This window comes from Clostridium sp. AN503 (genome assembly GCF_040719375.1).
Lineage (GTDB): Bacteria > Bacillota > Clostridia > Lachnospirales > Lachnospiraceae > Brotaphodocola.
Genome location: NZ_JBFDTP010000001.1, coordinates 864,056 through 979,398, shown reverse-complemented (window position 1 = coordinate 979,398; position 115,343 = coordinate 864,056). Strand labels below are relative to the sequence as shown.

Sequence of the window (115,343 nt, the reverse complement as noted above, 5' to 3'; positions counted from 1 at the left end):
GATCCTCTGGTAAATGGACTCTGCAAATGAATATTCATTATAATTCTGAATGTCATCCCGGTTGGTCCGATAAAAGGTCTGACCGGCTGTCTGCCTTCTTGCCAGGGACAGACAGGTCATGATCCATGCCATCTTAAAGGAATCATCCGCCAGCTCGATCCTCCAGGCATTTTCCGCCTCCACGATGATCCTGCGGATCCTGGCGGTATCCACGCCCGGCGCAAAGGTGCCCATCAGGGCCTCCATCACCTCCGGCATCATCTCCATCATATAATCCCGGATGGCAATCCGGAATCCATACTCATCGCCGGTCAGGCGGATCCCCTTGCTCCGCAGGGACTCCACTTTTAAATTCCGCTCCTCAAACCAGTAGGAAACGTCCTTTACCAGTCTCCCTACGGTCGGCGGGCTTAGATAAAGGCTGTCCGACAACTGCTGGAGCGTGGTGATCTCGCCTGCCTTTAATTTCAGCAGTTTCCCGATGAGCTGTTTATTGCGGTTGTCCAGTTGAGCCGCAGGGAGCAGCCTGTTGTCCGCAGTCAGATTTGCACGGAGTCGCTTTTTCTGCTCCTCATCCGCCTCCAGCCATACACCCGCTCCCTGCTTCTTACAGATGCGTCCGAGATTCTCCCGGATCATCCAGTCATTGATCTGGTTGATCCGGGTCCGCACTGTTTTCTCCGATAAGCCTACATTGTCCGCAACCGCAAAGGTCGTATAGGTTCCGCCCTCCAGAAGACAGTTGATTATTCTACTATTATACAATGCATCCTTATCCTGCTTCAACCGTACACCTCATTCTTCCAACAATTTTTATGAGTTTTCTCTATTCCCGGCTCTCGCTGACTGCCTCCCCGTAGATATACCGCCCTGAGGAGCCGATCACCTTCATGTAATCCTTCACAAACTGTTTGATGCCGGCCTCCGCTGCCATGCACAGGTGCATGTAATCCATCCCCGGCTCTTTTTCAAGAGCGTCCAGCATGGCCTGCTTGCCCGCTTCAAATGCATCGGTACAGACATTGATCTTGTTGATGCCGCCTGCTACTGCCTTTCTCAAGTTATCCTCACCAGAACCGGAGCCACCGTGCAGCACCAGCGGCATGTCCAGGGTATCCTTAAGCTGGCTGAGCCTGTCAAAATCAAGCCTCGGGATCTTACCCTTCGGATACGCTCCGTGAGCCGTACCGATCGCCACCGCCAGGGCGTCCACCCCCGTCCGCATCACAAAATCCATAGCCTGCTCCGGGTTGGTGTACAGATCCAGGTTATCATCATCCGCATCCGCCGCCTGTCCCACATGGCCAAGCTCGCCCTCCACGGAGCAGCCCATGCCGTGGGCCAGGGAACAGATGATCGCAGTGCGCTTCACGTTCTCCTCGTAGGGGAGAGAAGAACCGTCAAACATCACATTGGTAAATCCGGCGTTGATACAGTCTGCGATCACATGGAAATCACTGCCGTGATCTAAGTTCAGCGCCACCGGCACATGGACCCGGGCCGCCAGCTCTTTTACAACCGGGAGCATCTCCTCCATATGGGCATGGTTCTTCATCTGGCCCGGCCCGAACTGAACGATGATCGGGGAGTGCTCTTCCTCCGCCGCCAGGATCCCGGCTCTTGCCATCTCAATATTAATACTGTTCATAGCCATGACGCCATAATTATTTTTATTGGCATCATCAAGAATTGCTTTCATGGAAACTAACATTGTATTTTTATCCTTTCTGATCTAACCTTATGTAAGCCGGGCACGACAGATCCGTGCCCGCCCAGTTTAAGTCAGACAATATTGATATCCAGGTCGATGTCAATATCCTCTTCCTCCGCCGCATTCTCATCATCTGACGGACGTTTCAAAAGCGCATAGGCAACGCCCGTCACTGCGGAACCGATCACCAGCGCGACCAAAAACCACAGCGGGTTGGTCATCATCGGCACCACGAAAATACCTCCATGTCCTGCCACCGATTCACATCCCATACCCACCGCGATCGCGCCTGCCACTGCGGAACCAAGCATACTGCAGGGGATGAATCTTGCCGGGTCTGCCGCTGCGAACGGCAGAACGCCCTCCGTGATAAAGCAAAGGCCCATGGGGAATGCGGTTTTAGCCGTCTCCCGCTCAACCTTGGTAAACTTCTGTTTCTTGATCAGGGTAGCGATAAACACACCGATCGGAGGCGTCATACCGCCGATGATCTTTGCGCACATGGGGCCGTTGATCCCGTCTGCGCCCAGGGCGTTGGCTGCCATGGATGCGGTCTTGTTGACCGGGCCGCCCATATCAAAGCCCATGCAGGCGCCGATCACCGCGCCGATGACGGATTTGGCTCCGCCGTTTAAGGAGATGATCCACTGCTGGAACACATCCATGATATAGGCAAGCGGTATGGAGAACACGCAAAGGAATATCATACCGCAGACCAGAGTGGAAATGACCGGGATGAACATAACCGGCATCAGGCCCTCACACCATTTGGGAAGCTTCCATTTCTTCATCCAGTTTACAAACGCGCCGATGATAAAGGCCATCAGCAGTCCGCCCAGGAATCCCGCCTTGGATTGAGCCGAGCAGTAACCGATCACAAGGCCAGGCACGATACCGGGCCGCCCCGCCATGGAGTAGGCCACGCCTGCTGTCATAACAGCCACGCCGAAATCCATCGCATAGGAACTTAACTTGTTAACGCCCCACCAGAAACCCAGCCAGCTGAACGGGTTTAAGTTGGAAAATGGAGTGGCGCCTGCCTGCACCGCATTGCCGATATCGTAACCGCCGAAGGCCTTTGCCAGCGCGCCCAGGATACCGCCTGCCACAATGATCGGTATCATGTAAGAAATGCCGGTCATAACATGTTTTTTAACATTGCTCACTGTTGTGTTCTTTTGTTTTGCCATTTTAATTTCCCCCTTTTGTATTCACGTCCTACTTCCCAAGCTTTTCATGTATCTTGTTCAGTACTCCCTTCGGTGATTTCATAACGGTGCTGATCGGAATGTCCACGACCGGTTTTCCCTTAAAACGGTCCTTGTTCACCCGGATATCAGCAGAGATCAGGATCACGTCCGCCGCCTTGATCTCCTCAGGCGTAAGCTCGTTTTCCACACCGATGGAACCCTGTGTCTCCACCTTGATGGAATCCCCCAGCTCCTTTGCTGCGTTTTCCAGTTTCTCCTTTGCAATGTAGGTATGGGCAATACCCGCCGTACATGCAGTGATGGCTAAAATCTTCATAGTGTAGCCTCCTCTCTGTAATCTAACTTTAAGATAACACCCAATCCCTGTTCATGGAAAATTTAATACGGCAAATTATTCCGGTAAATTTTATGTAACGCAATCAGATCGTCAGGCTTCCCAGACCCAGCTTTTCCCCGGTCTCCCCGTCAAACAGGATATAGTTCGCCCCCTCAAAACCCATCGTAAGCCTTGTATTCACCGGGAAGTCCACACTTCCGAAGATAACGGAGGTCAGCTTCTGTTTCCCGATCCGGGTGACCAGGATCGTCTCCATTCCAGACGGCAGGGAGGACTCCACGTAGGTCTCCAGGCCCTGGCTCTCCATCTGCTTTAAAAATTCCGGGCGGATCCCCAGAACCGTCTTCCCATGGGCCGGAAGGCTGATCTCCCCCTCCGGAGTGAACCGCAAACGGATATCCTCATTCTCCAGCGCCACCCCGCCGCCTGCCCGGACCCCATTCATGGGGATCAGGTTAATACTGGGGTTCCCGACAAAATCCGCCACAAAGGTATTGGCCGGTCTTCCGTATATCTCAAGAGGAGAACTGTACTGCTGCAAAAGCCCGTTCTTCATCAGGCAGATCCTGGTGGACAGGGTCATGGCCTCCAGCTGGTCATGGGTCACATACACAAAGGTAGCGCCAGTCTCCTGATGCAGGCGTTTTAACTCCGTGCGCATCTCCATTCTCAGCTTTGCATCCAGGTTGGACAACGGTTCGTCCATCAAAAGGATCTTCGGGTTCGTCGCAAGGGTTCTGGCGATCGCCACCCGCTGCTGCTGTCCGCCGGACAGCTCTGAGGGATAGCGGTCCACATACTCCCGGATCTTTAGGGTATCCAAAAGCTCCTCCACCCTGTCCTTAATCTTCTGCTTGTCCCATTTCATATTTTCCAGGCCGAAGGCAATATTTTTGTACACGGTCATGTGGGGCCACAGCGCATAGTTTTGGAACAGGAACCCCACATTCCGCTTATCCGGCGAGATGTCGATCCCTTTTTCAGACGAGTAGACCAGCTCCCCGTCAATATAGATATCCCCCTCTGTGGGCGTCTCCAGTCCCGCGATCATGCGCAGGGTTGTTGTCTTGCCGCACCCGGACGGCCCCAGCAGGGAGATGAAATCCCCGTCCCGGATCGTTAAGTCCAGATGGTCCACGGCACATGATTTACCAAAACGCTTTGTTATATTTTTTAATACGATTTCCGGCATACGATCACCCTCCAATTCCTTTATCGATAGACGCTCCCGTCAGCTTATTTACAGTGTAATTTACAAGCAGCACAATAGCCACGATCACCAGGTTGATCGCATTGGCATACTGATCCCAGCCCTTCTCGTTGTACTGGAAAAGGATCGTAGTCAGCACCTTGTTGGCCGGAGTCACTAAAAGTACAAACAGTGACAGCTCCCTCATGCATGAGATGAAGGGCAGCAGATACCCGGAGATCACCGTGCTCTTCTGGATCGGCACAATGATCTTTCCGATCCGCTTGAACCACCCCACTCCCATGATCATCGCCGCCTCCTCGATCTCCTTGCTGATCTGCAGCATGGAGTTGACGCCGGAGCGGGATGCCATGGGCATATATTTCACGCAGCCGATGATCGCCAGCAGGCCAAAGGTCCCATACAGGGCAGGGATCGGTCCCCTCTGAACCGCAAACATGGACAGGTAGATCGCGGAAAAAGCCATGGACGGGATCAGGTAAGGGATAAAGGTTAAGTTCTCCACAAAGGAGGACAGCCTGCTGCCGCGTCTGCGAACGATGGCGTACCCCGCTAAAAATCCTGCCGTACCGGCGCCGAGAGAGGCCACCAGGCCGAGCTTTAAGCTGTTTAACAGTCCCAGCCATACACTGGGGTTCACCAGGATCCCCGCCTTATCCGCAATGTCATTGGCATTGCCCGGCGCGCCGATCCAGAAATCCAGGGTCAGATTCGCCAGGGAATAATCCCCCTGCACCCGGATCAGGGACTGCAGCACAAAGCTTAACATAGGGATCACCGACAGGCACAACACCGCCGCCATACAGACGGAACTGATGGGGGTCCTCCACTGTTTCAAGCGGAACAGGGAGACATTGGCGCTCTTGCCCGTAACTGTGGTGTAGGATTTGCGTTTGCCGATCGCTTTTTGATTGACCAGCATGATCCCTACGCTGATCAGGATCATGATCAGGGCAATGATATAGCCGTAACCCGGATTCATTCCGTTTAAGGTCCGGTACAGCTGGGTGGTCAGCACATAATACCGCACCGGAAGTCCCAAAAAGGACGGCACCGCAAAGGAACTCATAGCGGAAGAAAATGTGAGGATAAAGGTGGAGAGCACCGCCGGCATCACCATGGGCACCGTGATCTTCCACATCATCCGTTTCCTCGACGTTTTCAGGATCACCGCGGCTTCCTCCAGGTTCGCATCCATATTCCGCAGGATGCCGCCGATCAGGATATAGGCAAACGGGGCATAATGCAGGCCCGTCACCACAATGATCGGGAACGGCCCGTAAGCAAACCAGTTTGCCACTTCGATCCCAGTCAGCGCCGTAAAGATCCCCCGCGCGCCCCCGACGGCGCTGTTCTTAAAAAAGTTCATCCATGCAAGGGCCAGGGTCCAGGACGGCATAATATACGGAAACATAAACAGGGCGGCCATCTGGTTTTTCCACTTTAGATCTGTCCTGGTCACCAGCCATGCAAATCCGCCGCCCACCAGGATCGACACCAGGCAGGGGCCCAGAGAACAGACCAGGGAATTGAGCAGCGGTTTGTAGAAGATATTGATACTGCCCGCATCAAACAACACCTTCTGCCAGTGATACAGCGTAAAATCGCCTGCCTGGGAACCCTTGATCCGCATCAGCTCCGAGTTGTGGACCAGAAACGTGTCTCCTACAATGCTGGCTAATGGGATCAGCACAAGGTATGACAGGATGACCAGGAAAAACACCAGGATGATGTTGTGCGGCTTTTTAAAAAACGCTTTTATCCGGTTTATACGGTTCAATCAAATCCCTCCTTTACTTTCTCAGATGCCATGCAAAAGGGGGCGTCCAGTTCCCCGGAGACCCCCTTGTCTGCCTGTTATTGAGCTATGGTCTGGATAAAATCTTCAATGTCCATTCTGTTTTCATACACCCACTGCGCATCTTCTTTGATCAATACCTTTGCCCACTCGTCCAGAGTCTTGTCCCCAGGGCCTGCCGGAAGCTTTCTGTTGGCGCTGTAATCGCCCATTCTGGATGCATAGGGAGACCAGCCCTCTTCCGTATATAAAAACTCAATAAAGAGCTCTGCCACATGAGGATGCTCCGCATAGGCCGTCATCTGGGAATAGATAGGATAATAGAATCCCTGGAACGGCTGCATCTGTTCTGCGATTCCCAGCGCCAGGCCCTTTTCATCCTTCTTGGAATACTTGTTCAGCGTAAACAGTCCTGCGGAGCTTGCCGCCTGGCCCTTTGCGCCGATCGCCTCTGATACCTTGGTATCGGAAGTCCCCAGCACCATGCCATTCTCGTATATGCCTTTGATCCACTCATAACCTGCGTTGGGTGTGGTCAGCTCGATCTCTTTTCCATAATATTCCTTATAAGCATCCGCCATCTGTCCGGCGATATCATCCCTGGTGATCATGGTAAAGAAGTTCATGTTCACTCCTTCGGAGTTGGCATCCTTCATCTGGAACAGGCCCTTGTACTGGGGATCAGTAAACTGCCAGATGTTGGTATACTCAGAATCATCCACATTCTCATTATTAAAAATAAATACCTTGTTGCAGAACTGGAATACCAGCGGGTTCTGATCCTCCTCCGGCACCACATCGGTGATCCTGGAGCTTAAATAGTTCCTCGTATAACCAGGAGTGATCAGCTCGGAAATGACCCTTGCCCCATCCTGGCAGAACACCACGTCCGCTCCGCCGCTGACGCCCGCCTTCGCCTCACTGGACACCTTCTCGATCATCTCGCTGTCGCCGATCTGGGTAAACTCGATCTCCAGATCAAGACCGTATTTCTCCTTGAACAGGGCCGCGCTCTTCTCCACCACAGAAGTACAGGAGTAGATCACCAGCTTGTTCTCCTCTTTGGCTTTTGCCAGCAGTTCATCCTCCGTCAGCTCCTCCTGGGTATCCGCAGCCGGGGCTGCTTCGCTTCCCGCCGCTGTCTCACCGCCTGCTGCCTTATTGTCCGCCGGGGCCTCGCTGCCTGCCGCCGCCTGCGCCAAACCGCCTCCGGACGCCGGAGCATCCGTCTTTCCCCCGCATCCGGTCATCAAAGATGCCATCATTGCCGCCGCCAGTACCAGTGCCATTTGTTTCCTCATAGAAATACCTCCCTCATATTTTTTACTTTGTATCACTCCCAATCCTTCCACTCCCATAAATAACCTTTGATTTCCGCTTCATACAGATTTTAAGGAACTTAAGGATTTTAAATTTTGTATACAAAGTATTGGTATGACCTAAGTATAATCCTTTTTGCGCAGAAGGTCAATATATCGTCCTATTTTATTTATTCATTTTATATATTTTCATTCCGGTAATTTTTTATTTATTGTATATATTGCACAATTTTTACCCGGTTTATAACAGGCATATATCGTGATACCGCCTTATTTAGTGCTTCTTGACAGATAAATTTTTTTTCATTATGATAGTGATAAATGAACCCCGTCAATCTGATTCTGCACCGGAGGCCTTTCATGTTCCCATCTATAGCACCACCGCCAACACTGGTTGAAACCGTGTACAGTTACATTAAGTCCGATATTGCTTCCGACTACCTAAAACCCGATGAAAAGATCAACTTAAGAGAGTTGAGCAGCCGGTACCAGGTGAGCGAGACCCCGATCAAACAGGCGCTGAACCGTCTTGTTTCAGAAGGTCTTGTCCTTTCTGTCCCCAGAAAAGGGATGCGGGTGCGGAAGATCTCCATCCAGGAGATCGGGGAATTGTTTGATATCCGTCTGATGCTGGACACCTTTTTTATCACTCCGGTCATTGATACTATTTGTGGGGACACTACTCTGCAGGAGCAGATGCAGGGGATCATCCGGGAGCACATCCGTCTGGTCCGTCAGGCCAGGACTCCGTTGGACTATGATACCATCTACCAGCTGGACAATCAGTTCCATGAACTGTACATCATGGCCAGCGGCAACCAGAAAGCGGTAGATATCTACCACAGCTTAAATTCCCATGTCTACTCCACCTATATCTATCTGCACCAACCGGCAGAAAAGACCCTGGATGGCGCGATGGAACACCAGGAGATCCTGGATGCTATTCTTGAAAAGGATAGGGAAAAGGTGAGGGAGAAGGTATCGATACATATTGAGAATGCAAGGAAGAGCGTTTTTCCGATATTGGAAGAACTGGAGGGAGATTAAGCAGTATGCTGAAGAAATCCCCAGAAAAAACAGCCCCATTTCACATTTCTGTAAAACAGGACCGTACCAATTTATTCTATACTGATCAATAATGTAACATCGTCGGCAGCCAGTCCGCCATCGCCGGAATAAAGGTCGTCCCCAGCAGCACCAAAATATTACAGGCGATAAACGGAAGCGCACCTTTGGCGATCCTGGTCACGGACATTCCATTGATCTTATTGCAGGTATTCAGGCACATGCCGACCGGTGGGGTCACAAGGCCGATCGCCAGGCCCACGATGAAGATCGCGCCGAACTGCCAGTCGCTGACCCCGATGCCTCTCATGACCGGGAGCAGGATCGGCGCAAGCATGAGGATGGCAGGAGACACATCGATAAAGGTTCCCAAAAACAGAATCAGCAGGTCGATGAGCAGCAGCAATACCCACTTGGGCATATCCAGACCCAGGAAGAACGAGGATACGATCTGCGGGATCTGCATCATAGTCATCAGCCAGGTAAAGATTGTAGAAAACCCGATGATGATGGTAATCGATGCAGACGAGATCAACGTCCTGCGCAGTGCCCGGATGATCTTTTTTACCGTCAGCTTCTTGTAGATGAACAGCCCCAGGATCAGGGAGTAGAACACCGCGATCCCCGCCGACTCGCTGGCTGTGCAGATGCCCAGGGATACAGACAGAACGATCACAAGCGGCATCAAAATAGCCGGGAGGCTGTACACCATGGTTCGGGCAAACTCCTTAAATACAAACGGAGGCTGAACCGGATGATATCCATTTTTTCTGGAGATCACATAACACACAATGAGCTGGAGCACGCCCACGGACAGGCCAGGGATCAGTCCCGCCATAAACAGCGCGCCGACTGAAGCGCCTGAGATCATGGAATACATGATCATCGGGATGCTGGGCGGAACCACCATTCCCATAGTGGAGGAAGCAACTGTTATGCCCGCCGCAAATTCCGGCGGATAGCCCCGCTTTTCCATCTCAGGGATCAGAACGGAACCAAGAGCGGAGGTATCCGCAACAGAAGAACCTGAGATCCCGCCGAAGATCATGCTGGCAACCACATTCACCTCTCCTAAGCCTCCCTTGATCGGACGCACCAGATACATACAGAAATCCAACAGCCTTTTTGTGATCCCACTCTCATTCATCAGCTCACCCATAAAGATAAACAGCGGCATGGCGACCAGCACATAGCTGAAGGAACCAGACCAGATACGCTGGGGTATCATAGCCAGAAACTGCGGTGTCTGCACACTCATGTAGGTGATGCAGGACGCCCCGATCGCAAAAGCCAGGGGCACACCGATCAGAGCAAATACAACCAGCGCAAACAACAGATATACCATAATCATAATCTACAGCCCTCCTTCCTCGTCATCATAAATCGGCTTCAAAAATCCCAGATCCACATTTTTCACAAGGCTGTATATCTTTACCAGAACGCAGATCAGGCTGACGCCCACGCCGATGGGCATGATCCCGTATATATAGAGATAGCGGATCCGCATACCGTTGGAAATGGTCTTTCCCGCCACTCTGATCCATCCGATCGCATAATACTGCAGGATCGCCAGGGAGATCAGCACGATGATGTAGTTCACCACGTTGATCCATCTCTGGATATGCACCGGTATCTTTTCAAAAAAGAAATCGATCAGCACATGCTCATTTTCCAGCACGCAGATCCCGATCCCCCAGAATGTGGTAAACGTGAATACCAGCGTGATCAGTTCTTCCAAAAATGTAAATGAGATATTGAAAAAATATCTCATGATAACCGCAAAGATAACTCCGGCCGACACAAAGGCCATGGCCGCGATCCCCAGAGCAACATAGCACTGGTAGATCTTTTTTCCTGTCTTCTGCAGCGAAGTCACAAAACCCCCTCCTTCTTGTGAAGGAGGCAGGATAACCTGCCCCCTCAGTTTTGCCATCCCAGTTTTACCAGGATACTGTTTTACCAGGAAACCTTCTTGCCGATCACAGCCAGCATCTCATCCAGATCTTCACGGGTGATCCGGCCGCTCTCAATGTACTGCTTCCACACTTCCTCAGCCTGCGGACGGAAGGATTCTCTCTGCTCCGGGGTCAGGACGGTCACTTCACAGCCGCTGTTCTTGATATGCTCGATGTAATTGTCATTTTCCTCATCCGTGATCCGGCTGTTCTCATCCATCATCTCCCTGGACGCCTCAGTAAGGATCGTCTGATACTCCGCCGGAAGGGATTTCCACCAGTCCAGGTTCACATACATGACCTCTGCACAGAACATATAGTCAATAATCGAACAATATTTCTGGACCTCATAAAACTTCTGGGAATCGATAAGCGCTACCGGATTCTCCTGTCCGTCAGCAACGCCGGTCTTCAGCGCCATATACAGATCTGTAAATGGAACCGACACGGTGGATGCGCCAAAGGACTTCATGGAAAGGTCGATCACCTCCAAAACCGTACGCATTTTCAAACCTTCCATATCAGCCGGGGATAAGATCGGGCGGACATTGTTGGTGATCTGCCTAAACCCGCTGTCGTCGCCTACCGCCAGCACCTTCATGTTGTGCTCCGTCTCCACGCTGCTCAGCATGTCTTTCACGAAATCACTGTAGCAGAGGGTCCTGACTTCCTCCAGGCTGTCACACAGCATGGGCAGGGACAGCATCGTGATCTGCGGAAGGTATTCCAGTTCCCCGCCCCGGACCGCCTGAAGGGTCCCCATGGAAACTGCCTCCGTCATCTCCGTCTCGTTGCCAAGCTGGCCTGCCGGATAGATCTCAACCTGGACGCCGCCGTTCGTCTTTTCCTCCACGGTCTTTTCAAACAGAAGCAGGGATTGGTGGCGTGCGCTGGTGGTCGCCTGGGCATGTCCCACCTGCATGGTGAAGGTCTCCCCCGCCGGGGCTTTGGCCTCCGCCCCGCTGCCCGCCGCAGCCTGACTGCCTGCTGCGTCCGCCTTGCCGCCTGCTGCGTCCTGTCCTGCTGCGTCCTGGCCCGATGCTGCCTGGCCTGCCGCAGCCTTCGTCGTCTCCGCCTTGCCGCCTCCGCCGCAGCCGGTCACCGTACCAGCCGCCAGGGTCATTGCCAAAAAGATTCCCATCCACTTTTTCATAAAATACATCCTCCTGTGATTGTAGTTTTTAACGGTTTCTTTCGATGTTTTGATGTTTTCATTATAGAAAATTAACAAAAGAATTACACTACAATAAGTTGTGCTGCATCCCTAATATTTTGCTGAATCAAAAAATACCTATAAAATATTGCGTTTTCACTTCTGCACTAATTTACAGGTATCTTTCTTCTATCACCGCTGCTTACCGCCGCATCTTGATCACTTCCCGGTCTCACTTTCCGTTCACACGCCCGGCTCCTGATTCCCGCTTCCAAGATTCTGGAAGTACCGGTACTTGATCGGTGAGATCCCCAGATATTTTTTAAAGGACCAGGTAAAATAATTGGGATCTGAATATCCCACCATAAAGCTGATCTGCTTGATGCTGTAATCCCCCTTTGCCAGCAGCTCCTTCGCCCGGTCAAGCCTGACCTTGATCAGATAATCGATGATGGTCACGCCCATGTGCTGCTTGAACAGCCGGCTGATATAATATTTACTGAACCCCACGCTGTCCGCAATGGAGATCAGCGTGATCTTTTCACTGTAATGCTCCTTCATATACCGGCAGACCGCCTCGATCTCCGGCGGGACCGCCTTCAAATCCTTTCCCCCTGAGGGCTCCTCCACAATGATCTCCCTCTGCTCCGCCGTCACATATTCTCCCACCGCCTCTTTTGCGCAGAGATAGGAAAATTCCATCTGCATCAGATCTTCCTCCCAGGAACCGACGCCGATGGTATGGGGGATCACAAGGCTGTCCATCGCATAGGCGAGTATTTTCTCCACCTGCTTTGCGATCTCCCCGGTCTGGTCCCCGGTCTTGGAAAATACCATAAAGTCAATGGATTTCCGGTGGACATACAGAAGGTGGGTGTATCCGGCCGCCGTCAGATCCGATCTTAATAGCTTAGAGAGCCTGGCTTTTTCCTCCTCGCTGATCTCCCGCTTGAAACGCACAAAGAAAATACAGCCGTAAGGTTCCCGGATCCCCATGGCATCAAAAAACCACAGGGTTTCCTCGTCTGTCTGTCCAGTGATCAGTTCCCTCAGAATCCGTTTTTCCAGCACATAGGTCAGGTCCGTTATCTTGGACCGGTACGCCTCCTGGTTCTGCTCTGCGTCCAGTTCGTCGATCGCCTTGTTCACCACCTGGATCAGCTTCTCCTTCTTCACCGGCTTCACCATGAAGTCCAGCGCCCCGGCCTGCAGCGCCTTCACCGCGTAGTCAAAATAGCTGTACGCCGTGGAAAATATGATCTTACAGTTCTTATTTACCACCTTGATCTGTTCCATGGCCTCCAGGCCGGAAAGCCCCGGCATCTTGATATCCAGGATGCAGATCTCCGGCTGCTTTAAAAGTGCGGTCTTCACGGCGTCAATCCCGTTGGCGCACTCTAAGATCTCCACGATCTCCAGCTTGGAATTCTGGATAAAATGGCGCAGCGCCTGGCGCTCCAACGCTTCGTCATCTGCAATCATCAACTTGTACATTCTGTCCCCTCCGTTGTTTGCAATCCTTCCGTCAGCGGCTTTGCCGGTCCCTGGCTTATCTCCAGCGGCAGATAGATCCGCACAATCGTTCCCTTCCCCCATTCACTCTCTATTTTCACCGGCTCAGGCAGCTTTGTAAAAAACTTAAGCCGGTCGATCGTATTCATGATCCCGATGGATTTCCGCTTGCCGGAACCGATCTGCTTTCTCTGGATCAGCGCTTCCAGCTTATCTGCCGGGATCCCCACTCCGCTGTCCGCAATGCTGACAACACAGTTCTCTCCCTCCGTCCTGAGCTCTATGCGCACTACACCCGGCTCCGTCTTCGGCTCCAGCCCATGGATCACGGCATTTTCCGCAAACGGCTGAAGGGAAAACCTGGGTATCGTCACCTGCTCCGCCAGCTCCTTCTCATAGTCAAACTCCGCCCGAATCCTGTCCCGGAAACGGAAATTCTGGATATGCAGGTATTCCTTCACCACCTGGATCTCTTCCTCCAGGGAAACCGGCTCCTCAATATCCTTTAAGTTGTAGCGGAGCATGGCGGCCATGGCGTCGATCATTTCCACCGCCTCGTCGCTCATCCCCAAAGTGACCGTCCGCGAGATCGTATTCAGCGTGTTAAACAGAAAATGCGGATTGGTCTGTAATTGAAGGTTTAAAAAATCAGCCTGCTCCAGTCGGTGCACATACTGCTCATTCTTCAACTGCTCGTCCAGAAGCTTCGTCCTGATATCCGCATGTTTCTGAATGTCATCCATCATCCGCACAATGCTCCTGGACATCTTGTTAAAGGCCGCCGCCTGGATCTTGATCATCCTGTCCTGCCAGTCCTCCCGGACCTGCACCATCTCTCCTCCCGCAATCTTTAAGGAGGCCCGGTAGATCTCATTCAGAGGCCGGTAAAATCTGTCGTTTACATAGTACACACTGTACCCGGCTGCCGCCGCCAGAAGGATCACCGCATAAAGATTGATAAAAAAGAGCTGGCTCTGCTTCCGGTTCAGCCATTCATAATAATCCTGATTCGCCGTGAGAAGGACTGTCAGGATCTCATCACAGTATTCCTGTATGTATTTCCCAATCTCCCGGGATTCCTGGAAGCTTAAGCTGCCCTCATAATAATTGCTCTCCGCATAGGAAAACGCACTGTAATTGGCCTCTGTCTGATAGGAGGAAAATGCGTCCGTGATAGACTGGATGAAGGAGGCAACCGCCGGGGTATCCACCAGATCCCGGCACCGCCTGAGGCCCGCATCCACAGTTTTCACCGCTTCGTTATGCTCTGCTAAAGACCCGCGGTTCCTGCTTAAAAGATAGTCCTCCATCGTGATATCACACTGCTTGATCGAGTCCTTTACAGACGCCGCCTCATAATACAGGTCCGTACTCCTCCGGTACCGCTCCCCAATATCCCGGTACATCAGGTAGTTATACATGGAAAATACCAGCGTCACCACTGTCAGCAGCAGAAACATCCAGTTGATCATGGTGATCGCGGAGCCTTTGACCCTGCCCATTGTTTTCATCGCGGCACCAGCCTTTCCTGCGCTTCCTTCAGGGCCTCCACCTGGAACGCCTCTGTCTTGAGGGCGCAGTCCATAAGGAGCTTCTGCTGTTCATCCGTCAGATTCCCCAGAGACACCGTGCTGGCCACAAGCATGTCCGGCACCAGGAAATCCTCATAAATCCAAACATAAGGCATGACCTTGTCATACCCCGCCCTGCCGTAAAAAAGAAGCGGCATCTCTATGCCGTCGATGTATCCCGAATCCACCGCCCGAAGCAGATCCGTCCGCCCGAAGCTTTCAATCTCCGCCCCCATTCCCAGGAGATAGACAGACAGCGCCGCGGCCTTTGTAGCATGGATCTTCATCCCCTCAAAATCCCGTTCCGCCGCGGGCTTTTCCTTGGTGGCAATGCACCGGTAGTCGGGTCTGTAGCAGGATAACACCTCCAGCCGTTCCTTTGAAAGATATTCGCCAATGGCGTCCATCTGCCCGCAAAACCCTGCCTGCGCCTCCTCCGGAGACTCATACGTCTGGATGAACCGGTTCAGTTCCGGAATGTCCTCAGCAAAATCAAAATAATTCACCGCAGCAAAGGCGATCCCTCCGAACTGAAGCTGTTTAACGATCTCCTTCTCGCTTCCCGGCTCCGTATTGTACGCAACCGCGATCTGCAGCTCCCCGCCTGATTCCTCCCTCACAAGCCTGGCAAAATATTCCGCCGCCTTTCCGGTGGGATGGTCCTTCTCATAAGGAACCTCCATCCGGAGCATGATCTGGTCCTTCCATTCCCCCTGCGGCCTCTCCTGAAAAACAAACAGAACCGATATGATCAGCAGCAGTGAAAACCCTATGGTAAATATTGCAGCCGCACCCCGTTGTATCATGAATTACCCCCATATTTTCAACTACTTTTTAGGATACCACATCGCATAATACAAAACAAGAGACCATATTATCAGGGTCATCGGATAAAGCTGGTCCAGAGATGTTCTTCCGGAACAGGGTGTAATACAGCTTCCTTTTTGCCCAGCTCAAAGCACTTCAGCATCCATGCCATGTTTCTTCCCAGCTGCCGCATGATCTGAAGCCCCTCCAGATCCTGTAACGCCTCCTCCTTTGCACTTCCGTGGATGCTGTTCCAGTACTGGCTTGGGACAACCGGCATATTGTTGATGGTAAAATATTTATTCAGCTCATCAAAGGCCGCGCTGGCGCCTCCCCGCCGGCAGCTCACCACACAGGCCGCCGGCTTAAAGGCCAGCTTCCCGGGCGCCGCCGTAAACAACCTGTCCAGGAAACAGGATACTGCTCCCGCTGCCGCCGCATAGTGGACCGGAGATCCGACCACAAGCCCGTCTATCCCATCCAGCTTCCCGATCACTTCATTCAGCCTGTCATCCTCATGTACACAGAACCCGGATACGCCGCAGCCTCCACAGCCCATACAGCCATGGGTTTTATCGGCTCCGATGTGAACGATCTCCGTCCCGATTCCTTCCCGCTCCAGGGCACCCGCCGCCTCACTGAGCGCCGCATGGGTGCATCCGTCCGCATGGGGACTTCCATTTGACAATAATACTTTCATATTATTTCTCCTCTCCTCATCTGTTTTCTATATCGGTAAATAAAAAACCCTGTCATCACACAGCACAAGATCTCCGAAACGATCTGGGACAGCCAGATTCCCTCTCCTCCCAGAACCATAGTGCAGAGCTTTAAGGCAATCGCGATGATTATGACGCCCCGCCCCAAAGAGATCGCCAGCGCAGGCTGGGGCCTTTCCACCGCCGTAAAAAATCCGCCCATCTGGATATTGACGCCCATGATCAAAAATGAGAGTGCAAAAATACGGAACACCCCTGCCGAATATTCCCGCAGCGCAGTAAGCTCCCTGGAGATAAAGAGGCTCACCAGCAGGTCCGCCCCCGCCGCGGAAGCCGCATATGCTGCGATTCCCAGTCCCACAGACGTAACGATCCCATATTTTAACAGGGTCATATACTTTTTCTTTTCTCCCCTGCCATAATAAAAACTGACCATGGGCTGCGCCCCCTGCGCGATCCCGGCCAGAGACATCACAACGATCGTATTTACATATGCAATGATCGTATAGCTGATGATCCCGTCATTTCCCAGATACTCAAGGATCGTGTGGTTAAACAAAAACACCGTGATCCCGGCGGAAAACTCCGTCAGGCAGGAGGACATCCCGATCTTAACGCTGCGCAGGATCTGCCCAAAATCCCACCGGAATTTTCGAAACCGTATGGTTGCCTTCGGACTTAAAAAATGGCTCAGATAGATAAAAACCAGCGCGCACTGTGAAAGCCCTGTGGCCGCTCCCGCGCCTGCGACTCCCCATCGGAAAACAAATACAAAGAGATAATCCAGGATACAGTTCATCACCGCCCCCGTAGTCACAGCCACCGTCGCAAACTTGGGATAGCCGTCTGTTTTCACAAGGATCTCAAAGGAATATGCAATGATAAAGCACCAGGAAAACGGCAGGATCGACAAAATATAATTCTTCACATATTCCATGGTGGTTTCGGTCGCCCCCAAAAACACAGACACCGCATCCAGATTCAAAAACACCACCAGCATGATCGCCAGAGAAACCACCGCCAGAACTGCCAGGCTCTGGGTATAAACCTCATCCGCCATCTGTTTTTCGCCCTTTCCCAGACAGATCGCCACGATCGTGGACGTTCCCACCGCAAACAGTATGGATACTGAAAACAGGAAATTCACAAACGGGGACGCGATATTGACCGCTGACAGCGCCACCTCCGATACCCCTCTTGCCACGAACATCCCGTCTACCATCGTATACAGGGCAAAGATCCACTGAGCGATGACCGAAGGCCAGATAAACCTCCAAAAGGCTTTCTTTAATGGCATATGTTCAAAATTCATTCTATATCGTTCTCCTTTATTCTCCTCAAAATATCCATTCTCCCGCTCATTGATATTATCGACAAATGCTCCTGCCAGGCATCCAGATCACTCTGCCTGCTCAAACAGGAGCATTTCTCTTTTATCACAACACTATTATTACAGCATTATATTACGATCTTGATGCAGGCCTTCACCACATCTGACGGCACCAGCGCCCGGCGCTGCGGCATATGTACATCCTCCGGATAAACGATGACCACATCTCCCGCTTTCATCAGGACGCCAGTCTCATAATCCCTGTTATACAGGAAATCATCTTCCACCTCATCATACTCCGTAACCGGCTTCCCTGCCCGGGCCAGAGGCGTATAGCAGAAATACTCCATCCCATCCGCCACATAATGAATATCAATAAATTTCTTATGCCCCTCAAACCAGCAGTCATCAATCGAACGAGTGGTATAACGCTGAACCAGAATAAACACGCCCTGCTTCTCCTTGGCATTCATATCCAGCAGACTGCTCTTGGACAACACCGTTCCATCCAGAGCATACCGCCCATCCTCCATCTCACGGATATCATTTGCCTTCAGCCACTCCAGCGCCTTCTTAACATTCTCACCCAATACATGATAACGTGCGCTCTCTTCCAGTGTCGTAACTATCATTTTCATTTCCTCCTGAACATTATATTTTCCCGCATCCAGATGCAACACAAGAATCATTTACAGTTCCCATTATATAAATTCCAGAAGAAAAGTTCACTGGGATAACTTGCCCAGTGCCCATGAAATCTTGTTACGTTAACACCTTATCCATAAAATATTGCTCTGGCAGTTTCTTATTTTCAAAATTCCCTGAGCAATCACGTTTTCAAGCATTCCTTCATTATAAAATTTCCCCCATCAAGCCATGCTTTTCTCCCCGCCCCCGTCAGTCCCCAGCAGCCGCCCCAATACCCTCAGCCAGCTAAGAAGGCCCCGGACGGCGGAGAAAAAAGATTTCTAAATGTCTTCCGTTTGGAGACATGAGAAGGGCGGCGTTGTGAGGATAGCGGACTGCACGTTCCAGGTGCTGTCCGATAGCCGCATAACGCCGCCCTTCTCATGTCGTAAACAGGAAGACATAGAAACTTTTTTCTCCGCCGTCCGGGGCCTTCTTAGCTGTCACAGCCTAACGATCCGGCTGCGTCCCCCTGACCAAAAATTTCTCCCCTTCATAAACCCTCACCGGATTCCCCCGCTCCAATCTGGTATGCTCTAACCAGGCCAGCTCCTTCTCTCTCCTGTCCTGCTGCGCATTATATTCCGCCAGAATATCACAGAGCCGGTTCACCGCAATCTTTTTATTCATATGCTGACTCCTGGCTTCCGTTGATACCACGGAAATCCCCGTGGGGATATGGATCACGCGAACCCCGGTTTCCACCTTATTTACATTCTGGCCGCCCTTGCCTCCGCAGCGAAATGTCTCAAACCTAAGCTGCAGCTCTGTTTTAAGCTTCGGCGCCTGTTCCAGAATGCTCACATCAATATACCAGTTCTTCCGCTTATGGGCAGGCCGGTATGGGCTGCGGCAGACCCAGAGTACACTCCCCTCCAGGCCGCTTATATCCTCATCCGTCTCAAAAATGACCGATGCATAACCCCCCGGCTTTTTGCCCCGCACGCACTGAACTGTCCTAATATCCCTTATCTCCTTTTGCAGCTGTGCATAAAAAAGCCCCACTGCAAGCTCACACTCCGCCGGTCCCTGACCGGAACTGATCTGTATCTTCATGCGCTTCACCTACCCTTTATATGTGATCAAAGGGCGCAGCACGGCAACCACATCGATCAGTCCAAACTCCCGGAGCGACTCTATGACCTGTTCCACAGGCTTATACGCTTCGGGCGCCTCTGCAAACAAAAGGTTGGTATCATGGCAGACCACCTGGCTTTTAAACTTTGTGCTGCGGATGGATTTCCGGTCATACATCCTGTCGATCCGGCTCTTACAGATACTCCGCGCCCACTTTCTGCCCGCCCCGTGGGAAATAGAATCCAGCGCGATACGGGTATCCTCCCTCGGCATGCACACATAGGTCAGGCTTCCCCTGGAACCGGGGATCACTACTGCTCCCTGTCTGGCCGATACGCTTCCCTTGCGGTGCAGCCAGCCTTCCTCCGTACGCTCCACATAATTGTGGCAGCTCTCCAGTATCGGCGTCACCTCACTGTCCGTTCCCAGATAATCCAGCATCTTCTCTGCCGCCGCCAGCCGGTTCCGCCCGGCCCACAAAAGCGCGTTATCATGCTCCGCCATATACTCTCTGGCCCTGTCAGAACCCTCTAAAAGCCCCTCCGGTACATAATAGCGGGAAAGGATATCCTGACCGTAGCCTCTTGATCCGGAATGGACAAGAAGAAAAACCCTGTCCTCCGCAAGCCCCAGCCTATCTGCCAACTGGTCGTCAAACACCCTGTCCAGGCACTGGAATTCCATAAAATGATTCCCCGAACCAATGGTTCCAAAGTCCCGGATCGGACATGGTTCTTCATATGGAATATCACATAAGATATCCGAAAACTCCCGGATGGAATTAAGCCGTGCAACCCATTTCTCCATCCTGAGCCGCTTCTGTTTTACCCCGGTCAAATAGAGGCTCATTCCGCAGCCAATATCATTCCCGATCAAATGGGGGTAAAACCTTCCTTCGCTGAGGGCCGCCATCCCCACGGGACTTTTCCCCGGATGCAGGTCCGGCAGCCCCACCGTCCTCACCATGCCCGGCAGCCGGCTGACGCCGCGCAGCTGGTCTATGGCCGCCTGTTCTACCCAGTTCTTTTTGTTACTGATCAATATGCAATTTTCATTATTCAAATCTTAACTCTCCTTCATAAGCGAATGGAACCGCGCATTTTCTGTTCAAAAACTTCCAAAAAAGGGTACAAAAAAACACGACAACAAGCCGTGCGCAATACTCTCCCTTATACGCCAGTCCCTGTCTGTTTGCAAACCTATACTGTTTTCACCATACTCTCAATCTTTGCCAACATAACAACCACTCCTTTGCTTATGAAGGACTCTGCCCTCTTATTCTTAATCTAATATATACATAAATCCAGAAAATGTCAACCCTTATCTGCCCTGTGCTTGGGTGATCCCCTTTCCGTGCTTCCCGATATCCCCTATGTACTTCGGCATGTTACCTGCCCCACCCCGGCGGCAAACGCCGGGGGAGACCATCACTTCTATCTGAGCATCATCACGATCAGGTTTGGCAGCACCATCGCCATGGCAACCGCATAGATAAAATCCAGCCACATCATGGAGCCGATCGCCCCAAGATAGACCAGCCCGATAACAGGAGCCGTAATGATTTTAACAAATAAGTTTACATCCGGGTTCTTTAAAATAGACTGTACCATCACCTTTGCATCTCCGGTACTGGGAAATGCATGCATCAATATGGAGATCCCCAGCCATCCAAGCAGCAGGGAAAGCACATTGTGGTACACCTCAAACCGGAACAATTCTATGGCTGCCGGAAATACGATCAGCATTCCAAGCACCGTATTGACCAAAAACGGCCCTACTGAGATCATAAAGGATGCCAATGGACGTTCTGTAGGCTCATGGGCAACATATCCGCATGGATTCTTCATCTGGAAATAAACAACATCATAAACCGGCACACGAAAAATGCGGCAGAATAACTGATGTGCCGATTCATGTACGATAACACCGGGAAACGTGACTGCTGAGACTAAAAAGCCTGGTATGATAAACATAATTCTTTTCCTCCTTGTATTCCGCAACGATCACTCTGTACATTCCCTAATCTACATAGTAATCATGCAGGCTGACCTCTCCATTCAGATAGGATAAAAAGTCCACATCAAACTCTATCCCTTCCGCTTCAAACTGCTGCCGGAGTTCCTCTGCCTTCTCCTTCTGTCCGCACTCCATCATTGCAATGACCAGAGTCTCCCGCACATAATTCTCCTCAGGATTCAAGTCAAATGCTTTCTGCACATCTGCCAGGCCAGCTTCCTTATCCCCCTCCAGCATCTTCAGGATTCCCATGGCCCTCAGGGCGCCGGTATTACTGTTGTCATTTCTCAGGACGGACTCATAGCACTCTCTGGCGCCTTCAAGATCACCGGTCCGCCGCCGGTATGTCCCCAGCTCAACTTCCGGAAATCCCAGTTTCGGATCAGCCTCCACGCTGGCCTCAAGGTACTCCCGGTGAGCTTCCTCATCCTCACTCAGGGTAGCCAGGTAATAATAGAGCAGACCTTTATCCAGATCAGCATTTTTCGTCATCTCTTCCAGGTCATCTCTCAGGCCCTGCAAAGCTGCTATCGGCGCCTCCCCGTCCAGATCCTCCTGACCCAGCGCTTCACCAAATGACGCATACAGCTCATCCACCTGGTCCAGCGTATCATAATACCGGTTTAAACGTTTGGTATGCCGCATCATACGGGAATATGTACTGTCGTCAACTTCTTTTCCTTCCAGGTAAGTGCTCAGCGTATATGCCGCCGCATCATAATACCCATGCTCCATGGCAATGTCGATCATGGATACTGCTACCGGAACAGAAGACGGATATGCCTCCATCACCGTCTCAAGGTTCAAAAGCGCGGGGTAAACATCCCCTCTGTATGACTGCAGCTCTGCCTGATAATACATCTTATACATCCGGATAATACCAGGAGTCCTTGCCATAGCCAGTACCATAAGAGCCAGCACAATCACTGCAGCCGGAAGCATTTTCTTGGGAAATGGGTATTTTATCTGCTCTTCCCGGCATTCATGGCACAATATGGAATTCTTATTTTCACTGCGGTCGATCCTCTTTCTGCCGCATTTCCTGCATAACTGATCCTCAGGAATCTCCTGTCCGATCCCTATATTATCGGTTTCAACACTACCGCCTGTAACATTATCTCTTTCGTCCATAGTTTATCTAACCTTTCAACTTTTCGTTCATCCCCCGCATCATATAAACCACCAAATACTTATATTCCGGACTCAACGGTTCCCACTCTGCTATCGGAAAGTCATTAACCCTGTTATTTTCTTTATGATCCTCTACCAGCCTGATAAATTCTGAAAGCCTCATACCAAATGCTTCACTGATCTTATTCAGATTATTGATACTGATAATACTTCTTTTGTTCAGCATTGTAGTCAGTGTAGAGTGTTTGATTCCACTCGCTTTAGAGAGTCTGTATCTTGTCATTCCCCTTTGCTTCATCAACGCTTCTATCTCATCCAATATCCTTTCATTATCCATATTTGATCTCCTTATCCAACGGTATACCCCTATCTTATTGGATTTTGGAGACGGAAAATAGATTTTATGTTTCGACATCGTACGTCGGGCGATTGACATAATTTTCCATCTTATTTCAGCAGGCTCTGATACACGTCTCTCTTTGCGATCCCCCGGTCTTTTGCCACCAGCTTCATCGCCTCTTTCCGGTCAATCCCCTGATCCAGATAAATGTCCATATGCTCTTCCATGGTCATATCTTCCCAGGATTTCTGCTGTTCCTCTACCATCTCACTGATGCTGCGCCCTTCGATGACGATCACGCACTCTCCCTTGGGTTCTTCATCCTCATAATGGGAAACCGCTTCCTCAAACGTAGTCCGGTATGCCTCCTCGTATTTCTTTGTCAGCTCCCGGCAGATCGTGATCCTGCGGGTACTTCCCAGAACCTCCGAAAGCTCCTTTAATGTCCGTACCAGATGATGCGGCGCCTCATAGATAACAATGGTCCTGGTCTCCTCCTTAAGCTCCTCCAAAATCCACTGCCTCTGTTTTTTATCCACCGGCAGAAACGCCTCAAAACAGAATCTTCTGGTAGAAAGCCCCGAGATCGTCAACGCCGTCACACAGGCCGCGGGCCCCGGCAGGGACGTCACCTCGATCCCGGCTTCATAGCATTGCTTCACCAGCTCTTCCCCCGGGTCTGAGATACCAGGCGTGCCTGCATCCGTCACCAGAGCGATATTTACGCCCTGCTGCATCTGACCTACCAGATACCGCGCCTTGTCAATCTTGTTAAACTCATGGTAACTGGTCATTGGCGTTTTGATATCAAAATGATTCAGAAGCTTGATGCTGTGCCTGGTATCTTCCGCCGCGATCAGATCAGCTTCCTTTAACGTATTCAGCACCCGCAGGGTAATATCGTCCAGATTGCCGATGGGAGTTGCACACAAATATAATTTTCCAGTAGTGCCTTCAGCCATATGTTCCGTCCTTCCCCTTCCTGTTTAATATCCATAGATCGTATAGATCTCATCCGTATATACGCCCGGCTCCCGATATACGATCACTGGCGCTTCCACCTTCATCATGGACCGGCCGCCCCGCACTGCTTCGATCAGTACCATATTGGCTTCCTTATCCACAAAAGGATGCACCAGCTTCATGCGCTTCGGCTCCAACCGGTATTCTCTCAGCGCGGAAATGATCTCTGCCAGACGGTGAGGGCGGTGTACCATATAGAACCTGCCCCCGGGCTTCAAAAGAAGCGCCGCCTCCCGCACCACATCCTCCAGCGTGCACAGCACCTCATGGCGTGCGATCGCCTTGGGCAGATCCGGATTTTTCAGTCCATGACTGTCATTCATATATGGCGGATTGGATGTCACAACATCAAAAGAAGCCTTACCGAACAACCGGCTGGCTTCCCTGATATCTCCCTGAACAATCTCCACCCGGTCCTCCAGGCCGTTAAGCCTTACACTGCGCACAGCCATTTTAGCAAACTCCTCCTGGATCTCCAGGCCGGTAAAATGTCTTCCTTCCGTCTTCGCCTCCAGAAGGATCGGTATGATGCCCGTCCCCGTTCCCAGATCAACCGCAGTCTCACCGGCCTTCACACGGGCAAATCCCGACAACAGCACCGCATCCATCCCAAAACAGAATCCGTTTTTCTTCTGGATAATGCGGTACCCATTCCGCTGTAAATCATCAATCCTCTCATCCGCCCCAAACATTTCCATGGTCTGGCTCGTGATATCCTGACTACTCATCCAGCTTAGATTTTCCTTCCTTTTTCTCCATAGCTTCCAGCTTCTTTAACTCCGCATCCTCTACGTCGGCTTTGCCCTTTCTGCGCCTGGGCTTGAACTTCAGCTGTTCCACTTTGTATTCCCGTATCTCTTTTTCATCCCGGTCCACCGTCACGATCACCTTGACCGTTTGACGCAGGACACTGACACTCTGTACCTCGCCCTTCAACCCGTCATCCGTAGTCACATAATCACCCATCCCCGGAAGTTTGCTGTTTAAATACTCGTAGGTCTCCTCCTCGTTCTTTAAACAGCACATCAGCCTTCCACACACACCGGATATCTTGGTCGGGTTAAGAGACAGATTCTGTTCCTTTGCCATCTTAATGGATACCGGGATAAACTCCGACAGATAGGAATGACAGCACAGCGCCCGCCCGCAGATGCCGATACCGCCTACGATCTTCGTCTCATCCCTGACACCAACCTGACGAAGCTCGATCCTGGTCTTAAACACCGATGCCAGATCTTTCACCAGTTCCCGGAAATCAATCCTTCCATCCGCAGTAAAATAGAACAGGATCTTGTTGTTGTCGAAGGTGTATTCCACATCGATCAGCTTCATGTCCAGATTGTGCTTACGTATCTTCTCCTGGCACAGCTTGAACGCATCCTTCTCTTTTTTGCGGTTGGACGTCTCCCGGTTCTCATCATCCTTATTTGCCATGCGGATCACCGACTTTAAAGGCTGGATCACTTTATTGTCCTCCACCTCCCGGTTGCCCAGCACCACATAGCCATATTCCACTCCGCGGGCCGTTTCCACGATCACGTGGTCTCCACTTTTGATCTCCAGCTTGCCCGGAGCAAAATAATATATCTTTCCCGCATTCCGGAACCGCACTCCAATAACCTTAATCATGTATTTTACGTCTCCTTTTAATTCTCCTTCATGACCAGGAGCATCAGCTCCATGGCTAATTCCATATTCACATTGGCATCCAGCCGCGCCTTCGCCTTATCGATGGACTCCAATATCCGCTCCAGCCCATCATAACCGCTGTTCTTGCTCAGCTCATTGATCATCTTATATTCATCCTTGAAAATGAGCAGATTCATATCCTTAGTCACTTTGTAGAGAAGTACATCCCGATACCAGAGCTGCATAAAATCCAGGCATTCATAGATATCCAAGTTGTCCTCTTTCAGCTTACGTATATAATCCAAAAGCTCCGAAATATCCATATCCTTCACATGCTTTAACAGATGCAGCACTTCCTGGTGGAGAAGCTTAAAATCCTCCGAAGATGCTATGGATATAGCCTTGCCCAGATTCCCCCGTGCAAATGCTGCGTATACTTCGGCATCTGCTTCCGGCACCTGCATGGACTCTGTCAGATAACTCTTCACCACAAAATCCTTCAGGGGCTTCAGCTTCAGCTGTACACACCTGGACAGAATCGTAGGCAGAAACGCCTCCTGGTTTGTAGTAAGCAGTATTATGATCGCGTATGACGGAGGCTCCTCAATTGTCTTCAACAGCGCATTCTGCGCCTGCTGGGTCATCTTCTCCGCCTCATCCACGATATAAATCTTATAATAACTGCTGTAAGGCCGCACCATGATCGTGTCATTGATCTGCTCCCGGATATCATCCACACCAATGCTGTTAGGCTTTTCATGGGTCACATAGATCAGATCCGGATGATTCCCACTGAGCACCTGCTTGCAGGCGTGACATTCCATACACGGTTCACTCCTGCCCTTCTCACAGAGAAGCGTCAGGGCAAATGCGTTGGCAAGAGACTTTCTCCCCATCCCCGCTTCACCGTTCAATATATAAGCATGAGAAACCTTGTGGCTCTCGATCGCTTTCTGAAAATGCTCTTTAATCTGTTCATGTCCGATAATATCCTGGAAACTTAACATGGCAGGCTCCTCACAATCGCTGCTATTTATGCTATTACATCCCAAAGTATAACACAATTTAAAGGTTCTGTATAGAAAAATCCATTTCCAGCCGGGCTTTAGACAGTCCTTTCCCTTCCTCTGCACAGCCTCATTTTACTTCTTCCCTTCCCCATGCATGATCTCTTTTTTTATTTCTTCCACACAGGATTCCAGTTCATCATTGCGGTATTCTCTGCGAATCCCCAGCTTGTCCAGATTCCCTTCCGAGAAATCCTCATCATCCGCTAAAAACCTCCGGCACAGCTCCGCATATTTAGGCTCCTTCTGCTGCCTCTCCCTGAAAAGGGCCCGCTCCAGCCTTATTCCATCATCCACATTCACATACAGAGGTACCACCGCAGTATCCCCATAATAGCTCCGCAGACGTTCATAAGATTCCAGCGTTCCGATCGTCAGATAGTCCGCTTCCCCCAGATCGATCTGCCCATCATCCACCGTAGCATAGCTCCAGGGTCCATACACCGTCTGATAAGTGCGAAGCTCGATCATCCTTCCAGTCTCCTGAAACTCCTGAAGCTTTTCCGGAGTAGTAAAATGATACTCCACCCCGTCCGTCTCCCCCTCCCGCATAGGCCGCGTGGTATACAGTACCACCGTGCGAAGCCCGGGACATTCTTTTAGAAGACGCTTGTAAAGCGTATCTTTTCCCGATGCGCTCTTCCCCATCAAATAAAATATCCTGCCCATAACCGTCCTCCCATAATTATCATCATAAGCTCATTCTTCTGTTCTGGCTGTTCAACCGGTATACAAAATACATCAGCCTCTCAAAACCTTCAGATATCCAGCGTCCTTATGGGCCATTCCCTGTACGGGAAGCCCGATTCTTTTATAATACTCCACCTGTCTCACAATCGCCTCAGTAACCAGCTCCCCCGGAGCCACGATCGGAATACCCGGTGGATACAGATAAATAAATTCCGCAGAAATCCTGCCCGCACACTGGTTGATCAGGAGCGCCTCGCTCCCTGCCTCCAATGCATCAGCCGGCTTTATGCAGATAATCCCGTCCATTTCAATTTTATGCTGCACTCTCTGCATATCCTCTGTGCTGTCAGGTTTCCTATCTATCCTGTTGTCGATATGAAGCAGTGCATCTGCCAGTCTGTCCAAATGTTCCCAGCTATCCATAAATGTAGCTATGGCCACAATATAATCAGCCCCGCTCATCTCCATTTCCAGATGATACTCCTCACGCAGCCATCTGCTCAGCAATTCTCCACTTAGTATTTCGCCCCCAGACATTCCACGACTCAATGTGTCGTCGCTCAGTGTGTCGTCGCTTATCCATTCATCACCAATCCCGTGCATCCCTGTCTCAGAACGTCTCACAAGGCACCCCCGACAGGATATCACAAGCTTGGACAGATCTACATCAAATATACCTTTAACCCCCACAGAATCCGCCCCCAGCAGCCTCAAATGCTTCAGCCCGCAGAGTTTCCCACGCAGCTGCGCCAAATGTACAGAGAACTCCTCCATCCATCTTCCTCCATGCTGCTCCATTTCATAAATACAGTTTTCAATCCCTGCCATAAACAGGTAAGAAGGGCTGCTGCTCTGGAATATCTGAAGATACCGCTCCAGCTTATCTATATTCACGCGTTCCCGGCGTACATGCAGGACTGCTGTCTGCGTAAAGGATGGAAGCGTCTTGTGCAGGCTCTGGATCACCATATCTGCCCCACATTCCAGCGCTGATTTTGGAAAGAAGCCTTTTCCAAATGGGAAATGCGCTCCATGTGCCTCATCCACGATCAACGGAATCCCATAGTCATGAACAATTTCTGCGATCGCCTGGATATCTGACACGATTCCATCATAAGTGGGTGAAACAACCAGTACCGCCTCCGGTAATGGGCCTCTGTTCAACATGTTTTCCACATCAGCAGGGCATATCCCGCCCTGTATCCCCATTTCATCCAGTATTTGTGGATAAATGTACTCCGGTTCCAACCCATTGAGGATAACTCCATGATACGCCGCTTTATGGCAGTTCCGGCTCATGAGGATCTTTCCTCCCGGATGGGTTGCCGCACAGACCGCGCTCAGAATTCCACCACTGCTCCCATTAACAAGATAATATGTCTTGTCCGCATGATAGATCTCTGCTGCCCATTCCATGGATTCTTTTAAAATTCCTTCAGGGTGATGGAGATTATCAAATCCATCTATCTCCGTGATATCAATAGAATAAGGATTTGGAAATGCTTTTAACATCCCATGTTCCGTCCGCCGTTTATGACCTGGCATGTGAAATGGTATGGCGCTTGAATTCTGATAATCCATTAATCTTGATAACAACAAATTTTCTTTTTTCATTTTATTATCCAGTTTCTTTTATTTACTACATGACATTTTACCATACAACAGCTTTACATTCCAAGAGTATTTCCTTATAATATTACCTGTAAAGGAGATGATCTGTTTTGCGTGAGATGGAATTTAAAATGGAGCGACAGGGACTTGTCAATGTAGGTGACCGGGTTGAAGTCATTGAACGTGAGGGCGTCAATTACAGTTACATCATTGAACCTGCCGTCGCTATGTCAGGCTGCTACAAATCCCGTGACCGGCTAAAGTCCAGAGAAGGTATCATCAAAGACATCCGTGAGAATGACCGTGGGTTTTATATTATTGCTGAATTTGACGAATAGCTTTCCGAAAAACAGGGTTGTGACAGAAGATCTATTCTTCTATCACAACCCTGTTGTGGTCTGGGATAACCAGCACTTTTCTCCATTTGGCTACTGGTTCCTCCCCCTTTTCCCAATAACAATCCTTCCAGTAACAATACACCTGTCCTTCCTGCATCATCACAAACTCCAGCATATCATTACCCGTAGTCTCCACTTCCTTACGAAGTTCTTTATCTTTCAGATAACTCATCTGTCCAGACAAAGATATAACAGCAATCACGCCGTGATTATTCTTCCAGTTCTTCGGAATATAGTTGGCATAAATCTGGTCTGCCTCCTCCGAATAATACATCTGATAAATCCGTCCCGTAAACTCTTCCCGTAAAAGCTCTGCTTTCTTATCTGATGTCAGTGATTTTTTGTATATTTCACTGTAATGGGCACCAGAACCTCCCTTTCTCACATAAGCGCTGTAGTACAGCCAGTCTCCAACAATACAGAAGCTGTCGATCGTATTCCCCCGTTCTTCAAAAAGACTTTCATTGTTATTGGTACTGCAATAGATCGCATATCCCTTATCCGTCTCTTTTAGATAATAGGACGTCTGCCCCTTTACCCGGCTATCCGGCCTCACATCCACAATACGATTGGATGACATTTCAAAAATCCGATCCTCATAATGAATGTTTCCGTCAGCCTCAGTTTCCAGCGTTCTTCCCAAAGTATCATGCAGATAAATCTCATCGCCGTCCACTTCTGCATAAATACCCGGTGTCATCTTTTCAAAACTGTCCTCCATTTCGATCCGCTGAATCCTGCCATACTGGGACACATAGATCCCATCCTCCCAGAACGTATAATTATCAACCTCCTGGGCAATGATCTCTATCTCTTTTCCATCGTTTTTTATACGGTAAAGCGTATGATACAGCGATGGCCGTACCTGAGTGAGCTGACTGTCCGCTCTGTCCGGGCATGGCAAATAATAAGTCCACCCATTTAACTTTTGAATCTCCGGATTGTATTTGCTTTCCGCAGAAAGATCAGTCTCCTCCAGCGGCAGTGAGTACAATACCTGCCCAATCTCAGACAAATATACCACCTTATCACCAATCTGGATGCGTCTTTCCCTTCTCTCCTGCTGTGATGGATCATTACCTGCTGCTGTATCATCTATAAACGTCCTCTCAAATGGTTCCTGAAGGATATCCAGCTGACGCTTTAATTTCATAACACCTACTGCAATCGCCACAATTGCAACAGCCAGCAACGCAAAAGAAAAAACTCCCTGAACAGTAGTTTTTGCAATACTTCCGGACTGTTCTGTCTCCTGATCATCTACTATACCTACCCGGTCCTCAATCTCCAAAAGCACCGTAGCCTCATCCAACCTGGAGGGATTCTCTTTCTTTGCCTCTTTTGACTGCATCTTCTCTTCAGCATAAGAAGCTTCCAGCATTTCTTTGGTCGCTTCCAGTTTAGTCTCTGCAAGAAAGTCTGCCCGTTTCATCAACCAGTCTACAGGCGTCTTTTCCTTCTGGAGCTGTTCCCCTCGTTGATATGCTTCCACATAAGTAAGAATAAGAAGCTCCCTTGCCTTTTCATCCTGACTAAAAATCAGTTTTGCATGTCTGTAAAGCGTCTGATAGGTTAAAATGTATAGATTTTCAAATTCATTCGTCCAATTTGATTCTATGGACGCATTCTGCTTTTTCATCCGTTTTTCCCTCATCCCTTAATAACTCTCATCTTAACAAATATTTCCACTTTTTACAATAACTATAAGCATTTTAACCACTTCCTGCACCTTTTTAACACAAAAAAACGACGAAAACCCCACTTTTAAGGATTTCCGCCATTTACATGACCTGAGCGTGCGGGGATTCGAACCCCGGACAACTTGATTAAAAGTCAAGTGCTCTACCGACTGAGCTACACGCCCATATGCCTTGGACCGGAATCGAACCAGTGACACGTGGATTTTCAGTCCACTGCTCTACCAACTGAGCTACCAAGGCAAAATTGCGGGGATAGGATTTGAACCTATGACCTTCGGGTTATGAGCCCGACGAGCTTCCAGACTGCTCCACCCCGCGATAATATTAAACGATATTAAGTTGATGAGTGGGGGAAGGTGGATTCGAACCACCGAAAGCACAGCTAACAGATTTACAGTCTGCCCCCTTTGGCCACTCGGGAATTCCCCCAAATATTTATTATTGTAATACCATGCTCAACCGACCAAAGTCCTTTGTCGCTAAGCGGTTAATACAAGCCGATAATCGGACTCGAACCGATAACCTGCTGATTACAAATCAGCTGCTCTGCCAATTGAGCCATATCGGCAAAAAGCCAGGCTAAAGTTGAAAAAGTGGGACCTATAGGGCTCGAACCTATGACCCTCTGCTTGTAAGGCAGATGCTCTCCCAGCTGAGCTAAGATCCCATGTATTAAATTATTGGTTAATACAACGACCCGGATGGGACTCGAACCCACGACCTCCGCCGTGACAGGGCGGCGCTCTAACCAACTGAGCCACCAGGCCAAAATCTATAAGGTAACACGTACCCTCAAAACCACATATTGAATCATCCGTTTTCTGTTTCTCTCCTAAACCAACTTGGTCAAGCCCTCGACCTATTAGTGACAGTCAGCTCCATACGTTACCGCACTTCCACCTCTGCCCTATCTACCTCGTCGTCTTCAAGGGGTCTTACTACTTGCGTATGGGATATCTCATCTTGAGGGGGGCTTCACGCTTAGATGCCTTCAGCGTTTATCCCTTCCCGACTTGGCTACCCGGCCATGGGTTTGATACCCAACCGGTACACCAGAGGTCAGTCCATCCCGGTCCTCTCGTACTAAGGACAGCTCCTCTCAAATATCCTACGCCCACGCCGGATAGGGACCGAACTGTCTCACGACGTTCTGAACCCAGCTCGCGTACCGCTTTAATGGGCGAACAGCCCAACCCTTGGGACCTACTTCAGCCCCAGGATGCGATGAGCCGACATCGAGGTGCCAAACCACTCCGTCGATGTGAACTCTTGGGAGTGATAAGCCTGTTATCCCCAGGGTAGCTTTTATCCGTTGAGCGATGGCAATCCCACTTTATACCACCGGATCACTAAGTCCTAGTTTCCTACCTGCTCGACCCGTCGGTCTCGCAGTCAAGCTCCCTTATGCCTTTGCACTCTGCGAATGGTTTCCAACCATTCTGAGGGAACCTTTGAGCGCCTCCGATACCCTTTCGGAGGCGACCGCCCCAGTCAAACTCCCCACCTGACATTGTCCCCCACCCGGGTCACGGGTGCAGGTTAGAAACCCAGTCACACAAGGGTGGTATCCCAACAGCGGCTCTGGAAAGACTGGCGTCCTTCCTTCATTGCCTCCCACCTATCCTGTACATGCATGACCGAATCCCAGTATCAAGCTGGAGTAAAGCTCCATGGGGTCTTTCCGTCCTGGCGCAGGTAACCAGCATCTTCACTGGTATTTCAATTTCACCGGGTGCATTGTCGAGACAGCGCTCAAATCATTACGCCTTTCGTGCGGGTCGGAACTTACCCGACAAGGAATTTCGCTACCTTAGGACCGTTATAGTTACGGCCGCCGTTTACTGGGGCTTAAATTCAAAGCTTCGCTTGCGCTAACCTCTCCTCTTAACCTTCCAGCACCGGGCAGGCGTCAGCCCATATACCTCACCTTTCGGTTTTGCATAGACCTGTGTTTTTGCTAAACAGTTGCTTGAGCCTATTCTCTGCGGCCACATCTCTGTGGCACCCCTTCTCCCGAAGTTACGGGGTCATTTTGCCGAGTTCCTTAACAATGCTTCTCCCGCCGGCCTTAGGATTCTCTCCTCATCCACCTGTGTCGGTTTACGGTACGGGCACATGTAATGCAATAGCGGCTTTTCTTGACAGTTCGAATCATCAACTTCCCTACTTTTGTTCGGTACGCGTCACGTCTTCGGATTGATGGGCGGATTTGCCAACCCATCTCCTACCTCGCTTGCCCCGGTCTTTTCATTCCCGGGTTTGATTATCGTCCTGTGTCCCCACAGTTCTGATTACATGCGGTACAGGAATCTCAACCTGTTGTCCATCGACTACGTCTTTCGACCTCGCCTTAGGCCCCGACTTACCCAGAGCAGATCAGCTTTACTCTGGAAACCTTAGATATTCGGCCTGGAGGATTCCCACCTCCATCTCGCTACTCATTCCGGCATTCTCTCTTCTTAAAAGTCCACAGCTCCTTACGGTACTGCTTCATTCCTCTAAGAATGCTCCTCTACCACTCATACTAAGTATGAATCCTAAGCTTCGGTGTTGTGTTTCAGCCCCGGACATTTTCGGCGCAGGACCTCTCGACTAGTGAGCTATTACGCACTCTTTGAATGTGTGGCTGCTTCTGAGCCAACATCCTAGTTGTCTTTGAAATCCCACATCCTTTTCCACTTAACACACACTTTGGGACCTTAGCTGTAGGTCTGGGCTCTTTCCCTTTTGACGACCCAACTTATCTCGTGCCGTCTGACTCCCGTACATCATCTGGCTGGCATTCGGAGTTTGATATTCTTTGGTAAGCTTTGACGCCCCCTAGGAAATTCAGTGCTCTACCTCCAGCAGACTAATACGAGGCTAGCCCTAAAGCTATTTCGAGGAGAACCAGCTATCTCCGGGTTCGATTGGAATTTCTCCCCTATCCACACCTCATCGCCACCCTTTTCAACGGATGTGCGTTCGGTCCTCCATCACCTTTTACGGTGACTTCAACCTGGACATGGATAGATCACCCGGTTTCGGGTCTACCCATACTGACTTTGGCCCTGTTAAGACTTGGTTTCCCTTCGGCTCCGCACCTTTAGTGCTTAACCTTGCCAGTACAGGTAACTCGCCGGACCGTTCTACAAAAAGTACGCGGTTCCACCTTTAACGTGGTTCCACAGCTTGTAAACACAGGGTTTCAGGTTCTCTTTCACTCCCCTCCCGGGGTCCTTTTCACCTTTCCTTCACAGTACTATGCGCTATCGGTCACTAAGGAGTATTTAGCCTTGGGGGGTGGTCCCCCCGACTTCCCGCAAGGTTTCTCGTGTCTCGCGGTACTTTGGATCCTGCTCGCTGCCTATTGCTTTCGTGTACGGGACTTTCACCCCCTGTGGTTGGACTTCCCAGACCATTCCACTAACAAATCAGCTCACTTGTTGCAGTCCATAACCCCAGAACGCACGCGCTCTGGTTTAGGCTCCTTCCATTTCGCTCGCCGCTACTCTGGAAATCGAGTTTTCTTTCTTTTCCTCGCCCTACTTAGATGTTTCAGTTCAGGCGGTTCCCGACGTATGGCTATGTATTCACCATACGACACTTGAGGTTTGCTCAAGTAGGTTTCCCCATTCAGAAATCTGCGGGTCAAAGGATATTTGCTCCTCACCGCAGCTTATCGCAGCTTATCACGTCTTTCATCGGCTCTTAGTGCCAAGGCATCCACCCTGCGCTCTTTATAGCTTGACCAATTCGACTTCCACCTGCGGGTGCGGGTATCTGTCTAAGATTCATAGCGTTGAATCTCTGGTCTTAGGTTGTTGTTCGATTCCACTAAAAGTGTCATCTCCCAACGAGTTACAGTTTTTTAATTGGTTACATCTCGCGATGTAACACCTCGGATGTCTTGATATTTCGTCCTCCAGATCATTGCTGATCCTTCAAACTCATTATCTAGATATAATTCAATATGCAGTTTTCAAGGTACATGTCTGACTGAAATTTATCAGTCATTAGAAAACTCAAACCTGTTTGAATCCTCTAATCACTGGTAAAAACCAGTTATATGGAACAGCACTACCCTGCTGAAGTAGGTTAACACATCTTTTTCAGACTTGCGTCTATCACAGGCTTCGCCTTTATCTCCACCCATTAAAATGTGTCCGTTCTATATAAAACACTCTTTCGAGTGAGTTTTATGAAATTAATTCCGGCACCCACCTGCTCTCCCATATCGTTTCCAATATAGTACCATCGGCCGCCTGGGGCTTAACTGTCGTGTTCGGGATGGGAACGAGTGTGACCCCCGGGCGCATCGGCACCGGAAATTTTTGAACCTTGTTTCTATCCGCCCGTTGTTTGCACCTCCAAAGCCTCCGGCTTTCTCGGTCGCAGCTACGCTGCTTATGCTGCCTAAAGTCTGTATCCGCTCTTGAGAGCCAGCTCTCATCGCTCCTACAGCCTTTCGTCCGCGCAATCAACTAATACATTGCGGATGTAAAAGACTCAACAGTGTGTAAAACCCTTACTTCTTCTTCCTTAGAAAGGAGGTGATCCAGCCGCACCTTCCGATACGGCTACCTTGTTACGACTTCACCCCAGTTATCAATCCCGCCTTCGGCAGCTCCCTCCTATAAGGTTGGGTCACTGACTTCGGGCGTTATCGACTCCCATGGTGTGACGGGCGGTGTGTACAAGACCCGGGAACGTATTCACCGCGACATTCTGATTCGCGATTACTAGCGATTCCAGCTTCATGTAGTCGAGTTGCAGACTACAATCCGAACTGAGACGTTATTTCTGAGATTTGCTCCACCTCGCGGTCTCGCTTCTCTTTGTTTACGCCATTGTAGCACGTGTGTAGCCCAAATCATAAGGGGCATGATGATTTGACGTCATCCCCACCTTCCTCCAGGTTATCCCTGGCAGTCTCCCTAGAGTGCCCAACTTAATGATGGCTACTAAGGATAAGGGTTGCGCTCGTTGCGGGACTTAACCCAACATCTCACGACACGAGCTGACGACAACCATGCACCACCTGTCTCCTCTGCCCCGAAGGGAAGACGACGTTACTCGTCGGTCAGAGGGATGTCAAGACTTGGTAAGGTTCTTCGCGTTGCTTCGAATTAAACCACATGCTCCACCGCTTGTGCGGGTCCCCGTCAATTCCTTTGAGTTTCATTCTTGCGAACGTACTCCCCAGGTGGAATGCTTAATGCGTTTGCGGCGGCACCGAGGAGCTTTGCTCCCCAACACCTAGCATTCATCGTTTACGGCGTGGACTACCAGGGTATCTAATCCTGTTTGCTCCCCACGCTTTCGAGCCTCAACGTCAGTTATCGTCCAGTAAGCCGCCTTCGCCACTGGTGTTCCTCCTAATATCTACGCATTTCACCGCTACACTAGGAATTCCACTTACCTCTCCGACACTCTAGCAAGGCAGTTTCCAAAGCAGTCCGCGGGGTTGAGCCCCGGGCTTTCACTTCAGACTTGTCTCGCCGTCTACGCTCCCTTTACACCCAGTAAATCCGGATAACGCTTGCCCCCTACGTATTACCGCGGCTGCTGGCACGTAGTTAGCCGGGGCTTCTTAGTCAGGTACCGTCATTTTCTTCCCTGCTGATAGAGCTTTACATACCGAAATACTTCTTCACTCACGCGGCGTTGCTGCATCAGGGTTTCCCCCATTGTGCAATATTCCCCACTGCTGCCTCCCGTAGGAGTTTGGGCCGTGTCTCAGTCCCAATGTGGCCGGTCACCCTCTCAGGTCGGCTACTGATCGTCGCCTTGGTAGGCCGTTACCCCACCAACCAGCTAATCAGACGCGGGTCCATCTCATACCACCGGAGTTTTTCACACCGTACCATGCGGCACTGTGCGCTTATGCGGTATTAGCAGTCATTTCTAACTGTTATCCCCCTGTATGAGGCAGGTTACCCACGCGTTACTCACCCGTCCGCCGCTCAGTCAATCGGGAATCCATCCGAAAACTTCATCTCAATCGCTTCGCTCGACTTGCATGTGTTAAGCACGCCGCCAGCGTTCATCCTGAGCCAGGATCAAACTCTCAAATTTTAGTTTGTTCGTTTGTGTCCAGGTTTCAAGATTAACTTGCTAGCTAATCATCAAACCGTTCTACTGTTGTTTGGTTTGTTTTTGTTCTGAAATCTCATTTCAAAGCTGTCCAACCAGGACGCTTTTTTATTAGAATTTTCAGGGTTTTAAACACTGTTCAATCTTCTATTTTCAAGGTTCTGTGTTGCTTTCGTTCTCGGCGGCAACTCGTATATCTTATCACACCAGTTTGCTATTGTCAAGAACTTTTTTCAACTTTTTTATTTTTCTTTTCTCTACATCTGTAAAGAGTGAAAAAAATAATCATTTGGAATTGAGCGGAGAAAGAGGGATTTGAACCCTCGCGCCGGTTGCCCGACCTACACCCTTAGCAGGGGCGCCTCTTCGGCCTCTTGAGTATTTCTCCGAATTTCATAATTCCATATGATTGCAGTCAGAAAACGACCTTGTTTTCAGACGCATTGACAATTATAATGTATAACCAATTGTTTGTCAACCCATATTTTCATCTATTTTTTTCTGAATCCTGTCATGTACAAGATGTGCTATTTCCCGGGTCTTCATGTCCATATATTGATTTTGATACAGTGGCTCCAGGTAGTGAACCTGCACCTGTTCTCTTTTTATAGATGAAATATCAAATGGACAAAAGCTGTTGATCAGAGCGACCGGGATGATCGGACATCCTGCATTGACTGCACTTTTAAATGTGCCTGCCTTAAATTCCAGAATCTGATTTCCATCCCGGCTTCTGGTTCCCTCTGCAAAAATCACATAATTTCTTCCGTTTTTCACATCATCACTCATGCGGTCAATAATATCCTTTGCTCCGCGAATGTCTTTTCTATCTATAGACATTCCATGAAGCAGTTCGATAACCTGCTTGACAAGAAATATTCCGGCTGCTTCTTTTTTCACCACAACACTGACCGGATTCGGACAGGTTTCAATGATGGCCAGCATATCAAACATGCCCTGATGATTTGGAAATAAAATAAATCCATTATCCTTTGGCAGATTTTCCACACCGCTGCTGATCACATCTACTCTGCCTGCATGATTTGCTTTTTTTACTACATATCTGAGATAGTCATAGCGTTCCTGCTCTGTATGGCTGTCACCCGGACGTCCAAATCTCCAAATCCGGAACCACCACCATGGGGCCTTTAAAAAACACCGGAACACCATGAGCGCAATACGCCTCATCTGGCAAACTCCCTGATTGCAGTCTCATAAAGATTATTCCCATCGGAATCAATCACAACCACCACCGGAAAATTATCTATCTCCAGCTTACGGATCGCTTCTGTGCCAAGATCATCATATGCGATCACTTCTGAAGAAAGGATCCGTTTGGAGAGCAGCGCCCCAGCTCCTCCAACAGCAGCAAAATAAACACAGTCATTCCGAACAATAGCATCCTGTACGGCCTGACTCCTTTTCCCTTTACCGATCATAGCCCCGAGGCCCAGATCTAAAAGCTGCGGTGTGTATTTATCCATACGGCTCGCAGTGGTCGGACCTGCAGATCCAATTGGACGGCCTTCCCTGGCAGGTGACGGCCCCATATAATAAATCACATTTCCTTCCAGGTTGATCGGCAAAGAATCCCCTGCATCCAGAGCCTCCTGCATTCTTTTATGTGCAGCATCCCTTGCAGTATAGATCGTACCTGTTAAATATACATAATCCCCGGCCTTCAGGCTTTTTGCGTCCTCTTTCCTGATTGGCACATTTATCATTCGGTTCATGATCCTTCTCCTTATTTCAGCACACGATGTACATGGCGGTTTACATGACAGCAGATATTGACGGCGACCGGAAGGCCTGCAATATGGGTCGGATAAGTTTCAATATTAACTGCCAGGGCTGTTACTGTACCGCCCAATCCCCCAGGTCCGATTCCCAGGCAGTTGATCCTATCCAGCATTTCTTTTTCAAGACTGCGGACATAAGCTACCGGGGATTCTTCTTCCAGACTCCTCGTCAGCGCATGCTTTGCCATCAACGCACATTTTTCAAATGTACCGCCAATTCCCACTCCAACAACCATAGGAGGACAGGCGTTGGGACCTGCATCACGAACTGCGGTAAGGATCGCCTCTTTTACCCCTTCAATTCCATCAGCCGGCTTCAACATAAAAATACGGCTCATGTTCTCGCTGCCAAATCCTTTTGGCGCCAGGGTGATATCGATCTGATCCCCCTCCACGATCTCATAATGGATGACAGCAGGTGTATTATCCTTTGTATTCTCCCTTTCTATGGGATCTTTAACAACCGATTTTCTCAGATATCCCTCCACATATCCGTCATGGACTCCCTGATTGACAGCATCGGTTAAGCTTCCTCCCTCAATATGTACTTCCTGTCCTACTTTTACAAACACTACTGCCATCCCCGTATCCTGACAGATCGGTATCATATCTTCCCCTGCGATCTGAAGATTCTCCTGAAGCTGATCCAATATCTGCTTTCCCAGAGGAGATATCTCCTCCTCGGCAGCTTTTTTTATGCACGCAGCCATATCTTCAGACAAAAAATGATTTGCTTCAATACACATTTCTTTGATGGCACTAGAAATTGTCTCTGTTTTTATGTTTTTCAACATAATGTCCCTCCAATAGTTTCTGTGTCCACAATGACTCCTGTTTTTCCACATACCCCTCTGTGGAATATCTGGACAAAAAAGGGGGACCCGCCCCCTTTTTATGTCACTGCTTTATTCTTCGGTCTGGGAATCATCCGTTTCTTCTGGATATTCTTCTGCAATTTTTTCTGTATCGGTATCCTGCAGGTCAGCTGCTTCTGCATCCGTGTCTATCTCTTCTTCCAGATGCAATTCCTCAATGCCATCTCCCTCTGACTTATTGCCGTCATCCCGTACCTTTGCGATACTGGCGACTTTAATATCAGAATCTGCATCAATATTCATCAGTTTGACGCCGGATGTATTTCTTCCGATCACGGAAATATCATCCACGGAGATCCGGATCACCACACCACCCGTAGTGATGATCATAATGTCATGATCTTCATGTACCAGTTTAACTCCTACTATATCACCGGTCTTTTCTGTGATCTTATAGCAGAGTACTCCCTTGCCGCCGCGGTTCTGCGGAGAGAATTCATCAATAGGAGTTCGCTTGCCCATACCGTTTTCCGATACGATCAGCAGGCTTTCACCCTGGGTATGCATCTGCATTCCCACTACCTGGTCGCTGCCGTTGAGCTTCATACCGATAACGCCAATAGAAACACGCCCTGTTACACGCACGTCTGTCTCGTGGAACCGGATGCACTGTCCTTTCTTAGTCACCAGGAAAATATCTTTTGTGTCATCGGTAGCTTTTACTTCGATCAATTCATCATTTTCCCGAAGCACGATAGCCTGGAGACCATTCTTACGGACATTGGCGTATTCCTTTAACGGGGTCTTCTTCACCATTCCATTCCTGGTTGCCATGAACAGATAATTCGTATCACTGTACTCCTTCATGGGAATGATCGCAGTGATCTTCTCCTCCGGCAGAAGCTGGAGCAGATTGATGATCGCTGTTCCGCGGGCTGTACGGCTTCCCTCCGGAATCGCATAAGCCTTCAGTCGGTATACCCGACCCTTATTGGTAAAGAACATGATGTAATTGTGAGTCTTGGTCATGATCAGATCCTCGATATAATCTTCATCGATCGTCTGCATTCCCTTGATCCCCTTACCGCCCCGGTTCTGGCTCTTGAAATTGTCAATGCTCATACGCTTGATATAACCAAGCTTCGTCATGGCAACGATCGTGTTCTCATTGGGGATCAGATCCTCCATGGACATGTCAAATTCATCAAAACCGATCGAAGTTTTTCTGTCATCACCGTATTTAACAGAGATGATCGTGATCTCTTCCCGGATCACGCCAAGAAGCTTCTTCTCATCAGCGAGGATGGATTTCAATTCCTCGATCTTTGCCATTAGCTCCTTATATTCATTCTCCAGCTTCTCCCGTTCCAAACCGGTCAATGCACGCAGACGCATGTCCACGATAGCCTGAGACTGTACATCACTCAGACCAAACCGCTCCATCAACTGCTGTTTTGCGATCTGAACATTGTTGGAACCACGGATGATCTTGATCACCTCATCGATATGATCCAGTGCGATCAGCAAGCCCTGCAAAATATGGGCCCGCTCCTCAGCTTTATTCAGATCATACTTTGTCCGTCTTGTAACTACCTCTTCCTGGTGCTGGATATAGTATTTCAGCATATCCAGAATATTCAAGATCCTTGGCTCATTGTTGACCAAGGCCAGCATAATGACTCCAAAGGTGTCCTGAAGCTGTGTATGTTTTAAAAGCTGGTTCAAAAGTACATTGGCATTGACATCACGGCGCAGCTCGATCACAATACGCATACCCTGACGGTCTGATTCATCCCTCAGGTCTGTGATTCCATCCACCCTTTTTTCTTTTACCAGATCGGCAATTTTCTCGATCAGCCTTGCTTTATTTACAAGATACGGAAGCTCCGTAACGATGATACGGCTCTTACCGTTAGGCAAAGTCTCGATATCAGAGACCGCACGCACACGGATCTTGCCGCGTCCGGTACGATATGCTTCTTCAATTCCTGCCTTACCGAGTATCGTAGCGCCCGTTGGGAAATCCGGTCCCTTCACAATATCCAGGATCTCTTCCATGGTAGTTTCCCGGTCTTCCAAGATACGGTTGTCAATGATCTTAACAACTGCAGAAATCACTTCTCTCAAATTGTGAGGCGGGATATTAGTCGCCATACCGACTGCGATTCCTGTGGTACCATTAACCAGGAGGTTCGGAAATCTGGCGGGAAGTACGGTCGGTTCTTTCTCCGTCTCATCAAAGTTCGGAGCAAAATCAACCGTATCTTTATTGATATCAGCCAGCATCTCCATGGATATCTTGCTCAGACGGGCTTCCGTATAACGCATAGCCGCCGCTCCGTCTCCATCCACAGAACCGAAATTCCCATGCCCGTCCACCAGCGGATATCTGGTAGACCACTGCTGTGCCATATTAACCAAAGCTCCATAGATAGAGCTGTCTCCATGAGGATGATATTTACCCATGGTATCGCCGACGATACGGGCGCACTTACGGTGAGGCTTATCCGGGCCATTGTTCAGCTCGATCATGGAAAACAGCACTCGGCGCTGAACCGGCTTCAAACCATCTCTTATATCAGGAAGCGCACGGGCGGCAATGACGCTCATGGCATAATCGATATAGGATTTCTCCATAGTGGATTTCAAATCTATGTCGTGAACTTTATCAAAAATATTTGGTTCCATATCCTTCTCCTTTTAAATGTCGAGATTTTGTACATATTTTGCATTTGCTTCGATAAATTCACGTCTTGGCTCTACCTGATCCCCCATCAGGGTTGTAAAGGTCAGATCCAGTTCAGAAGCTACATCATCATCCATATTCACGCGAAGCAGTATCCTGCGCTCCGGGTCCATGGTCGTTTCCCAAAGCTGCTCCGCATCCATCTCACCCAGACCTTTATAACGCTGGATCTTATTGTTGGTGTCACGCCCAACCTCCTGAAGGATCTGGTTTAACTCCTCATCACTGTACGCATACCAGATCTTCTTGCTCTTTTCCAGCTTGTATAACGGCGGCTGCGCAAGATAAACATGCCCCTGCCTGATCAGCTCCGGCATAAACCGGTATAGGAACGTAAGCATCAGAGTACTGATATGGGCGCCGTCCACATCTGCATCGGTCATGATAATGATCTTATGGTAGCGCAGCTTGGAAATATCAAAATCATCATGGATCCCCGTACCAAATGCCGTGATCATGGCTTTGATCTCTGCATTGGCATAAATCTTGTCCAGTCTTGCCTTCTCCACATTGAGGATCTTGCCGCGCAGCGGAAGGATCGCCTGGTTGTCACGGGAACGTGCTGTCTTTGCAGAACCGCCTGCGGAATCTCCCTCTACGATAAAGATCTCGCATTTTTCCGGGTCCTTATTGGAACAATCCGCCAGCTTGCCGGGAAGGGCCATCCCCTCTAAAGCAGTTTTTCTTCTTGTTAAGTCCCTGGCTTTTCTGGCTGCCGCCCGGGCACGCTGTGCCATAACTGATTTTTCACAGATTGTTTTTGCAGAAGCAGGATTTTGTTCCAGGAAATAAGTGAGCTGCTCACTGACAATGCTGTCCACTGCTCCCCTGGCCTCGCTGTTGCCCAGCTTCTGCTTGGTCTGTCCTTCAAACTGCGGCTCCTCGATCTTGATACTGATGATCGCGGTCAATCCCTCACGGATATCCTCACCGCTTAAGTTCGGCTCGCTGTCTTTTAACAGCTTATTCTTCCGGGCATAATCATTGATCGTCTTAGTCAGGGCATTCTTAAGTCCTGCCAGATGGGTACCACCCTCCGGAGTATTTACATTGTTAACAAAGCTGTATATATTCTCAATATAAGAATCATTGTGCTGCATGGCAACTTCCACATATACACCGTCGCGCAAACCTTCACAATAGATCACATTATCGTAAAGAGGGGCCTTGCCTTTGTTTAGGTAAGTCACAAACTCCTGAATACCGCCCTCGTAATGGAACACCTTTTCTTTCTTTTCTTCCCGGTCGTCCTTTAAAACGATCCTAAGATTTTTCGTCAGGAAAGCGGTCTCCTGAAGACGCACCCTCAGGATTTCAAAATCATAGACCGTCTCTTCAAAGATATCCGGGTCCGGAAGGAAATGGACTTCTGTCCCATGCTTATCTGCCGGACATTCACCCACAACTTTTAACGGGTACATAACCTTGCCCCGCTCATATCTCTGCTGGTAGATCTTGCCATCCTGATAAACCCTTACCTCCAGCCAGGTGGAAAGGGCATTTACTACAGACGCACCCACGCCGTGAAGTCCGCCGGATACCTTGTATCCCCCGCCGCCGAATTTGCCGCCTGCATGAAGGATCGTAAATACCACCTCAACAGCAGCAATCCCGGCTTTCTTCTGAATGCCGACCGGAATACCGCGACCGTCATCAATTACCGTAATGGAATTGTCCGCATTAATGGTAACTTCAATCTGATTACAGTAACCGGCCAAAGCCTCATCCACTGCATTGTCTACAATCTCATAAACCAGATGATGGAGACCTCTGGATGAAGTGCTGCCGATATACATTCCAGGTCTTTTCCGGACTGCTTCCAGCCCTTCCAAAATCTGAATCTGGTCTGCTCCGTATTCTGCACTCATGTTATTTCCTCCTAAATATTTCTTTTATGATGTCTTATGATGTCAATTTTCACTGGTAACCGTCCCATCCACCACGCGGAACAGTTTATCAATCTGAAATCTGTTGTTTACAAAATCCTCCAGTCCGGTACATGTGATCATGGTCTGGATATGGTTGATCGCCGAAAGCAGATGGTTCTGGCGTTCTCCGTCCAGCTCCGAAAGCACGTCATCCAGAAGAAGGATCGGATAATCCCGCACCAGCTTTTTTACTAACTCAATCTCTGCCAGCTTCAAAGACAGGGCCGCTGTCCTCTGCTGTCCCTGGGAACCGAACCTCCGGATATCGATATCATCAATAAAAAATCCAATATCGTCCCTGTGAGGCCCAACCAGCGTTGTCTTTTGCTTTAGATCCTGAGGACGGCTCCGTTTGATATCCTGTTCCAGCTCCTGTGAGGATGAATTGGGATCATAAATGATCCTGAGATTTTCTTTTTCTCCGGAGAGCTGCCAGTGGATCTCTTTGATGATCTCATTCAGCTGCCCGATAAATTCCTCACGGTAACGGATGATCTCCCTGCCATACTGCACAAGCTGCATATCCCATACATCCAGGGTCTCCTCATACTCCGGGTGAAAAAACAGATCCTTTAAAAGCTTGTTCCTCTGCATCAGGATACGGTTATAAGAGACCAGGGAATGGACATACAGCTTATTTAGTTGACATAACTCAAGGTCGATGAATTTCCTCCGCTCCGCAGGGCCATTTTTGATCAGATTTAAATCCTCCGGTGAAAAGAACACTACGTTTACAATCCCAAACAGCTCGCTGGCTTTTCGGATCGGAATGCCGTTGATCGCCACGCCTTTTGCCTTATTTTTCTTTAAGTGCATGTCGATCCGGTAGGGAACGTCGTTTTTCCGGATATTCAGCTTGATGTGGGATTCATCCTGATGAAAATGGATCATTTCCCTGTCCTTGCTGCCTCTGTGGGATTTGGTGGTACAGCAGACATACACCGCTTCGAGGATATTGGTCTTTCCCTGGGCGTTATTGCCATACAAAATATTGGTCCCCGGACTGAACTCCATATGTAATTCATCGTAATTCCGATAATTCTTCAGTTCAATCGACTCAATGATCATAATTCTATCCGAATGGTCTCTCCATCATAGGTTACCACGTCACCGGCATGCAGTTTTTTACCACGCTGGATTTCCACGGCGCCGTTTACTTTTACCAGTCCGTCTTCAATGGCGTATTTGGCATCGACTCCGGATTCACAGAGACCAGCTGCTTTTAAAGCCTGGCCCAGTTTAATATAATCTTCTCTCAGTTTAATTATTTCCATTTTTTCCCTTTCCAAACATGTTATGACTCATTGATGAAATTAACCGGCAGGATCAGATAAATATAGGTTCCTTCCTCGTCCTTGATAAAGCACGGGGATTTGGGGTTCATCATATAAAGCTCCACCTCTTCATCATCGATCACGCGCAAAGCGTCCAGCAGGAATTTCGGGTTAAATGCGATCATAATGTCTTTACCGGATTTGTGAGCCATCACATCCGCGTTCATGGAACCGAAGGAAGACTTCACCTTCATGTTTACATTGTTTTCTTCCACATTCAGGATGATCGGTTTCCGGTCACTGTCCCTTATAAGGATCATGGCACGGTCTATATTGTCCATGAAATCCCGCTTGTTGATCTTGACGCGCGTCTCATAATCACTGGAAAGCATATGGTCGATCCTGAAATATTCGCCTTCGATCAGGCGGGATACGACCAGGGTATCGTCAAATTCGAACAAAATATGGTTCTTACTGAAGAAAATAAGAACTTCTTTTTCATTGTCACCATTTAAGATCTTACTGATCTCAGACAGGGTCTTGCCTGGAATAATGACTTTCCTGCTCTCATAATGGTCTTTTAACTTAATATTGCGGATAGAAATGCGGTGTCCGTCAAGAGAAACGATCTTCAGCGTATCGTCTGACACCTCAAAAAGCTCACCGGCCATCATCTTGTTGCTGTCATTCGGTGAGATAGAGAATATGGTCTGCCGGATCGCTTCTTTTAAGGTGAACTGGGTCAGACAGATATACTGGTCCCGCTCAATATAAGGCAGATAAGAGAATTCCTCCCCATCCCGTCCCTGGATATTGAACAGGGCATTTTCACATTCGATCGTGGTGTTGTATTTGCTGTCAGAGGTGATCGTCACATAAGACTCCCCATCAGGCAGCTTACGGATGATCTCATAAAAAAGCTTTGCATCCAGAGCGATCTTTCCGCGCTCTAAGATAGAGCCTTCTACTTTTGTCTCAATCCCAAGTTCCATATCATTGCCGGTCAGCTTGATTTCATTGGAGCCTGCGTCGATCAGGATACATTCCAGGATGGACATGGTTGTTTTAGAAGGGATTGCTTTGGAAACGATACTGATACTATTTACTAATGCGTCTTTTTTAAATGTAAGCTTCATGTTGATAACTTCCTTTCTGTCTGTTGGCGGTTTTTGATAAAGTAAAATATAGTTAAATTCCGTCGTAATCGTCGTAGGGGCTGTGGGTTTGTGTAAAAGTCAATTTATCCATTATACATGCAGGGTTTAGAGCAGTTCATAAGTATGTTGAAAACTGTTCTGAATTTAAGGTATGACGGATGAGTTTTCCACAATGCAAAATGATTGAATTTTTTCGAAAACTTTATCCACATAGCGCCCACATGAAATACACTGATTGTCCACAAAAAAATGTGTATAAGTAAAAACGCTTATTGAGGGCTTATTTTTTTCTTCAGGATATCAATAGTATTGCGTAAGGTAGGATTGGCGGCTAAGTCGGCAGTGATCTTTTCAATACCGTGAAGGATCGTAGTGTGATCCCTTCCGCCCAGTGCCTTTCCGATATTCTGCAGTCCGGTGTCTGTCATATTACGGCATAAGTACATCACGATCTGCCTCGGGTATACGATCTCTTTGTTCCTCCTTTGGGATGTGATGTCCAGAGGCGTCAGGTTGAAGTGGTCGGATACAACCTGAATGATGAATTCCGGGGTCACCTCTTTGGCATCCCCAGGGGAGATGATATCCTTTAAAGCCTCTTCAGCCAGTGCGATATTGATCTCTTTATTGTTATCCAGCTTGGATAGTGCGACGATCTTGGTCAGCGCACCTTCCAGTTCACGGATATTGGATTTGATGTTGGTTGCAATATATTTGATGACTTCATTATCTATATTGTAGCCTTCCAGTTCCTCTTTTTTACGGAGGATCGCCATACGGGTCTCATAGTCAGGCGACTGGATGTCCACAGTCAGGCCCCATTCAAACCGGGAGCGGAGACGTTCTTCCAGTGTCTCAATCTCTTTTGGCGGTTTATCTGAGGAGATGATGATCTGTTTTTTTGATTCATGGAGCGCATTGAAGGTGTGGAAAAACTCTTCCTGAGTACTTTCTTTACCTATAATAAACTGGATATCATCGATCAGAAGTACGTCATTGTTGCGGTATTTTTCACGGAACTCTGTGGTCGAGATATTGTTTTTGTTACGGATCGCATCGATCAGCTCATTGGTAAACTTCTCTGAAGTGACATACAGGATCTTGGCCTGCGGGTTGTTCTTCAGGATGAAGTTTGCAATGGAATGCATCAGGTGGGTCTTGCCAAGTCCAACGCCTCCATATATAAAAAGAGGGTTATAGATCTCGCCCGGTGATTCCGCTACCGCTAAAGAAGCTGCGTGGGCCAGGTTGTTGTTGGCGCCAACTACGAAAGTATCGAACGTATACTTTGGGTTTAAATTTGCATTCTGAAGGGTTGCAGGGCTGACCGTATTCTGGTTGGAATTGATCAGCTGGTTGTTTTTTGATGAAGCTTCCTTGATCTGATCTTTTACAATAAAATCAACATCGCATTTGATAGAGGTGATCTCTTCAATGGCGATGGTCAGAAGAAAACTGTATTTCTTCTTGATATATCCGAGAAAATTGGCGTCAGGTACAATGATCTTCACGATATTGCCAGGTTGTTCTACGGAATAGATCTGTAAAGGAAGCAGCCATGTATTAAAGGAAACATCCGAAATTTCATGCTCTACTTTTAAATAATTTAATATTTCATCCCATTTCTCTTTCAGTGTTTCTAACATATCCCTGTCTCCTAATTCTTATAAGTTCTGAAAAAAAGCGCAAATTAACCCAATCTACTATTCATTCTATAACAAAACGGCTATTTTTTCAATGAGAACTTATCCACAGTTGTGGATAAGGATAACTTCAGTTGTTCACAGGGGACAAATATCGTAAAATAGCGCAAAATTCAGACAATGTGTGGAAAGAAAACAGTTATCCAGACAGTTATCAACAAAGTTATACACATGATGTGGATAACTCGGGTAATCCACATTTTTAAAATTTGAGGAGGTTCGGCAAATTTTGATTGACAGGAACTTTTCTGGTGTATACAATATACCTGTAATTGCATTGTATCTTAATTAATAAGAACAGTAGCAGGAGGAAAAAAATGAATAAGAGAAAAAAAGACACTCGTTGGCTTACCAGTGTTGCACTTATGGCAGCGATTGTGATCCTGATGGCGAATACGCCGCTGGGCATGATCTATCTGCCGCTTATAAAGGCGACAACTGTGCACATTCCCGTGATCTTAGGTGCAATCTTACTTGGACCTTTGGCGGGAGCGATCCTTGGAGGCGTTTTTGGTATCTGTTCCCTGATCAGCAATACCATGGCCCCAACATTTTTATCATTTGCATTTTCACCCTTTATAAGTATCGGGATTGCAGGAATCTCCGGCGCTGCAAAGTCGATCTGGATTTCTGTAGGATGCCGGATCTTGATCGGGGTAGCTGCAGGATGGCTGTGGATCTTATTTAAAAAAGTAAAAATACCCAAGCCGGCTGCACTGGCAGTGACTGGTTTTTTAGGATCGATGACGAATACGATCTTAGTCATGGGAAGCATCTATTTACTTTTTTCCCAGGAGTATGCCGAAAAAAAGAATGTAGTTGTGGACGCAGTATGGGGACTGATCATGGCAACCATAACCGCATCCGGCATTCCAGAAGCGATAGCGGCCGCTGTGCTGGTAACGGCGATTGGAATCGTTTTATTAAGAGTTATTAAGTTTAGCTGATAAAAAGGCATTTATATATAATAGGAAGAAACACTAAATGTTGTTGTCATATTTTTCATACATACATATTGTAGGTGTTAAAATATAAGGAACTTTAATTTTATAGAAAAAGCTTGACGAAGCCGCATGTTTTCTATATAATTGAGAAGATGTTTAATTAAAATAGTCGTAATGTGTTTATCAGATAAGCTATTGTAAGAGGAGGTGCCGCAAGATGAAAATGACTTTCCAGCCTAAGAACAGGCAGAGATCGAAAGTTCATGGCTTCAGAGCTAGAATGAGTACTCCGGGTGGAAGAAAAGTAATAGCTGCCAGAAGAGCAAAAGGCAGAGCGAAATTATCAGCTTAATGAACCAAGGTCACAATAAATTGTGACCTTTTTTTTCACGAAGGCAATGAGCAGTGCGAAAAAATGCAAGCAAAAATTTGCGTTGTGCTTGCACATAAGCAGATTTTTGTTTGCATTTTTTCATAGGGCGAAGCCCGTGACCGACATGGAGCGAAGCGCAATGGAGGTGCACTGCGGGGTCGAACACCGCACAAACTTCCCGTGCGCCGTCTGGCGTAAGATAAGCGAAGCGCCATCGATCGTAGCAAACCAGCACGCCCCAATCCCACCCCTCATTCCCCCTTCCCAAGCTCCCCCAAAAAATTTCGCCCCTAAAAAATGGACAAAAAACCAAAATGAAAAGATTCCCAAGCATTAAAAAAAATTCAGATTTCCAGACCATATACAGATCTGCGAAATCCCATGCCAACCGCCAGTTGGTCATGTACGTCAAAAAAACAGATACCGATACCCATCGTATCGGGATATCCGTCAGTAAAAAAGTAGGAAACAGCGTAGTCAGACACCATGTAACCCGTCTCATCCGCGAAAGTTTCCGGCTTCACAAAAACACATTAATACCAGGATTAGACATCGTAGTGGTAGCAAGGCCTGCCGCAAAAGAATCAGACTATAAAACAATTGAGCGTGCATATTTGCACCTGTGCGGACTGCATAACATTTTAAAAGAATCGAAGTGAGACTATGATTAAAAAATTATTCATCCTTCTTATCCGCGGCTACCAGATATTCCTGTCGCCGTTAAAGATAAGGACTCACTGCATTTACACACCTACGTGTTCCCAATACGCCATTGAGGCACTGCAAAAGTATGGTGTGGTGAAAGGACTATGGTTGTCCATCAAGAGGATACTACGGTGTCATCCATGGGCAGAAGGCGGTTATGACCCAGTTCCGTAACGTATGAGGAGGTAACAGATTGGATTACTTAGTTTTGACAAAAGTAGGGGGATTCCTTGGTCCGTTTTCCCAGGCATTGGGATGGATCATGAATGCATTATTTGAGTTTACCGGTACATTCGGTGTGCTCAACATTGGTCTATCAATTATTTTATTTACCTTAGTTGTGAAATTAATCATGTTCCCGCTGACCATCAAGCAGCAGAAATCATCCAAGTTGATGGCAGTGATGCAGCCAGAGCTACAGGCAATTCAAAATAAGTATAAGGGTAAAACAGACAATGATTCCATGATGAAGATGAACGTGGAAACAAAAGCTGTCTATGAAAAGTACGGAACATCCATGACTGGCGGCTGTCTCCAGCTTGTCATCCAGATGCCGATCCTGCTTGCCCTGTACCGGGTGATCTACAGTATCCCGGCCTATGTAACATCCGTAAAAGACTGCTTTATGCAGGTAGTGTACGCCATAACCGGCGCAGCCAGCGCAGGCGCTTTAACAGAAGGCGCGGCAGCCAATCTGGTACAGTTTGCCACAGACCACAATATACCGTTGACCGGTATGAATGCGATCGGCGACTTAACCGGAGTGACCGGCGATGCCCTCGGAAATAAGATGGTAGATATCCTCTACAAGTTAAATCCCGCACAGTGGAGTGAGCTTGGACAGGCGTTCCCTCATGCGGCAAACGTAATTACAACCAATTCCCAGGCGATCGAGAGCATGAACTCCTTTTTTGGAATCAACCTGGCATCCAATCCGTTTAACGGCAGCTGGATCCCGACAGTTGCATGGCTGATCCCGATCCTGGCAGGTCTTACTCAGTGGCTCAGCGCCAAGCTGATGATGGCGAACCAGCCTCAGAATGAAGATGCGCCTGGATCACAGATGATGAAGCAGATGAACCTGGTAATGCCTTTGATGTCCGTTTGGTTCTGTTTCACATTCCCGGCGGCGATCGGTATCTACTGGGTAGCCAGCAGTGTGTTCCAGATCATCCAGCAGGTTGGCGTTAATGCATATCTGAATAAAGTTGATATGGACGAGCTGATCCGTAAGAATGTAGAAAAAGCAAATAAAAAGCGTGCCAAAAAAGGCCTTCCGCCTCAGAAGATCAACCAGAATGCGACAGCAAGCCTGAAGAATATGCAGGCAGCTGCAGAGCGTGAGGAAGCAAAGAGAGCGGAGAAGCTTGAGAAGACAAAAGAGCAGGTAAAAGAATCCACCAGCTACTATAACAGCAATGCGAAACCCGGCAGCCTTGCAGCAAAGGCCAATATGGTTGCAAAGTATAACGAGAAGCATAACAAGTAAGGGGGTACGGAGCAATGGACGAAAAGATTACAATCTCTGCGAAGACATTGGACGAGGCAATTACGAAAGCTCTGATCGAGCTGCAGACTACCAGTGAACATCTGCATTATGAAGTAATACAGAAAGAAAGCTCCGGCTTTCTGGGTCTCATTGGTTCAAAGCCGTGTATTATCCGTGCAAGAGTTATGAGTGAAGAGGAAGAAAGAGCTTTGAAGCAGGCCGCAGCCGATAAAGCAAAAGCTGAGAAGGAAGCCGCTCAGAAAGCAGCTGCAGAAAAGGCAGCCGCCGAAAGAGCAGCGGCTGAAAAGGCTAAGGCAGAGAAGGCAAAGGCAGAGAAAGCAGCAGCCGAAAAAGCGGCAGCAGAAAAGGCTGCAGAGAAGGCCGCAGTCTTAAAAGCATCTGCCAGACCAGCATCCGGAAAGACACCGGAAAAAGTTTCTCAGAAACCAGTTTCCGAGAAGTCCTATTCCAAACCGGAAAAGAAGGATACAGTAAATAAAGATTCCCAGCAGAAGGAAAAACCTGCTGTAAAGATTGACGAAGAGGCTGTTAAGAAAGCTGCAAAAGAATTCCTGGAGCAGGTCTTCGGCGCGATGGGAATGACAGTTAAGATTGAAACTGTTTATGATGCTTCCGAGCGGGAACTTCAGGTTATGATGGAAGGCGACGACATGGGCATCCTGATCGGAAAGAGGGGACAGACCCTGGATTCCCTTCAGTACCTTGTAAGCCTTGTTGTAAATAAGGAAACCGAAGGTTATCTGAGAGTGAAGCTGGACACGGAGAATTACCGGGAGAGAAGAAAAGAAACCCTGGAAACTCTGGCGAGGAATATTTCTTATAAGGTAAAGCGTACCAAACATCCGGTATCTTTAGAGCCGATGAATCCTTATGAGAGGCGCATTATCCACTCTGCCCTTCAGAATGACCGTTATGTGGTGACGCGCAGTGAGGGAGAAGACCCGTACCGTCATGTAGTTATTTCTTTGAAGAAGGAAGGCTATGGAAATGGCGGGCGCAGGGACCGGTACAATAACCGCAGGGACCGTGACAGAGATAAAAATGTAGAAAAACCTGTTCAGAATGAGACAGAAGCTTAGAAGTCAGAAGTAAAATGGGGGTGTCTGGTAGTGGGTTAGCCACCACCGGATGCCCCTTTGTTTGATTTCAGTATCGGAGGAAATTATGCTGAAAGACAGAAGCGCAGATACCATAGCTGCTATCGCAACAGCCATGAGCAGCTCGGGGATCGGAATCGTGCGGGTCAGCGGAAGCGAAGCAGCTGCGATTGTAAATAAGATATTTAAAAGTAAAAAGACCGGATTTGATTTGACGAAAGTACCGTCTCATACGATCCACTATGGAGTCGTTCAGGATGGAAATGAAATATTAGACGAGGTGCTGGTGCTTATTATGAAAGGCCCTCACAGCTATACAGCAGAAGACACGGTGGAGATAGATTGCCACGGCGGTGTCCTTATTATGAAAAAAATACTGGAGACAGTAATCAAATATGGGGCGAGACCCGCGGAACCTGGAGAATTTACAAAAAGGGCGTTTTTGAATGGAAGAATCGATCTTTCTCAGGCAGAGGCAGTGATCGATGTGATAAACTCCAGCAATGAATATGCAATGAAAAGCTCTGTAAGCCAGTTAAAAGGTTCTGTTTCCCAAAAAGTGAAGGAATTGAGAGAGCAGATCATTTATCAGATCGCATATATTGAGTCTGCTTTGGATGACCCGGAGCATATCTCTCTGGAAGGATATGGACAAGAGCTGCTTGAGCGCCTAAGTCCTATGGTCAATGAGTTGGAAAAGATGGTTCGTTCATCAGATAATGGCAAGATTGTATCAGAAGGAATCCGGACGGTCATTCTTGGAAAACCCAACGCAGGGAAGTCTTCTCTGATGAATGTGCTGGTGGGGGAAGAGCGGGCGATCGTCACAGATATTGCCGGAACAACAAGAGATACTTTAGAAGAACATATCCGGTTGCATGGTATCAGCCTGAATATCATTGATACAGCCGGTATCCGGGAGACGGAAGATATTGTGGAACAGATCGGAGTTTTAAAAGCAAAAAATGTTGCAGATGAAGCGGATCTGATCATCTATGTAGTAGACGGTTCCTGTCCTCTGGATGAAAATGATGCTGTGATCATGGAATTGATCCAGGGCAGAAAAGCGGTAGTTCTGTTGAATAAAACAGATCTTGAAATGGTTGTTACAGAGTCTGAACTGGCGGAGAGAACATCACATCCCGTGATTGCGGTGTCAGCTAAGGAAGAGACCGGGATTGAAGAACTGGAAAAAACGATTCAGGATCTTTTTTACCATGGTGAGCTGAATTTTAACGATGAAGTATTGATAACGAATGTGAGACATAAGACCGCTCTGGTCAATGCACTTTCCAGTTTAAGGATGGTAGAACAGAGTATTTATGACAAGATGCCGGAGGATTTTCTTACAATTGATCTGATGGATGCGTATGAACAGCTTGGGACAATTATTGGCGAAGCTGTGGAGGATGATCTGGTAAATGAGATCTTCAGCAGATTTTGTATGGGTAAATAACAAGTTTAGAAGGGATTTTTAGTTATGCCATATTTGGAAGAAACTTATGATATCATAGTAGTTGGAGCAGGCCATGCGGGCTGCGAGGCGGCTCTTGCTTGTGCCAGACTTGGAATGGAGACTATTGTATTTACAGTCAGTGTGGACAGTATTGCACTGATGCCCTGCAACCCAAATATTGGTGGAAGCTCCAAAGGACATCTGGTAAGGGAACTGGATGCTTTGGGTGGTGAAATGGGAAAAAATATCGACAAGACATTTATCCAATCCAAAATGCTCAATGAATCAAAGGGACCCGCAGTGCATTCCCTGCGCGCTCAGGCGGATAAGCAGGAGTACAGCCGTCAGATGAGGGATACCCTGGAGAATACGGAGCATCTTACGATCCGCCAGGCTGAGGTTTCAGAACTGATCGTAAAAGATCATCAGATCACGGGAGTAAAAACTCTCTCCGGCGCTGTATATCACGCAAAAGCAGTGGTTTTGGCGACGGGAACTTATCTTAAGGCAAGGTGTATTTATGGTGATGTCAGCAATGCTACTGGACCAAACGGGCTTCAGGCAGCCAATCACCTTACGGATTCTCTGATTGAAAATGGGATTGAAATGTATCGCTTTAAAACAGGAACTCCGGCCCGGGTAGACAGACGCAGTATCGATTTCACTAAGATGGAAGAACAATTTGGAGATGAGAGAGTTGTTCCATTTTCCTTTTCCACAGATCCGGAATCAGTGCAGAAAGATCAGGTGTCCTGCTGGCTGACCTATACCTGTGAAAAGACACATGAGATCATCAGGGAAAATTTGGACCGGTCGCCTCTGTTCTCAGGAGCTATAGAGGGAACTGGCCCCAGGTATTGTCCGTCCATTGAGGATAAGGTGGTGAAATTCCCGGATAAAGAGCGTCATCAGGTCTTTATTGAACCGGAAGGCTTGTATACCAATGAGATGTATCTGGGCGGTATGTCCAGTTCACTTCCGGAAGATGTCCAGTATGCAATGTACCGCACCGTACCCGGACTGGAACAGGTGAAAATTGTGCGAAATGCATATGCAATTGAATACGATTGTATCAATTCACGTCAATTGAAGCTATCTCTGGAGTTTAAGGCGATCCATGGCCTGTTCAGTGGAGGCCAGTTTAATGGAAGCTCCGGTTATGAGGAGGCGGCTGTCCAGGGATTTATGGCCGGAGTCAATGCGGCTATGCAGGTAATGGGGAAAGAAGCTTTTGTACTGGACCGTTCCCAGGCATATATTGGGGTTTTAATAGATGATCTGGTGACAAAGGAAAATAATGAACCATATCGGATGATGACTTCCAGAGCAGAGTACCGACTGCTTTTACGACAGGACAATGCGGACCTGCGCTTGCGTGGAATCGGTCATGAGATGGGCCTGGTGGATGATGAGACATATGAAAAAGTCTTGCAGAAGGAACGTGATATCAAAGCGGAGATGGAACGTTTGGAGAAAACCAACATTGGTGCAAGCAGAGAGGTGCAGGAGTTTCTGCACAAACATGGCAGTACAGCGCTGAAAACGGGAGCGACCTTAGCAGAATTGATACGCAGACCAGAGCTTGATTATTTTATGTTAACTGAAATTGATCCTAATCGACCGTCGCTTCCCTATGATACTGCGGAACAGGTTAACATAAATATAAAATATGAGGGTTATCTTCGCAGACAGCAGCAGCAGGTAGCACAGTTTAAGAAGCTGGAGAGCAAAAAGTTGAGCGCTGATTTTGACTATAGTACGGTAAAGAGTCTGAGGCGAGAAGCAGTACAGAAATTAAATCTGTATAAACCGGTTTCTATTGGTCAGGCATCCCGGATCTCAGGTGTATCACCGGCTGATATTTCTGTATTGCTGGTTCATTTAGAACAATTGCGTCATGGATAAAAAGATTATCAACAGTGGAGGAATTATGGAACAGTATTTTGTGGATAAAATGACTGACGGCGCAAAATCCCTTGGGATAACTTTGTCAGAAAAGCAATTGGGGCAGTTTTATCAATATTATGAATTGCTTATTGAATGGAATAAAGTAATGAATTTGACTGCAATTACAGAATTGGATGAGGTGATATCCAAACATTTTATTGACAGTTTATCATTGATTCGTGCAGTAAAAGATTTATCTGGTTTACATTCTTCTGTGATCGACGTAGGAACTGGGGCAGGGTTTCCTGGAATTCCTCTGAAGATTGCATTTCCAGAGCTTAAGCTGACCTTGTTGGATTCTCTCAATAAAAGGATCAAGTTTTTAAATGAAGTGATAGAGAAACTTGGTCTTGATAAAATAGAGACGATTCATGGCAGAGCAGAGGATTACGGACGTGATGTGAAATACAGAGAACAGTTTGATTTTTGTGTGTCGAGAGCAGTAGCGAATGCAGCTACGCTTTCTGAATATTGTCTGCCTTTTGTTCGAGTTGGAGGATGCTTTGTTCCTTATAAATCTGGTAGGATAGATGAGGAGCTTGAGACTGGAAGAAAAGCTATCCGTGCATTGGGAGGAGATATTGAGGAGATCATACGGTTTGAGTTGGCAGAAGCAGAAGCGGATCGAGCCCTTGTAGTGATCAAGAAGGTGGAGAAGACAGGAAAGAGGTATCCCAGAAAAGCAGGAGTTCCATCAAAGGAGCCTATTGGGTAAGTATCTATATTGCTGTCATCCTGAATTGTTGTGAATAAATAAAATAGCGTTTTTCAAGTATGTGTGCTGTTTCATGTTAAGTAGACAATTGAAAAAGCAAGATTTTTCTGCCAGTAGATAAAACCTGCTGGCAGTTTTTATGCCGAGTAGAAGTCTACGTACAAGTATTTTTTGTGTTGTTTTAGAGGTTATCTTAACTATTTTTTCAACAGCTATCCAAACAGTTATTCTAGTGGTGTTAAAATATAGAAGTTTTATAGTGCTGTAGTTTAGCAGATGAATAATTTCTGTATTTTTGAATACATAATCATAAAAAGCCTTTTACCATGGAATATGCTCCCTCTTAAGTAACAAATTATTATTGTTTCACTTGTCTACTCAGAGTGGTGCATATCAATGTAACACTGTTTTTGTATTCTATTTTTTATTGCCTGTATAGCTAAATCAGCAGTCAAAAGGCGGTAAATCGTATGCTGATCCCGTAAACCTGCATTGAATGGGCGTTTCCTCAGATCCTGCGAATAGGGCGGCATAATCTCTAACAGCATGGTTTTGTAAAGTTGGGAACCATTTGTGCACCACAAAAAACGGGTAGTACGTCTTTTATCAATAAGGTATTTTTAAATCGGTCCGAGAAACCAGAAGTTATACTTTTGAAATATTATAGGGTATGCAAATCGTCAAGAACCACTATATACCCCTCTGCCTTTCTCAAAAATTCGATTTGAATTGTTAAATCATTTATTGCACCATCTGTTGTTAAGTCATAATCCATATAATACCCACTGCCGTCATTAAAGGCAAACAAACAAATATTTTGTTTCTTGCTTTTTACTAATTTCGGATCATCAATTTTCAATATAGGACAGGATATGTCTAAATATCTAAGAGCCAAAACCAGGTCGTGTTCTGACAAACGACTACTGTCAAATATAGATATAAAAGAGGCGTAATCCTCTTTTGCCAATATTCCTAAAGCATTTTCTACAAAATCAATAAAATAATCCTGTTCTTTTCCACATGCTACGTATATCATAAAGTAAAGTCTCTCACAATTTCTGATTTGTCGAGTGTGCCTTTTCCGCCTAAGGCGCACAATGCTGTTCATAATTTTGTTTGTTCATCTGGGCACCATTTTACTCTTTGTGGGATTGTATTGCATACAGCGGTAATGCTGATTTCATGGTTTTTTCCGACTGGAAAGAGGGTTTCATTACCGCCGAATATTTACTATTTTTTATTAAAAAAATCTATTTGTCTTATCTTACTGGTACAATTTCAATCCAATATCCATCGGGGTCAGAGATAAAGTAAATTCCCATAGATTCATTTTCATAACAAATAACACCCTGGTCTTTGTGTTGCTGATGCAGTTTTTCAAATTCATCCGTTATAAAGGCAAGGTGAAATTCACATTCACCGAGATTGTACGGTTCTGTCCGGTCACGAAGCCAGGTGAGTTCCAGCGAAAAGTCACTTGAACCGTCTCCAAGATATACAAGCTTAAAAGAACCGTCACTGGCAGTCTTTTCCCGTATTGGTTCTAAATTCAGAGTATCCTTATAGAATTTCAGGCTTTTTTCAAGATTGAGTACATTGAAGTTGAAATGGTTAAATTTAATCATGTATGTTCTCCTTTGATATTTTGTGGATATTATAAAAAAATATATAATATCAGCTAGTGGTGTCAAATTAAATCGACTGGTATTATTATAACATAAAATTATAATGTTTCACGTGAAACATTATAATTTTATGTTGATTTAGTGATAGTAGTTATTTTAGTTTAAAATTTTTGTTTTGTATTTTTAGTCTATAATTAGTGTAAATAAAATTTTCAATAGAAATACAACTTCCGTATAGAATATAATTAACAATAATAATTTATGTTTCACGTGAAACAATAAAATATCAAGTTTTATTAGCATTTTACATAAATTAAAATATCAATTTCCTATTTATATAACCTACTAAATTAATAAAAAAAGGTCGGAAATTATGTTTCACGTGAAACATATATATTTTAAATCATGATTTATATTTTCTTGAAAAATACAGGTGTCAAATGAAAAATTACAACTCAATCTATAAATGTGAATAAAAAGTGCCGATTTATGTTTTACAAGAAAATAGTATCTAATAAAACTTTCATTTCATATAAACCATATATATAAAATAATACTTATGCTGTACGTGTCAACATAAATTTCAAATTATAAAGTAAAAGTAATATAAAACTTATAATTGTCAATTAACAGTCCAATGTTTCACGTGAAACATTTAATCAGTTAAAGTAGGTTTTAATCAGATCATGCAGTGCGGAGGGGGCCTCCAGTTGTGGGAGTCCTTTTGTATTAGGGATAAGCGCAGACTCTATAGCAGAGTTGTATATCTTATACTCATCCAGCCTGTTTACAATATTTTCTATTCCAGCGCCGCCGATCAAGTAGATACTGTTATCAATCTTTTTTAACGCGTTCACAATATTACACTTAGTGTAGTTACATTTTACACTTGCGTAAATAGACTTTGGTGAGTTACCCAAATGAGCAGACTCATAATAGGAATCTATAATAGAGCTCTTCACCAGATAAGGATTGTAAAAACCTTGAACAGCAAATTCCTGTGTAAGTGTACGTTTACTGCTTGCGATATGATAGAGCAGAGTTCCAAGTACAGGTATGTCCAAAATGAACTTATACATCCGGGCTGTTTTGCCAGGAAACTGACTGAAATCCAGGAGACTCAGCGGATTGATAAACATAAGCTGATCAAACAGTTCCGGATTGTTCGCGCAAGCCATCACCGGGATAGAAGCGGCTTCTCCCGTTGCAATGACATTTACACGGTGACCAATCTCTGATTTGATAAAATCAGAAATCAACTGGACATACAAATAATTGGTATAAGTCATATTGAGTTTTTCAGACCGTCCACAGCCAAGCAGATCGATCGTATAGACCATATACTCCTCCTGAAGGCAGGGAATCAGCTGACTCCATTCATATCCGCTGGAGGCAGAATTTAAGTCATGTATCAAAAGTAACGGCTTCCCTGATCCGGTTTTAGTATAATGAATATTGCCCAATCTCCATTTGTAACACAGGGATTGGGGTTCCGATAAAAGATTTCGGGAGGTGGCAGTGACTTTAATAAACTTGTTGATCGCAGCAGTAGCAGCAGTGGCCCCGGCTGACAAAATAAGCAATGTAAGTAATTTGTTCTTTGCTTTCATAGATACCTCCTTACAGTATTTCTACTATAATTAGTATAATACAAAATGAAATCTTATACAACGAAAATCAGGATTGTTGTAAAAATAGCCGTCAATCAAATTTATAAAAGATTATTTGATAATAAACATAGGAAAACATAAAGAATTGTGATATACTAAAAACCGACATGCGTAACAAATTTGTAACAGTATTTCAAATAAAAGGATAAGATATGGGAAGAATAATAGCGATTGCAAACCAAAAAGGCGGTGTGGGCAAGACAACTACAGCCATCAATCTGTCTGCCTGCCTGGCAGAAGCCGGCCAGAAAGTCCTCACAGTGGACTTTGATCCACAGGGAAATGCCACCAGCGGCCTTGGTTTTGAAAAAGGATACATGGATAAAACTGTATACGAACTTCTCATGGGAGAATGCCAGTTGGAAGAATGCATTATCAGGGAAGTTCAGGAGAATCTGGATGTACTGCCTTCTGATGTAAATCTGGCGGGTGCGGAGATTGAACTTTTGGACGAGCCTGAGAAGGAAGCTCTATTAAAAAAAGAGTTGGTGAAGATAGAAAAGGATTATGATTTTATTATCATTGACTGTCCTCCGTCCCTGAGTCTGCTGACGATCAATGCTTTGACGGCCTCGGATACAGTTTTGGTACCGATCCAGTGCGAGTATTATGCGCTGGAGGGATTGAGCCAGATCCTTCAGACTGTGGAACTGGTCAAGAAAAAGCTGAATAAAAAGCTGGAGTTGGAGGGTGTGGTATTCACGATGTATGATGCCAGGACAAATCTTTCATTGGAAGTAGTAGAAAACGTAAAAAGCCACCTGAATAAAACCATTTACAAGACGATTATACCGAGAAATGTACGTCTGGCAGAGGCGCCAAGCCATGGAATGCCGATCAATCTTTATGACAGCCGTTCAACGGGAGCGGAAAGCTATCGTATGCTTGCGGCGGAAGTGATAAGCAGGGGAGAAGTGTCATGACAAAAGCGAAAAGAGGACTGGGTAGAGGGCTGGGAGCCTTTTTTGGTGAAGAAACTGTCGAAGAAGTTGTGAAAGAACGCCGGGCAGAACATAGTTTGTCAGAGTCTGCTCCAGCAGTAGAAAACACAGACAAAGAAAACACGGCAATTAATAAAAATAAAACCTCAGGAAGCAGTGTTAAAACTGCTAAAGCTGAGAAAACAGAGGAACAAAAAGAGATCACCGTAAAGCTTTCCAAGATTGAACCAAACCGGGATCAGCCACGGAAAGATTTTAATGAGGAACAGCTTCAGGAGTTGGCGGACTCCATTAAGAAATATGGGGTATTGCAGCCATTATTGGTACAGAAAAAGGAAAGCGGATTTGAGATTGTAGCTGGCGAACGCCGATGGAGGGCAGCAAAGCTGGCGGGCTTAAAGGAAGTACCGGTTGTGATCCGGGAATACAGCCCTCAGCAGGCTATGGAGATTGCGCTGATTGAGAATGTCCAGCGAGAAGATTTAAACCCGATTGAGGAAGCGCTGGCTTATCAGCGTCTGATGCAGGAGTTTCAGCTGAAACAGGAGGAGATCGCGGAGCGGGTTTCTAAAAACCGGTCCACAATCACCAACAGTATGCGTCTTTTGAATCTGACGCCGGAAGTTCGGCAGATGTTGGTGGAAAACCGTATTACCAGCGGACACGCAAGGGCGCTGCTCGGAGTGGAAGATCCAAAGCTCCAGTTAGAACTTGCCCAGAAGATTGAGCAGAACCGGCTGAGTGTGCGTGAAGTGGAGAAAGCGGTCAAGCTTCTTGGAAAAGAGAAAAAAGAGAAGAAAAAGAAACCGAATGATGAAGCGCTGGAGCTGATTTTCCGCGATCTGGAAGAACGCATGAAGACAGCTATGGGAACAAAGGTAAATATCAGCAGGAAAGACAAGAATAAGGGCAGAATCGAAATAGAATATTATTCGGAGTCAGAATTGGAGCGGATCGTCGAGTTGATCGAATCCATCCGGTAAGATACACAAAGGACAGGAGTGAAGTACAAGATGGAAGGAAGTATCATAAATAACCTTGGATTTGATCCAATCTATATCATCATTGCACAGGCAGTTTTGACCTTTATACTGTTAATTGCCGTCATCATATGTATCATTAAGATGAGAAAATTATATCGCCGTTATGACTATTTTATGCGGGGAAAAGATGCAGAAAGTATGGAGGCGATGATCATCCATCAGATGGAAGAGATTGTGGAGCTGAAGTCACAGGATCGGGCCAATAAGGATTCTATCCGTATTGCCAATAAAAACAGCCGTGCAGCGTTCCAGAAGGTAGGCGTGGTGAAGTATAATGCATTTAAAGGAATGGGAGGCAATTTGAGTTTTGCTCTTGCATTGCTGGATTATACAAATACAGGTTTTGTCATCAACTCAGTTCACAGCCGGGAAGGCTGTTACCTCTATTTAAAAGAAGTGGATCGCGGGCAGACCGACGTGCTTCTGGGCAATGAGGAGAAGGTAGCGCTGGAGCAGGCGCTGGGTTATAAGGAAAAGAGTCAATAAGATCAATTTATTTATAATAGAAAGACCAGATGATTTTGTTATTTATGAAAATCATCTGGTCTTTTTCATTGGAAAAAACAGTATGCTCCAGTTATATCACTTTTAAAAAAATAGAAATATCTGGTAATCTATAGCTTACGGAATACTTTATCGCCCTATATTGAACCAAAATTCGACTAAACTTATCCAAAAAGGAGGGTTGTTATGACGATTTGTGAAGCTACCAGCTATAGGATTGCCGAATTGTGTAAGCAAAAGAATTTAAGTGGATATTCTGTCACTTATAAAGCAGGAATGCCGGCGTCAACTTATAAGAGTATTGTAAACGGAAAAAGTAAGAATCCCGGTATCGTAAATATTAATAAGATTGCTGACGGACTTGGCATAACAATCCGCGAGTTCTATGATTCAGATATATTTGATAAACTGGATCCAGATGAGTAAATAAATAGAAGAGCGGATGTAGAGGAGATCCGGTTGGGTCATATATTTTGTATATGATCCGGCTGGATTTTTTCTATTTGAGGCTGATTTTGAGAGGGAACTCCTGTTCTGTTTATTTTGTTGATATTTTTTTGTTAAAAATCAAAAAAATTATAACTTATTATATTGACAATTATTTAACAAATTAGTATAATGCAGTTAGCATTAAGATTGTTAAAAAAATATCGATAATATAAACCCATATCACATGAAGGAGAGAGAGTAATGGCAAAGAAAGAAGAAACCATGGTTACGGGAGTAATCGACAATGTAGAAGCTTTGGAAGCCAAGATGAGGGCGATGCGCGAAGCGCAGAAGGTTTTTGCAACGTTCACCCAGGAGCAGGTAGACAAGATTTTCTACGAAGCTGCATCTGCTGCCAATAAGATGAGACTTCCACTGGCAAAGATGGCTGTGGAAGAGACTGGAATGGGTGTTGTCGAGGATAAGGTTATCAAGAACAACTACGCAGCAGAATATATCTACAATACATATAAAGAGACAAAGACCTGCGGCGTGGTTGAGGAAGATAAGGCATACGGGATCAGGAAGATTGCAGAACCGATCGGACTGGTAGCGGCAGTTATTCCGACCACCAACCCGACTTCCACCGCGATCTTTAAAACGCTGATCTCTTTAAAGACCAGGAATGCGATCATCATTTCCCCACATCCCCGTGCGAAGAATTCCACGATCGCAGCAGCAAAGGTAGTTCTGGATGCAGCTGTTAAGGCAGGAGCACCGGAAGGGATCATCGGATGGATCGATGTACCGTCTCTGGAGCTGACCAACACGGTCATGAAGGATGCCGATATCATCCTGGCTACAGGCGGTCCTGGCATGGTTAAGGCGGCATACTCCTCCGGAAAACCGGCACTTGGCGTAGGCGCAGGCAATACCCCGGTCATCATTGATGACACGGCGGATATCAAGCTGGCAGTAAACTCCATCATCCATTCCAAGACCTTTGATAACGGCATGATCTGTGCGTCTGAGCAGTCTGTAACGGTTGTGGAGCCGGTTTACAATGCAGTAAGAAAAGAATTTGCAGACCGTGGATGCTATTTCCTGAAAGGGGAAGAGCTGGATAAGGTAAGAAAGACCATCATCATCAACGGCGCACTGAATGCAAAGATCGTTGGACAGAGCGCTTATAAGATCGCACAGCTGTCCGGCGTTGAGGTTCCGGAGACTGCCAAGATCCTGATCGGTGAAGTTGAGTCTGTAGATATCAGCGAGGAGTTTGCTCACGAGAAGCTGTCTCCGGTACTGGCTATGTACAAGGCGAAGGATTTTGATGACGCGCTGGCAAAAGCAGAGCAGCTTGTTGCTGACGGCGGATATGGCCATACGGCGTCTCTGTATGTGAATGTGAACGAGGAAGAGAAGATCCTGAAGCATGCAGCTGCCATGAAGACCTGCCGTATCCTGATCAATACACCTTCTTCTCATGGCGGTATCGGTGATATCTACAACTTTAAACTGACTCCTTCTCTTACGCTGGGCTGCGGTTCCTGGGGCGGCAACTCCGTATCCGAGAACGTAGGCGTGAAGCATCTGCTGAACATTAAGACTGTGGCTGAGAGGAGAGAGAACATGCTGTGGTTCAGAGCACCTGAGAAGGTTTATTTCAAGAAGGGCTGTATGCCGGTGGCACTCAGCGAGCTGAAGGATGTGCTTGGCAAGAAGAGAGCATTTATCGTAACCGACTCCTTCTTATATATGAATGGATATACCAAACCGATCACTGACAAGCTGAATGAGATGGGAATTGTTTACCAGTGCTTCTCTGATGTCCAGCCGGATCCGACCCTGGCCAATGCACAGGCAGGCGCTAAGGCTATGGCAGCCTTCCAGCCGGATGTGATCATCGCGCTTGGCGGCGGTTCTGCAATGGATGCAGGTAAGATCATGTGGGTAATGTACGAGCATCCGGAAGTAGATTTCCAGGATATGGCTATGCGTTTCATGGATATCCGGAAACGTGTTTACACCTTCCCGAAGATGGGCGAGAAAGCTTACTTTGTAGCGATCCCGACTTCCTCCGGTACAGGTTCCGAGGTGACTTCTTTCGCAGTTATCACCGATCAGGAGACCGGCGTAAAATATCCGCTGGCTGACTATGAGCTGATGCCGAAGATGTCCATCGTAGATGCTGACAATATGATGAGCCAGCCGAAGGGCTTAACCAGCGCATCCGGTGTTGACGTACTGACTCATGCACTTGAGGCATATGCTTCTGTGATGGCTTCTGATTATACGGATGGTCTGGCGCTGAAAGCTATGAAGGGCGTATTCGATTATCTGCCGAGAGCTTATGCAAACGGCAATGATGTTGAGGCAAGATGCAAGATGGCAGACGCTTCCTGCATGGCAGGTATGGCATTCAACAATGCATTCCTGGGCGTATGTCACTCCATGGCCCACAAGCTGGGTGCGTTCCATCACATCCCGCACGGTGTTGCCAACGCGCTTTTGATCTCCCTGGTAGTGGAGTTCAACTCTGCGGAGGTTCCGACCAAGATGGGTACCTTCCCGCAGTATGAGTATCCGCACACCATGGCAAGATACGCAGAGTGTGCACGTTTCGTGGGCATTCAGGCGAAGAATGATGAGGAGGCTGTGAAGAAGCTGATCGACAAGATCGAGGAGCTGAAGGCGACCGTAGGCATCAAGAAGACAATTGCTGAGTACGGCGTAGATGAAAAGTATTTTCTGGATACGCTGGATGCTATGGTGGAGCAGGCCTTTGATGACCAGTGCACCGGCGCCAACCCGAGATATCCGCTGATGAGCGAGATCAAGGATATGTATTTAAGAGCTTATTACGGGAAATAAATATCGATAAATCTTTCATGTGATGTGTTGCAAAAAGAGTGTGTGACAGAAGCTGGTGGCTTCATGGCACACACTCTTTTTGCATGGCGCACGATTAAGATACTATGGCATTATTTTTGAAACCTGCGGGCAGCATGGATCGCAGCCAGCATACTGGTGGGATTGGCTATTCCTTTCCCGGCAATATCAAATGCCGTTCCATGGTCTACAGAGGTACGTATGATGGACAAGCCCACGGTCATGTTCACTCCGTCGTCAAAGGCGAGAAGCTTTAAGGGGATATGCCCCTGGTCGTGATACATGGCGACCACGATATCATATTTTCCCTGATACATTTTTAAGAAAACCGTATCCGGCGGGATGGGGCCTTCCACCTGGATCCCATCGGCGGCACAGCAGCGGACAGCTGGCTCGATCTCATCGATCTCCTCCCTGCCGAAAATCCCATTTTCACCACTGTGTGGGTTCAGTCCAGCGACAGCAATCCGGGGAGAAGAATAGCCTGCCTGTTTTAAGGTTTCGTCTGCAAGACGGATCACTTCCTCTACGCGGGGTTTTTTGATACGGTTGCATGCCTCCCGCATGGCAACGTGTGTAGTTACATGGATGACCTTCATCTTATCACTCCACAAGAGCATGGCATATCGTCCGGTCCCTGCAAAATCATTGAAGATCTCCGTATGACCATCGTAGAGATGACCGGCAAGGTGAAGGGCCTCTTTATTCAGTGGAGCGGTCACTACCGCGTCAATTTTTTTGGAAATGGCCCAGTCTATGGCTGTTTTAACATAGACAAACGCAGCATGTCCGCAGACAGAGGATACCTGACCGATATTGAATTTTTCCATAGAGACAGGTTCCGGATCTACAACATTGATGCAGTTGGGATCAAAATCTTCAATGGCTTTTATCTCTTTAATCTGGTAACCGTAACCCAACAGATGGTTATAATACTCCGTCACAGCCCTGCTTCCGAAAATGATCCCGTTTTTTCTGCACTCTGCATCGGTATGCATGGCTTTCAGTACAATTTCAGCCCCGACGCCTGCCGGGTCGCCCATGGTTATTCCCAAATATCCCATAATATCAAACCTCCTTAAGTCGCTGTATACATTGTATGATCGTATCCCTGGTTCCAAAGGCACCGGCCTTTGTAACAATCGGAAGTCCATGAAAAGTGCCGCCGTTGATCAGCATCAGGGGGACTCCGGTTGTGATCTCCTGTTTGATCGTAGAACCAAATGCGCCGGAAAGATGGATCAATCCGATCGCAGTGTCGCCTCCGGTAAGGAACAGACCGCCCAGGGAAGTATGCGTTCCCACAAAGAGAATGATCTTAGCCAGAATTTCCTGTGTAAAACGGCTTACATCTTCCTTAGTCATGTGGCAGATGTCTTGACCGACCTGTATGGCATTTTCATAATCGGCACGATCGTAGGCGGTGGCAATAACCACATCGCGACCTTGCTGCAGCAGGTCAATGGTTTTTTGTGCGTAAGATTCCCAGGAAGACCCATTTAATATGCAGGCAATATCTATGGATATTACAGGGTAATTTTGTTTTTCACATTCCAGGACCTGTTCTCTGGAGACGTCACTGATACTTCCCACAGCAGCCAGAACAGGATGGCGTTTGACGGTCTGCTTTAACAGACTCCCGGCAATTCCTGCGCTTCCGGCCCATAATACTTTTTTATCCCATTTCAGGACCATAGAGACCAGCATATCCAGATCTTCTCTGGTTTCAATATCAAAGCAGTAAATATGGGCTTTGTCGGACGACAGCTGTCCACAACGCAGTTCTTCCAGCCCACAGGAATAAACAGGGGAGGAGAAGCAGGTTTTCAGCATGACTGACAGAGAATCGTTGGTCACAGGCTTGATAGGGTCCCGTGCGATCTCTGTCTCGTGGATCGGGACGCCGTTCAGCATATGGATGCCATTTTTTGTAGTACGTCCGATTTCCGGGAATGCAGGTGCAAAAATGATTAAGTCGGGCTGCAGTATTTCGTCCGCAGCTTTCAATTCTTCTGCCACATTTCCCCGGAGCGTGGAGTCCAGTTTCTTCATGATATGGTCAAAAGGAAAATCTTTGGCATATTCTAATTGAGTACGCACCTTTTCCTTTGCCAGTCCGCTGTCAATATTCCTGGATTCCGTATCAAGGACATAGGAAGAACCGTCTGTCCGGATTCCTTTTGCATCCAGTACCACATGAGTTGTAATGCCCTGTTTGGCAATCTGGACTCCGGAATCATTTGCTCCGGTAAAATCGTCTGCAATGATAAAAAATGTCTTGTTCATGATGTCACCTGGTCAACTTTCATATTTTTGATCACGTAAAGGCCATATAATGCAAATCCGAGATCATTGGGATGCAGAAAACCGTCTTTATAAAATGCAGGACTGTGGGGGATTGTCGGTCTCCCGTCAATCACATGAAACTGTTGTCTGGAGGCTTCTTTTACGATCATATCCTGTATTTCAGAAGCTTTTTTTAAGAAGGAAGGATCGTCATCCCACTCTTTCCTCCATACGGGGGTAATGACGTGGACAGTCTTGCCGGGGTAGATGGATCTCAGTTTTTCCAAATAACCGGAGGTTTTTGCAGAGATCTCTCCGACGCTGGCGTTACTGGCTGCGTCATTGGTACCATAGGCTACGGTGATGATGTCCGGGTCATAGGGCAGTTCTTCATCTAAAGAGTCCGGATCATAATAAAATCCACCGATGCCAAGGTTTAAGATCTGGGCGTTGTAATGGCGTTTTACGATATTGGTATAGGTAATGGAGGGAGATACTGCTTCCATACCCTGTGTGATGGAACAGCCCAGGGCGAGATATTTTCTTGCAGGAGCCTGTACAGGATGGTAATCTCCCAGATCAAAGTCTGTAAAATGGGTGTCTGCTGTAGCAGGCATGTAGATAACGATCCTGGTCTGTCCGGCATTTCTCTTTTTATAGCGGAAGCGGGCTTTTAAGGCGCGGTCTTCAAAATGTACGGTTTCCATAAAAATATCATTTTCATAAACATCGAAGGTGATCCAGTCTCTTGCAAAGCAGGTGAAGAAAAAGGTAAAGCCGATCTCTTCCTGTGATGTGCAAAATTCCATAGTGATTCCGGCGGTCTGGACTGCACGCTCCGGGAACTGTGCAACTCCGGTAGACTCATAAAACCGGAACAGTTTATCGGTAAAGCGGACGGGGAAATAGATATCATTTTCTACTATAACGTCAAGGCAGTTATGAAATATATTCTTAAGATCGCTCATAGCCTATTCCTCCGTTTCTTTTACCCTGCCGTTTTTCTTTGCAAGGAAAGAGGTGATGACCGGGCAGAGCACGGCAGTCACGATCACGGATGCGGCAACCTGTGCGGTGGCTGCAGGAACAAAGGGAGCCAGGGATGCATCACTCATGGCAAGAGCTTCCGGAGTGGCAACTGCGTTGCCGGCAGTGGTCCCGACTGCAGCGGCGGCAGGATTCCGTTTCTTTCCATAGACCCGTGAAGCAAAGTAGGCAGCCAGCCCGGTGATCAGGGTGACGCTTACGCCCAGGATCAGTCCAGGGATACCGGCGCTGATAATGGTCTTGAAGTCAAGTGAGGCTCCCAAAGGGAATGCAAAGAAAGGAATCAGGATGGAGGACTGGGAGGAAAAGAAATTCCTGCAGTCTTCGTCCAGGTTACCAAGAATAAAGCCAATGATCAGGGGGACGATACAGGCCACCAGGGACATGAACGGGATATTGGCAAGCCCGGTTGCACCGAAAGCCACCATGGTTAAAAACGGGCCGTCGTTGATGGCCAGGACAGACAGAGCGCCAACGTCGCTGGAATCCCCGTATTCTCCGGCCAGAGCGGCATAGAGTCCGCCGTTTGAATTGGTCATGGCGGCGATGATGGCAAGCGGCGTGATCCCGATGATTCCGGCGGGACCAAATATGGTGCTGACACCCCATCCGATGAATGCTCCGAGAATGAATTTCACCAGAGTCAGAACAGCCCCTTTATACAGAGGTTTGCCTGCCTGTCTCACATTGATCATGGCGCCGTTGCACAGCATGAATAAACCGATCAGGGCAGACGCGCCATTTTTAAACAGAGCAGTGGTAAATCCCCCAATTTCCAATGCCTGTGGTGCGAATGTGTTGATCGTGGCTCCTAATAACAGCGGAACGACCATCATGCCTCCGGGAACCTTTTGGACAGTTTTTAAAATCTTCATAAAATAGCTTCTCCTTTCTATTCATTGGTTGATACTTAATAATAAAGCAAAAACCATGCCAACCTAAAATGAATGGAAACAGGACATAAACTATAAAATTATGAGATAGCCAGTTGAAGTTTGAAACAAAAGAAGGATGCAAAATACAACACAGATGTTTATTACAACGTTGTGTTGATCTCCTTCAGTTTTCGCCATAAGGTGGTGCGGTTGATCTTCAGGATATCACAGGTTTTTGCAACAGAGTTCTCTTCCTGGTTCCAGATCTTTTGTATATATTGTGTTTCAACCTCTTTTAATGACAGGGTATAGGAATCCTGCGGATCGAATGAGGGCGTCTGGGGTGCGGCCTCCAGACGGCTCAGATCCAGGTTTAACTCGTCTTCTGTAATGGTGCGGGTCTCTGTCAGGATCACGGCACGTTCTATCATTCCACGCAGTTCACGGACATTTCCTCTGAAATCATACTGGGCAAGATAGTGGAGGGCGGCCGGGGAGATACGAAAAACATCTTTACCGTATTTTTCAGCAAAATGTTTGACAAACATCTCGGCAAGGATTTTTACGTCTTCACGCCGTTCATTCAGTTTGGGTATAGTCAGGCGCAGGGTATTGATGCGGTAAAGCAGGTCCTGCCGGAAGGCGCCTTCTTTTACCATCTGGTTCAGGTTTTTATTGGTGGCGCAGATGATCCTGATGTCAAGAGGCGTAACCTTGCTGTCACCAATACGGATCACCTCGCGTTCCTGTAATACCCGGAGCAGCTGACCCTGCACATCCAGAGGCAGTTCACTGATCTCATCTAAAAATATGGTGCCGCGGTGGGCAAGCTCAAACATGCCTTCCTTGCCGCCTTTTCGTGCACCTGTGAAAGCGCCCTCGGCGTAGCCGAACAGTTCACTTTCTATCAGGGATTTTGACAGGGCTGCACAGTTTACGGCGACAAACGGTTTGTTTTTCCGTGCGCTGGCGTTGTGGATGCTCTGTGCAAAAAGTTCTTTTCCAACACCGGATTCGCCTTCTATCAGGATAGAAGAGTCATACTGACTGTATTTCTGTGCGATCTCAATACAGCGGCTCATGATATTGCTCTGGTGGATGATGGAATGGAACGTGTACTTGGCCCGGAAGCCTTTTTGGAAAAGCTGGGAGCGGATCTTCGTCTCGTAAGTCTGCAGCTTTTTATATCCTGAAATGCCACGATAGACCCGGTATAGGATCCTCGGATAACTATGGGAATACTGCTGAAGGTTACCTTGAATTGTCCGATCTCGCGGATCTCATCGATGATCAGGGTTTCTTCTTTTACAGCTGCAAGAATGGATTCTCCATATTCCAGTTCATCCAGCTTTTTTCCAATGACCCGTTCCTTCGAGATGCCAAGGATTTCTTCCGCAGCTTTATTGCAGGCGCGGATGGCTCCTGTTTCATCCGTGGCAATGACGCCTTCATGGACGTTGTCCATCAGAGCGCGGTAGCGGCGGTTCTGCTCCAATATCTCTTTACTGTAGGTAAGCGATTCCTGGGCCTGTTCGATGATCATCTTGACGGAATCGATGCTGCTCTCGATCATATAGCATTCATAGCCCAGTTTTTTGCACTCGCGGTTCACGATCGTGTCACCGATAAAGGATTTGATACCCTCTGCGGCGCAGGCACGGATCTTATCTTCCACGGGTTCCAGATCATTTATGGAAATGGAGCGCAGTTGGATTCCTTTGAGTTCAGACAAGATGTCATAACCGTAAATAATATTGTAGTAACCAATGATGGCAATCTCCTCGTTGCGGTTCAGTACGTGTTTTAAGCTGTTCATAATATCCAGCGCGCTGATCTTCAGCTCATAAATGTTGGCGTCCTTTACCTGCTCATGGATCATGGTGTAGGTGCCGCCTCTGGAAATCAAAATATCCGTGCCGGATTCCAACGCCCGGTATGCCTGTTCAACTCCGCCCTCCAGATCACCCAGAACCACAGAGACATTGCTGTAACGCACATCGGCAGAAATCATTTCCTGGACCATATTGTATAGTTGGATGTATGGGGCGATAAAACATATTTCTTTCATGGGTGTTATCCTCCCTTTTTCTGTGACTTCCCAGGGTTTATAAATTTCATTATACTACCAAATATGGTACGTGAGAATACTGATTTTCTGGTTGGTGTACAGAATGTTTTGTATGCTGTGGAATGTGGGGGAAAGATTAACGTTGAACAGAAAAAGGGAATACGAATCCAACACTGGATACCGTACTGAAATTATTGCGATCTCTGGGAAAGACTCTTTATATTGGTCCAATGAAAAAATGATAGACAGATTCGCTTTAGTATGCTAATATGGTAACGTGTCGCGGGTGAGGCAGGAAAGCCGGGAAACCGCGAAAAAGAGGAGGAAGAATATTATGAAAAAAAGAGCGATGAGTTTATTGATGGCAGGAACGATGGCGCTGAGCCTTGCAGGCTGCGGCGGTGGTGCGGATGCGGCCACAGCGGCAAAAGAGACCACGGCAGCAGTATCTGCGGCGGCAGACAGTACTGCAGCAGAGGATGCGTCAGATAAAACAGAAGCAGCCAGTGAAGCAGAGGCTTCTGATACCGCGGCAGGCGGAACCTTTACCGTAGGGTTTGACCAGGATTTCCCGCCGATGGGATTTAAGGGAGATGACGGAGAATATACCGGTTTTGATCTGGCTCTGGCAGAGGAAGTGGCAACGCGTCTGGGACTGGAATTTGTGCCGCAGCCGATCGCATGGGATGCAAAGGATATGGAATTGAGTTCCGGGACCATTGACTGTATCTGGAACGGTTTTACCATGAATGGACGTGAGGATGCCTACACCTGGAGTGAGCCGTATATGGACAACAGCCAGGTATTCGTAGTAGCCGCAGATTCAGGCATTGCGGGCTTTGAGGACCTGGCGGGTAAAGTAGTTGAGGTTCAGGCTGATTCTTCCGCTGAGGCGGCTTTAAAAGACAATACAGAGCTGGCAGGGACCTTTGGTACCCTTCAGACAACACCTGACTACAATACGGCATTTATGGATCTGGAGATGGGCGCTGTGGACGCCATTGCCATGGATGTGATCGTTGCAGGCTATCAGATCGAGCAGAGGGGAGAGGATGACAAATATGTGATCCTGGAGGACACTCTGGCTTCCGAGGAATACGGGATCGGCTTTAAGCTTGGCAATGAGGACTTGAGGAATAAGGTTCAGAGCACTTTGGAGGAGATGGCTGCGGACGGTACATTAGAGAAGATCTCCACAGAATGGTTCGGCCGCGACGTTACGACGATCGGGAAATAATAAACACAGGAAAAAGATAAGGAAACACGGAAAAAGGAGCAGGGATTATGCAGATTGGTACGATGATAGCACAGCTGGCAGAGGGCATGTTCGTCAGCATACAGATATTTTTGGTGACATTGATATTTTCCCTGCCTCTTGGACTGGTTGTGGCTTTTGGAAGGATGTCAAAGAATAAGCTGCTTCAGGGGATCGTGAAGGCGTATATTTCGATTATGCGCGGCACGCCTCTGATGCTCCAGCTCATGGTGGTTTATTTTGGGCCTTACTATCTGTTCGGCATCCGGATCAAGAATAACAACTACCGCCTGTGGGCTGCGTTCATAGGCTTTGTGATCAACTATGCGGCTTATTTTGCGGAGATATACCGCGGCGGTATCCAGTCGATGCCTGCGGGACAGTATGAAGCGGCTAAAATGCTGGGCTACAGCAAGCCGCAGACTTTTTTCAGGATCATTCTGCCCCAGGTGATCAAGCGGATCCTGCCTTCTATCACCAATGAGGTGATCACTCTGGTCAAGGATACGTCCCTGGCCTTCACCATCAGTGTTCTGGAGATGTTTACCATAGCAAAAGCGCTGGCGTCTTCACAGACCAGCATGATGCCGTTCGTGGCGGCGGGGCTGTTCTATTACATCTTCAACCTGCTTGTGGCAGTGGGGATGGAGCATGCCGAGAAGAAGCTTTCTTACTATCAGTAAATTGGGAGGAATATGATGAATCTACTGGAAATGAATCATGTAAAAAAGTCCTTTGGCGGACTTGCAGTCATCCAGGATATTTCTCTCCATGTGGAAGAGGGAGAGATCGTATCGGTCATTGGCCCGTCCGGTTCCGGCAAGTCCACGCTGCTAAGATGTGCAACCATGCTGGAGACCATGGACAGCGGGGAACTGATCTACCTGGGAGAGCGGGCGGCATGGAATAATGAGCAGGAACAGACGGTTTATGCACCGAAGCAGAAGCTTCGGAAGATTCAGGAGAATTATGGGCTTGTTTTTCAGAATTTTAACCTGTTCCCACATTTTTCTGTTTTAAAGAATATTATGGATGCACCGGTTACCGTTCAGAAGCGTGACCGGGAGGAGGTGCGCCAGAGCGCTATGGAGCTGCTTAAGAAGATGGGGCTGGAGGACAGGGCGGACGCCTATCCATGTCAGTTATCAGGCGGGCAGTGCCAGCGTGTGGCGATCGCAAGAGCGCTGGCGTTAAATCCCAAGATCCTGTTTTTTGACGAACCGACCTCGGCGCTGGACCCGGAATTGACCGGGGAAGTATTAAAGGTCATCAAGTCCCTGGCGGACCTTCATATTGCTATGGTGATCGTGACGCATGAGATGGCATTTGCCAGGGATATTTCCGACCGGGTGATCTTTATGGCAGATGGTGTGATCGTGGAGGAAGGGACTCCGGATATGGTGTTTTCCTCCAACAATGAGCGGACCAGGAGTTTTCTTGGGCGTTACGGAGCCATGCTGGGCGGCTGAGTCCTGTATCTACGGAACGATAATGGTTTTACATCATAGACATGGGCAGGCGGCCGGTATCGGTCATTTGCCCATGTCTTCTTTTGCCAGACGGATAAATTCATCCATTTCTTTTGTTTTCCATTTATCTTTATGATAGAAGATCTGCCGGTACATGGAGGTGTGAAAATCTTCCACATCCAGTATTGCGAGCTGATCCTGTCCGGCGCTCTCTTCCACGGCAAAGCGGGGCAGGAGGGAAAGGCCGCGGTTTTCCTGTATCATTTTTATGATAAATTCTGTATTGCTGATCTCTAAGAAGGGAGAGAGGATCATCTCTTTGGAAGCAAGATACTGGTCCAGGGCGCGGCGGTAATTGGCATTTTTCTCCGTCAGGAAAAACGGCTCGCTCAACAGCTCTTCCAGATGAAGATGTTTCCTGTCCGATAGGGGAAAACTCGTTGAAGAGACAAAGACCACTTCTTCCCTGCATTCCATTGCCTTATGCCAGTTATTGTTATAGCGCGGTTCATCCAGGATGTAGATCAGGTCAAGCTGGTTGTGTTCCATCATCTCGATCAGTTCCTCCGGGGATGCAGTGGTGACGCGGACCGCAACCTTTGGATGATGTTCCCGGAAATAATGAAGGATGGGCGGAAATTTGGAAAAGCAAAGGGATTCTATGGTGCCAATATGGAGCGGATTGGTCAGTTCTGATTCATCTTCAAGGGACAGTTTCGCTCTGTTGACCTCATTGAGGATATTGTAAGCGTAGGTGAGGAAGTGCTGTCCCTGGGCAGTCAGGGAGATCCGTTTCCCCAGACGGTCAAACAGGCGGGTGTTCAGTTCTTCCTCCAGGAGGCGGATCTGTACGGTCACTGCGGACTGCGAGTAACCCAGATCCGCGGCGGCCTGAGAAAAGCTCTCCATCTGAACGATTTTGACAAAGGTGATAAGCTGGCGGATCTCCATAAAATACTCTCCTCATTCGTATAGACTCTGTTAGTTCATAATTCAAATTCCTATGAAAAATATTCAATCATGTTATAAAATACTTGAATTGGATTTATGTATAATGACATGATACAATACATTCAGAAAGGCGTCAAGTGTTCACGCGGGGAGGCTTTTTCTCTGTTATGCAGGTTGGAAAACAGGGAATACTCTTTAGGAGATGCTGCGCCCAACGAGGATGCGTCAGAAGAATGATTATGAAACATCACAGGAGGATTGTCATGGCATTTATCAGTGTTTTTGATGTTTTGGGACCGAATATGATCGGGCCTTCCAGTTCCCATACGGCTGGTGCGTGTGTGATCGCGTATCTTGCCCAGAAAATGATAAACGGGCCGCTCAAGAAGGTGGAATTTACGCTGTATGGTTCTTTTGCAAAAACTTACCGGGGACACGGTACAGACCGGGCGCTTCTGGGCGGCATCATGGGATTTTCTACAGACGATATCAGGATCCGTGATTCTTTCCAGATTGCAAAGGAGCAGGGGCTGGAATTTGCTTTTACGGTAAATGAGGAGGAGACAGAGATCCACCCGAATACGGTGGATATCAGGATGACCAATGAGGCCGGACAGGTTATGACCGTGCGGGGTGAGTCCCTGGGCGGCGGCAAGGTCCGGATCGTGCGGATCAACAAGGTCAAGGTGGACTTTACAGGGGAGTACAGCGCTGCGATCGTGATCCATCAGGACAAGCCTGGCGTGGTAGCGCATATCACAAGATGCTTGAGCGACCGGAACGTAAATATCGCGTTTATGAGACTGTTCCGGGAGGCGAAAGGGTATACGGCGTATACGATCGTGGAGTCGGATGACCGGCTGCCGGTGGATGTGGCTGAAAGGCTTAAGGAAAACCCCAATGTACATGATGTGATGATCGTTCAGAATTAGAGTGGATGACAGGAAGAATGTTTCTGTACGATAAGGAGAGAAGATTATGGATTTTAAGAATGCCAGAGAACTTATAAAGGTCTGCAGCGAGAATCAGTTGAAAATATCAGAGGTCATGAGACTGAGGGAATGTGAGTTGGCGGAGACTACGGCTGATAAGATTGAATGCCGGATGGAGCGCGTACTTGAGATCATGAAGGAATCCGCCGTCACACCAATAAAAAATCCGGGTAGATCCATGGGAGGATTGATCGGCGGCGAGGCGAAGAAGCTGAGTGTACATCACAGTGAGGGAAAAGATATCTGTGGTACTGTGCTGGGCAGGGGAATCGCCTATGCGATGGCTGTGCTGGAGGTCAATTCCTCCATGGGCCTGATCGTGGCGGCGCCTACAGCCGGGTCGTCGGGGATCGTACCGGGGCTTTTGCTGGCTCTTCAGAAGGAATATGATATTGCGGATAAGAATGTGATCGACGCTCTGTTTAATGCAGGCGCGATCGGTTATCTCGCCATGCGCAATGCGACGGTGGCGGGGGCGGTAGGCGGCTGCCAGGCAGAGGTGGGCGTGGCTTCCGCCATGGCTGCTTCAGCGGCAGTGGAGCTGATGGGAGGCACCCCGCAGCAGAGTCTGGATGCTGCCTCTACGGTCCTGATGAACATGCTTGGTCTGGTCTGTGATCCGGTTGGCGGCCTTGTGGAGTATCCATGCCAGAACCGCAACGCGGCAGGCGTAGCCAATGCGCTGATCGCGGCGGAGATGGCATTGGCAGGTATTCCTCAGCTGATCCCATTTGATGAGATGATGAATACCATGTATTCGGTAGGGAAAAAGCTTCCAGCTGAACTGCGGGAAACTGCGCTGGGGGGCTGTGCGGCAACACCTACGGGATGCCAGTTCTGTCCGATGGGAGGTTAAAAAAGGAGCTGGAAGCGGCACTGTCAATATGCCGCTTCCAGCTCCTTGATCTTTTTATACAGCCAGTCATTGACCGGAACAGCCAGTCCGTGTTTTGATGCGAGGTTTTTTACGGTACCGGAGAACATCTCTACCTCTGTGAGCCGGTGCGAGATGGCGTCCTGGCGCATGGATGGCATACCTTCCGGGGAAAGTGTGCGGATCAGTTCAATATAAGAGTCCAGATCAGCTTCCGTCAGGTGGATTCCTTCCAGGTTTGCCAGCGCAATGACTTCGCGCATGGCGCCTGCCATGGTATCGAAAGCTTTGCCGGGAGCGAGAGAACCGCCGTAATTGGTTTCAAATGCCATGCAGGTCTGATTGACGCCTACGTTCAGCATGAATTTGCCCCAGAGCCGGTAGAGTATGTCGTCTTCTACGGTGTATAAAATCCCGCACTGGTCGAGAAAATGGGTCAGTTCGTTTAACCGTGCCTGTGAGGATGTGTTGTCCGGATTCCTGATCCCGATCCGCAGTTCGCCGGGCTTTGAATAGGTCAGATCCCCGCCGAATTTTACAGCATCCATACCCTGGGCGATGCAGGGGATCACTTTTTCGGAGCCGAACCGGTCACCGATGATCTCTTCACTGGTGATCCCATTCATAACGGAAATAATGGTGGTGTCAGGCCCTACGCAGCCAGACATGGTATCCAGTGCAGAGGCCAGCGCATTGTATTTGACAGCGACGATGACCAGATCGGCAGGTTTGCTGTCTGAGCGGTCGGTCAGCGGGAACTGGATGGGCTGGCCGTTGACTGTGAAAGCCATATTTTTATACTTTTCCATCCGGTCGGATTCTGCAACGAAGGCGACGGCCTGCGGCCCGGCGGCTGAGAGGATTTTGTCTGCATACAGCATACCAAGCGCGCCCATACCGATGATGGCGGTGGATTTTATTTCTTTCATGTGGAAAACTCCTTTCTGTTTTGGGATTGTTGTGGATCGTAGCTGTGAATCATAACCGTGAATCATTCTGCACAGGCGGTTTAATCTGCGGCATTCATCTCCAGCCGCGAATAGTAGATGACTCCGCCCAGGATCACTGCGCCTCCCACCAACTGGAGCACGCCGGGGATCTCATGGAACAGGGCTGCGGCAAACAGAGCGGCGACGACCGGCTCGCACAGTTTGGAGGCAGATACAAAGGCCGGGGAGAGGAACTTTAAGCACCAGCTGAAGATACTGTGTCCCAGGATCGTGGAGAAGACAGCCAGCAGCAGACCGACTATGATCCCGCTGCTTCCATAGCCTGTCAGGGAGAGCCCCTGCATGGCGGTGATGGCGATCAGGGTGACAGCCGAGCACAGATATACAATGTAGGTATAAATGGTCGTGGATGTGGTGGTGCGCGCCACCCTGCCGATCAGGGTGTAGACAGCCACAGCCATGGCGGCCAGCAGCGCCAGGATATCTCCATAGAGATGATTGCCGCCGGAGGAGGAATCGGACCAGGCAATGATGATGCTTCCAAACAGCGTGACGGCGATAGCCAGGATGGATTTTGCCGAGAGGTGCCCGTGCATCACAAGGCAGAAGCCAAGCGCCACCCAGATGACCTCTGTGCAGACGATCGTGGTGGAACTGGCGACAGAGGTGTGTTTTAGGGATTCAAACCAGATGGCAAAGTGCAGCGCCAGGAAAACACCGCTGACCCCGCAGAGCAGCACGGTTTTTCGATCCGTGGAAAACAGCTCTTCCCGGCGGTCTTTTTTAAGCAGCACCACCGGCGACATCAAGAGGACTGTCCAGAGCAGGCGGTACGCCGCCGTCACGACAGATGGAGCCTGAGAGTACTTTACAAAGATTGCCGACAAAGAGATGCCGATAATACCGATGACAATCATGATCATAGGGTGTTTTTCTAAATAGCGCATGGCGGGTCTCCAATGTATATTATTTTGTGGATCTTGTTGATGAATCTAATGAAATTTATATCACATGTGGAGGAAAACTGCAAACGATTATGTGAATGATAAAAAGGAACCAGCGGCTGATCAAAAAGCAAATGGAGTATTTGACCAGAGACTGGGAATCTGTTAAGATAATAATGAAAAAGGTGCTGCCGATAGACGGTTAGTCCAAGACGTATCGCAATGATGATTCCGAGAATCTTCAGTACGATGGAGAGCATTTCAAAATCACTCATAAAGCGTGCCCTCCTTTCGGAGATTTCCCTTTACAGGGATTTCTATGTAATCAGAGGGTCCAGTCCCCCTGTTGAAGGACTAACCACCTGCCGTTATGGCGCCAGATCGCATAAAATCAAGGAATTTCACCAAAAGGGCTTGCAAATTCAGGAATTTCCTGTAAAATGAATATGATGCAAAAGATGGGGACATAAACGATGTCCCCTTTTTACTGACGTTATGATCGAAACGGCGGTTTTAGGTAAAGAAAGGTGTTCAAATATGATTAGTGCAAATGGTGTGACCCTTCGGCTGGGGAAGAAGGCATTGTTTGAGGATGTTAATATTAAGTTTACGGAGGGGAACTGCTATGGCATGATCGGTGCTAATGGCGCGGGCAAATCTACTTTTTTAAAGATTTTGTCCGGACAGCTGGAGCCGACCAACGGCGATATTGTGATCACGCCGGGGCAGCGTCTGTCCTTCCTGCAGCAGGACCATTTTAAATATGATGAATTCCCGGTCCTGGATACGGTTATCATGGGCAACCAGAAACTGTATAAGGTTATGAAAGAAAAGGACGCCATCTATATGAAGGAGGATTTCTCCGATGAGGATGGGATCAAGGCGGCAGAGCTGGAAGGCGAGTTCGCGGAGATGAATGGCTGGGAGGCTGAGTCTGACGCGGCGAACCTGTTAAATGGCCTGGGTGTTGAAACGGAGTATCATTATACCCTGATGAAAGATCTGACCGGCGCCCTGAAAGTGAAGGTATTGTTGGCACAGGCACTGTTCGGCAATCCGGATATCCTGCTTCTCGACGAGCCGACGAACCACCTGGATCTGGATGCGATCGCATGGCTGGAGGAGTTTTTGATCAACTTTGAGAATACGGTGATCGTAGTATCCCATGACCGTTATTTCCTCAATAAGGTCTGCACCAATATCGCAGATATCGACTATGGGAAGATCCAGCTCTACGCTGGTAACTATGATTTCTGGTATGAGTCCAGCCAGCTCATGGTGAAGCAGATGAAGGAAGCCAACCGGAAGAAGGAAGAGAAGATCAAGGAGCTGCAGGAGTTTATCCAGAGGTTCTCTGCCAACGCTTCCAAATCCAAACAGGCAACCTCCAGAAAGCGCGCTCTGGAAAAGATCGAACTGGATGACATCAGGCCGTCCAGCCGTAAATATCCGTACATTGATTTCCGCCCGGCCCGTGAGATCGGCAATGAGGTATTGACGGTTGATAACCTGTCCAAGACCATCGATGGTGAAAAGATCCTGGACGGTCTCAGCTTTACGCTGACCCGTGAGGATAAAGTGGCTTTGGTAGGGCCGAATGAGCGTGCCAAGACGGTTCTGTTCCAGATCCTGGCCGGTGAGATGGAACCGGATGAAGGAAGCTATAAGTGGGGGCTGACCACGACCCAGTCCTACTTCCCGAAGGACAACAGCGCGGAGTTTAACAACGATGATACGATCGTGGACTGGCTGACCCAGTATTCACCGGAGAAGGATGCGACCTATGTGCGCGGCTTCCTGGGACGTATGCTGTTTGCGGGCGAGGACGGCGTGAAGAAGGTAAAGGTCCTGTCCGGTGGTGAGAAGGTGCGCTGTATGCTTTCCAAGCTGATGATCTCCGGCGCCAATGTGCTGATGTTAGACGAGCCGACGGATCACCTGGATATGGAGTCTATCACTGCGCTGAACAATGGGCTGGTGAAGTTCCCGGGTGTTTTGATCTTCTCCTCCCGTGACCATCAGATCGTGCAGACCACAGCAAACCGGATCATGGAGATCGTCAATGGACAGCTGATCGATAAGATCACGTCTTATGATGAGTATCTGGAGAGCGATGAGATGGCGAGAAAACGTTATGTGTTCTCGGTATCTGAGAAGCAGGAAGAAGATAACTGATAGCCGCAGAGATATACGGGCATACAAACTATAAAAATGCATGTAAAAAGGACAGTTATGGCTGATTTCATATTATTTATGAAATATCGGCCAGCTGTCCTTTTTCGTGGTCTACAAGATTATTCATAGTGGTTATTCCTGAAAAATCCTTTCGATTTTTTGCTGTGCAGCCTGCTCATCTCTTCCATCAAAGAAAAATAGCAGCGATTTGCTGCGCGTCTGTAAGTTGCGGATCATCTCATCATAACACTTCACATTCACCTGACTGTCGTCGCATTTGACATAGATCTCGCAGTCAAAGGAATTGGCAGCGTTGATGAGAAATGAAATGGGTACTGGACTGTACCGTTGACAAGTATCAATCTGTCTGGTTATCATCTTCCCGACCCCCTTCTTAAACGGGATAATACCCTACAGTACAACAAACAAGGTAGTTACAGAAGGACGTAAAAGCTTTTTATGTCTTTATGAGTTTAGTGTAACACAGTCAAAGTAAGAAAACAAGCATAAAAATATTAAAAATACATAAAAGTTCCCTCCATCTGTCGGTAAAATTTCGACATTTTTGGTAAATATGTATAAAAGAATACACATTTACCGACAGTGATGGAGGGAACTGCTGATTAGAATTGATGTCCTGGCTGTGTCATGGCAAGGAGGTCCAGGCCATGTTTCAGTTGTTCTTCCGTCAGCAGATGGGAGCTTATAACCAGTTCCCGCACTGGAATACCGGTCTCCAGTGACTGCTTGGCAATGTCTGCGGATTTTTTGTAACCAATATAAGGACAGAGGGCTGTCGCCAGGGATACGCTGGATTCCACCAGCTGTTCGCAGCGTTTGCGGTTTGCGGTGATGCCTGAAATACAGTTGTCGATCAGGGTCCGGATCGCTCCGGTCATGGTATCGATGGATTCAAAAATACTGTAAAATACAACAGGCTCAAAGGCGTTAAGCTCCAGCTGTCCCGCCTCGGCTGCCATGGTGACGGTCATGTCGTTTCCGATAACAAGGAAAGCTACCTGGCTGACTACCTCCGGGATGACTGGATTGATCTTGCCTGGCATGATGGAGGAACCGTTCTGCTTCGGCGGTAGATTGATCTCGCCGATACCAGTCCTGGGGCCGCTGGATAAAAGCCGCAGGTCGTTGCAGATCTTGGAAAGGTTCACTGCACAGGTTTTCAGCGCGCCGGAGGTATGTACGAATCCATCCAGGTTCTGGGTGGCGTCAAATAAATCCTCCGCCTGGGCGCAGTTGGTCCCGCATACCAGATTGATATTCTTGATAATGTGGAACAGGTAAATTGGGTTTACGTTAATGGCGGTACCTACCGCAGTCGCACCGATATTTAAGAGCCGCAGTTCCTCTTCTGTCTGGGAAAGCCGCTTGATATCGCGGGCGATCACGGCTGCGTAGGCTTCAAAGGACTGTCCGAGACGGATCGGTACGGCGTCCTGAAGCTGAGTGCGGCCCATCTTGACTACGTCGTCGAACTCCACAGCTTTATCCATCAGGGTGCGGTGCAGGCGCTCCAATTCGCTGATCAGACCGGGCATCAGCTCCATGATGGTGAGTTTGCCGGCACAGGGGATAACATCATTGGTAGACTGGGCCATGTTCACATGATCGTTGGGATGGACGATGGAATAGTCGCCTTTTGTCCCGCCGAGAAGCTCGATGGCGCGGTTGGCAATGACCTCGTTGGCATTCATGTTGGCGGAGGTGCCGGCTCCGCCCTGGATGGCATCTACGATGAACTGATGATGCAGCTTGCCGGAAATGATCTCGTCGCAGGCAGTTACGATCGCCTGGCCGATGGACTCATCCAGCACATGAGCAGCCATATTGGTGTAGGCCGCCGCCTTTTTGATCCGTGCAAGATTATTGATAAAGGCTGGGTGAAGAGGGCGTCCTGTGATGTTGAAATTGAGTTTTGCACGCAGGCTCTGGACTCCGTAATAAGCCTTGGCGGGAACTTCCATGGTGCCGATGGAATCGGCCTCGGTACGAGTAAGCATAATTTTTGCCTCCCAATATCTTTAGATTTCCTGTAAAAAGAGTATTCTATAATTGGAACATATCACTTTTACAGAAGAAAGTAAATAGATATCAAAAAATCTATATTTCTTAATAAAATAAAGTGAAAACATTATTTTGTTAAGATGAATAACATTATTTGTTTATATTATTAAGCAATAAGCGCCTTCTTTTCATTTTCAGACAATCATGTTATACTATTACTGCTGAAGAAAACGACATGGACAGGAGTGGAATATGAGTCTGGTTACGATAGAACATCTGACAAAATCATATACAGAGCGTTTGTTATTTGATGATACGGCATTCAGCCTCAACGAGGGGGAAAAGGTCGGCCTGATCGGGATCAACGGTACGGGGAAATCTACCCTGTTAAAGATCGTTGCAGGGCTGGAGGAGCCGGACGGGGGAAGCGTGGTGCGCAGAAGGAATCTCTATATCCGGTATCTGCCGCAGATCCCGGAGTTTACAGATGGGGACTCGGTGCTTGACAGTATTGTGCGGGACAATCAGGCGGAGCCGCATTTTACCTCCCGGGAGGAGATGGAGGCAAGTGCGAAGACGATCTTGACGCAGCTTGGTATCTACGACTTTGATGCAAAGGTAGAGACGCTTTCGGGAGGACAGAGGAAGCGGGTGGCGTTGACCAGCGTACTGCTTTCCACCGCAGATCTGTTGGTCTTGGACGAGCCGACCAACCATTTGGACAGTGAGATGGCGGATTGGCTGGAGGACTATTTGAAAAAGTTCCGGGGAGCTTTGCTTATGATCACTCATGACCGGTATTTCCTGGACAGCGTGACCAACAGGATCGTGGAGTTGGACAAGGGAAAGCTGTACAGCTATCAGACGAATTATGAAGGGTTTGTTAAGCTTAAAGCAGAGCGGATGGATATGGCGGAGGCGACGGAGCGGAAGCGCCAGTCTATCTTAAAGACAGAGCTGGAGTGGATGCAGCGCGGCGCCCGCGCCCGTTCTACCAAGCAGAAGGCACATATCCAGCGGTATGAGGCGCTGCGGGATATGGATGCGCCGGAGCTTGATAAACAGGTGGAACTGGAGTCTGTCTCAAGCCGTCTCGGAAGGACGACGGTGGAGGTGGAAAACCTCTGCAAGTCCTATGGGGACAAGGTGCTGCTCAAGGATTTCTCTTATATTTTCCTGAAAAATGACAGGATTGGGATCATTGGTCCGAACGGCAGCGGGAAATCCACTCTGATGAAGATGATCGCCGGATGGGTGGAGCCGGATTCGGGGATCATCAACATCGGACAGACTGTTAAGATGGGGTATTTTTCCCAGGAAAATGAGGCCATGGACGAGAGCCTTAAGGTCATCGATTATATTAAGAATGTGGCGGAATATGTACAGACCAGGGACGGCAGCGTCAGCGCCTCCCAGATGCTGGAGCGGTTCTTGTTTCCGGCCAGCGTACAGTATACTGCGATCAGCAGGCTGTCCGGAGGGGAGAAGCGGAGGCTGTATCTGCTGCGCATCCTGATGGACGCGCCCAATGTGCTGCTGCTTGACGAGCCGACCAATGATCTGGATATCCAGACGCTGACGATCCTGGAGGATTATCTTGACAGTTTCCAGGGGATTGTTATCGCAGTTTCCCATGACCGGTATTTTCTGGACCGGATGGTGAGGCGGATCTTTGCTTTTGAGGGCGGCGGAGCCGTGGCCCAGTATGAGGGCGGGTTTACGGACTATCAGGTGGCGTATTCGCAGAAGCATCCTGAGGCGGCGGAGAGCGGACCATCCCGCAGCGGCCTGCGGGGGACGGACGGCGGCAAAAATGGAGCCAAGGGCAGCGGAGAGCTGGCGGAATCCGGTGAGAATGCGTCTTCCCAGGACTGGCGTGTACACCAGAAGAAGCTGAAATTTTCCTATAAGGAACAGCGGGAGTGGGATACCATAGAGGCTGATATTGCCGCTCTGGAGGATGCAGTAGCGGGACTGGATGACCAGATAGCAGAGTCCGCCACGAATTATGGGAAGCTGAACCAGCTCATGGCTGAGAAGGCGGAGAAGGAAGCGCAGCTGGAAGAAAAGATGGAGCGGTGGATGTATTTAAATGAGTTGGCGGAGCAGATCGCCGCCCAGTCATGACAAAAACGTGGTAAACATTAAAAATAAGTTATTGACTTTAGCTCATTAAATTGCTATAATTTTCTACGATACGTTGAGAGCAATGAGGCTCTGCCAGGAGAGGCAGGGTCTTTTTGTTTTTAATTCACAGGAAATGACGTCCTGTGGATCAAAAACGCTCCGCGCGGCAGTTCCGCAGGCGGAACTCTTTGTTTCACGAGTAGGAACAGAAGAATGTTAGAATAAGGAGGATTATGAAAATGTCTTATGTTGACGAGATCTATGCAAAAGTAGTAGAGCAGAATCCTGGAGAAGCAGAATTCCATCAGGCAGTGAAGGAAGTTCTGGATTCCTTAAAGCTGGTGATTGACGCCAATGAGGAGAAATACCGCAAGATGGCGCTGCTGGAGCGCATTGTAGAGCCGGAGCGCATTATTTCCTTCCGTGTGCCGTGGGTAGATGACAACGGACAGGTACAGGTGAACAAGGGATACCGCGTGCAGTTCAACAGTGCGATCGGACCGTACAAGGGCGGGCTGCGTCTGCATCCGTCTGTCAACCAGGGCATTTTAAAATTCCTCGGTTTTGAGCAGGTATTTAAAAACTCCCTGACGGGACTTCCCATCGGCGGAGGTAAGGGCGGTTCCAACTTTGACCCGAAGGGCAAGTCCGACAGAGAGGTGATGGCATTCTGCCAGAGCTTCATGACGGAGCTTTTCAAATACATCGGGGCCGACCAGGATGTACCGGCAGGCGACATCGGTGTAGGTGCAAGGGAGATCGGATATCTGTACGGACAGTATAAGCGTCTGACCGGCCTGTATGAGGGCGTTCTGACCGGCAAGGGCTTAAATTACGGCGGGTCCCTGGTGAGGACCCAGGCTACCGGTTACGGCCTGGTGTATATCCTGGACGAGATGTTGAAGCACAACGGTAAGGAGCTGGCTGGCAAAACGGTTGTCATCTCCGGTTCTGGTAACGTGGCGATCTATGCTACCGAGAAAGCACAGCAGCTTGGCGCGAAGGTTGTGGCGCTGAGCGACTCCAACGGTTATATCTATGACAAGGACGGCATTAACCTGGATGTGGTCAAGGAGATCAAGGAAGTACGTCGCGGACGGATCAAAGAGTATGTGGATGCTGTTCCGGGAGCAGTCTATACGGATGGCAGAGGCATCTGGACGGTGCCCTGTGATATCGCGCTGCCATGTGCTACCCAGAATGAGCTGAACTTAGACGATGCAAAGACGCTGAAAGCAAACGGCTGCTTCGCAGTGGCAGAAGGCGCCAATATGCCGACCACCAGAGAAGCTACCGAGTTCATTCAGGCAAACGGTATGCTGTTCATGCCGGGTAAGGCTGCCAACGCAGGCGGCGTAGCTACCTCCGCGCTGGAGATGAGCCAGAACAGCCAGAGGCTTTCCTGGACTGCGGAAGAAGTGGACGCAAAGCTGAAGGGTATCATGGGGAATATCTTTGCAAAAGCGGATGATGCAGCAAGACGCTATGGCGTGGAAGGCAACTACGTAGCTGGCGCCAATATCGCAGGCTTTGAAAAAGTTGTGGATGCGATGATGGCACAGGGAGTTGTATAAGGGATCTGCACTAAAATATGGATACAGGCTGTACAAGGCTGGATGAATGCCTGTACGGCCTGTGATAAAAAGAATGCCGCAAAACAATGAGTATGAATGAGTATTCATTGTCTGCGGCATTTCTGGTATAGTGATATGGTATCGGTCAAATGGAGATCAGGACGCCCGGTGTGCGGCAGTATGCTGAAAACCTGTGAGTTCCTGGCCTGACAGTTCCTCGCTCTGGATGATGTTCTCTATGTCGTCATCCTGTGGATAAAAGCGGTTGGTGTCAAGAAAGTGGTCTAAAATATCAGCCATATGGTAACCAAAAAAGAATATAAATACAAAAGTACCGACCAGCAGAATTCCTGACATATCATCACTCCCTTTCCTGAAATCTGGAAACTTAACCCATGTTATCTTTTATCTAATTTTATTATAGAACATGGCGCATTAGTTTGGGGTTGGGGTTTTTGCATTCATGTTAAGATGAGATTAAGATTTGAAATAAAATCAGGAACATTTACTGAATTTAATATAATCTTAATGCCTAAACGCAGGGCCTGTTCACATAGAAGAAAATAAATATGTTATAATCTAGGAAAACAGCAGGGATTGGGGAAGAAAATACAGTTTAGATCAGGAGAACAGAGGGAGAGGGCAGCGATATGGAAAGAGGTGGGAGGACAGCCCGGTTTCATAGGAGCGAGCGGATGACACTGGTGGCAGACATTGTAAAGAGCCTGCTGCTCTTGGCAGCGGCAACCGGGGTAGGTATGGTATTCCGGCATATGGATATGTCGGATTCCAATATGGTCATGGCATATATTATCGGCGTACTGCTGACTGCAGTCGTCACCTCTAAAAAGATCTACAGCCTGATCTCATCCGTGGTCAGCGTGCTGGCCTTCAACTATTTTTTTACAGTGCCTTATTTTACCCTGAAAGCATACAGCGATGACTATCCAGTCACCTTCCTGACTATGTTTCTGACAGCGTTTATTACCAGTACCCTGGCGGTTCAGATGAAACAGCAGATGAAGGCTTCGTCCGAAGCGGCGTTTAGGACTCAGATCCTTTTGGAGACGAACCAGATGATCCAGCAGAAGAGCGACCGGCGCGAGATGGTATCGGTAGTTGCAGGACAGCTGGTGAAGCTTTTAAAACGGGATATCGTGATATATCTTGTGGAGGAGGGGGGACTTTCGGAAGCGTTCTGGTTCCCGGCAAAGCTTAAGGAGGGGGAAGAGTCCCTGGAAAAAAAGATGCTCCAGAAGGCGGAGTATACCAGCGAGAGCGAACGGGCGGCAGCCCTGTGGGTATACCAGAACAAGGAAAATGCAGGAGCCACCACCGATAAAATGAGCGACGCCTCTTGTCTGCATCTTGCGATCCGGTCAGGTGATAAAGTGTATGGCGTGGTTGCGATCCCGGTGCCGGGAGCAGCGGAAGAGCTGGAATCGTTTGAATACAGTATTACGCTCTCGATCCTGGGTGAATGCGCCCTGGCGCTGGAGAAAGAGGAGGCGCTGCGGGCCAGGGAGGAGAGCGCCCTGTTAGCGAAAAATGAGCAGCTTCGTGCCAATCTGCTCCGTTCCATTTCCCACGACCTGCGGACGCCGCTGACCACGATCACGGGCAATGCTGGCATCCTGCTGGCAAATGCGGATGATATGGACGGGGCCAGCAGAAGGCAGCTCTATGAGAACATTTACGATGACTCCCTGTGGCTGATCAACCTGGTGGAAAACCTGCTGTCCGTCACCAGGATCGAGGACGGCACCATGCAGCTCCATCTCTCCACGGAGCTGATCGACGAGGTGATCACAGAGGCGCTCCAGCATGTGAACCGGAAGAAGGAAGAGCACAAGATCACGGTGCAGCCTTCGGAGGATTTCCTGCTGGTGAAGATCGACGCCAAGCTGATCATGCAGGTGATCGTCAATATCGTGGACAATGCCATAAAGTACACGCCGCCCGGTTCAGAGATCCGGTTATCCGCATTCCGTCAGGACGGAAAAGTGGTGGTGGATATAGCGGACAATGGGAATGGGATCCCGGATGAGGCAAAGGAGCGGATCTTCGACCGGTTCTACGTGGTGGAGACCGGTGTGGTGGACAGCCGCCGGAGCTTAGGACTGGGCCTGTCTCTGTGCCGCACGATCATCACGGCCCATGGAGGCGGGATCAAAGTATTGGATAATCAGCCCAAAGGGGCATTATTCCGGTTTACGCTGCCGGAGGAGGAGGTAACCTTACGTGAATAAATCAATGGTACTGGTTGTGGAGGACGATGCCGCCATCTGCAACCTGATAGCAACAACCCTGGAAACCCATAATTATAAATACCGCACTGCCGGCAATGGTGAGAATGCGATCCTGGAGGCCGTATCCCACAACCCGGATGTGATGCTCTTAGACCTGGGCCTGCCGGATATGGATGGTGTGGAGGTCATAAGGAAGGTGCGCACCTGGTCGAAAATGCCGATCATCGTCATCAGCGCCCGCAGTGAGGAGACTGACAAGATCGAGGCGTTGGATGCGGGGGCGGATGATTATCTGACGAAGCCGTTTTCGGTGGAGGAGCTGCTGGCAAGGCTGCGGGTGACGTTCCGCAGGCTCAGCTATATGGCGGCCGATGGGGCGGGCGACAGCTCTGTTTTTGAAAATGGAGATCTGCGGATCGATTACGCGTCCTGCTGCGTATTCTTAAAGGATACGGAACTGCATCTGACGCCGCTTGAGTACAAGCTTTTGTGCCTTCTGGCAAAGAACGTGGGAAAGGTCCTGACCCACTCCTATATCACGCGGGAGGTGTGGGGCAGCTCCTGGGACAATGACGTGGCTTCGCTGCGGGTGTTTATGGCGACACTGCGCAAAAAGATCGAGAAGGACCCGTCCTCGCCCCAGTATATCCAGACCCATGTGGGGATCGGGTACCGGATGCTGAGGGTGTAAATGGGTCCGTTTCCGCATTTTGCAGCGGCGGCGGGCGTGGGACGGGGGACGGGGAATCGGACAGCAGGTTTTTGTTCCGGTTTCGGCCATAAGTGACTGTAAGCCTCCGGGATTTTCTTAAATGCCTGACAGGGAAAGGGGCAACTCGCTGTCGCTCAGACAACCCCTTTCTCTGTCAGAACAGAAAATCCCGGAGGCTAACAGTCTCTAATGGCCTGCAAAGTCACAAAAACCTTGCTGTCCGATTCCCCGTCCCCCGTCCCATGCCCGCCGCCGCTGCAAAATGCGGAAACTACGGGACTGGCGTATGGGGGAATGGCGGGGAAGGAAACGGTTGGGAAAAGGGCAAGGTGGGTTTGTTATTGAAAAATAGTTGGTCATGGGTTATAATGCATACAAAGAGCGGGGCGGAGGTGTTTCTTCGCCTTTTCTTTAACTTTATGAAGGCGGTCAAAAGTAAGAAAAGTAAGAAGGTGACAGGATGCACAGGTTTTTGAGAAGCATTGGATTCAGCACATACCAGAAGAAAAGAGAGATAGAGAAGCTGCTTGCGGAGCTGGAACAGACGGGAACGCGGCGGCGGATACAGATAGATACGGATACCAACCTCTGTGAGGTCAGGGCGGAAGTGGCGCCGGGGATGGGTTTGGTGATGATGGGAGAGACAGATGAGCACGGCGTGTTTAAACGGGAGTATTATTATCCGTACCTGGCAGGAAGCGATGTGTCGTCCACTGCCGACTGTTCCATCCAGCGTCACACGGAGAAGGAAACGTACGCGGGGCTTTTGGATGAATACCGTGTAGGGATATCCCTGATCTTTTATCTGGAGAACGGATTTGAGTACCGGGAGAGGAAGCTGGACAGGATGTCCAGAAAGGTGGAGTCGGTGAACTTGACGGGGCTTGCCATGGAGGGCAAGATCCTGCTTCCCCTGCACAAGACCAGGAAGCAGATCGAGATGGCGCGGGTTGCCACCAAGGACCGCAACAGCCTTTTGGAGGCTGCCAAGAATGGCGACGAGGACGCCATGGAGACGCTGACCATCGAGGATATTGATATGTATTCTCAGATATCCAGGCGGGTGATGAAAGAGGATATCTATTCCATCGTGGATTCCTGTTTTATGCCCTGCGGGATCGAGTGTGACCAGTATTCGGTCATAGGCGAGATCACCCGTATTGATGTGAAGCAGAACCGCGTAACCGGCGAGGAAGTATATGACCTGACTCTTGACTGCAACGATATGGTATTCCATGTGGGCGTTGCGAAAAGGGATCTGGTGGGAGAGCCGAGGGTGGGACGCAGATTTAAGGGGCAGATCTGGATGCAGGGCGCAGCAAGGTTTGTGGAGCAATAATAAGGTTATATAAAGGGATAGGGTACGGCGATAACCGTACCCTACATTGTTGTTGTTTTCCTGGTCGCTGAAGTATCGCATACTCAACTGGGGTATATACTATTCCGGTCTCCGGATCAAAAGCGTGCATATGGTTCCCAGCAGAACCGCAACGATCATAATGACAAAAATACTCAGATATGTGCCTTGCCTGTCATAGATCATGCCAGCCAATGTTCCCCCAAAGGAAGACAGGATCAAATTCATATTGATGATCGAAAAATTCACCGGATAATATCTGCTTCCATAAAACGAGAGAATAAAAGCGGAATTTGTCGGGGTCACGCCTCCGTAAGATAAGCCAAAACAGATAAAACTCACAATTAAAATCGGGAAGCTTCCTGTCTTCAGCCCCAGAATCGTAACCAAAACCGAGATAAGATACATGGCGTTATTCAAAAGCATATTCTTCCGATAGCCCAGTTTGTCAAACAGTCCGCCAAATAAAACCCTTCCCGCTCCATTAAAAACAGAGATCATTCCCACTGCTGTCGCAATGGTATTGGCAGAACTCCCCGGCGCTACCTCCAGCACAATGCCGCCCGCCTGTGCGATCAAAGCCAGCGCTGAGGAACCCAGAAGGATTGTCCAGACAGCGTAGAACCAAAAGGAAGAGGTTTTCAGCATAGCCATGGTTTTTATGTCTCTCGTCTGCGTCTTTTCTGACGCCCCTTTCCCAGCCGAAGCGACTGGGGCCACAAAATCTTTTTCCGGCTGCCGGATAAAAGTTCCCGCCATGACCAGTACCACAAAAACAATGATTCCAAACAGCCGGAAGAGCTGTCTCCAATCAGCCATTCCTGCCGATAAGACTGCCGCATACACTTTTCCGATCAGAAAGCTGCCGATTCCAAACCCCATCAGCAAAAGACCGGAAACAGTACCCTGTCGGTCCGGAAACCATTTAAGTACCGTTCCGATCACTGCGTTATAGGAAAGCCCGGAGGCAAAGCCTCCCAGAATACCAAAGCCGATATAAAGCTGCCACAGGCTTTTTGTTCCAGCCGACAGGAACAAGGCCAGCAGGAACAAGATCGCTGCAATCCCTATGCGTATGCCTGCCTTCAGCCGTTCTGAGACAAGACCGCCCCAAAATCCCCCGATACAAAAACCGCTCATAGTAATTGTAAAGGTCAAGGACAGCTCTCCTTTGGTCCATTGGCTGAATTCAGACGCAATGGGGGCTGACATTACACTCCAGGCATAAACCATTCCGGAAAAAATCAGAATTAAAATTCCAAGAGCGACATAGCCCCATCTGTTTTTTATCTTCATAACTTCATCCTTCCATCGCCCTGCTGTGTGGAGCATACGGTGTTTTCGACACCATATTTCCTGCGAAGCTCCTGCTTTTTTATCTTTCCGGTAGAGCCTCTTGGCACATCTCCAAAGAAAATCTGAACAGGACGTTCATATCGTGGGAGCTGCCCGCAGTATGCGCGCACATCTTCTTTTGTGCAGCTGTATCCTTCCTTTAACTGGATAATCGCACCAGGAACCTCCCCGAGCCGGTCACGGGGAAATCCAATAATAGCCACATCCCTGACCGGTTCAAAATTATGGATGAAATCCTCGATCGGCACAGGATAGATGTTTTCTCCGCCGGAAATGATCACATCTTTTTTCCGATCCACAATGTAGAGCTGACCATCGTCCTTCTTCACAACCATATCGCCGGTGTACAGCCATCCGTCTTCCGTCAGGACTTCTCTGGTCGCCTCAGGATTCTTATAATACCGCATCATCACGCCAGGACCTCTCACGGCAAGCTCTCCTGTGGTATTCACGGGCACCTCCCGGCGTTCACTATCCACGACCCTGCATTCCCAGCCATAACCGGGTATCCCGATCGCACCGGCTTCGCATTCGTTTCCTATGCCTGTATGTACGCAGCCGGGACCTCCGGATTCAGAAAGCCCGTAGCTGGTCTCATATTGCTGTTCCGGGAAATACTCCTTCCATCGCCGGATTGTTGCGATAGGAACCGGCTGCGCGCCGATATGCATCAGCCTCCACTGCTTCATATTGGGATAGTCCGCTAACCGGATGCTCTGCCTGTCCAGGGCATCTAAAATATCCTGGGCCCATGGTACCAAAAGCCACGCAATCGTACATTTTTCCCGGCTTACCGCCTCCAGGATCATATCTGGCTTGATCCCCTTTAAGAGAACCGCCCTGCTCCCTGTGATCAGGCTCCCAAACCAGTGTATGGTAGCGCCCTCATGGTAAAATGGAGGAATACACAAAAAGCAGTCGTCTTTGGTCTGATAGTGATGCGCCTGTTCTACCTGTGCTGAGAATACAAGAGAAGCATGGCTCAGTAAAACGGCTTTTGGATCTCCAGTGGTTCCAGATGAAAAATAAACGGCCGCCGGATCGGATTCCTGAATATCCACGGCAGGATTCCTGCTGGAGCAGTTGTCCGATTCCAAAATAATATTTTCCACGTACTCCGGACAGGGAACATGGGAGTATGCCGGACAATTAACCCCGATAAAAAATCCCATGCGCCTGTCGAACAAGCGCTCCTTGATCTCCTCTATCCGATCCACGATCTCCGGTCCGAAGAGGAACACATTGACGTCAGCCAGCTCCACACAATTCAGGATCATCTCCCCCTGAAACCGGTAGCTCAGCATCACCGCCACAGCGCCCGTTTTTAAAATACCAAAGTAGAGAGGCATCCACTCCAGACAATTTTTCATGATCAGCGCCACATGATCCCCTTTTCCAACACCTCTTGAGATCAGGAAATTGGCAATCCGGTTCGCTTTTTCATTGAAAACCTCCCATGTGATCTCACGCCGGAATGGTTCCAGGAGTTCTGCTTTATTCCAGGACTGCTGCCTCCATTCCAGCGGATTTTTTGTCTTTACCAGATAGTTCAGTTCAACAAGCGCACCATCCTCCGGCCAGGTTTCTGCATTTTTTTCCAAGTAATCTGTAATCAACATTTTTCTATCCTCAACTGTACTCATCGATATCAGCTTTGCAGGACTGTGCGCCCGCGCTTTACAAACTGTTTTATGGCCACATGGGGAACAGGGTAAACAGGATAATACCGACTACTGTTGCGATTAACGGGGTGATAACCGTAAGCCAGAATACCGGCATGTAGGCATCCTTGTGTGTCTCTCCGCACACACCGTTGATAACCGTAACAACGAAACCATTGTGCGGCAGAGAATCCAAACCTGAGGATGCGATCAGCATCATTCTGTGCAGCACGTTGATATTGATTCCAAGGCCGTCAACAAAGATCGGTTTCAAAATAGGTGCTGCAATGCCCAGTCCGCCAGAGCCGGAGCCGCAGATACCTGCGATCAAAGTGGTTGCCAGTGCAACTGCGACCAGAGGCGGTCCAGGTATATTTTCAATTGCTGAGCAGAGTACCGGAAAACCGACGGCAGCCTTTACAACAGATCCAAAGCCTACCACCGCGGAGGTATTGGCTGCGGCGGATACGGCATTTTTGATCCCGTTTCCGGCGAGCGTCACCGGTCCCTCTTCAGAGGTTTTGTATTTTCTCAGCATGATGTAGGCGAGCAGAGCTCCAAAGGCAACACCAAAGGCTGTGGGGACAAGCTGTTTTCCACCCACCTTTACATTGATCAGTACCAGAGAGATAGCCAGTGGGATCAAGGCGATCCAGCCATTGGGACATACAGCGTCATCATCAAACTTGTCCTGCTCTTTTGCCACAAAGTGCTCCCCCTTCTCCCACGCACGGTTTACCATAACGTTGAGAATGACCAGACCGACCACAAGGGTAACACCTGTACAGATAAAACCAACCGTAGCTCCCGCCATCAGCGAGGTTCCAAATGCATTCTGAAGGACCACGTTCCCTACCTGAGGATTGCCGGGGCCAATGCCGGAGAAGGTACAGCAGGAAAATACAATAACGCCCGGAATGAAACGTCTTGGAATATCTGCCTGCCGGTAAATTTCAAGAGCGATAGGGAATACGGCAAAGCATACAACAAAACCTGCAATACCGCCATAGGTCAGAATACCGATTGCAATGGGAACCGCGATCATGGACGCCTTTTTCCCAAGCAGTCCGATGATCAGCCGTGCGATCGCCTTCGCGCCGTTGGTTTTCTCATACACCTGCCCCATCAGGGCACCGGCTACAAAGATGAGGAAGTTTCCGCCAAAGAATCCGGTAAAGCCGCCCATGTAATTAGTCTGGAGCGCATCGAATGCCGGGATCTGACCGGTCAGGGCGACTACCATGGAGCACACAATTGCAGCCACATATATATTGATGCCCTTCATAACCATGTAAGACAGCAGACACAATGCGGCGATCATGCCAATAATACTTACTATTTCCATATAAGAGCCTTCTTTCCTTTTATTTATTTACCGTAACGGTTTCGCTTCTATTTGTGCACGCCTATTGCCCCGTCTGCCGCCCAGGCTTTGATATCCGCATCTGTATAACCAAGGGACTTCATAACCTCTGCCGTATGCTCACCGATCAGGGGGGCATTCCTATGGGCAATCTCATCCGGTTTTCCAAATTTTACGGGAGTGGAAACGATCAAGTCTTCGGAGCCGTCCCGGTTCTTATATTTGTAGATGAAGTTATTAGCCAGCGCCTGCTCGTCTGTAATTGTATCAATCATATGGTTGATGCGGTCATGGGCAATATCGTGGTCTGTAAGGAGCTGGTCCCACTCGGCATAGTCTTTGCTCAGGAATATCGGATCCAGAATATCCATCAGTTCCTTTTTGTGATGCCTCATGGATTCTTCCGTGTTGAATCTTTCATCCCCGATCAAGTCTGCCCTGCCTACTGTCTCCATGAACGGCGCGTAGAAACGTGCATAATCCAATACCGAGATCATAGTCCATGTGCCGTCCTTACATTTATATGTATTGCGAAGAGGGCTATCCGGATTCAGGCGGCTCTTCGGCCAGTGGTTGCCATGATATTCTGCCTGGATGCAGCATCCGTTGTCCCAGATCGCCTGTCCGTAAAGGGAAACCATGACCTTTTCCCCTTTTCCGGTCTTCATCTGCTGGTAGAGACAGGCAGCCAGCGCACCGGCCAGAGTTCCCGCCGTGCCGAAATCTCCGAGACCGAAAGGCGGTGTCAGCGGAACCTCACCGTTCTCGCAAAGGTCGATCATAGCCCCGGAGCGCGCCCAGAACGCAACGGTATCAAATCCGGGATTGCCCGCTACTGGTCCTTCTGTACCAAATCCGGTTAAGATCCCCCAGATAATATGCGGGTGCTTTTCAGACATGGTCTCATAATCCAGTCCCAGTTTTTTTAAGGCCCGCTCACGGTAGTTGGAAAGAAAGATATTGGCTTCGCCCAGGAGCTTGTCTACCAGTTCCTGACCCCGCGGATCTTTCAGATTCACTGCGATTCCCCGCTTGTTTCCGTCCTTCATCTCTTCATGGGGATTCTGCTCTTCATCTGCCCTCATTCCCAGGGTCGCGCCTGTAAAGCGTCCATTTTCTCCCTGGAGCGGCTCAATCTTAATCACGTCAGCACCCCAGTCTGCAAGCATCTTTGCAGCGGCCGGACCTGCGCCTGCCACTGTAAAATCCACAACCTTCACACCCTCCAACGGTCGATTCGTCATCTTGATTCCTCCTTTTAATTTTTATTTTTAATGCTTATGTCTGTTCTGAAATTCTGCGACCTTTGCTTTTGCAAAATCTGTCTCAGCCAGATATCCGTTTAGATCTGCCTCCAGCTTAAGCCCCTCTTCAAAGCTCATATCCAGGCCTTCATCTACCAGCCTCTTGCATACAGTCAATGCCTCCGGACCATTGCGGATAATCTGTTTCATTACCTTTTCCGCTTCCTGTATCTCCGCACGTTTCTCCACTACACGGTTAAAAATACCCATGCGCAGGCACTCATCGGCGGGTACCTGGCGGGCTGTCAGCAAAAGGTCCTTTGCTGCGCCTGCACCGCAGAGCCTTGCCAGCCGTTGGGTTCCGCCGTAGCAGGGGGCCACGCCTAAATCTGCTTCCGGCATTCCAAACACCGCATCCCAGGAAGCGACCCTTAGATCACAGGCCAGAGCCAGCTCTGCACCGCCGCCCAGGGCGTACCCGTGAATTGCTGCAATAACCGGTTTTTTCAGCCGCTCGATCTTGTTCATCAGCTCCTGTCCATGTACAGACATTTCCACGGTATCCGCAGCTGTTCTTGCCGTGTCGATCTCATTTAAGTCCGTACCGGCCATAAACGCCCTGCCGGCTCCTGCAATGATCACTCCTCCGATATCAGAGTCCTCCTCAACCGCCGTCAAAGCCTCTGACAATTCCTTTTTCATATTGGCGTTCAAAGGATTCAATTCCTTGGGACGATTAAAAGTGATAATGGCATAGCCGTCCTTCTTTTCAAAAATAATGTCTTTGTATTCCATAGCTTACGCTCCTTTTATAGTTTTCTGTTTTTTTCCTCACGGACCGCTTCGATCAGCATCGGCGCTACCTGGAACAAATCGCCGCAGATGCCGTAATCGGCAAACTCAAAAACGGAAGCAGTCTCACTTTTGTTTACTGCGACAATGCATTCAGCATCCTGCATTCCCACCTTGTGCTGGATGGCGCCGGAGATCCCAAGTGCCACATAGAGCTTCGGATGCACCGTTTTTCCTGTCTGCCCTACCTGATGATCGGCAGACAGCCATCCTGAATCCACGGCAACTCTTGACCCGCCTACCACACCGCCAAGTTCGTCTGCCAGTGCCTGGGCCAGTTCCAGTCCTTTTCTTACGTCTTTGGAAATACCCCTTCCCACGGCGACCACGACTTCTGCGCCAATCAGATCCACCATTTTTTTTGCCGCCTTAACAACTTCTACGACCTCTGCTTTGATATCTTCTTTGGTTAGCTCCGGTATAATGCGGGTGATGGTCACCTGCTTTGCTTTTTCCGGATCAAAGGCGGATTTTTTCATAACACCTGGGCGTACGGTCGCCATACACGGGCGGAATCTGGGGCAGATTATGGTCGCCATCAGATGCCCGCCGAAAGCTGGCCGTGTCATCTTCAGATTTTTCTCTTCATAATCCCAGTTCATGCTGTCCACATCCAGAGTGGATGAGTTTCTTAAAAATTCCACATAATTTCTAACATCCACATCCAGATGGGTGCAGTCTGCGCAAAGCCCTGTATGGAGGCGCGCCGCACATCTCGGTCCCAGGTCGCGTCCTATTGTTGTGGCACCTACCAGGAAGATCTCAGGTTTTCGTTCCTGGATCAAATCGCAGAGAACCTTTGTATAGCCATCCGTGGTATAGTCTTTCAGCAGCGGGTGCTCTGCTGCCAGGACCTCATCTGCACCATATCCGCCAAGCTCCTGTACGATTTCGCTTACGTTATCCCCCAGGATCACGCCCACCAGCTTTCCATTCAGTTCATCTGCCAGATCGCGTCCCTTTGACAGCAGTTCAAAATCCGTCGTCATCAGTTTGCTGTCCCTCTGTTCGCAAAATACCCAGACATCTTTGAAAGCAGCAATATCTGAGCTGTCATAATTGGTCATATCCTTTTCCTCCTCAGATTAGATGTTTCGCTGAAAGAAGTCCTGCCAGCGTTTTACATGTTTCTTTATCCGCACCGTCCAACATCATACCCACGCCTTTTAGCGGCGGTGTGAAGCTTTTATAGATATTTGTCGGTGAACCCTTTAGTCCGATCGTTGTCTTATCAATCAGCGGTTCGTCTGCAAGGCTTTCATAATCGAAGACAGTCAGGGGTTTCTGATATGCTTCATAGATATCCCTGGCATTCATCAGCCGCGGATTGTTCAGCTCTTTAATGCAGGTCAGAAGGCACGGAGCAGTCACGCGGATCGTCATATAACCATCCTCCAGCATCCGCTTCACGATCAGCGTGTTCCCCTCCTTCTGTATATCCGAAGCATAGGTTACCTGGGGAATCTGCAATTTCTCTGCGATCTGAGGTCCTACCTGAGCGGTATCTCCGTCAATGGCCTGCCGCCCGCAGATCACCAGGTCTTCTTTTCCCAGGCCCAACTTATGAATGGCTGCAGCAAGGATCTGGGAGGTGGCATAGGTATCTGATCCGCCAAATTCGCGTCCGGATACCAGCACTGCATCGTCGGCTCCCATTGCCAGGATTTCTCTCAGCATCTTTTCCGCAGGCGGCGGCCCCATGGAAATGACGGTGACCTGCGCGCCTTCCTTATCCTTTATCTCCAGTGCAGCTTCAACGGCATTCCTGTCATCCGGATTCAGGATCGTTGCCATAGAAGCGCGGTCTAAAGTCCCGTCCTCTCTTACAGCAACCCTGCCCGATGTATCCGGTACCTGTTTTACACAAACAATAATTCTCATGCTCACACACCTCCTGTCATTTTGCTTTCTTATCTTTCTTTTTCGGCGCCCTTGGAATCAGATTGTTTGCAATGACTACTTTCATGATCTCCGATGAGCCTTCGTATATCTCTGTGATCTTGATATCGCGGTACATGCGCTCTAAAGGATAATCGTGAACATAGCCGTAGCCTCCATGGATCTGCAGCGCATCATTTACAATCTCACGTCCGAAGCCGGTGGCGTAAAGCTTCGCCATAGCCGCTTCCTTGGAAAATGGTTTTCCCTGGCTTTCCAGCCATGCTGCGCGGTAAATCAGAAGCCTTGCCATGTCGAGCTTTCCGGCCATTTCGGCAAGATACCATTTGATTCCCTGGTTTGCATTGATTGGCTTTCCAAACTGCACCCTCTCTCCCGAATAGGAAAGCGCCTTTTCAAATGCCGCTGTTGCAACCCCAAGCGCCTGTGCACCTGTTCCAATCCTCGCTGCATCCAATGTGCCCAGCGCAAATTTCATCATTTTTCCGACTGCGCCTGGACCGCCTAACATCTGTTCTTTTGAAACTCTTACGTCCTCGTAGATCACCTCAGCCGTGGGGAGCGCGCGTATTCCCATCTTATTTTCAATTTTCCCGATGGTAAGACCCGGAGTACCACTTTCTACAATAAAACCGTTGAACCCCCTTTCACCTGCTTTTGCGTCTGCCTGGCATACTACCAGGTGATATTTTGCAATATTTCCTGCGGTGATAAAGCATTTAGCGCCGTTGATAATATAATCATCGCCGTCTTTGGTTGATGTGGTATGTACGCCTCCGGCATCTGATCCGGCATCTGGCTCTGTCATTTCAAAGGAACCGATATCACCCTGCTCCAGTACCGCCGTCACATATTTTTCCTTCTGCTCCTTTGTCCCGAACAGTTCCACAAAAGTTGGAAATCCATTTCCGAGCAGCGCATAGATCGCTCCATGAGTCAGGCTTGCTTTGGAAAGCTCCTCAATAACGATCATCTCTGCAACAGGATCTAACCCTGTTCCGCCATATTCTCTTGCATGATTGATTCTAAGAAGTCCGTACTGCTGCATCTTTTTCCATGTTTCCATAGGAAATTCATGACTCTCATCAATTGCAGCAGCCTCGGGCTCACAAAATTTTTCAGCAAATTCGCTTGCCATCCTGCGGACCATTTCCTGCTCTCTCGTCAGACTAAAATCCATATTCTGCCTCCTATTCTTGTTTACAGGCTTGCTGATTTCCTGTTTCTATGTTAGAATTTTATCATTCACAATTGTGTCATTGCAATGACTGGAAAACATTTCCAGGTTTTTGTTGTTTTTGTGAATTGATCAAAGTTTTCCTTTTGCTTCTGGGCTTATTTTTGTGTGATATTACCAAAATATTTTGTTTTATTTTTAACTATGTTAAATATGAACGACACAAAGTGTGTCATATAGTGTGTCATGTTTCGCCCCATTTGTGGTACCATGTATCCAGTTTCCAACGTTGTTGTCCTAAGGATTTCAAATGAGGAGGTTTCTATGAAAGCAAAGATTTTACCGGAATTTCAGGCTTATAGTCTGGCGGAAGCAAAGAGACGTTCTATTCAGCTCTATGCTTATACCAACCGCCTTGCCGCACTGCTTACAGGCTATCTTCCTGACCACACGCTCCTTGCCCTGTTTGACAGCAACGCCTGCCTGCTGAAGCTCTACGGTGCGCCTGAATCATTGTCCGCCCTGCAAAGCCAGTATGGCTTAAAGCGCATGACAGATTGGTCTGCGGATGCTATTGGGAAGAATCCGGTTTCAGAAGGGCTTGAAAAGGACCGGGTGTTTTCCTCAGCTGATATCCCTCTTTTACTTCCTTCTTTAAAGGGTTTATCTGTGTTTTTCTCCCCCTGTACGGCCAAAGGGGCAGAGCAGGATAGTGAAATCTATGCCATAGGCGGGATTGCCCTGATCACAGATTCCGCCCATCAGGAAGGCAATCTGCTCCTGACGGCCATTGCCGCATCCAATGATGTTTCTCTGCATCTTTTTATGGCGCAGTCTTTAAATAAGGCATGCTACTCCGAGGAGAACGGCATGATTACGATCGATATCAATATGGCAACAGGAAAAAAGTTTATTATTTACCATGATTCCAATATTTTTAATCTTTTTGACATTCCTGAGAAGGATATTTCTTTTTGTCCGGCGGAAAGTTTTTTTGATCCCCTTCCGTTCAATCAGGAGTTTTGGAGGATTATTTCTGAAAACCGGATGGTCAATAACCAGATGGTTGATATCAGTGTCCATGGACGGACAGAGACTTATCAGATTACCACAGATCCATATTGGAGAGAAGATTTGTCTATCCGCGGTATTCATATTTATGTTGTGTCACGCCGCAGCCTTCTCACACGTATCTCCAGAAATATCGGTTACAAGGCTGACACCACTTTTGAAAATATCGTCGGTCAGTCTCCGGCTCTGCTTAATACTGCGCGCAAAGCAAAGGCGATCGCGCGGACGGATAACAATGTGCTGATTATCGGAGAGACCGGGACCGGAAAAGATATATTGGCCCAATGCATCCACAATGCAGGCAGCCGGGCAAAGGGACCTTTTGTGGTGGTCAACTGCGCGGCCTATCCCGCTGAAATGCTTTCCCAGACTCTGTTTGGCAATCCGGATTCAGAAGATGATGATATGCTGGATGCGACAGGGCTTCTTGAGCTTGCCAACAATGGAACCATTCTCATTAATGATATTGAGGCCCTTCCTTTAAGCGTGCAGTCGGCGCTCCTGCAGTTTATCGAAACAAAAACCTACATTTTGAAGCATAAATTAATTACCGCCGATGTAAAGATCATCGCGGCCTCCAGTGCGGATCTGGTATCCTTAACTTTGGAAAAAAAATTCCGCCCAGACCTTTATTATTTGCTAAACACACTGCATCTGCGGATTCCGCCTCTTCGGGAGCGGTCTGCGGATATTCCCATTCTGGCTGAACATTTTGTATCACAGTTTCGGGAAAACAATGGCATAGAGCAGGAAATCTCTCTTTCTTCTTCCGCCAAGCGCCTGGTTTCCAGGCTTGCGTGGAATGGAAACGTGAGGGAATTGCGGAATACAATGGAGGGGATTATTCAGATCTATTCTCATATTGAAGAAATCACTCCCCATCAGATCATTGACTATATGGGGAGCTCCGGCACACTGCCCCACACCTATGAAAGCTATGAAAATTATCTGGAGCCGGGCACCCGACTTCTCACGAAAGAGATTATTGAAGACGCACTCAGCTCCTGCCGGTTTAATAAGACAGAAACAGCCAGAAGACTTGGGATCTCAAGAAAAACTTTATACCGCTATGTGGAGAAATTCGGGATCTCCCAATGATTTTTTGCGCTGCAATGTAAAAAAACAAAAACTCTTGACGTACCCGTGTTTTACGAATATAATAAATAATGGTCCGGCAAAGCGCCGGAGACCATGTTTCTGTAGCTCAGCAGGATAGAGCGTCCGCCTCCTAAGCGGAAGGCCAGCGGTTCGAATCCGCTCAGGAACGTTTTGAGAAATAGTCAAATCCTTGAAGATCAAGGGTTTGACTATTTTTTTTGACTGTGTAAAAATGTATAGCTGCTTTTTATTTTGCCGAGAGCAGCTTTAAGTGTCTATTGTGAGAACCGCCCTTTCAGGGTAATATAAATAAAACGACACAGCCGTCGTGAGATTTCTGTGACATTTTCCTGGTATTATAATTCAAATAGGGGGAGGAAATTTGTATGAGGATATTAGTGGTGGAGGATGACCGGCTTTTGAATCGTACGCTTTGTTACAACCTTTCTGCCGCAGGGTACAGGGCAGACTCTGCCATGACGAAAGCGGAGGCGGAACTGCTTTGCGGAAAGCAGGACTATGATCTGGCTGTGCTGGATGTAAACCTGCCGGATGGGGATGGATTTGATTTTTGCCGGGAGTTAAAGGAACGCCGTCCCGACACTGCGGTTATCTTTCTGACGGCCCGGGACATGGAGGGCGACATGCTCCGGGGCTTTGAGCTGGGGGCGGACGACTATGTGACAAAGCCATTTCCCATTAGCGTATTCCGTAAAAAAGTGGCAGCCCTGCTCTCACGGATGCAAAAACAGTCTGGGGGAGACTGTTTTGATGATGGAAATCTGCTGATCAACTTTACGGAGATGAGCGCCGTCCTGGCGGGACAGACGATTTCTTTTACGCCGTTGGAATACCGGCTGCTGAAGGTATTGACGAAAAACCCGCAGATCGTACTCACGAGGCAGGTGCTTCTGGAAAAGCTGTGGGATGCAGATGAGAATTATGTGGACGAACACGCCCTGACCTCGGCCATCAGCCGTATCCGGGGTAAGATCGAGGGTAACGGGTTTTCATACATCAAAACTGTGTATGGCATGGGCTATCTGTGGATCGGAGGGATGAACAAATGACCTTTCAAAAGCTCTCCGTCAATCAGATCTGTGCAGAAGCGGCCGCGGTCCTTTTGATGCTGTCTGCGGCATTTATTGCAGTGCTGTATCATCTGACAAGAAATATGGCGGCAGTCTGGTGTACCCTAGTGTTTCTCCTGATGGTTCTTTTGTGGGCCGTCTTTTTGATTGCAGCCCTGCGCAGGAAGCTGACCGGGTTCTCAGGCCGTCTGTGCACATTGATGGATGATATGACGGCGGGAAAGATGGAGCTGCCGGAGATGGAAGCGGAAGAAAGCCTGTTCTACAAAATCAATCACCGTCTGATCCGCCTGTATGAAATCATGGAGGAAAACCGGCACAGCGTTGCAGAAGAACGGGCCGAGCTGCAGGAGCTGATCTCCGATATTGCCCACCAGGTAAAAACGCCGATTGCCAATCTGAAGATGGTGAATGCCACCCTTTTAGAGGAGCCTGTCCCGGAGGAAAAGCAAAAGGAGTTTTTACAGGCGGTTGGGGGAGAGTTGGATAAGCTGGATTTCCTCATGCAGGCCATGATCAAGACCTCCCGGCTGGAGACGGGGGTCATTTCCCTGGAGAAAAAGGAGCAGCCTATCTATGATACGCTGGCGGCGGCGCTGGGCGGTATCCTGCTGAGTGCAGAGAAAAAGCGCATAGAGGTCCGGGTGGATTGTGGGGAAAAGCTGTGTGTATCCCATGACCGGAAGTGGACCGGTGAGGCGCTGTTCAATCTTTTGGACAACGCCGTAAAATACACGCCCTCTGGCGGCAGGATCTGCGTCTCAGTTGAGAAACAGGAAATGTACCTGAAAATAGATATTGCCGACACAGGAAAAGGGATTGCCGAGCAAAACCAGGGAGCCGTCTTTAAGCGGTTTTACCGGGAGGAAACGGTACGGGAGGTGGAGGGCATCGGGATCGGCCTGTATCTGGCCCGGGAGATCATCACCATGCAGGGAGGGTATATCCTCGTATTGTCCAGCCCGGGGCAGGGCTCCACTTTTTCCGTGTTCCTGCCATGCCGTGACATTTCTGCGAGGATTGCCCCTTATAATCATACCATCAACGAGAAAGGATGGCAGTTTCCATGAGCATCTTACAAGTGACCGACTTGAAAAAATATTACGGCACCGGGTCGAACGTCACCAAGGCGCTGGACGGCGTGACCCTCTCTATGGAACAGGGGGAGTTCGCTGCCATTGTGGGCACCTCCGGCAGCGGCAAATCTACGCTGCTGCATATGATGGGTGGCCTGGATGTCCCTACCTCTGGAAGCGTTGTGGTGAGGGGCAAGGAGCTGTCCCAGATGAAGGATGAGCAGCTGACCATCTTCCGCAGACGCAATATCGGTTTTGTTTTTCAAAATTATAACCTGGTTCCCGTACTGAATGTCTATGAAAATATCGTTCTGCCTGTAGAGCTGGACGGTGATCAGGCGGACCGGATGTATCTGGAGGAAATTGTGCATCTGCTGGCTCTGGAGGATAAGCTTGAGAGTATGCCGGGCCATCTTTCCGGCGGACAGCAGCAGCGTGTGGCCATTGCCCGGGCGCTCATTTCAAAGCCCGCCATTATCCTGGCCGATGAGCCGACCGGCAATCTGGACAGCCGGACAAGCAGCGACGTTTTAGGTCTGCTGAAAACCACCAGCCGGAAGTTTCACCAGACCCTTGTGATGATTACCCATAACAATGAAATTGCTCAGCTGGCCGACCGCATCATCCGGATTGAGGACGGAAAAATCGCAGGATAAGGAGGGTGGACCGATGAAGGATATCTTATTTGGCAATAACAACGACCCCGTCATCAAGCGGTTGTCTGCCCGTTATTTTCAGGCCGAAAAAAGCCGGAATATGATCGCAGTCGTCGCTACAATGCTGACTACGCTTCTGTTTACGGTCATTTTCACCCTGGGCTCCGGCCTCATGGACACCATGCAGGATCAGAATATCCGCAGGCAGGGCGGCGATGGCCAGGTAGTTTTGAACTTTATAAACGACCAGGTGTACGAGGACGTAAAGGACCACCCACTGATTGAGAAAATCGCCTATACCAAAGCGGTTTCCTACCGCCTCCGGTATCCCGGCATGGAAAAGTGGCGCTCTGAGCTGTGGTATATGGATGATACGGCGCTTCAGTTTGCCCGCTATTCGCCCACGACAGGGCGCAGGCCCCAGGCGGAAGATGAGATCATAGCGGATACCAGAACCCTGGAGACCCTGGGTGTACCGGCACAGGTGGGGCAGACGGTCCCGCTTTCATATGAGATCAAGGGCACGCAGTACACCACCGATTTTACCCTGTGCGGATTCTGGGAGACCGACACGTTAAGCGGCATCGGCCGTCTGATCGTATCCAAAGCCTTTGTGGACGCCAATGCTCAGAAGCTTGCCTATACCTACCCGGAGGACAACGACTATTCTGGAATCGTGGCGGCCTATGTGATGTTTGGCAAAGGCGGGGCGGTGGAGCCGAAGCTGCATCAGCTGCTTTCAGAAACCGGATATACCTGCGACACCATGGGCGCAAGCCCGACCGATGAGCAGTATGTGACCGCAAGGGTAAGCCCCGCCTACCAGAATGGCGGCTTACTGGAGAATCCGGAGCTGTTCCTGTCAGGCTTTGCCGGAGTTTTGCTGATTATGGTGACGGGGTATCTGATCATATACAATATTTTTCAGATTTCCGTCATCCAGGATATCCAGTCCTACGGACAGTTAAAGACCCTGGGAACCACCAGCCGTCAGATCAGACAGCTCATCAACCGGCAGGCCATGGGACTTTCGGTCATCGGTATCCCCATGGGCCTGCTGACCGGGTTCCTGATTGGCAAGGCGCTGATTCCCTTTTTAATGAACGGCACTGTTTACAGTGCGGACGCGGGCGTCAAGGCGTCTGCCAATCCCCTCATCTTTATAGGAGCGGCCGCTTTTGCCTTCCTGACGGTATGGATCAGCGTCCGGAGGCCTGCGAAAATCGCAGGCTCCGTCTCCCCCATCGAGGCAGTCCGTTACACGGAAAGCGACGCCGGGGCATTGCAAAGTAAGGCCGCTCCGACCAAAAAATCCACAGCCGGAGCGAAGATTTACCGCATGGCATTTTCTAATCTGGGAAGGAACCGGAAGCGCACTCTGTTGGTGATCCTTTCCATGACCCTGAGCCTGGTGCTGTGGGGTACGGTGTTCACCTTGTCCGGCGGTTTTGATATTGAAAAGTATGTAGAGAAGTTTGTGGGCAGGGATTTTGTCATCTCCACTGCCGATTACTTTCATTATAAGTTTGAGACCAGTGACATGGAGCTGACAACCTCCTTTGTAGAGGCGGTCAGGCAGCATGACGCTTTTGAAGACGGAGGAGGCCTGTACAGTACAAGGACGTTGGAGGAAGCATTCTCCGCAGAGACCGGAGCCGTATCAAATTATAACAGAGACGAAAAGGGCAACCCCTATGTCCAGTTTTTTGGCGCAGACGATTACCTGCTGGAATCGATGGAGGTGGTCGGGGGAACGCCTGACTGGGAGGCGCTGGATGGCGGGGGCTATGTACTCTATGGTCTGGCCTGTGACGACATGGGCAATGTGATCGATAATCCGGCCATCCAGCCTGGGGACACCATCCGGTTTCATCATGTGGCGAAGGACGGGCTGACCAGCACCATTGACGGTACCTTCGACCTGACGGTGATGGCAAAGGTACGGGTCAACGAAAACACGGATACGACCCGCAGCACCGGCGCCGCCCGTTTTTATCTGCCCACCGGACAGTTCCTGTCCCTTTGCGAGACCCCCCATATGGTCAGCTTCCCCTTTGATGTAAAAGATGGCAGGTCGGCGGAGATGGAGGCATTTTTAAACAGCTATGTGGAGGACGTGGAGCCTACCATGAATTATGATTCCAGGGAAACCTATATCCGCTCGTTCCATGACCTGACCTCCCTGATCGTCATCATCGGCGGTGCACTGAGCGTCATCATCGGTTTCATCGGAATCGCAAACTTTGTCAATTCGGTCCTGACCAGCATTGTCACCCGCCGCAGGGAGTTTGCCATGCTGCAGAGCATTGGCATGACTGGAAAACAATTAAAGAGAATGCTCGTCTGGGAAGGAGTATATTATGCTGCCGGTACTATCATCGCCTCGGCTGTGACCGGTACACTCTTTTCCGTTGTCGCCGTGCGGGCCATCGCCAGCAGGATCTGGTTTTTTACCTACCGGTTTATTTTCTGGCCGATGTTGGTCGTGTACCCGTTTTTGCTTCTGCTGACGATGGTTATTCCCGCCCTTTTGTACCGGGGGACCGCAAAGGCCAGTATTATGGAACGGCTGCGGCAGGGGTAAGTATCAATGGTCCCGGCATGACGTAGTGCAGGAAGGAGGAAGTAATCGGGATAATCAGAAGAAAACGTTAGTCAGGAAAACATTTAAGAAAGGAAAATACGAATATGATTACATCAATGACAAAGGCATTGGAAAAAGAACTGCTGTGGTCAGAGGAGGAACTTAACAAAAAGAGTAAAATGAAAAATGAGGGTGCTGGTCTTTTGATTCTGGGAATCGGGGTGCTGGCGATGGGCATTGCCAACCATTTTCTACTCCATATCATCTATGAGAGCGATGGGCTCTGGATGACAGTGACCGCAGGCTGTGTGCTTTCAGGCATTGTCCTGGCCGGATTCGGAGGGAAGCTGATAACAAAAACAGGCGCCTCCGTTGCAGAGATGACCGCCAAGGACAGCGGCTACAGCGTTGGAGAGATTCAGGAATTTTACAGAGAATGCCGCCAGCCGGATTCCCTGCTGTTGTCCCTGACATTGCGGCCAACAAAAGAAAAGGATTTTGACAAAGTCGGTTTTTTGACAAAGAACTGGCTGCGTCTGCCTGGCAGGCTTTTCCAGGGTGTTATGCGGATTGTGGATGTGGCGGTGATCTGGTATGAAGAATCAGCGCTTCCAGGCTATGACCCGGGCATTTTTGTTGTAAAGTCAGACGGGAATATGCTGTATGTGAAATGCATGGCTGATGTGGGCACGGAGATTGTTGAGACGCTCACCGGAAGAAACCCCGGAAGCATAACTGCACGGCATTTTAGGTTTGAGGGAAATGACTATGATGCTTTCCAGAATCCACAGAAGGCAGCGGAGCTTTACCGTGGACAGTACTAATACAGAATTCTTTGGGAATCGCTTGCCGGGCTGTTGAATAAAGCCTCTGACCAGAAAATGTTCTCACCTGTTGGCGCCGTATTGTTTGAATCAATGCTCTGTGGTATGATAATTGCGCAGATTGCTTTTGCAATGTAATGGGGATATAAAATATCCGTGTAAAAGAAGGGGAAGAGACATGACAAGAGAAGAGCTGTGCAGGATGGCGGATGAGCTTCGTGCGAATCCGCCGGCATCATTTATGTTTGAGGGGATCTATGATATGGACGGGTGTACAACGCTGCAGGAGTTCCAACTGGATCTGAACGGATTTGCGGATGTCCATTTCTATCTGATCAAAGCAAACGGGATCACAGATCCGGTCCCGTACGTAGTGAATATCCATGGAGGCGGCATGGTGAGGGAGCACGCCCTGCGGGATATCCTGTTCTCACGGCGGATGGCGTATGCCGTCGGCTGTGCGGTAGTCTCCATAGACTATCATCTTGCGCCGCAGTATCCCTATCCATACGCGCTGGAGGAGATCGAGGCGGTGATCCAGTATCTGCATGAACACGCGGCGGAGCTGGGGCTGCTGCCGGACCGGTATATGCTCTGCGGGCAGAGCTCCGGGGGAAACTGCGCCTTTGCCACCGCTCTGCGCCTGAAAGATTCGCCGCTCAGGCCGTTGGGTCAGGCGGTATGCTACAGCGTCCTTGACATGGCGACAGACCCGGACGACAAACCGGATGAATGCCGGCAGGAGCGGAGGGACCGGTATAAGTTTTACAATGCCTGCTATCTGGATCAGGCGGATCCGGAGAGGATTGATATTTCGCCTCTGCGGGCGGCTACGGAGGAGCTTGCGGGCTTGCCGCAGACGCTGATCATCGAATGTGGCCTGGACGAACTGCGCAGTGAAAACCTGCAGATGTTTTGCAGGCTTTGTGATGCAGGCGTGAAGGCTGCGGTGCATTATTATCCCCAAAGCGGCCATGGCTTTATCATCAACCAGCAGGGGGAGTGGGAGGAGGCCCAGCAACGCCTGTTTACGGAGATCCGTTTTGTCCTGGGGAACGTGTAAAATGACGGGTCCGCAGAAAGCTATGCCAAAGGCGCTTCAGCTTAAGCCATCCTCTCCGTGGATCTGGTTGAACGCGTCGATAAACGCGCGGACTGCAAAGGAGACATAGCGCTTTTTATTCAGGACGGCGTGAAAGTTCCGTACAGACAGCGGGGAGTCTATTTTAAAGTAGACCACATTCTGAGGGGAGGACTCCGATACCAGATAGGAGCTGATAAAGGTGGCTCCGATGCCGCTGCAGCAGAGCCGGTAAGCGGTCACAAGCTGGCTGGTCTCCAGGGCGATCACAGGGCTGATCCCGGCTTCCTCCAAAAAAGCAATGCTCCGCTCATACAGGTTGTTTTCTGTCGTCAGGAGAATGAACGGGATGTCGGAAAACAGGTTCAGGGATACATAAGGCCTCATCGGCATCACCGGGGTGTTTAAGAGCACATCGTCCCGGGACAGCGCGTAGGGCAGCGCTTCAATGGACACAAAATGCCGGGGGACGGCTAAAAGGACCCGGTCGCGGAAGGCAAAACAGGAGGTAAACTTATCCTTATCCATGTCTCCGCAGTTGTAGGTGAGATCGATAACCCCATCTTCCAGGGAATCCAAAAGTCGATTTGACGGATTTTCGATGATTTTTAAGGAAACATTGGGGTGTTTTTGTGTAAAATAGCCAATGACGGGCGGTAAAATGTAGGAATTGATATACTGGGTCCCGCCGATGGCAAGAGAACCTGTATTCACGGACATCAGATCATTGATCTCACAGGAGAGATCCTTTTCGATGGTATCGATCCGCTCGATCGCTTCAATATACTTTTTTCCGGCCTCTGTCAGGGCCAGGGACTTGTGATTGCGGTAAAATATGGGCGTTCCCAGGGCCTGTTCCACCTTCTGCACGCTGATACTGAGTGCGGGCTGGGTGATAAAGAGCTTCTCTGCAGCTTTGGAGAAGCTTTTTAATTTGTAAATTTCGTAGATATATCTCATTTCATTGGTCATATTCGCGGTACCATCCCAAAAGTAATATAAATTAAATTTATAGTGAAATTAATTCTATAAATTTGATTATATAGCACAGAGAAAATATAATCAAGAAAAAGTAAGGAGGATTGGCTGCATGAATATGCAAGTGAATGCGCTGGTCATGAATGCCTCAGATAATGTGGCGGTCTGCACGGAGCCGGTAAAACAGGGCGGGACTGTCTGTTACAGGCGTAAGGACGCAGTGGAGGAGCTGACGGCTGGTGAGGACATCCCTGTATGGCATAAGGTGGCGCTGACGGATCTGGAAGAGGGCGCTTCCGTCATAAAGTATGGGGAGGCGATCGGTGTGACGGCCTGCCGGATACCGGCTGGCGGGTGGATATCCCACACCAATCTGATCGGGCTGCCAAGAAATTATGACGATGAGATTTGCGAATAAAAATAAGGAGAAACAACATGGTGTTTCAGGGTTACCGTCGTCCGGACGGAAAGGTAGGGATAAGGAATCATGTGCTGATCCTGCCCACCTGCGCATGTGCCAGTGAGAGCTGCAGGCTGGCAGCGGCGCAGGTTAAAGGAGCGGTCAACGTGATCATTAACACAGGCTGTTCAGACGTTGCAGCCAACACAGAGATGACGCAGAGGGTCCTCAGGGGCTTTGCCTGTAACGGAAATATTTACGGAATTGTTATCATTGGGCTTGGATGCGAGACCGTACCCCACAGAGAGTTAAAAGCAGAGCTTGAAAAGATGACCAGTAAACCAGTCGTTTCCTTTGGGATCCAGGAAGTGGGGGGAACGGTAAAGACGGTGGCGGAGGCGGTAAAAGCCGCCAGGGCGATGGTGGAGAAAGCTTCCATGCAGCAGAAGGAGGCCTGTGATATCTCAGAGCTTTTGATGGGGATTGAGTGCGGGGGATCTGACGCCACCTCGGGGATCGCGTCGAATCCGGCCGTGGGAGAGCTTAGCGACCTGCTGATCGATGCAGGCGCGTCCACGATGATGAGCGAGACGATCGAGTTTATCGGAGCGGAACACGTCCTGGCAAAGCGGGGTGAGACCAGAGAGATCCATAATCAGATCATACAGATCTGTAAGGATTATGAGGCCCATTTGGCTGCGGTGGGACAGGACTGCAGGGCAGGGCAGCCGACGCCGGGCAATAAGACAGGAGGCCTTTCCACGCTGGAGGAGAAGAGCCTTGGCTGCATCCGGAAAGGCGGGAGCCGACCGGTCGTAGAGGTGCTTCAGGAGGCGGAGATGCCCACAAAGAAAGGTGCGGTTATCATGGATACGCCGGGATATGATATCTCATCGGTGACGTCCATGGTGGCAGGCGGATGCCAGGTGGTCATCTTTACCACAGGCAGAGGGACGCCCACGGGAAATGCTATCGCGCCGGTCATCAAGGTATGCGGCAACCCCCAGACCTGCCAGGTCATGGCGGACAATATCGACGAGGATGTCAGCGCCATAATTACGGAAGGTGAAACGCCGGAGGACGCGGGGGCGCGGCTGCTTAAAAGTCTTTTGGAGGTGTGCAGCGGGAAGATGACAAAGGCGGAGATCTTTGGTTTTTCAGATATTGCCGTGGATCATATCTGCCGTTTTATTTAAATCTTTCATTTAAACCGGGAACCGGGAGGAACGTATCATGAACGTTATATTTACATCATGCCGGAGCGTTACGCTGGAGTTGGAAAACAGGCAGATATACCAAACGGAAGAGCCTTTTCAGATTCTTTTAAACGGCAGGCAGGTTGAGGCGGGGCAGTGCAGAAATGTATTTTCGCTGTATGGCCTGGAGCCGGATACGGAATATGTGGTTGAGGCGGCAGGCCAGCAGGTGGAGTTTCGCACCGACATGGAAACACTCACCCTGAATGTCCGGGATTTTTATGCAAAAGGGGATGGGGAGTCGGACGATACCGGAGCGATCCAGGCGGCGATCTTAAGCTGCCCGCCAGGCGGCAGGGTCCTGATCCCTGAAGGGGACTACCGGATAAAACCCATATTTTTAAAGAGCCATATCCAGATTGAGCTTCAGGAGGGCGCGACACTTCTGGGGGAGACCGACCGCCATCAATACCCGATCCTTCCCGGCAGGCTGCCGATGAATGATGGGGAAACCGAATATTATCTGGGGACCTGGGAGGGAAAAGCGGAATCTGCATTTGCAGGATTGATCACCGGGATTGGCGTGGAGCATGTGAAGCTGTACGGCAGAGGGGTCATTGACGGACAAGCTGATAAAAGCGACTGGTGGGTCAATGACCGGGTGATGCGGGTGGCATGGAGGCCAAGGGGGATCTTCCTCAATGGCTGCAGGAATATCGGGCTGCAGGGCTGACCTGCCGGAATACAGCTTCCTGGAACCAGCACCCGTTCTTCTGCCAGGATGTGGTGTATGCGGATATGAAGCTGCAGAATCCAAAAGAGAACCCGAATACAGATGGGATCGACCCGGAGTCCTGTAAACGGGTGTCGATCATAGGATGCGAGTTTTCCGTGGGGGATGATTGTATCGCCATTAAATCCGGAAAATTTGAGATGGGTGAGAAGCGGAAAACGCCCTGTGAGGAGGTTGTGATCCGCAACTGCCTGATGCAGTATGGTCATGGCGCTGTCACACTGGGCAGCGAACTGAGCGCAGGACTGAAGGATATAACCGTAACACAATGCCGGTTTGAAAAGACGGACCGCGGCTTACGGATCAAGACCCAGCGGGGGCGCGGCCGGCGGGCAGCCGTGGACAATGTGGTGTTTGACAATATTGAGATGGTAAATGTGAAAGCCCCGCTGGTAGTGAACATGTTTTATAAGGCGCGGAACAATGAGCCGGACCAGGAATATATGTACAATCACAGTATGCTTCCCATAGATGAGCGAACCCCCTGCTTTGGATCGTTCCTGTTTAAGAATATCCGGGCAACGGAGGTGGAGTGGGCGGCAGGCGCTTTCTGGGGGCTGCCGGAGCAGCCGGTTGAAGAGATCCGCATGGAGAACGTTCA

The 115,343-nt window shown here is 48.7% G+C and carries 100 protein-coding genes, 9 tRNA genes and 3 rRNA genes (2 of these 112 running past the window's edge); 39 read left to right on the top strand and 73 right to left on the bottom strand.

Translation table 11 applies throughout. The features are described 5' to 3' along the window. The 7 genes from AB1I67_RS04440 to AB1I67_RS04410 all read right to left on the bottom strand — a co-directional run. Positions 1-786, bottom strand: the beginning of a protein-coding gene (locus tag AB1I67_RS04440) for a PTS sugar transporter subunit IIA (protein WP_367028607.1). Its footprint begins 1,179 nt before the window's first position; the window shows 786 of its 1,965 coding nt (coding positions 1-786); the start codon lies at positions 784-786; its stop codon lies off the left edge, out of view. A gap of 40 nt (positions 787-826) precedes the next feature. Next, positions 827-1,711 (bottom strand): class II fructose-bisphosphate aldolase, encoded by an 885-nt coding sequence (locus AB1I67_RS04435; protein WP_367028606.1) that lies wholly within the window; start codon positions 1,709-1,711, stop codon positions 827-829. 71 nt (positions 1,712-1,782) lie between these two features. Next, positions 1,783-2,901, bottom strand: a complete 1,119-nt coding sequence (locus AB1I67_RS04430) for a PTS fructose transporter subunit IIC (RefSeq protein WP_367028605.1) — start codon at positions 2,899-2,901, stop codon at positions 1,783-1,785. Positions 2,902-2,929: 28 nt separating this feature from the next. Next, positions 2,930-3,238 carry a PTS fructose transporter subunit IIB gene (locus tag AB1I67_RS04425; protein ID WP_367028604.1) on the bottom strand — a complete coding sequence of 103 codons (309 nt, stop codon included), beginning with the start codon at positions 3,236-3,238 and terminating at the stop codon, positions 2,930-2,932. Between the two features lie 103 nt (positions 3,239-3,341). Beyond that, positions 3,342-4,451 (bottom strand): ABC transporter ATP-binding protein, encoded by a 1,110-nt coding sequence (locus tag AB1I67_RS04420; RefSeq protein ID WP_367028603.1) that lies wholly within the window; start codon positions 4,449-4,451, stop codon positions 3,342-3,344. Positions 4,452-4,455: 4 nt separating this feature from the next. After that, the gene (locus AB1I67_RS04415; protein WP_367028602.1) at positions 4,456-6,249 is read right to left on the bottom strand and encodes an iron ABC transporter permease; all 1,794 of its coding nucleotides are present in this window, start codon (positions 6,247-6,249) and stop codon (positions 4,456-4,458) included. Positions 6,250-6,326: 77 nt separating this feature from the next. Then, positions 6,327-7,568: an extracellular solute-binding protein gene (locus AB1I67_RS04410; protein ID WP_367028601.1), complete on the bottom strand. Its 1,242-nt coding sequence runs from the start codon at positions 7,566-7,568 to the stop codon at positions 6,327-6,329. Between the two features lie 378 nt (positions 7,569-7,946). Between AB1I67_RS04410 and AB1I67_RS04405 the strand changes: the two genes are divergently transcribed. Then, the gene (locus AB1I67_RS04405) at positions 7,947-8,633 is read left to right on the top strand and encodes a GntR family transcriptional regulator (protein ID WP_367028600.1); all 687 of its coding nucleotides are present in this window, start codon (positions 7,947-7,949) and stop codon (positions 8,631-8,633) included. A gap of 85 nt (positions 8,634-8,718) precedes the next feature. On the opposite strand, the gene AB1I67_RS04400 is transcribed toward AB1I67_RS04405, so the two are convergent. From AB1I67_RS04400 to AB1I67_RS04305, 20 genes are all read right to left on the bottom strand, one after another. After that, positions 8,719-10,002, bottom strand: coding sequence for a TRAP transporter large permease (locus AB1I67_RS04400; protein ID WP_367028599.1), 1,284 nt, complete (start codon positions 10,000-10,002; stop codon positions 8,719-8,721). Between the two features lie 3 nt (positions 10,003-10,005). After that, positions 10,006-10,527, bottom strand: a complete 522-nt coding sequence (locus AB1I67_RS04395) for a TRAP transporter small permease subunit (RefSeq protein ID WP_367028598.1) — start codon at positions 10,525-10,527, stop codon at positions 10,006-10,008. An 80-nt stretch (positions 10,528-10,607) separates the two neighbouring features. Next, positions 10,608-11,759, bottom strand: coding sequence for a TRAP transporter substrate-binding protein (locus AB1I67_RS04390; RefSeq protein WP_367028597.1), 1,152 nt, complete (start codon positions 11,757-11,759; stop codon positions 10,608-10,610). 243 nt (positions 11,760-12,002) lie between these two features. Further along, positions 12,003-13,253 (bottom strand): response regulator, encoded by a 1,251-nt coding sequence (locus AB1I67_RS04385; protein ID WP_367028596.1) that lies wholly within the window; start codon positions 13,251-13,253, stop codon positions 12,003-12,005. Then, on the bottom strand, positions 13,241-14,782 hold the full coding sequence (locus AB1I67_RS04380) for a histidine kinase (RefSeq protein WP_367028595.1): 1,542 nt from the start codon (positions 14,780-14,782) through the stop codon (positions 13,241-13,243). The genes AB1I67_RS04385 and AB1I67_RS04380 overlap by 13 nt, the downstream gene beginning before the upstream one ends. Then, entirely contained in the window at positions 14,779-15,648 is an 870-nt protein-coding gene (dctP, locus tag AB1I67_RS04375) for a TRAP transporter substrate-binding protein DctP (protein ID WP_367028594.1), read from the bottom strand. Before dctP ends, AB1I67_RS04380 begins: the two co-directional genes overlap by 4 nt. Positions 15,649-15,725: 77 nt before the next feature. Continuing rightward, positions 15,726-16,349 carry a flavodoxin family protein gene (locus AB1I67_RS04370; protein WP_367028593.1) on the bottom strand — a complete coding sequence of 208 codons (624 nt, stop codon included), beginning with the start codon at positions 16,347-16,349 and terminating at the stop codon, positions 15,726-15,728. Next, a complete protein-coding gene (locus AB1I67_RS04365) occupies positions 16,346-17,680 on the bottom strand; it encodes an MATE family efflux transporter (protein ID WP_367028592.1) in 1,335 nt (444 codons plus the stop codon). The genes AB1I67_RS04370 and AB1I67_RS04365 overlap by 4 nt, the downstream gene beginning before the upstream one ends. Before the next feature lie 146 nt (positions 17,681-17,826). Then, complete coding sequence (locus AB1I67_RS04360; RefSeq protein ID WP_367028591.1) at positions 17,827-18,330, bottom strand: YhcH/YjgK/YiaL family protein; 504 nt, start codon at positions 18,328-18,330, stop codon at positions 17,827-17,829. 505 nt (positions 18,331-18,835) lie between these two features. Next, on the bottom strand, positions 18,836-19,441 hold the full coding sequence (gene prfH, locus AB1I67_RS04355; protein ID WP_367028590.1) for a peptide chain release factor H: 606 nt from the start codon (positions 19,439-19,441) through the stop codon (positions 18,836-18,838). Positions 19,442-19,450: 9 nt separating this feature from the next. Continuing rightward, positions 19,451-20,524 (bottom strand): RNA ligase RtcB family protein, encoded by a 1,074-nt coding sequence (locus tag AB1I67_RS04350; RefSeq protein WP_367028589.1) that lies wholly within the window; start codon positions 20,522-20,524, stop codon positions 19,451-19,453. 371 nt (positions 20,525-20,895) lie between these two features. Continuing rightward, positions 20,896-21,435, bottom strand: a complete 540-nt coding sequence (locus tag AB1I67_RS04345; RefSeq protein WP_367028588.1) for a metalloprotease family protein — start codon at positions 21,433-21,435, stop codon at positions 20,896-20,898. 46 nt (positions 21,436-21,481) lie between these two features. Further along, positions 21,482-22,609 (bottom strand): hypothetical protein, encoded by a 1,128-nt coding sequence (locus AB1I67_RS04340; protein ID WP_367028587.1) that lies wholly within the window; start codon positions 22,607-22,609, stop codon positions 21,482-21,484. 7 nt (positions 22,610-22,616) lie between these two features. Beyond that, a complete protein-coding gene (locus AB1I67_RS04335; protein ID WP_367028586.1) occupies positions 22,617-22,946 on the bottom strand; it encodes a helix-turn-helix transcriptional regulator in 330 nt (109 codons plus the stop codon). A gap of 110 nt (positions 22,947-23,056) precedes the next feature. Further along, entirely contained in the window at positions 23,057-23,911 is an 855-nt protein-coding gene (rsmI, locus tag AB1I67_RS04330; protein WP_367028585.1) for a 16S rRNA (cytidine(1402)-2'-O)-methyltransferase, read from the bottom strand. Positions 23,912-23,935: 24 nt separating this feature from the next. Then, entirely contained in the window at positions 23,936-24,700 is a 765-nt protein-coding gene (locus tag AB1I67_RS04325; protein WP_367028584.1) for a tRNA1(Val) (adenine(37)-N6)-methyltransferase, read from the bottom strand. Continuing rightward, positions 24,693-25,601, bottom strand: coding sequence for a stage 0 sporulation family protein (locus AB1I67_RS04320; RefSeq protein WP_367028583.1), 909 nt, complete (start codon positions 25,599-25,601; stop codon positions 24,693-24,695). The genes AB1I67_RS04325 and AB1I67_RS04320 overlap by 8 nt, the downstream gene beginning before the upstream one ends. 17 nt (positions 25,602-25,618) lie before the next feature. Continuing rightward, positions 25,619-26,608 carry a DNA polymerase III subunit delta' gene (gene holB, locus AB1I67_RS04315; RefSeq protein ID WP_367028582.1) on the bottom strand — a complete coding sequence of 330 codons (990 nt, stop codon included), beginning with the start codon at positions 26,606-26,608 and terminating at the stop codon, positions 25,619-25,621. Positions 26,609-26,743: 135 nt separating this feature from the next. Beyond that, a complete protein-coding gene (locus AB1I67_RS04310) occupies positions 26,744-27,337 on the bottom strand; it encodes a guanylate kinase (protein WP_367028581.1) in 594 nt (197 codons plus the stop codon). A 72-nt stretch (positions 27,338-27,409) separates the two neighbouring features. Next, entirely contained in the window at positions 27,410-28,939 is a 1,530-nt protein-coding gene (locus AB1I67_RS04305; protein WP_367029152.1) for a DegT/DnrJ/EryC1/StrS family aminotransferase, read from the bottom strand. A gap of 149 nt (positions 28,940-29,088) precedes the next feature. Here AB1I67_RS04305 and AB1I67_RS04300 point away from each other — a divergent pair, with 149 nt between their 5' ends. Beyond that, complete coding sequence (locus AB1I67_RS04300; protein WP_367029151.1) at positions 29,089-29,307, top strand: hypothetical protein; 219 nt, start codon at positions 29,089-29,091, stop codon at positions 29,305-29,307. A 31-nt stretch (positions 29,308-29,338) separates the two neighbouring features. Here the strand turns inward: AB1I67_RS04300 and AB1I67_RS04295 are convergent, their stop codons facing one another. From AB1I67_RS04295 to dnaA, 21 genes are all read right to left on the bottom strand, one after another. After that, on the bottom strand, positions 29,339-31,006 hold the full coding sequence (locus tag AB1I67_RS04295) for a hypothetical protein (RefSeq protein ID WP_367028580.1): 1,668 nt from the start codon (positions 31,004-31,006) through the stop codon (positions 29,339-29,341). 152 nt (positions 31,007-31,158) lie between these two features. Then, positions 31,159-31,231: transfer RNA gene (locus AB1I67_RS04290), tRNA-Lys, on the bottom strand. 3 nt (positions 31,232-31,234) lie between these two features. Then, positions 31,235-31,307 (bottom strand) — tRNA-Phe (locus AB1I67_RS04285). Positions 31,308-31,311: 4 nt separating this feature from the next. After that, positions 31,312-31,385, bottom strand: a tRNA-Met gene (locus AB1I67_RS04280). A gap of 29 nt (positions 31,386-31,414) precedes the next feature. Continuing rightward, positions 31,415-31,496: transfer RNA gene (locus AB1I67_RS04275), tRNA-Tyr, on the bottom strand. Positions 31,497-31,562: 66 nt separating this feature from the next. Beyond that, positions 31,563-31,635 (bottom strand) — tRNA-Thr (locus AB1I67_RS04270). A 26-nt stretch (positions 31,636-31,661) separates the two neighbouring features. Continuing rightward, positions 31,662-31,734 (bottom strand) — tRNA-Val (locus AB1I67_RS04265). A gap of 26 nt (positions 31,735-31,760) precedes the next feature. Next, positions 31,761-31,834 (bottom strand) — tRNA-Asp (locus AB1I67_RS04260). Positions 31,835-31,909: 75 nt separating this feature from the next. Next, positions 31,910-34,799: ribosomal RNA gene (locus tag AB1I67_RS04255) — 23S ribosomal RNA — on the bottom strand. Positions 34,800-35,257: 458 nt separating this feature from the next. Beyond that, positions 35,258-35,375 (bottom strand): 5S ribosomal RNA (gene rrf / locus AB1I67_RS04250). Positions 35,376-35,592: 217 nt separating this feature from the next. Then, positions 35,593-37,124: ribosomal RNA gene (locus AB1I67_RS04245) — 16S ribosomal RNA — on the bottom strand. Together the 16S, 23S and 5S rRNA genes with 8 tRNA genes alongside form the textbook arrangement of a ribosomal RNA operon. A 318-nt stretch (positions 37,125-37,442) precedes the next feature. Then, positions 37,443-37,530, bottom strand: a tRNA-Ser gene (locus AB1I67_RS04240). Between the two features lie 86 nt (positions 37,531-37,616). Further along, entirely contained in the window at positions 37,617-38,312 is a 696-nt protein-coding gene (locus AB1I67_RS04235; protein WP_367029150.1) for a lysophospholipid acyltransferase family protein, read from the bottom strand. A gap of 14 nt (positions 38,313-38,326) precedes the next feature. Then, positions 38,327-38,875 (bottom strand): Fe-S-containing hydro-lyase, encoded by a 549-nt coding sequence (locus AB1I67_RS04230; RefSeq protein ID WP_367028579.1) that lies wholly within the window; start codon positions 38,873-38,875, stop codon positions 38,327-38,329. An 11-nt stretch (positions 38,876-38,886) separates the two neighbouring features. Further along, positions 38,887-39,732, bottom strand: a complete 846-nt coding sequence (locus AB1I67_RS04225; RefSeq protein ID WP_367029148.1) for a fumarate hydratase — start codon at positions 39,730-39,732, stop codon at positions 38,887-38,889. A 114-nt stretch (positions 39,733-39,846) separates the two neighbouring features. Beyond that, positions 39,847-42,444 carry a DNA gyrase subunit A gene (gene gyrA / locus AB1I67_RS04220; RefSeq protein ID WP_367028578.1) on the bottom strand — a complete coding sequence of 866 codons (2,598 nt, stop codon included), beginning with the start codon at positions 42,442-42,444 and terminating at the stop codon, positions 39,847-39,849. Between the two features lie 12 nt (positions 42,445-42,456). Beyond that, a complete protein-coding gene (gene gyrB, locus AB1I67_RS04215; protein ID WP_367028577.1) occupies positions 42,457-44,370 on the bottom strand; it encodes a DNA topoisomerase (ATP-hydrolyzing) subunit B in 1,914 nt (637 codons plus the stop codon). A gap of 42 nt (positions 44,371-44,412) precedes the next feature. Continuing rightward, positions 44,413-45,498 carry a DNA replication/repair protein RecF gene (gene recF, locus AB1I67_RS04210; protein ID WP_367028576.1) on the bottom strand — a complete coding sequence of 362 codons (1,086 nt, stop codon included), beginning with the start codon at positions 45,496-45,498 and terminating at the stop codon, positions 44,413-44,415. Next, complete coding sequence (locus AB1I67_RS04205) at positions 45,495-45,704, bottom strand: RNA-binding S4 domain-containing protein (protein WP_367028575.1); 210 nt, start codon at positions 45,702-45,704, stop codon at positions 45,495-45,497. The genes recF and AB1I67_RS04205 overlap by 4 nt, the downstream gene beginning before the upstream one ends. A gap of 20 nt (positions 45,705-45,724) precedes the next feature. Beyond that, positions 45,725-46,840 carry a DNA polymerase III subunit beta gene (gene dnaN, locus AB1I67_RS04200; protein WP_367028574.1) on the bottom strand — a complete coding sequence of 372 codons (1,116 nt, stop codon included), beginning with the start codon at positions 46,838-46,840 and terminating at the stop codon, positions 45,725-45,727. Between the two features lie 290 nt (positions 46,841-47,130). Further along, positions 47,131-48,507, bottom strand: coding sequence for a chromosomal replication initiator protein DnaA (dnaA, locus tag AB1I67_RS04195; RefSeq protein WP_367028573.1), 1,377 nt, complete (start codon positions 48,505-48,507; stop codon positions 47,131-47,133). Between the two features lie 374 nt (positions 48,508-48,881). Here dnaA and AB1I67_RS04190 point away from each other — a divergent pair, with 374 nt between their 5' ends. Together AB1I67_RS04190 and rpmH are read left to right on the top strand one after the other, a co-directional pair. Next, positions 48,882-49,511 carry an ECF transporter S component gene (locus tag AB1I67_RS04190; RefSeq protein ID WP_367028572.1) on the top strand — a complete coding sequence of 210 codons (630 nt, stop codon included), beginning with the start codon at positions 48,882-48,884 and terminating at the stop codon, positions 49,509-49,511. A gap of 214 nt (positions 49,512-49,725) precedes the next feature. Beyond that, the gene (gene rpmH / locus AB1I67_RS04185) at positions 49,726-49,860 is read left to right on the top strand and encodes a 50S ribosomal protein L34 (RefSeq protein WP_367028571.1); all 135 of its coding nucleotides are present in this window, start codon (positions 49,726-49,728) and stop codon (positions 49,858-49,860) included. A gap of 120 nt (positions 49,861-49,980) precedes the next feature. On the opposite strand, the gene AB1I67_RS04180 is transcribed toward rpmH, so the two are convergent. After that, positions 49,981-50,136 (bottom strand): hypothetical protein, encoded by a 156-nt coding sequence (locus AB1I67_RS04180; RefSeq protein ID WP_367028570.1) that lies wholly within the window; start codon positions 50,134-50,136, stop codon positions 49,981-49,983. A 59-nt stretch (positions 50,137-50,195) separates the two neighbouring features. Here AB1I67_RS04180 and rnpA point away from each other — a divergent pair, with 59 nt between their 5' ends. From rnpA to rsmG, 7 genes are all read left to right on the top strand, one after another. After that, positions 50,196-50,540 carry a ribonuclease P protein component gene (gene rnpA / locus AB1I67_RS04175; protein ID WP_367028569.1) on the top strand — a complete coding sequence of 115 codons (345 nt, stop codon included), beginning with the start codon at positions 50,196-50,198 and terminating at the stop codon, positions 50,538-50,540. Positions 50,541-50,544: 4 nt separating this feature from the next. After that, on the top strand, positions 50,545-50,760 hold the full coding sequence (yidD, locus tag AB1I67_RS04170; RefSeq protein WP_367028568.1) for a membrane protein insertion efficiency factor YidD: 216 nt from the start codon (positions 50,545-50,547) through the stop codon (positions 50,758-50,760). Positions 50,761-50,779: 19 nt separating this feature from the next. Further along, positions 50,780-52,075 carry a YidC/Oxa1 family membrane protein insertase gene (locus AB1I67_RS04165; protein ID WP_367028567.1) on the top strand — a complete coding sequence of 432 codons (1,296 nt, stop codon included), beginning with the start codon at positions 50,780-50,782 and terminating at the stop codon, positions 52,073-52,075. A gap of 14 nt (positions 52,076-52,089) precedes the next feature. Next, a complete protein-coding gene (gene jag, locus AB1I67_RS04160) occupies positions 52,090-53,175 on the top strand; it encodes an RNA-binding cell elongation regulator Jag/EloR (protein WP_367028566.1) in 1,086 nt (361 codons plus the stop codon). Between the two features lie 85 nt (positions 53,176-53,260). Then, positions 53,261-54,649 carry a tRNA uridine-5-carboxymethylaminomethyl(34) synthesis GTPase MnmE gene (mnmE, locus tag AB1I67_RS04155; protein ID WP_367028565.1) on the top strand — a complete coding sequence of 463 codons (1,389 nt, stop codon included), beginning with the start codon at positions 53,261-53,263 and terminating at the stop codon, positions 54,647-54,649. Positions 54,650-54,673: 24 nt separating this feature from the next. Further along, positions 54,674-56,554, top strand: a complete 1,881-nt coding sequence (gene mnmG, locus AB1I67_RS04150; protein WP_367028564.1) for a tRNA uridine-5-carboxymethylaminomethyl(34) synthesis enzyme MnmG — start codon at positions 54,674-54,676, stop codon at positions 56,552-56,554. A 25-nt stretch (positions 56,555-56,579) separates the two neighbouring features. Next, positions 56,580-57,311, top strand: coding sequence for a 16S rRNA (guanine(527)-N(7))-methyltransferase RsmG (rsmG, locus tag AB1I67_RS04145; RefSeq protein ID WP_367028563.1), 732 nt, complete (start codon positions 56,580-56,582; stop codon positions 57,309-57,311). A 661-nt stretch (positions 57,312-57,972) separates the two neighbouring features. On the opposite strand, the gene AB1I67_RS04140 is transcribed toward rsmG, so the two are convergent. The 3 genes from AB1I67_RS04140 to AB1I67_RS04130 all read right to left on the bottom strand — a co-directional run bounded on the left by AB1I67_RS04140 (position 57,973) and on the right by AB1I67_RS04130 (position 60,546). Continuing rightward, positions 57,973-58,347, bottom strand: coding sequence for a hypothetical protein (locus tag AB1I67_RS04140; protein ID WP_367028562.1), 375 nt, complete (start codon positions 58,345-58,347; stop codon positions 57,973-57,975). Between the two features lie 223 nt (positions 58,348-58,570). After that, positions 58,571-58,936: a VOC family protein gene (locus AB1I67_RS04135; RefSeq protein ID WP_367028561.1), complete on the bottom strand. Its 366-nt coding sequence runs from the start codon at positions 58,934-58,936 to the stop codon at positions 58,571-58,573. 659 nt (positions 58,937-59,595) lie between these two features. Next, positions 59,596-60,546 carry an alpha/beta fold hydrolase gene (locus tag AB1I67_RS04130; protein WP_367028560.1) on the bottom strand — a complete coding sequence of 317 codons (951 nt, stop codon included), beginning with the start codon at positions 60,544-60,546 and terminating at the stop codon, positions 59,596-59,598. 212 nt (positions 60,547-60,758) lie between these two features. Between AB1I67_RS04130 and AB1I67_RS04125 the strand changes: the two genes are divergently transcribed. The 5 genes from AB1I67_RS04125 to adhE all read left to right on the top strand — a co-directional run bounded on the left by AB1I67_RS04125 (position 60,759) and on the right by adhE (position 66,397). Continuing rightward, positions 60,759-61,529: an AAA family ATPase gene (locus AB1I67_RS04125; protein WP_367028559.1), complete on the top strand. Its 771-nt coding sequence runs from the start codon at positions 60,759-60,761 to the stop codon at positions 61,527-61,529. Next, on the top strand, positions 61,526-62,530 hold the full coding sequence (locus AB1I67_RS04120) for a ParB/RepB/Spo0J family partition protein (protein ID WP_367028558.1): 1,005 nt from the start codon (positions 61,526-61,528) through the stop codon (positions 62,528-62,530). The genes AB1I67_RS04125 and AB1I67_RS04120 overlap by 4 nt, the downstream gene beginning before the upstream one ends. Before the next feature lie 30 nt (positions 62,531-62,560). After that, the gene (locus tag AB1I67_RS04115) at positions 62,561-63,076 is read left to right on the top strand and encodes a DUF4446 family protein (RefSeq protein ID WP_367028557.1); all 516 of its coding nucleotides are present in this window, start codon (positions 62,561-62,563) and stop codon (positions 63,074-63,076) included. Between the two features lie 204 nt (positions 63,077-63,280). Further along, entirely contained in the window at positions 63,281-63,520 is a 240-nt protein-coding gene (locus AB1I67_RS04110; protein WP_367028556.1) for a helix-turn-helix transcriptional regulator, read from the top strand. Positions 63,521-63,784: 264 nt separating this feature from the next. Beyond that, positions 63,785-66,397 (top strand): bifunctional acetaldehyde-CoA/alcohol dehydrogenase, encoded by a 2,613-nt coding sequence (gene adhE / locus AB1I67_RS04105; protein WP_367028555.1) that lies wholly within the window; start codon positions 63,785-63,787, stop codon positions 66,395-66,397. A gap of 110 nt (positions 66,398-66,507) precedes the next feature. Here the strand turns inward: adhE and pdxA are convergent, their stop codons facing one another. The 6 genes from pdxA to AB1I67_RS04075 form a co-directional block, all read right to left on the bottom strand. Next, positions 66,508-67,479, bottom strand: a complete 972-nt coding sequence (gene pdxA / locus AB1I67_RS04100; RefSeq protein ID WP_367028554.1) for a 4-hydroxythreonine-4-phosphate dehydrogenase PdxA — start codon at positions 67,477-67,479, stop codon at positions 66,508-66,510. A gap of 4 nt (positions 67,480-67,483) precedes the next feature. After that, entirely contained in the window at positions 67,484-68,701 is a 1,218-nt protein-coding gene (locus tag AB1I67_RS04095) for a four-carbon acid sugar kinase family protein (protein ID WP_367028553.1), read from the bottom strand. After that, the gene (locus AB1I67_RS04090; protein ID WP_367028552.1) at positions 68,698-69,669 is read right to left on the bottom strand and encodes an SGNH/GDSL hydrolase family protein; all 972 of its coding nucleotides are present in this window, start codon (positions 69,667-69,669) and stop codon (positions 68,698-68,700) included. The genes AB1I67_RS04095 and AB1I67_RS04090 overlap by 4 nt, the downstream gene beginning before the upstream one ends. A gap of 3 nt (positions 69,670-69,672) precedes the next feature. Next, the gene (locus AB1I67_RS04085) at positions 69,673-70,623 is read right to left on the bottom strand and encodes a 2-keto-3-deoxygluconate permease (protein ID WP_367028551.1); all 951 of its coding nucleotides are present in this window, start codon (positions 70,621-70,623) and stop codon (positions 69,673-69,675) included. 161 nt (positions 70,624-70,784) lie between these two features. Continuing rightward, entirely contained in the window at positions 70,785-71,705 is a 921-nt protein-coding gene (locus AB1I67_RS04080) for a sigma 54-interacting transcriptional regulator (RefSeq protein WP_367028550.1), read from the bottom strand. Next, positions 71,702-72,691, bottom strand: coding sequence for a PrpR N-terminal domain-containing protein (locus tag AB1I67_RS04075; protein ID WP_367028549.1), 990 nt, complete (start codon positions 72,689-72,691; stop codon positions 71,702-71,704). Before AB1I67_RS04075 ends, AB1I67_RS04080 begins: the two co-directional genes overlap by 4 nt. A 334-nt stretch (positions 72,692-73,025) precedes the next feature. Between AB1I67_RS04075 and AB1I67_RS04070 the strand changes: the two genes are divergently transcribed. From AB1I67_RS04070 to AB1I67_RS04060, 3 genes are read left to right on the top strand one after another with little or no spacing between them, the layout of a single operon-like run. Next, entirely contained in the window at positions 73,026-73,928 is a 903-nt protein-coding gene (locus tag AB1I67_RS04070) for an amino acid ABC transporter substrate-binding protein (protein WP_367028548.1), read from the top strand. 47 nt (positions 73,929-73,975) lie between these two features. Next, positions 73,976-74,629, top strand: a complete 654-nt coding sequence (locus AB1I67_RS04065) for an amino acid ABC transporter permease (RefSeq protein WP_367028547.1) — start codon at positions 73,976-73,978, stop codon at positions 74,627-74,629. A 15-nt stretch (positions 74,630-74,644) separates the two neighbouring features. Next, entirely contained in the window at positions 74,645-75,415 is a 771-nt protein-coding gene (locus AB1I67_RS04060; RefSeq protein WP_367029147.1) for an amino acid ABC transporter ATP-binding protein, read from the top strand. A gap of 63 nt (positions 75,416-75,478) precedes the next feature. Here the strand turns inward: AB1I67_RS04060 and AB1I67_RS04055 are convergent, their stop codons facing one another. Next, positions 75,479-76,366 (bottom strand): LysR family transcriptional regulator, encoded by an 888-nt coding sequence (locus AB1I67_RS04055; protein WP_367028546.1) that lies wholly within the window; start codon positions 76,364-76,366, stop codon positions 75,479-75,481. 263 nt (positions 76,367-76,629) lie between these two features. Here AB1I67_RS04055 and sdaAB point away from each other — a divergent pair, with 263 nt between their 5' ends. Both sdaAB and sdaAA read left to right on the top strand, forming a co-directional pair. Then, positions 76,630-77,298 (top strand): L-serine ammonia-lyase, iron-sulfur-dependent subunit beta, encoded by a 669-nt coding sequence (gene sdaAB, locus AB1I67_RS04050; RefSeq protein WP_367028545.1) that lies wholly within the window; start codon positions 76,630-76,632, stop codon positions 77,296-77,298. 46 nt (positions 77,299-77,344) lie between these two features. Then, the gene (sdaAA, locus tag AB1I67_RS04045; protein WP_367028544.1) at positions 77,345-78,214 is read left to right on the top strand and encodes an L-serine ammonia-lyase, iron-sulfur-dependent, subunit alpha; all 870 of its coding nucleotides are present in this window, start codon (positions 77,345-77,347) and stop codon (positions 78,212-78,214) included. A gap of 23 nt (positions 78,215-78,237) precedes the next feature. Here sdaAA and AB1I67_RS04040 read toward each other — a convergent pair whose 3' ends face one another. After that, a complete protein-coding gene (locus tag AB1I67_RS04040) occupies positions 78,238-79,161 on the bottom strand; it encodes a 2-dehydropantoate 2-reductase (protein ID WP_367028543.1) in 924 nt (307 codons plus the stop codon). A gap of 80 nt (positions 79,162-79,241) precedes the next feature. Beyond that, entirely contained in the window at positions 79,242-80,129 is an 888-nt protein-coding gene (locus AB1I67_RS04035) for a DMT family transporter (protein WP_367028542.1), read from the bottom strand. 534 nt (positions 80,130-80,663) lie between these two features. Here AB1I67_RS04035 and AB1I67_RS04030 point away from each other — a divergent pair. Further along, the gene (locus AB1I67_RS04030; RefSeq protein ID WP_367028541.1) at positions 80,664-82,301 is read left to right on the top strand and encodes an ATP-binding cassette domain-containing protein; all 1,638 of its coding nucleotides are present in this window, start codon (positions 80,664-80,666) and stop codon (positions 82,299-82,301) included. 132 nt (positions 82,302-82,433) lie between these two features. On the opposite strand, the gene AB1I67_RS04025 is transcribed toward AB1I67_RS04030, so the two are convergent. Then, entirely contained in the window at positions 82,434-82,679 is a 246-nt protein-coding gene (locus tag AB1I67_RS04025) for an HPr family phosphocarrier protein (RefSeq protein ID WP_367028540.1), read from the bottom strand. Between the two features lie 245 nt (positions 82,680-82,924). Next, positions 82,925-84,319, bottom strand: coding sequence for an aspartate ammonia-lyase (locus AB1I67_RS04020; RefSeq protein ID WP_367028539.1), 1,395 nt, complete (start codon positions 84,317-84,319; stop codon positions 82,925-82,927). 256 nt (positions 84,320-84,575) lie between these two features. Here AB1I67_RS04020 and AB1I67_RS04015 point away from each other — a divergent pair, with 256 nt between their 5' ends. Together AB1I67_RS04015 and gdhA are read left to right on the top strand one after the other, a co-directional pair. Next, positions 84,576-86,450: an ABC-F family ATP-binding cassette domain-containing protein gene (locus AB1I67_RS04015; RefSeq protein WP_367028538.1), complete on the top strand. Its 1,875-nt coding sequence runs from the start codon at positions 84,576-84,578 to the stop codon at positions 86,448-86,450. A gap of 239 nt (positions 86,451-86,689) precedes the next feature. Continuing rightward, a complete protein-coding gene (gdhA, locus tag AB1I67_RS04010; protein ID WP_367029146.1) occupies positions 86,690-88,024 on the top strand; it encodes an NADP-specific glutamate dehydrogenase in 1,335 nt (444 codons plus the stop codon). A 156-nt stretch (positions 88,025-88,180) separates the two neighbouring features. Here the strand turns inward: gdhA and AB1I67_RS04005 are convergent, their stop codons facing one another. After that, positions 88,181-88,381, bottom strand: coding sequence for a hypothetical protein (locus AB1I67_RS04005; RefSeq protein WP_367028537.1), 201 nt, complete (start codon positions 88,379-88,381; stop codon positions 88,181-88,183). A gap of 293 nt (positions 88,382-88,674) precedes the next feature. Here AB1I67_RS04005 and AB1I67_RS04000 point away from each other — a divergent pair, with 293 nt between their 5' ends. The 3 genes from AB1I67_RS04000 (at position 88,675) to AB1I67_RS03990 (ending at position 92,324) form a co-directional block, all read left to right on the top strand. Next, a complete protein-coding gene (locus AB1I67_RS04000) occupies positions 88,675-90,273 on the top strand; it encodes a DUF4118 domain-containing protein (RefSeq protein ID WP_367028536.1) in 1,599 nt (532 codons plus the stop codon). Continuing rightward, on the top strand, positions 90,266-90,964 hold the full coding sequence (locus tag AB1I67_RS03995) for a response regulator transcription factor (RefSeq protein ID WP_367028535.1): 699 nt from the start codon (positions 90,266-90,268) through the stop codon (positions 90,962-90,964). The genes AB1I67_RS04000 and AB1I67_RS03995 overlap by 8 nt, the downstream gene beginning before the upstream one ends. Before the next feature lie 493 nt (positions 90,965-91,457). Then, the gene (locus tag AB1I67_RS03990) at positions 91,458-92,324 is read left to right on the top strand and encodes a DUF3881 family protein (protein ID WP_367028534.1); all 867 of its coding nucleotides are present in this window, start codon (positions 91,458-91,460) and stop codon (positions 92,322-92,324) included. A 99-nt stretch (positions 92,325-92,423) separates the two neighbouring features. Here AB1I67_RS03990 and AB1I67_RS03985 read toward each other — a convergent pair whose 3' ends face one another. The 8 genes from AB1I67_RS03985 to AB1I67_RS03950 form a co-directional block, all read right to left on the bottom strand. Then, positions 92,424-93,638 (bottom strand): MFS transporter, encoded by a 1,215-nt coding sequence (locus AB1I67_RS03985; protein ID WP_367028533.1) that lies wholly within the window; start codon positions 93,636-93,638, stop codon positions 92,424-92,426. After that, positions 93,635-95,317, bottom strand: coding sequence for a class I adenylate-forming enzyme family protein (locus AB1I67_RS03980; protein ID WP_367028532.1), 1,683 nt, complete (start codon positions 95,315-95,317; stop codon positions 93,635-93,637). Before AB1I67_RS03980 ends, AB1I67_RS03985 begins: the two co-directional genes overlap by 4 nt. A 70-nt stretch (positions 95,318-95,387) precedes the next feature. After that, entirely contained in the window at positions 95,388-96,704 is a 1,317-nt protein-coding gene (locus AB1I67_RS03975) for an SLC13 family permease (RefSeq protein ID WP_367028531.1), read from the bottom strand. A 47-nt stretch (positions 96,705-96,751) separates the two neighbouring features. Beyond that, entirely contained in the window at positions 96,752-97,966 is a 1,215-nt protein-coding gene (locus AB1I67_RS03970; protein WP_367028530.1) for a CoA transferase, read from the bottom strand. A 27-nt stretch (positions 97,967-97,993) separates the two neighbouring features. Continuing rightward, a complete protein-coding gene (locus AB1I67_RS03965; protein WP_367028529.1) occupies positions 97,994-98,761 on the bottom strand; it encodes an enoyl-CoA hydratase/isomerase family protein in 768 nt (255 codons plus the stop codon). 14 nt (positions 98,762-98,775) lie between these two features. Continuing rightward, complete coding sequence (gene acrA, locus AB1I67_RS03960) at positions 98,776-99,885, bottom strand: acryloyl-CoA reductase electron transfer subunit beta (RefSeq protein WP_367028528.1); 1,110 nt, start codon at positions 99,883-99,885, stop codon at positions 98,776-98,778. Between the two features lie 13 nt (positions 99,886-99,898). Continuing rightward, on the bottom strand, positions 99,899-100,699 hold the full coding sequence (acrB, locus tag AB1I67_RS03955) for an acryloyl-CoA reductase electron transfer subunit gamma (RefSeq protein ID WP_367028527.1): 801 nt from the start codon (positions 100,697-100,699) through the stop codon (positions 99,899-99,901). 16 nt (positions 100,700-100,715) lie between these two features. Further along, complete coding sequence (locus AB1I67_RS03950; protein WP_367028526.1) at positions 100,716-101,897, bottom strand: acyl-CoA dehydrogenase family protein; 1,182 nt, start codon at positions 101,895-101,897, stop codon at positions 100,716-100,718. A gap of 321 nt (positions 101,898-102,218) precedes the next feature. Between AB1I67_RS03950 and AB1I67_RS03945 the strand changes: the two genes are divergently transcribed. The 8 genes from AB1I67_RS03945 to AB1I67_RS03910 all read left to right on the top strand — a co-directional run bounded on the left by AB1I67_RS03945 (position 102,219) and on the right by AB1I67_RS03910 (position 111,357). Then, on the top strand, positions 102,219-104,063 hold the full coding sequence (locus AB1I67_RS03945; protein ID WP_367028525.1) for a sigma 54-interacting transcriptional regulator: 1,845 nt from the start codon (positions 102,219-102,221) through the stop codon (positions 104,061-104,063). Positions 104,064-104,158: 95 nt separating this feature from the next. Continuing rightward, a tRNA-Arg gene (locus AB1I67_RS03940) sits at positions 104,159-104,232 on the top strand. A gap of 217 nt (positions 104,233-104,449) precedes the next feature. Next, entirely contained in the window at positions 104,450-105,133 is a 684-nt protein-coding gene (locus tag AB1I67_RS03935) for a response regulator transcription factor (RefSeq protein ID WP_367028524.1), read from the top strand. Next, positions 105,130-106,224, top strand: a complete 1,095-nt coding sequence (locus AB1I67_RS03930) for a HAMP domain-containing sensor histidine kinase (RefSeq protein ID WP_367028523.1) — start codon at positions 105,130-105,132, stop codon at positions 106,222-106,224. The genes AB1I67_RS03935 and AB1I67_RS03930 overlap by 4 nt, the downstream gene beginning before the upstream one ends. Further along, positions 106,221-106,886, top strand: coding sequence for an ABC transporter ATP-binding protein (locus AB1I67_RS03925; RefSeq protein WP_367028522.1), 666 nt, complete (start codon positions 106,221-106,223; stop codon positions 106,884-106,886). The genes AB1I67_RS03930 and AB1I67_RS03925 overlap by 4 nt, the downstream gene beginning before the upstream one ends. Positions 106,887-106,899: 13 nt before the next feature. Then, positions 106,900-109,470 (top strand): FtsX-like permease family protein, encoded by a 2,571-nt coding sequence (locus AB1I67_RS03920; RefSeq protein WP_367028521.1) that lies wholly within the window; start codon positions 106,900-106,902, stop codon positions 109,468-109,470. A 104-nt stretch (positions 109,471-109,574) separates the two neighbouring features. Further along, on the top strand, positions 109,575-110,294 hold the full coding sequence (locus tag AB1I67_RS03915; protein ID WP_367028520.1) for a hypothetical protein: 720 nt from the start codon (positions 109,575-109,577) through the stop codon (positions 110,292-110,294). 178 nt (positions 110,295-110,472) lie between these two features. Beyond that, the gene (locus AB1I67_RS03910; RefSeq protein WP_367028519.1) at positions 110,473-111,357 is read left to right on the top strand and encodes an alpha/beta hydrolase; all 885 of its coding nucleotides are present in this window, start codon (positions 110,473-110,475) and stop codon (positions 111,355-111,357) included. A gap of 36 nt (positions 111,358-111,393) precedes the next feature. Here the strand turns inward: AB1I67_RS03910 and AB1I67_RS03905 are convergent, their stop codons facing one another. Then, complete coding sequence (locus AB1I67_RS03905; RefSeq protein ID WP_367028518.1) at positions 111,394-112,347, bottom strand: LysR family transcriptional regulator; 954 nt, start codon at positions 112,345-112,347, stop codon at positions 111,394-111,396. Between the two features lie 118 nt (positions 112,348-112,465). On the opposite strand from AB1I67_RS03905, the gene AB1I67_RS03900 reads away from it, so the two are divergent. The 4 genes in view from AB1I67_RS03900 to AB1I67_RS03885 are tightly spaced (at most 37 nt apart) and all read left to right on the top strand, a layout consistent with a single transcriptional unit that may run on beyond the window. Continuing rightward, positions 112,466-112,771: a UxaA family hydrolase gene (locus AB1I67_RS03900; protein WP_367028517.1), complete on the top strand. Its 306-nt coding sequence runs from the start codon at positions 112,466-112,468 to the stop codon at positions 112,769-112,771. A 17-nt stretch (positions 112,772-112,788) separates the two neighbouring features. Continuing rightward, on the top strand, positions 112,789-113,949 hold the full coding sequence (locus AB1I67_RS03895) for a UxaA family hydrolase (protein WP_367028516.1): 1,161 nt from the start codon (positions 112,789-112,791) through the stop codon (positions 113,947-113,949). 37 nt (positions 113,950-113,986) lie between these two features. Next, positions 113,987-114,682, top strand: a complete 696-nt coding sequence (locus AB1I67_RS03890; RefSeq protein ID WP_367028515.1) for a glycosyl hydrolase family 28-related protein — start codon at positions 113,987-113,989, stop codon at positions 114,680-114,682. Beyond that, a protein-coding gene (locus tag AB1I67_RS03885) for a glycosyl hydrolase family 28 protein (RefSeq protein WP_367028514.1) crosses the window boundary here: on the top strand, positions 114,625-115,343 show its 5' portion. The gene runs 184 nt beyond the window's last position; only the first 719 of its 903 coding nucleotides appear in the window; the start codon lies at positions 114,625-114,627; its stop codon lies beyond the right edge, outside the window. The genes AB1I67_RS03890 and AB1I67_RS03885 overlap by 58 nt, the downstream gene beginning before the upstream one ends.

Bases quoted from the DNA above. Each gene is read 5' to 3' on its own strand.
- AB1I67_RS04435 (WP_367028606.1), bottom strand. From the start codon at position 1,711: ATGTTAGTTTCCATGAAAGCAATTCTTGATGATGCCAATAAAAATAAT.
- AB1I67_RS04430 (WP_367028605.1), bottom strand. From the start codon at position 2,901: ATGGCAAAACAAAAGAACACAACAGTGAGCAATGTTAAAAAACATGTT.
- AB1I67_RS04425 (WP_367028604.1), bottom strand. From the start codon at position 3,238: ATGAAGATTTTAGCCATCACTGCATGTACGGCGGGTATTGCCCATACC.
- AB1I67_RS04420 (WP_367028603.1), bottom strand. From the start codon at position 4,451: ATGCCGGAAATCGTATTAAAAAATATAACAAAGCGTTTTGGTAAATCA.
- AB1I67_RS04410 (WP_367028601.1), bottom strand. From the start codon at position 7,568: ATGAGGAAACAAATGGCACTGGTACTGGCGGCGGCAATGATGGCATCT.
- AB1I67_RS04405 (WP_367028600.1), top strand. From the start codon at position 7,947: ATGTTCCCATCTATAGCACCACCGCCAACACTGGTTGAAACCGTGTAC.
- AB1I67_RS04400 (WP_367028599.1), bottom strand. From the start codon at position 10,002: ATGATTATGGTATATCTGTTGTTTGCGCTGGTTGTATTTGCTCTGATC.
- AB1I67_RS04390 (WP_367028597.1), bottom strand. From the start codon at position 11,759: ATGAAAAAGTGGATGGGAATCTTTTTGGCAATGACCCTGGCGGCTGGT.
- AB1I67_RS04385 (WP_367028596.1), bottom strand. From the start codon at position 13,253: ATGTACAAGTTGATGATTGCAGATGACGAAGCGTTGGAGCGCCAGGCG.
- AB1I67_RS04380 (WP_367028595.1), bottom strand. From the start codon at position 14,782: ATGAAAACAATGGGCAGGGTCAAAGGCTCCGCGATCACCATGATCAAC.
- dctP (WP_367028594.1), bottom strand. From the start codon at position 15,648: ATGATACAACGGGGTGCGGCTGCAATATTTACCATAGGGTTTTCACTG.
- AB1I67_RS04370 (WP_367028593.1), bottom strand. From the start codon at position 16,349: ATGAAAGTATTATTGTCAAATGGAAGTCCCCATGCGGACGGATGCACC.
- AB1I67_RS04365 (WP_367028592.1), bottom strand. From the start codon at position 17,680: ATGAATTTTGAACATATGCCATTAAAGAAAGCCTTTTGGAGGTTTATC.
- AB1I67_RS04360 (WP_367028591.1), bottom strand. From the start codon at position 18,330: ATGATAGTTACGACACTGGAAGAGAGCGCACGTTATCATGTATTGGGT.
- prfH (WP_367028590.1), bottom strand. From the start codon at position 19,441: ATGAAGATACAGATCAGTTCCGGTCAGGGACCGGCGGAGTGTGAGCTT.
- AB1I67_RS04345 (WP_367028588.1), bottom strand. From the start codon at position 21,435: ATGTTTATCATACCAGGCTTTTTAGTCTCAGCAGTCACGTTTCCCGGT.
- AB1I67_RS04340 (WP_367028587.1), bottom strand. From the start codon at position 22,609: ATGGACGAAAGAGATAATGTTACAGGCGGTAGTGTTGAAACCGATAAT.
- AB1I67_RS04335 (WP_367028586.1), bottom strand. From the start codon at position 22,946: ATGGATAATGAAAGGATATTGGATGAGATAGAAGCGTTGATGAAGCAA.
- rsmI (WP_367028585.1), bottom strand. From the start codon at position 23,911: ATGGCTGAAGGCACTACTGGAAAATTATATTTGTGTGCAACTCCCATC.
- AB1I67_RS04325 (WP_367028584.1), bottom strand. From the start codon at position 24,700: ATGAGTAGTCAGGATATCACGAGCCAGACCATGGAAATGTTTGGGGCG.
- AB1I67_RS04320 (WP_367028583.1), bottom strand. From the start codon at position 25,601: ATGATTAAGGTTATTGGAGTGCGGTTCCGGAATGCGGGAAAGATATAT.
- holB (WP_367028582.1), bottom strand. From the start codon at position 26,608: ATGTTAAGTTTCCAGGATATTATCGGACATGAACAGATTAAAGAGCAT.
- AB1I67_RS04310 (WP_367028581.1), bottom strand. From the start codon at position 27,337: ATGGGCAGGATATTTTATTTGATGGGGAAGAGCGCATCGGGAAAAGAT.
- AB1I67_RS04305 (WP_367029152.1), bottom strand. From the start codon at position 28,939: ATGGATTATCAGAATTCAAGCGCCATACCATTTCACATGCCAGGTCAT.
- AB1I67_RS04300 (WP_367029151.1), top strand. From the start codon at position 29,089: ATGGAATTTAAAATGGAGCGACAGGGACTTGTCAATGTAGGTGACCGG.
- AB1I67_RS04295 (WP_367028580.1), bottom strand. From the start codon at position 31,006: ATGAAAAAGCAGAATGCGTCCATAGAATCAAATTGGACGAATGAATTT.
- AB1I67_RS04235 (WP_367029150.1), bottom strand. From the start codon at position 38,312: ATGGTGTTCCGGTGTTTTTTAAAGGCCCCATGGTGGTGGTTCCGGATT.
- AB1I67_RS04230 (WP_367028579.1), bottom strand. From the start codon at position 38,875: ATGAACCGAATGATAAATGTGCCAATCAGGAAAGAGGACGCAAAAAGC.
- gyrA (WP_367028578.1), bottom strand. From the start codon at position 42,444: ATGGAACCAAATATTTTTGATAAAGTTCACGACATAGATTTGAAATCC.
- gyrB (WP_367028577.1), bottom strand. From the start codon at position 44,370: ATGAGTGCAGAATACGGAGCAGACCAGATTCAGATTTTGGAAGGGCTG.
- recF (WP_367028576.1), bottom strand. From the start codon at position 45,498: ATGATCATTGAGTCGATTGAACTGAAGAATTATCGGAATTACGATGAA.
- AB1I67_RS04205 (WP_367028575.1), bottom strand. From the start codon at position 45,704: ATGGAAATAATTAAACTGAGAGAAGATTATATTAAACTGGGCCAGGCT.
- dnaN (WP_367028574.1), bottom strand. From the start codon at position 46,840: ATGAAGCTTACATTTAAAAAAGACGCATTAGTAAATAGTATCAGTATC.
- dnaA (WP_367028573.1), bottom strand. From the start codon at position 48,507: ATGTTAGAAACACTGAAAGAGAAATGGGATGAAATATTAAATTATTTA.
- AB1I67_RS04190 (WP_367028572.1), top strand. From the start codon at position 48,882: ATGAATAAGAGAAAAAAAGACACTCGTTGGCTTACCAGTGTTGCACTT.
- rpmH (WP_367028571.1), top strand. From the start codon at position 49,726: ATGAAAATGACTTTCCAGCCTAAGAACAGGCAGAGATCGAAAGTTCAT.
- AB1I67_RS04180 (WP_367028570.1), bottom strand. From the start codon at position 50,136: ATGAGGGGTGGGATTGGGGCGTGCTGGTTTGCTACGATCGATGGCGCT.
- rnpA (WP_367028569.1), top strand. From the start codon at position 50,196: ATGAAAAGATTCCCAAGCATTAAAAAAAATTCAGATTTCCAGACCATA.
- yidD (WP_367028568.1), top strand. From the start codon at position 50,545: ATGATTAAAAAATTATTCATCCTTCTTATCCGCGGCTACCAGATATTC.
- jag (WP_367028566.1), top strand. From the start codon at position 52,090: ATGGACGAAAAGATTACAATCTCTGCGAAGACATTGGACGAGGCAATT.
- mnmE (WP_367028565.1), top strand. From the start codon at position 53,261: ATGCTGAAAGACAGAAGCGCAGATACCATAGCTGCTATCGCAACAGCC.
- mnmG (WP_367028564.1), top strand. From the start codon at position 54,674: ATGCCATATTTGGAAGAAACTTATGATATCATAGTAGTTGGAGCAGGC.
- rsmG (WP_367028563.1), top strand. From the start codon at position 56,580: ATGGAACAGTATTTTGTGGATAAAATGACTGACGGCGCAAAATCCCTT.
- AB1I67_RS04140 (WP_367028562.1), bottom strand. From the start codon at position 58,347: ATGATATACGTAGCATGTGGAAAAGAACAGGATTATTTTATTGATTTT.
- AB1I67_RS04135 (WP_367028561.1), bottom strand. From the start codon at position 58,936: ATGATTAAATTTAACCATTTCAACTTCAATGTACTCAATCTTGAAAAA.
- AB1I67_RS04130 (WP_367028560.1), bottom strand. From the start codon at position 60,546: ATGAAAGCAAAGAACAAATTACTTACATTGCTTATTTTGTCAGCCGGG.
- AB1I67_RS04125 (WP_367028559.1), top strand. From the start codon at position 60,759: ATGGGAAGAATAATAGCGATTGCAAACCAAAAAGGCGGTGTGGGCAAG.
- AB1I67_RS04120 (WP_367028558.1), top strand. From the start codon at position 61,526: ATGACAAAAGCGAAAAGAGGACTGGGTAGAGGGCTGGGAGCCTTTTTT.
- AB1I67_RS04115 (WP_367028557.1), top strand. From the start codon at position 62,561: ATGGAAGGAAGTATCATAAATAACCTTGGATTTGATCCAATCTATATC.
- AB1I67_RS04110 (WP_367028556.1), top strand. From the start codon at position 63,281: ATGACGATTTGTGAAGCTACCAGCTATAGGATTGCCGAATTGTGTAAG.
- adhE (WP_367028555.1), top strand. From the start codon at position 63,785: ATGGCAAAGAAAGAAGAAACCATGGTTACGGGAGTAATCGACAATGTA.
- pdxA (WP_367028554.1), bottom strand. From the start codon at position 67,479: ATGGGATATTTGGGAATAACCATGGGCGACCCGGCAGGCGTCGGGGCT.
- AB1I67_RS04095 (WP_367028553.1), bottom strand. From the start codon at position 68,701: ATGAACAAGACATTTTTTATCATTGCAGACGATTTTACCGGAGCAAAT.
- AB1I67_RS04090 (WP_367028552.1), bottom strand. From the start codon at position 69,669: ATGAGCGATCTTAAGAATATATTTCATAACTGCCTTGACGTTATAGTA.
- AB1I67_RS04085 (WP_367028551.1), bottom strand. From the start codon at position 70,623: ATGAAGATTTTAAAAACTGTCCAAAAGGTTCCCGGAGGCATGATGGTC.
- AB1I67_RS04080 (WP_367028550.1), bottom strand. From the start codon at position 71,705: ATGAGCCGCTGTATTGAGATCGCACAGAAATACAGTCAGTATGACTCT.
- AB1I67_RS04075 (WP_367028549.1), bottom strand. From the start codon at position 72,691: ATGAAAGAAATATGTTTTATCGCCCCATACATCCAACTATACAATATG.
- AB1I67_RS04070 (WP_367028548.1), top strand. From the start codon at position 73,026: ATGAAAAAAAGAGCGATGAGTTTATTGATGGCAGGAACGATGGCGCTG.
- AB1I67_RS04065 (WP_367028547.1), top strand. From the start codon at position 73,976: ATGCAGATTGGTACGATGATAGCACAGCTGGCAGAGGGCATGTTCGTC.
- AB1I67_RS04060 (WP_367029147.1), top strand. From the start codon at position 74,645: ATGAATCTACTGGAAATGAATCATGTAAAAAAGTCCTTTGGCGGACTT.
- AB1I67_RS04055 (WP_367028546.1), bottom strand. From the start codon at position 76,366: ATGGAGATCCGCCAGCTTATCACCTTTGTCAAAATCGTTCAGATGGAG.
- sdaAB (WP_367028545.1), top strand. From the start codon at position 76,630: ATGGCATTTATCAGTGTTTTTGATGTTTTGGGACCGAATATGATCGGG.
- sdaAA (WP_367028544.1), top strand. From the start codon at position 77,345: ATGGATTTTAAGAATGCCAGAGAACTTATAAAGGTCTGCAGCGAGAAT.
- AB1I67_RS04040 (WP_367028543.1), bottom strand. From the start codon at position 79,161: ATGAAAGAAATAAAATCCACCGCCATCATCGGTATGGGCGCGCTTGGT.
- AB1I67_RS04035 (WP_367028542.1), bottom strand. From the start codon at position 80,129: ATGCGCTATTTAGAAAAACACCCTATGATCATGATTGTCATCGGTATT.
- AB1I67_RS04030 (WP_367028541.1), top strand. From the start codon at position 80,664: ATGATTAGTGCAAATGGTGTGACCCTTCGGCTGGGGAAGAAGGCATTG.
- AB1I67_RS04025 (WP_367028540.1), bottom strand. From the start codon at position 82,679: ATGATAACCAGACAGATTGATACTTGTCAACGGTACAGTCCAGTACCC.
- AB1I67_RS04020 (WP_367028539.1), bottom strand. From the start codon at position 84,319: ATGCTTACTCGTACCGAGGCCGATTCCATCGGCACCATGGAAGTTCCC.
- AB1I67_RS04015 (WP_367028538.1), top strand. From the start codon at position 84,576: ATGAGTCTGGTTACGATAGAACATCTGACAAAATCATATACAGAGCGT.
- gdhA (WP_367029146.1), top strand. From the start codon at position 86,690: ATGTCTTATGTTGACGAGATCTATGCAAAAGTAGTAGAGCAGAATCCT.
- AB1I67_RS04005 (WP_367028537.1), bottom strand. From the start codon at position 88,381: ATGTCAGGAATTCTGCTGGTCGGTACTTTTGTATTTATATTCTTTTTT.
- AB1I67_RS04000 (WP_367028536.1), top strand. From the start codon at position 88,675: ATGGAAAGAGGTGGGAGGACAGCCCGGTTTCATAGGAGCGAGCGGATG.
- AB1I67_RS03985 (WP_367028533.1), bottom strand. From the start codon at position 93,638: ATGAAGATAAAAAACAGATGGGGCTATGTCGCTCTTGGAATTTTAATT.
- AB1I67_RS03980 (WP_367028532.1), bottom strand. From the start codon at position 95,317: ATGTTGATTACAGATTACTTGGAAAAAAATGCAGAAACCTGGCCGGAG.
- AB1I67_RS03975 (WP_367028531.1), bottom strand. From the start codon at position 96,704: ATGGAAATAGTAAGTATTATTGGCATGATCGCCGCATTGTGTCTGCTG.
- AB1I67_RS03970 (WP_367028530.1), bottom strand. From the start codon at position 97,966: ATGACGAATCGACCGTTGGAGGGTGTGAAGGTTGTGGATTTTACAGTG.
- AB1I67_RS03965 (WP_367028529.1), bottom strand. From the start codon at position 98,761: ATGGAATACAAAGACATTATTTTTGAAAAGAAGGACGGCTATGCCATT.
- acrA (WP_367028528.1), bottom strand. From the start codon at position 99,885: ATGACCAATTATGACAGCTCAGATATTGCTGCTTTCAAAGATGTCTGG.
- acrB (WP_367028527.1), bottom strand. From the start codon at position 100,699: ATGAGAATTATTGTTTGTGTAAAACAGGTACCGGATACATCGGGCAGG.
- AB1I67_RS03950 (WP_367028526.1), bottom strand. From the start codon at position 101,897: ATGGATTTTAGTCTGACGAGAGAGCAGGAAATGGTCCGCAGGATGGCA.
- AB1I67_RS03945 (WP_367028525.1), top strand. From the start codon at position 102,219: ATGAAAGCAAAGATTTTACCGGAATTTCAGGCTTATAGTCTGGCGGAA.
- AB1I67_RS03935 (WP_367028524.1), top strand. From the start codon at position 104,450: ATGAGGATATTAGTGGTGGAGGATGACCGGCTTTTGAATCGTACGCTT.
- AB1I67_RS03930 (WP_367028523.1), top strand. From the start codon at position 105,130: ATGACCTTTCAAAAGCTCTCCGTCAATCAGATCTGTGCAGAAGCGGCC.
- AB1I67_RS03925 (WP_367028522.1), top strand. From the start codon at position 106,221: ATGAGCATCTTACAAGTGACCGACTTGAAAAAATATTACGGCACCGGG.
- AB1I67_RS03920 (WP_367028521.1), top strand. From the start codon at position 106,900: ATGAAGGATATCTTATTTGGCAATAACAACGACCCCGTCATCAAGCGG.
- AB1I67_RS03915 (WP_367028520.1), top strand. From the start codon at position 109,575: ATGATTACATCAATGACAAAGGCATTGGAAAAAGAACTGCTGTGGTCA.
- AB1I67_RS03910 (WP_367028519.1), top strand. From the start codon at position 110,473: ATGACAAGAGAAGAGCTGTGCAGGATGGCGGATGAGCTTCGTGCGAAT.
- AB1I67_RS03905 (WP_367028518.1), bottom strand. From the start codon at position 112,347: ATGACCAATGAAATGAGATATATCTACGAAATTTACAAATTAAAAAGC.
- AB1I67_RS03900 (WP_367028517.1), top strand. From the start codon at position 112,466: ATGAATATGCAAGTGAATGCGCTGGTCATGAATGCCTCAGATAATGTG.
- AB1I67_RS03895 (WP_367028516.1), top strand. From the start codon at position 112,789: ATGGTGTTTCAGGGTTACCGTCGTCCGGACGGAAAGGTAGGGATAAGG.
- AB1I67_RS03890 (WP_367028515.1), top strand. From the start codon at position 113,987: ATGAACGTTATATTTACATCATGCCGGAGCGTTACGCTGGAGTTGGAA.